Here is a 113,765-nt window from a genome sequence, read left to right on the forward strand (position 1 = left end):
GCCTACCAGGATCCCGAGAGCGGAATCCAGATCGGCAGGAACGCCACGGCGTTCCCCTCTGCGACGGGTCCGATCTCCTATACCGGGCAGGCCGCGCTGGCCAGCGACATCGCGAACCTCAAAGCGGGCCTGGAGACTGCGGACATTCCGACCGGGTTCATCACTGCCCTCTCGCCCGGGTCCGCAAGCAGGATCGGCAACGATTACTACGCCGGTGAGGAGGAATTCATCTACGCGTGGGCCGACGTGTTGCGGGAGGAATACCGTGCCATCGTCGACGCAGGACTGATCGTCCAGATCGACGACCCGTCCATCGCCGAGAACTGGGACCAGATCAATCCGGAACCCAGCATCGAGGACTACCAGCGATTCACGCAGATCCGGGTCGACGCCCTGAACTACGCCCTCGAAGGGCTGCCCGAGGACCAGATACGATTCCATGTCTGCTGGGGGTCCTGGCATGGTCCCCACACCACGGACATCGAGTTCCGCCACATCGTGGACCTCGTGCTGGGTATCAACGCCGGTTCGTATTCCTTCGAGGCCGCGAACGCCCGCCATGAACACGAATGGGCACTGTGGCAGGACATCAGCCTTCCCGCCGGGAAGGTACTGGTTCCCGGTGTCGTCTCACACGCGACCAACGTCGTCGAGCATCCGGAACTGGTGTCCCAGCGCATCGAGCGCTTCGCACGCCTGGTGGGCCGTGAGAACGTCGTCGCGGGCACGGACTGCGGGTTGGGCGGAAGAATCCATCCGCAAATCGCTGCCGCGAAGCTCGAGACCTTGGGCCGCGGCGCGAGGATCGCATCGGACAGGCTCTTCGCCCGCTCCGCCACGGTGGTCTGACCGGCAAGTTCCAGGACCGGCGGGTTCAGGGCTCGGTGATGAACCCGTTGTCGATCATGAACTCGAAGGCGACGTCTGCTGGTTCTTCGCCGTCGACGTCGACGCGCAGGTTCATACTCCTCAGGGCCTCGTCGGTCAGTGTGGGCGCGATCCGGGCGAAGACGTCCTCGAGCTCCGGGTACCGCTCCAGCGTCTCCTCGTAGAACACCGGGGCGGCATTGTAGGCCGGGAAGAAATTCAGGTCGTCCTCGAGGAGGGTCAGATCGAGCGCGTCGATCCGTCCGTCGGTGGCGAAGACCTCCCCGAAGTTGCAGGCACCGTTGTCGGTCGCGGTATACACGGCACCGGTGTCGTAGATGCCGATGTTCTCGTCCGGGACACCGGTAGCCACGCCGCGTTCAAGCCCGTAGTGCGCGAGCATCGGTGTCACTCCGTCGGCCCGCGAATTGAACTCCGCTTCGACGCAGAACGTGCGCTCCTCCGGAGGCAGCTCCGCGAGCCCGGACATGGTGGTGATACCACCGAGCTCCTCGATCGCCTCGGTGCGCACAGCCATGGCATAGGTGTTGTTCAGTGGTGCCGGCGCACCCCAGACGAGTCCGTTCGCGAGGTCGGCATCCCGGACTGCAGTCCATTGCTCCTCCTGGTCCGCGATGCCGGCTTCCTCACCAAGGAACGCCAACCAGGCCGTACCGGTGTACTCCCAGGTGAAATCCGCCTCACCGGTGAGTACGAGGTCGCGTACGGGCTGGGAACCGGGAGCATTGGTCAGATCCGTCACGTCGAAGCCTGCGGCCTGTGCGGCCAGCACCGAAATCTTGCCGAGAATCAGCTGCTCCGTGAAGTTCTTCGAGGTCACGGTCAGCGGTGCACCATCGACACCCTCGATCGGCTCGATGCTCCCCGCGCCTGCGTCAGGCACGTAGGACGTGGCGGGTTGGAGCCCGCAGCCGGTGAGGACCACACCACCGACCGCAACTCCGAGCGTCGCCGCGACATATCGGACCCGACCGCGCCTGGCGGCCGAGGACCATCGGGAGTACCTGGTCGTCGTCGTGCTCATGAGAGTCCTTTCGGGCGCGCGAGGTGTTCGACGACGCGTCCCACCCAGTCGATCAGCAGGGCCAGCAGCGCGACGATCACTGCACCGGCCACGAGCACGCGGGGCAGGTTGAGGTTGACGCCGGTGGTGATGAGGATGCCGAGGCCGCCTCCGTTGATGAAGGTGGCAAGCGCTGCGGTGCCGACCAGGAGGACGAGGGCCGTGCGGATTCCTGCGAGCATGATCGGGACGGCGAGCGGCAACTCGACCCGTAACAGGACGGACAACGCACTCATCCCCATCCCACGGCCGGCCTCGACCAGTCTGGAATCGACCTGATTGATGCCCACCATCGTGTTCCTGAGTACCGGTAGCAGCGCGTAGAGCACGAGCGCCGTCACTGCGGCCCGGAAGCCGAAACCGAGCCAGGCTGCGAGCAGCACCACGAGACCGATCGCCGGCGCGGCCTGCCCGATGTTCACCACGGCCAGCACCGGTCCGGTGAGTCTTCGGAACGGTCCGCGAGTGAGGATGATGCCGAGCGGGACGGCGATCACCAGCACGATCAGTGCTGACAGCAAGGTCAGAGCGAGATGTTCCCGGGTATAGACGACCAGGGAGGCAGGACTCAGTGTCGTTCGTTCCGTCGGGGTCAGATCCGCGGCGACCAGCCACACAGCGAGGAGGATACCCGCGAGGAGAATTCCACCCAGCTGAAGGAGCAATGGCCGCCAGGACAGCCCGGCCGCGTCAGCTGCAAGAGCCACGGTCTGCGCGCCCATCGCCGGACCCTGAGGCGCTCCAGCCGGGGGCGGCGCCCCGATTCCGGTACGGGACCCTGGTGGTGTCTGTTCACTCACCGTCGCGGCTCCCGTCTTCAGGAGGAAGGGGTTCCGGTCCAGCGGGTCGAGGAGCAGTGATGGCGTCCATGGAGTTGGTGTTGATGCCTACCGGCTTGCCGTGCGCGTGCGAGGTCCGCGCATGCTCGTGGGCCTTGCTGATTGCGTCCATGATGGTTTCGACGTCGATCACACCGCGGAAGCTGTCCCTGCCACCAGTGACGAGGGCTGCGCCCACGCTGGAGACCAGCATGATGTCCAGGGCGTCATTGAGAGATGCGCGCTCCCCGACGAGGGGAAGCCGAGCGTCCCGATCCGCACCGATGCGCTCCAGGCGACTGAGCTGACGCCGTGAGAGCCACTGGAGCGGCCGGTTCCTGCTATCGAGAATGACGGCGTGATCATGACCGCGCTCATCGAGGCGCGACAGCACATCGCTCGCGAGCGTCCCGGGTTCAGCGGTTACCGCTGACTGGAGGTCCACCTCGTTGACGCGGGTGAGGGTCAGCTGCTTCAGCCCGGCACCCGATCCGATGAAGTTCTCCACGAATTCATTGGCGGGCTCGGCCAGAATGCGCTCCGGGGTGTCGTACTGCACGAGTTGTGCGCCCTCCGTGAAGATCGCGATCCAGTCGCCGAGCTTCACGGCTTCGTCGAAATCGTGCGTCACGCACACGATGGTCTTCTGGAGTTCGTGTTGGATGCTGATCAGCTCATCCTGCAGGCGAACCCGTGTGATCGGATCCACAGCGCCGAAGGGCTCGTCCATGAGGAGCACCGGCGGATCAGCTGCGAGGGCACGGGCCACACCGACCCTCTGCTGCTGGCCCCCGGAGAGTTCCCTCGGGTACCGGTCCCGGTACTGCACCGGATCGAGGGAAACCAGTTCGAGGAGCTCATCGACACGTGCCGCTATCCGGTCCCTGCTCCAGCCCAGCATCTTCGGGACGATCGCGATGTTCGCCGCGACACTCATGTGGGGGAAGAGGCCGCCGGCCTGGATGACGTATCCGATTCGACGACGCAGCGAATCACCGTTGATCCCTGTGACATCGTCCCCATCAAGGACGATCCTGCCCTCGGTGGGTTCGATGAGGCGGTTGATCATCTTCAGTGTGGTGGTTTTCCCACACCCGGACGGCCCGACCAGCATGACGATCTTCCCTGCAGGAATTTCCATCGTCAGACCGTCGACGGCCGCTCTGCTCTGGCCCGGGTAGCGCTTGGTGACCTTGTCCAGCAGGATGCTCGCCCCGGTGATGGACCTGCCGCCGTCGGCTGAACTGCCGGAACCGGTATCGGGGAGCTGTGTAGAAGGTGCTTTGTCAGACACGGATACCTCGCGAGATAGTGAGTCGGCCCAGACCGACCAGGAGAAAATCAAGGATGAGGGCCAGGATGATGACGGCAACGATGCCGGTCACCACGGACTCGAGGGAGTTCGCTCCCCCAAGTCGGGACAGACCGGTGAAGATGAACCCGCCAAGACCCGGGCCCAGGACATAAGCGGTGATTGCTGCAATTCCCATCACCATCTGCGCGGACACACGGATACCCGCGAGGATCACCGGCCACGCCATAGGGAGCTCGATACGTCTCAGTACCTGGAAGCGGGTCATTCCAATGCCTCGTGCCGACTCGATCACGGAACGGTCGATACTCGTCAGTCCCACCACGGCGTTGCGCAGGATCGGTAGGACGGCGAAGAACACGACCACGATGACCGCGGGAACGACGCCGAACCCGAACGGTGCGATCAACAACCCCACCAGGGCGAAGGCAGGAATGGTCAGACCGATGGCGGATACGCTGTTCGCTGCCGACCGCAACGCCGGGCTCCGGTACACCAGCCCTGCGGTAACTACCGCCAGCACCGTCGCAATTATCAGACACTGCGCCACCAGCGAGAAGTGCTGCCAGCTCGCGAACAGGATCTGATCGAACCGGCTCCCCACGAACTCGAACACCTCGGTACCCCTTCGTCGTTCCTTGCTTGTCCTACCACCGTGCCTCTTGAGCACTCTAGAGGAGAGATGACGGAGTTGCTGGTTGCGAAGGTAGTTGCAGCACGTCGACGGCAGGAATTCCTCGCAGCCATTCCTGTGCGCTACCGACAGTTGTGAAGTGCCTGGTGGGGTAGGGAGGGTGATGCCGTTGTTTGTAGTAGGCCGTGATGAGCGGGTCTCCTGGTTCGGCTCCCACTATCGCCAGAGCTGCGATATCGAGCCCGGTCGCCAGCGTGTGCTGCGCTTCCTCCGTCAGCGATATCAGGTGATTGAGGCGGATGAGCATCGGCGGACGGACGGACGGGCTGAGGTGGTTCACCCGGCTGACCACGGCTGCTGCGACAGTGTTGTCGACATCCGTGTCAGCTTCGCATTCAAGCCACAGCACCTCTCCCCGCATCTCCGCAGTGAAAGGGTCCGCTGTGGCGGAAACGCCCCCTGCATCTCTTTCCTCTTTGAGCCAGGCGACGGCGTCGGCTTCCTTCGTGAAGTACCGGCTGGGAGTGACAGACCTGTAATTGAATGCAGTGAGTACCCTGCCTACGTCGTCCACCCCCACGACGGCGGTGCGGGTGGAACAGGTGTCATTCATGAGGAGCTGCTTGGCTTCGAGCGAGATCCGCTCCACCAGACCGATGTGCACCAACAAGGGCCGCTTACCTCGGGGAGATGCAGCAGTGACAGCAGCAATTGTCGAGCGGATGTCTTCAGCCTGCATGGTGACGCCGGGAGCCCACCGCAAGCGCAGGAAATCTCCGTCATCACTCAAGGTGAAGCGCTGCACAGAATGTGGTCCCGAACCCATCAACGTCTCCCCCAGTTCATGCCGGTCCCCGGCACTAGTGCCATGGTCGTCCCGCATGCCCCGACATTCAACCGGCGACGAAGGTAGAAATTCCAGGAATTCACGTGCTGGGGACAGGAGTCCATGGACGGAATGGAAGCTTGACGTCGTCGTCCTGCCCAGCGGAGGTTTCGACCGTTCGGTAACGTCCTACCGGGACCGGATCAGTTCGTCCTCGCTCACGCAGCACTCGTCCACCGGGCGAGTACGATGATGTTTGCTGGCGTGGTCAGCTGTGGTTCAACACAAGGGCCTAGGTTTCATCGTGTTCTTTTCCCGTCGATAGGCGTCCCCATGAGTACCAGGCTTACTCCGTCGGATTCGTTCCCCGAGGATCTGACGTTGCTCGACCTCCCGCAGGTCGAAGCCGTCAACAGCAAGATCCAGCGCGAGCTGACCTACGAGTATGTGCACGACGGTGCAGCCGATCCGGAAACAGAATTCCGCAACGAAGAGGTGACGGAGGAACTCGACCGACGCGACCTCATCGACACTTCGGAACCATCGAGCGCGCCCTCGCAATCCTCCGATCATGGTCAGGAAATGGTTCGCCCCATAGAAGCTGTCTAGGAGTTCTGCAGGAGCTCCGCCCAGTACTTCTCCACCTGTCGCTTGTCGACCCTCCCTCGAATTCTCCTGATTCCGGTCTCAATATCGGGTACCCGTGTTGTGACGACTCCCAGTGGAGTCAGTGAGGAATGATTGCCGTGCCTAACGAGAGGGAGCTTGCCGCGGATGCGGCCGAGAACGCTACCGTCGCCGTCCTGCAGGACATGGTGCTCGCCAGTGAGCACGTGCAGCAGTTCCTCGACGGTCTGGTGACCGTCGCATCAGCGGCGTTCACCAGTGCGTACGGCAAGGTGTTCTGCGGAGTGACCCTGCTGCGCCCCAGGTCGATGGCTTCGGTTGCCAGCAGCAGCGAGGAGGCCCGGCTGATGGACGAGGTGCAGTACGGGTTCGACGACGGGCCCTGCCTTCGGGCTGCCCGTGAGGGCCACACCGTGCATATTCCGGACTTCGCCACCGAGTCCAGGTTCCCGCGGTACCGCGAGGCTATTGCCGGCCACGGCATCCGCGCTGCCCTTGGAATCCCCATCCGCCTGGAATCCGGGGCGAGCGCAGGCCTGGACTTCTATTCCACGGAAGCGAATTCGTTCACGGACACGAGCATCTCCGTTGCAGAAGGCATCGCTCGGGATGCCTCGAAATCCCTGCGGCTAGCCGTGCGGATCGCGACCCTCAGTGACAGTTCCGAGCACCTGAGAACAGCCATGAAATCCCGGACGGCGATCGATCTCGCGGTCGGGGCCATCATGGGCCAGAACCGCTGCAGCCAGGCTGAAGCAGTTGCGATCCTGCGCACCGCCGGCCAGGGCCGCAACACCAGACTGCGGGACCTCGCCGACGAACTCCTGGCATCCCTCGGTCAGACAGGACCGGTCCGGACGCACTTCGACAGGTGATCCGAGGCCCGGCTACTGCGGTTCCGCAGCCGCCCCCTGAGTCGGCTTGTGGTCGGAGTTCGGGAGTATCCGCGGTCCGTTGATCTCGTCCTCGACCCTGCGGGCGAGATTCCGCAGTTTCCGCCCGTCCCGCATGGAATACTCGCGTGGTTGCTGGTCGATCACGCAGAGGGTGCCGATGGTCCACCCGCCCGGTCCGCGCAGCGGGTACCCGGCGTAGAAGCGGATGTGGGGCTCTCCCCGCACCAACGGATTGTTCCTGAACCGTTCATCCTCCAGCGCGTCCCGCACGATCAGCGGACCGGCATTGCGGATCGTGGCATTGCAGAACGAGATCTCCCGCGGCATGTTCTGTTGAACCGGCCCGATCACGGATTTGAGGAACTGACGGCGGTCATCGATCAGCGTGACGATCGCGGAGCTGACCTCGAAGTAGTCCTTCGCTTCCTGTGTGATCCGGTCGAATCGCTCCTCCTGACCCGTATCCAGCAGCTGGGTGCGGGTCACTGCGTCCAGGCGTTCCTGTTCCTGCTCCTCGGCACTCAGCAGGAACGCGCCCGCGACGCCGAGCGCACGGCGGGAACTAGCTGGAGATTGCGCCGCCCTGTCGTCCGAGCAGCGCGAGATCCGGCCTCTGGCACCGACCTGGTACAGGAGATCGTTGATGGCGTCGGCCAGCACATCGCACTGTTCCTCCTCGAGCACCAGGAGCCCGCCCAGGTACGCCTCGAGCTCGAAACGCGACACCGCGCCGCCCATGCCGTAATAATTGATCCAGACGTCCTCGAGGTTCAATGCCGTTGCTGACAGGACCTCTTTTATCTGCTGAATCTGTGCTTGCGCGTTCATATCCGGAACCTCCGTGCCGACAGCTCCGCCCAAGCCGTTGATCGTCGTCGTTGTTCCCATCCTAGTAGGCCGCACACGCTCATCAGTCGGCTTACTACTTCCACAGTAGTAAGCCGATGGGAATGCGCACCACTTCCATATCCACGAATCCTTCGCTGGGATCTGACGGTGCCCCTTGGTAGCGTCGAGTAGATGGGCAGCCCGCGTCGTCGCACATCATCCCTGAGGCGAGCCACACTGCTCATCGCCGTCGTGTTATTGAGCGGCGGCTGCACCTCGTCCGATCCGGACGACGAACCTGCCCCGAGTTCCGGCCCGATTCCGTCGACCGCGACCAGTGCGCACCCTCCGCAGCGGTGCGCCGATTGCCTGAGCGTCGTCGTCACCGGAGATCTCCTGGTGCACCCGCAGCTCTGGGACCAAGCCGCGGCCGATGCTGCCGTGACAGGCAGGGATCCCCTTGACTTCGAACCCCTCCTCGCCTCCCAACGGCCATATCTCGCGACCGCTGACCTCGGCATCTGCCATCTCGAAACGCCCGTCGCCGAGCCCGAAGGACCCTTCAGCGGCTACCCCCGGTTCAACGTCCCTCCGCAGATCCTGGCGGCAGCGGCCGAGGTCGGGTACGACACCTGTACCTCAGCAAGCAACCACAGCATCGATGCGGGAACGGCAGGGCTGCTGCGGACGCTTGCCGCATTCGATGCCGCGGGCCTGGAACACACCGGGTCCTACGCCACCGAGGATGACGCCGACGAAGTCCTGGTCATCAATCAGCCCGAGGCCCGTGTGGCCCTGATCGAGGGGACGTATGGATTGAACGGTCTCGTTCCCGACCAGCCGTGGCGGGTCGACATGATCGACGTACCCGCGATGATTGCAAAGGCCAGAGCCGCACGGGCCGAGGGAGCCGACATAGTCCTTGCCGCACTTCACGCCGGCGATGAATACGCCATCGCACCGAACTCGCTGCAGGTGGAGTCCGCACACGCATTGGCCGATAGCGGTGACTTCGACTTCATCTACGGACACCACGCCCACGCCGTGCAACCGATCGAGAAGTACAACGGCACATGGATCGTCTACGGATTGGGGAACGCGGTCACGGAACTCTCCCCCCTCTACGACGTCAACAATGAAGGGTTGATGGTCCGCGCCAGTTTCAGCCGCAATGACGAAGGTACGTGGTCGGTGTCCGAGTTGCTCTGGCTGCCCTCCCTCATCGTCGCCGCCCCCTACCGGTGGTGTGCTCTGTCCCCTGATCAGCCGGGCGGTGGCTGCTCGTCGCCGGAGCGTGACGCAGCAGCGGCCGAGCGGACCCGCAGCGTCGTGGAGTCGCTCGGGGCCAGGGAGGCCGGGGCCAGGCGATGGACCATTCCGAGCGCAGTTGCCGGCTACTGACCTCGCGACACTGCAGCCACAACGTCCATACCATTCGCGCGGATGGACCGGAGAGGACGAAGTACGACATTTATGCCGAGGTCGAAAAGAATGGAAAAACGGTGCAGTCCGATCAGCCCCCGCTGCTCCTCGCGGGAACATTCACCGGTGTAGGGCGTAGTCTGGGCACAGTTATCGAGTAGAAAGCGGAACAGGTTTCAAGACCGCCGCGTTTCGTGTTCTCCGAGCGTTGTCACGCCAGGGAAATCGATCTCCGCTCAAGGAGAGTCATGAATGACAATACTCAGGCTCCGTTGCAGCCCGGACACGTGATCCTCGACCCGATGCACGTGATGGCTGATGGCTACTCCGCTGAACTGCTGGGTAATACAGCCCTGTACCTGCAGGACCTGGTCCTTGAAAGCATCGATGTCGAGCACTTCCTCGACAACCTGGCGCGGGTGGCCGCAAAGCAGTTGTCCGGGCCGGGCCACGAGGTGTTCTGCGGCATAACCCTGCTGCGGCCGCGCCACGCTGAAACTCTCGCGAGCAGTAGCCGGACAGCCCTGGAACTCGATGAGATCCAGTACGCATTCGGTGACGGGCCCTGCCTCGCAGCCGCCCGCACCCAGGCGCTCGTCCATGTCCGTGACACGCGGACCGACGGGCGTTGGCCTGAATACTTCGCAGCCGTCACTGCACATGGAATGCTCTCCATCCTCGGCATTCCCATTCCGTTGGAAGGGGAAGCGGACTGTGGGCTGAACTTCTACTCCGACCGGACGGACGGATTCACGCCGGACGCCATCGAAGCCGCCAGGATCTTCGCTCGTGAGGCTTCCAGATCGCTGCGCCTGGCGGTCCGTATCGCTTACCTGTCCGACAAGGAAGCCCACCTCAGCGCAGCACTGGAGTCGAGGACCACCATCGACCTCGCCGCGGGCATCATCATGGGCCAGAACGTGTGCAGCCAGTCAGCAGCCGTGACGATCCTCAAAGCCGCTGCCAGTCACAGGAACATGAAACTGCGCGATCTCGCGCGGGAACTCCTCTCCACCGTCAGCGACGAACCGCCGGTCACGCACTTCGACTAGATCCTGAGCGGGTCCCTGACTTCCCTCTCGCCTCGGTCCCGGCCGGGCTGATGACGTGGCGTGCAGAGCTCGATTCACGATCGTCGTCGCTGGAGACACGTCTCGGCGGTCCTGTCCATGCCGGGCTGCACCTGTCAAGGCTGCAGGAGCTGTGCGGCGGGACGCATAGTGTGGGAGGCGTACGCTTGCCCGGCTTCCGTGCTGGGTGAAGGACAACGGGAAGCAAACAGAATGCTGAATGATTATCTGCAGCAGTGGAGCGCGATACAGACCGTGCGCGCCGCGGAGCTGAATTCCCGCGACGTCGTGCTGGAGTATGTCACCGCCGGCGGGGACTCGAGCGAACTCGACGTGCAGTGCTACCTCGCCGGCCTTGTCATGATCCCGGCATTGCAGCGGGACGGCGTCGCGCACGCGATCAACGAACTGCTGGACGCGACCGGTTCCCTGGTGGACGGTGCTCACTACAGCACCTACGATGTCGCCTCCGACCTCGGATACGCCGACTACCTTCGCACCCTCGTCCTTACTCCCGACGGGTATGACTTCGGCGCCCCATCCCTGGGCGACAGGAGCACCAGCGCTGCTTCGTCCGGGGTCGCCGGTGGCGGTCCCGTGGGCCATGCCGTGCGTGAGGAAGAGTATCGGACACTGCACGAGGCACAGGAGGACGCAGAGTTCCGCCGTTGCCGGGCGCTGTACGAGTCCGGTCTGCTCGACACGGGGTCAGAGGATCGGTTCGACCGCATCATCGCCCAGGCCCGGAACCACTTCGGGGTCAGTTCGGCCTCCATGGCGCTGATCACCGAGAGTTCCCAGATCATCAAATCGGTGGTCGGGCCGATCGGCCAGGACCTGCCTCGAAGCCAGGCACTCTGTGCGAAGACCATCGAGAGGGACCGCACCCTGGTCATCACCGATGCGAGCACGCATCCCGACTGGCGCAATCATCCCCTTGTCACGGGTGGGCCGGAAGTACGCTTCTACGCCGGTCACCCGCTGTCCACCGCCGATGGATGGCGGATCGGCACCCTGTGCCTCATCGATGACCAGCCACGGAGCTTCACCGAGGACGATGAACGGGAACTACGGATCCTCGCGCACAAGGCTCAAGCCGAATTCTGGGTCGGACCCCTGGGCTGATCGTCGCGATGCCGTGGTCGCCCGACGCCGGTACCCCGGACCGGACCGGCCGGGGTGCAACGCGCTTGTGCTGGGCAGGTGTATCAGTCGGTCGACGCAGTGTTTACGCATTAAGACGCAGTGTCTCCTCGTCGACTAACGCGATGACGATTCCTGGTGGCATTGTTCTCCAGCAGTGGCTGGGTTCAAGGACGAAGTGGAGAATTCCCGATGAAGTCGTTTGCCTGCGGTGATGTCGTACCTGGGTGCGATGCGCAATTCATGAGCACCACGGATGACGAGATACTCGCCGACGTCCGCACGCACGCCGCGACCGCCCACGGACTGAACGAACTCTCCGCCGATGTGGAACAGGCAGTCCGCAGCAGTATCACGGTCAGGTGATCGACGACGCTGCAGCAACGAACCACGCTGCATCTCCGGATACCGGAGCTTCATCGACCGGCTGGATCCGAGCCTTGGAAGCGGCCTGCGAAGGTCACGGCATCACGTCGGTCTACCAGCCGATAGTCGACACCGCCCGCCGCACCGTCGCTGGATATGAAGCGCTGATCCGGTTCCCCGCATTCGAGGAGAAGAATCCGGAGGTGTGGTTCCGTGCGGCGAGACGGCACGGAGTAGCAGCCGAGCTCGAAGCTGCAGCCCTGCGCAGCGCCCTCTCCCACCGTTCGACGGTGCCGACGAACTGTTTCCTCACCGTCAATGTCTCGCCGGACGTGCTGGCCACCGAATGCGTCCGCACGGTCTGGGCCGAGCAGGGGAATCTCGCCGGACTCATCGTCGAGCTGACCGAGCAGGCGCCGGTCGACTCCTACATCGCCCTGGAACCGGACCTCAACAGGCTCAAGGCAGCCGGTGCCCTGATTGCCGTCGATGACGCCGGTTCCGGCTACGCCGGGCTGCAGCACCTGCTGAGCATCCGACCCGCGATGATCAAGATCGACCGGAAACTCATCCAGGGCGTCGATGACGATGAAGCGAAGCGAGCCCTGATCGAAATGCTCGGCATGTTCGCCGGACGCATCGACGCATGGATCCTTGCGGAAGGCGTCGAACACATCGCAGAACTCGACGTGCTCTGCTCACTCAGGGTCCCCTTGGTGCAGGGGTACCTCCTCGGAAGACCCGCTCCACCCTGGGCCCGACTCGACGACGGCATCGCACACCGACTCGTCAGTGGACCAGCGCCCACCAGGAACGGGACCTTGCGGGACGTCGTGGAACCCGTGCCGTCGTTCACGGACCTCGCAGACGCAACGGAAGCCCTGGCGGCTGACGACCAGGTGAGGGAGATCGTTCTCCTCGGTGCAGACCATCGGCCGGTCGCCGTGCTCACCGAGGAGGACACCCGGCTCGGCATCGTCAGCCAGGGAATCCGGGCGAACCTCGACACGCCGGTCGCGGAGGCCCTGAGCAGATCGATCACCAGGGAGCGCCCCTACCGGTTCGATCCGCTGCTCGTCACCGACAACGCCGGACGCCTGGCCGGGATCGCCCGTCTCGAACGGATGATCAGCGCTGTCACCACCGGATCGCACGAGGTGGACGCGGGATAGCCGCACCCCGTCCCGGCCGGTTCCTGTCAGGCGACGACGGCGTCGGGCACTCCGCGTGAACGCTCGGGAACGCGGAACAGCGGAAGGGCGAGGTTGATCAGGGGACCGATGAGGAGCGCGAAAGCGACAGTGCCGAGACCCACCGAGCCTCCCAGTACCCAGCCGAGGAGGAGTACCGTGCCCTCGATGCCCGTGCGCACCAACCAGATCGGCAGGCCGGAGCGGGCGTGGATACCGGTCATGAGGCCGTCCCGGGGGCCCGGTCCCAGGCGCGCTCCGATGTAGAGGCCGCTCGCGACGGCCAGCAGCACGAGACCGCCGGTGAACAGCAGGATCCGGGCCCAGAGCTGGGACGGCTCGCCGAGGAGTGCGAGACCGATCTCCGCACTCGGCCCCACGAGGAGGACGTTGAGGATGGTGCCGACGCCCGGTCGCTGCCGCAGCGGTATCCACAGGAGCAGGACGACCAGGCCGATGATGTTCGTCATGAAACCGAACGGGATGCCGGTCTGCAGGGACCCGCCCTGACCGAGGACATCCCACGGCGACACCCCGAGGGTGGCGCGGATCATCATCGCGAGCGAGAGGCCGTACAGGAAGAGACCGATCAGGAGCTGCAGTCCGCGCCGGACACCGAGGAACGTCATGCTTCCAGTAGAACCGCTGATTGGACTGACATCAAGATGCCAATTGTGGGATGGTGGCTTCATGATGGTTCTCCCTGCCCGTCGGCTTGCAACCGAACTCGGCACCTGGCGCACAGCCGGGCCCGCCTACGTGGCCCTCGCCGACCGACTCCGGCTACTCACCCTCGACGGCCGGATACCGCTCGGCACCCGGCTCCCCGCCGAGCGGGAGCTCGCCGCACAGCTCGCCGTCAGCCGGACCATGGTCGCCGCTGCCTACGCGCGCCTGAGGGCGGCCGGCTATGTCCAGAGCACGCGCGGCTCGGGCAGCGTCGTCGCCATGCCGGGACGCGGCGCGCCCCCGCACGACGACGGCGGGACAGGCATCGTCCTCGATCTCAGCAAAGCGGCACTTCCGGCCGCACCCCAGGTCGGTGAGGCTGCGGCGAGGGCGGCCGGCGAACTCCCCGCCTACCTCAACGGGGACGGGTACGACCTGCTCGGCCTTCCACGATTGCGCCAGGCCCTCGCGGACCGGTACTCCACGCGCGGCCTGCCCACGAACCCTGGCCAGATCATCGTGACGCTCGGCGCGCAGCACGCCATCTCGCTTCTCGCGCGGACGCTCCTGACGCGCAGCGACACCGTGCTCGTCGAGGCACCGAGCTACCCGCACGCCTACGAGGCGCTCAGGTCCGCGGGGCGGCGGCTCGTACCCGTGGCGGTGGACGCGCGCCGGGGCTGGGACGACGACGGCCTGGAGCAGGCGTTCGTCCGCACCCGGCCCGCCGTCGCCTACGTCATGCCGGACTTCCACAACCCCACGGGCGCCGTGATGCCGCCCGGGCAGCGCGAACGGCTGATGGCGGCGGCAGCACGACAGGGCACGATCGTCATCGCGGACGAGACCATGGCCGAGCTGCGCATCGAGGGTGACGGCGAACTGCCGCTCGCCGCCTTCGGACCCGCCGTGCTCATCGGTTCCATGGGCAAAACGGTCTGGGGCGGATTGCGCATCGGCTGGATCAGGGCGGACGGGGACATGATCCAGCGGCTCGTGCAGTCCCGGTACGCCCAGGACCTCGGGACACCCATCCTCGAGCAGCTGATCGCCCTCGAGATGCTCGGGAACTACGACGAGCTGCTGCGCTTCCGGGCGCATCAGCTCTCGGAGGGTCGCCGCGGCCTGGAGGTGCTCCTCGCGGACAGACTGCCGGGGTGGGACGTCCCGCATGTCTCGGGAGGCCTCTGCACCTGGGTCAACCTCGGCGCTCCCGTCAGCTCGCAGTTGGCGTTGGCCGCCCGGGACCGCGGCCTGCTGCTCGGCGCCGGTCCGCGATTCGGGATCGACGGGGTGTTCGAGCGGTTCCTTCGCGTTCCCTTCAGCTATCCCCGCGAGGACACGCACCGCGCGGTGGAGATCCTCACCTCCGCCTGGGACTCCCTGGACGAGCGGGCCCCCGTTCCGGATCACTTCACGCCCGCACTGGTATAGGAACGGTCACGCCGTCATACGGTCAGGCGGCGCCCCTCGAGGTGAGCTGCGAGATACGGCGCGGTGATGCTCGTCGCCGCGTCAAGCGCCGCGATGTCCCGTGGGGTACCGGTAGCGACGATCGTCCCGCCCGCCGAGCCACCGCCCGGCCCGAGGTCGATCACCCAGTCGGCCGCTGCGACGACCGCCATGGTGTGCTCGACGACCACCACGGTGTTGCCGGCATCGACGAGCTTCCGCAGCTGCGCGAGAAGCAGCACGACGTCGGCGGGGTGAAGCCCCGTGGTCGGTTCATCGAGCAGGTAGAGCGTATGTCCGCGGCGGGCGCGCTGCAGTTCGGTGGCCAGCTTGATGCGCTGCGCCTCGCCTCCGGACAGCTCTGTGGCCGGCTGCCCGAGCCGTAGGTAACCCAGGCCGACCTCGCGGAGCGTCGCGAGGGACCGTCCCGCCGCCGGGATGCCGGAGAGGAAGACCGCGGCGTCGTCGACCGTCATCGCGAGCACGTCGGCGATACTGCGGCCGTCGAGTGGAACCGCCAGGGTCTCCTCGTTGTAGCGGGCACCGTTGCAGGTGGGACACGGCCCGTAGCTTCCGGGCAGGAAGAGGAGCTCGACGGACACGAACCCCTCGCCCTGGCAGGTCTCGCAGCGTCCGCCCTGCACGTTGAAGGAGAATCGCCCCGCGCCGAAGCCCCTGGACTTCGCCTCCGGCGTGGCGGCGAAGGCTTTCCGGACTGCATCGAACAACCCCGTGTAGGTGGCGAGGTTGGATCGCGGAGTCCGGCCGATCGGCTTCTGGTTCACGCTCACGAGGCGGTCGATGAACTCGAGCCCCTGGATGTCGGCCACCACGGAGGCGGCGGTTCCGGAGTCCTCCGGCGCGACATCGTCGCCCGCCTCCCCCTCCGTCGGCGTGTCATTGCGGACGTGCGCTCCGACAGCGTCGGCGAGGACCGCGCTGACGAGCGTCGACTTGCCCGAACCGGACACTCCGGTGACGGCCGTCAGCACGCCCACCGGGATGTCGGCATCGAGCCCCGCGAGGTTGTGGCGGTGGATGCCTGTCAGGCGCAACCAGGCCGACGGCGTACGCGGCTCGGCCTGCTCCGCGTCGGAGGGCCCGCTCCGGGTCAGGAAGGGCGCCGTCAGGGAACCGGGGACACCCGCGAGGCCCGCGGCGGGCCCACTGTAGATGATGGTGCCGCCACCCTCGCCGGCGAGCGGGCCGACGTCGACGATCCAGTCCGACCGCTGCACCACGTCCATGTTGTGCTCGACGACGAAGACGGTGTTCCCTGCGTCCTTCAGCGCCTCCAGCACCGCGAGGAGGGGCTCGACGTCGGCGGGATGCAGCCCGGCGGAGGGCTCGTCGAGGACGTAGACGACGCCGAAGAGCCCGGAACGAAGCTGCGTGGCGATCCGCAGGCGCTGCATCTCCCCGGGCGAGAGCGTGGGCGTGGCACGACTGAGGCTGAGGTACCCCAGCCCGAGCTCGACCAGGATGCCGAGCCGCTGGACGAGGTCCCTGCTGATCGTGACGGACACCTCCGTCCCCTCCCCGGAGGTGGCGGACCGATGCGCCGCCGCAGGATGCTCGAACGTCGCAGCCGGCTTCAGGTGTGCTGCGAGGTCCGCCAGCGGCAAAGCATTCGCTTCGGCGATGGAGAGACCCGCGAACGTCACTGCCAGCGCTTCCGGGCGCAGCCCGGCGCCACCGCACAGACCGCAGGGACCGGACTCCATGAAGGGCAGCACGCGGTCGCGCATCTGCTGGCTCTTGGAATCGTGGAGGGTGTGCAGGACGTAGCTCTTCGCGCTCCAGAAGCGTCCCTTGTAGGGCTTGGCCACGCGGTCCCGCTGCGGGATCACCTCGACGACGGGCTGCTCCTCGGTGAACAGCAGCCACCTCCGGGACTCCTCCGGCAGGTCCCGCCAGGGCACGTCGATGTCGTGGCCGAGCTCGCTGACGACGTCACGGAGGTTCTTGCCCTGCCAGGCGCCGGGCCAGGCCGCGATGGCGCCCTCGCGGATGCTCAGCGAAGGATCCGGGACGAGTGACTGCTCCGTGACGTCACGGGCGATGCCCAGTCCATGGCAGCGGGGGCAGGCTCCTGCGGCGGTGTTCGGCGAGAATGCATCCGATTCGAGCCTGCCCGCAGCGTCCGCCGGATACGTTCCGGCCCGCGAGTAGAGCATGCGGACGGAGTTCGAGAGCGTGGTCAGGGTGCCGACGGTGGAACGCACGCTCGGGGTGCCGCGGCGCTGCTGGAGGGCGACGGCGGGAGGCAGCCCCGTGATCGATTCGACGTGCGGCGTGTGCCCCTGCTGGATGAGCCTGCGTGCGTAGGGCGCGACGGATTCGAGGTACCGCCGCTGGGCCTCCGCATAGATGGTGCCGAAGGCCAGGGATGACTTGCCGGAGCCCGATACTCCGGTGAAGGCGACGACGGCGTCCCTCGGGCAGTCGACGTCGATGCCGCGCAGGTTGTTCTCACTGGCACCACGGACACGGACGAACCCGTCGTGGGTGCTCGTCGAAGGGGCAAGGACACTTTCGGGCGACTCGATCACCCACCCACCCTACGGTTTCCCGCACCACGCATCGCGGAGGCGCCGTCGTCGCCACGGCGGTCGCACGAGGACGACGGGGCCCGGTGCGACCGGCCGGCCCGCGGCGAGCTCGGACGAGCGCTGATAATAGGTCGCCTGCCGGGCGAGCGGAAGCCTCGGGAGGCAACGAACGCCCATGGCCGTCGCTGCCGGCTCTTCCTAGAGTTGAGGCATGGCTGACATCAATGACGAGTTCCCGACCCTGGACGACCTCAACCCCGACAACGACGCCCTGCCTCGACCCTCCCGTCAGACGCACGGGAAGTCGGACGACCACGTGGACGACGACGCCCTCGCGCTCGCCACGGAGCGCGAGAGGGTGGCGCTCGGGTTGAAGGACTACGTGCCGGACGACGTCCCGCCCGCCACGGATCCCCTGCCCGAGGAGTCCTCACCCGTGGCGGACCTGGCACAGCGCGGACTGCTGCGCGACGACGAATCCTGACGGTACCCGCCGGCGCTACAGGTCGGCGAGCATCCCGCCGGGGTTCTCCATCGCGTCCGCGACGAACCGGAGGAAGCCGCCCGCCGTACCGCCGTCGCACACCCGATGGTCGAACGCGAGCGTCAGCTCGGTGACCTTCCGCACCGCGAGCTGCCCGTCAACCACCCAGGGGCGGTCGATGATGCGGCCCAGGCCGAGGATCGCCGATTCCGGGTAGTTGATGATCGCCGCACTCCCGTCGACGCCGAATACACCGTAGTTGTTCAGGGTGAAGGTGCCGGAGGAGAGATCCGACGGCGTCGCCTTCCCCTCGCGCGCCAGGGCGGCCAGGCGTCGGATCTCCCTGTCGAGCTCACGCGCCGACATCGTGTCCGCGCGACGGACGCTGGGAACCACGAGCCCTCGCTCCGTCTGCGCGGCGATGCCCAGGTTCACGCCTTCGACGCGCACGAACTCCTGGGCGCCGTCGTCGCCCGTGGCGATCCTGCTGTTCAGTTCGGGGAAGCGGGCAAGGCCTGCGACCACGAAGCGGGCCACGAACGCGAGGATCCCGGGGACGGCATCCTGCGTGCTGCGCTTCATGCCCTCGCGCAGCTCGACGAGGGCCGTCACGTCGACGTCCACCCACACGGTCGCTTCCGGGATCTCGCGTCGACTGCGCGTCATGGCGTCGGCGATCGTCCGGCGGACTCCGCGCAGGGGTGTTCGCTCAAGGATAGTGAGGCCGGAGCGGGAGTCGGTCGCGGGCACCGGGTCGGCAGCTCGCGTGGCATTCTGCGCCACAGGCTCGTCGGTCACCGGCGACGATACGGACGACGACGATACGGACGCGCCGGCGCCGGCTGCGATGGCCTCTTCGACGTCGCGCCTCAGGATGAGCCCCTTATCCCCCGAACCACGCACGTCCTCAAGCCTTACGCCGTGGTCACGGGCGAGTCTCCGAACGAGCGGCGAGACGCACAGAGGAGCCCGACCACTCGCTGGAACAGCCGGGGGCGACACCGCAGCGGCGTCGGCCGTCAGCACGGGAGCGTGGACACTTCTCGCCGAAGCACCCTTCCGCGGACGCGTCCGCCCGCCGGTCAGGCCGCCGGGCGTGCCGTAGCCGATCAGCACGTTGCCGGAACCCTCGCTCGCCACGGGCGGCTGGTCGTTCGACCGGGTGGCCTGCGTCGGAACGCCGGCGTCCTCGCGGAGCATTGCAGCGGCCTGCCTGACAGCCGTCGGAGCAGACGATGGTGCGGCGGTCCCCTCGGGCCGGACGGACAGGAACGGCGCCCCGACGTCGAGCACCTCACCGGGTCGCCCGTGCAGGGTGGCGACGGTTCCCGCGAAGGGGGACGGTACCTCGACCACGGACTTGGCGGTCTCGACCTCGGCCACGGGCTGGTCGACGACGATGGTGTCGCCCTCGGCGACCAGCCAGGACACCAGCTCGGCCTCGGTCAGGCCCTCCCCCAGGTCGGGGAGCAGGAATACGAGCAGGTGCTCGGAGACGGTCGGTGCGCCCACGGTCAGTCCTCCCACTGCAGGTTGTCGACGGCGTCGAGGATGCGATCCACGCTCGGCAGGTAGAAGCGCTCCAGCTTGGGCGAGGGGTACGGGATGTCGAACCCGGTCACGCGGAGAACGGGCGCCGCGAGCGAGTGGAAGCAGCGCTCCTGCACCCGGGCCACGATCTCGGATGCCACCGATGCGAAGCCGGGAGCCTCCGCGACGACGACGGCGCGGCCCGTACGGCGGACGCTCTCGCACACCGTCTCGTCGTCGAACGGGACGATGGAGCGGAGATCGATGACCTCGATCGACCGCCCTTCCTCGGCAGCCGCCGCCGCTGCGGCGAGCGCCGTCGGAACGGACGGGCCGTAGCTGATCAGGGTCGCATCGGTCCCCGCCCGGGCAACCACGGCACGGCCGATGCGCCGGGGCGCCTGTCCGCCGTCGTACGTCCGCCGAAGTTCCGCGAGGTCGACCTCCTCCTTAGACCAGTACAGCTTCTTCGGTTCGAGGAAGACGACGGGATCCGGGGACGCGATGGCCTCGCGCAGCATGAAGTAGGCGTCACGAACCGTGGCGGGGGCCAGGACCGTGAGTCCGGGGGTGTGTGCGTAGTAGGCCTCGGACGAATCGCAGTGGTGCTCCACGCCGCCGATACCACCCGCGTAGGGGATACGGATCACGATGGGGAGGCGCACCTTGCCGCGGGTCCGGTTCGGCATCTTCGCGACGTGGCTGACCACCTGTTCGAAGGCCGGATAGGCGAAGGCGTCGAACTGCATCTCGACCACGGGCTTCATGCCGTTCATCGCCATGCCCACCGCCATTCCCATGATGCCGGCCTCGGCGAGCGGGGTGTCGAAGCAGCGCTCCTCACCGAAGCGTGCGGTCAGGCCGTCGGTGATGCGGAAGACACCGCCCAGCCTGCCCACGTCCTCGCCGAACATCAGGACTGCCGCGTCGCTCTCCATGGCGTCGGCGAGTGCTGCGTTGAGCGCCTTCGCGAATGTGGAGGTCGATCTCGGCACCGGTGACGCAACGGCGTCGGCCTGGTCCCCGATCCCGCGTGCGGGCGCCTCCGTGGTCTGCGTCATGGCCGGTCCCCCTTCGTCTGGTTCGTTGCGCCGTCGATCGGGGCACCGTGCTCGGCGTCGGTGCCGCGCGCCAGTTCCTCCCGCAGCTGCTCGGCCTGCTCGCGCAGCTGCGATGTCTTCTCGCTGAACACGTACTCGAAGAGCTCTCCCGGATTCACGTCGACCTCGGTGTTCAGTCCGTTGCGGATGGCGGCCGCGATCGCGTCCGCCTCGACGGCGAGCGCCCGCTCCCCGTCGTCGGTCAGCAGGTTCAGCCCCCGAAGGTAGGTTCGCATCCGCAGGATGGGATCCTTCGGCACCCAGCGCTCGACGTCGTCCGCCGAGCGGTAACGGGTGGCGTCGTCGGCATTGGTGTGGGCCTGCATGCGGTAGGTATGGGCCTCTATGAGGGAGGGGCCTCCGCCGTCGCGTGCACGGTCGACGGCCGATCCGAGGACCGAGAGGAGTGCTGCGAGGTCGTTGCCGTCCACGCGCTCCCCCGGCATCCCGTAGCCGATCGCCTTGTGCGCGAGGGACGGAGCCACGGTCTGGCTCTTCAGCGGCACGGAGATGGCGAACTCGTTGTTCTGGATGAGGAACACCACGGGCACGTGGAAGACGGCGGCGAAGTTCAGGGCCTCGTGGAAGTCGCCCTCGCTGGTCGCTCCGTCACCGCACATGGCCAGGACGACCGTCGGCTCCCCGCGGAGCTTAGCCGCGTGGGCGACTCCGACGGCGTGCAGCAGCTGCGTGGCGAGAGGCGTGGCCTGCGTCGCGACACGGTGCTCATACGGGTCGTAGCCGCCATGCCAGTCGCCGCGCAGCAGCGTCAGGACCTCGAGCGGATCGACGCCGCGCGTGATGACGGCGACCGTGTCGCGATAGGTGGGGAAGAGCCAGTCCTGGTCATCGAGCACGACGGCGGCAGCGACCTGGCATGCCTCCTGGCCGTGCGATGACGGGTACACGGCCATGCGCCCCTGGCGCACCAGTGCGTTCGCCTGATCGTTGATGCGGCGGCCGGCGACGAGGCGGCCGTAGACGCTGAGCAGCTTCTGCCCGTCCGGGAGGGGATAGCGGTCGTCGTGGGTGTGGTGGCCCTCCGGGTCGATCAGCTGCACGGGCTGCGCCGAGGGGAGCAGCGCGTGGTCCGCCGTCGGCTGTGCCGCATTCCCTGCCGCTGCGCCGATCATGCTTCCCCTGCCCTCGTTCGTTGCCGTACTCATTCCGCCTCCATCGCCGGCCGCTGCAGCGGCGCCTCTCCTTCGTGCCGGACAGGAACTCCGGCACTGGATGCTGTGTAGCTCCAGTATGGTCAGGAGCAGCTTTTGTATCGACGAAGTGCGAGAAGTCTGGATATTTCGTTCATCCGCGGAGTATTCTTTGGACGAATTGGAAGTGTGAGCTGCATTACGCGAAGGAGCGTGGACACGTGGTGGACGGGAAGCTCGACGACGTCGATCGGAAGATCCTCGCAGAACTGACGCAGGACGGCCGGCAGTCGGTCACCTCCGTTGCCGAGCGTGTGCACATCTCCCGCGCCCACGCGTACTCACGCATCGCCAAGCTCACCGAGGACGGCGTCCTCACGCGGTTCACTGCCATCATCGACCCCGCCAAGGCAGGCCTTCGATCCTCCGCCTACGTCACCCTCAAGGTGCGCCAGCACTCCTGGCGTGAATTGCGCGAGGCGTTGCGCGGCATCCCGGAGGTGCACCACATCGCGCTGGTCGGCGGTGACTTCGACGTCATCCTCCTCGTCCGCGCCGAGGACAACGTCGGGTTGCGGCGGGTGATCTTCGACCAACTGCAGTCGATGCCCGGCGTACTCGACACCCAGACCTTCCTCGTGTTCGAAGACCTCGACACCCGCTGAGTCCTGCCCCTGGCCGACGGTCGCACCCGGCGTCGGAACCGGGTACGGGCGGTCTTCAGGAAAAGCCGTTCGGCGAGTCGTATCTCGTCGGCGGGCCATCCGTCGAGTGTCACCCGGCCCGTGTCCTCGCGCTCCTCGCCCATCAACTTCTGTTGACAGAAGCTCTGACATCAACCTAGGTTGATGGCCATGGACCTCACCACGTCACCGTCTCCGGACAGGCCCGCAGATGCCTTCGCCGCCGTCGTGGCCATGCGACGGCTCGCAGCATCGCTCGAGCGCGCCGCAGTCGACGAGGCCCTCGCCCAGGGGTGGACCTGGGCCCAGATCGGCGCCGCACTCGACCTCTCCGCCCAGGCCGCGCATAAACGACTTGCGCCCGCTCGTCGCCGACTCTTCAACGACTGAACAGGATCATCATGGGCTTCAGAACGGCACTGTCCGACGTCTCATTCATGAACTCGCTCTTCACCGCCGCCGAACGTGTCGCCCACGACCTCGGCGACCCCGTGATGGGTGCGGAACATCTGGTCATCGCCGCATTGGATCGTGACGACCTCGACCGTGCCGCACTTGCGCCACTCCTGCTTGACGCCCCACGTTTCCGTGACGCCGTTGTCGCTGTCCACGCAGACGCACTGGGTTCCGTCGGCCTCGGCGGGGCAGGCCGGCCGATCGTCGGTACACCGCGGGGAGCACTCGGCAGCACAGCGACAGCGCGGGCGGTGTTCCAGGATGCGCGCAGGAGGGCCAGGGACAGGCGCGCACCACTGCGCGCGATCGATATCGTGGCGGCGGCAGCGCGACTCGAGCAGGGAACGACGGCTCGGGCGATTGCCCGCCTCGGGATCGAGCGCGCGGATGTCGAAGCCCTCGCGCTCTGAGGGTCCCTGCTGCCGGTCATCACGGTCGTGCGGGCGCTGTGACGGGTTGCTGGCGCGCCACGCGGTAGCGGAGGAAGACGACCTTCGAGGTGAAGGTGCGGGTTTCCAGAAGCTCGAGATCCACCTGCTGCTCCCCTCGAGCGAAGAAGGGGATGCCACCGCCGACGAGCACTGGGTAGACCCGGACCCGGTACTCATCGACCAGCCCCAACGAGGCCACCTCGGCGGCGAGGGTGGCCCCGCCGATAGCGATGTCACCCGTCCCCGGATCCGCCTTCAACCGCCCGATCTCCTCCGCCGGGCTGCCGGAGGCCAGGCGCGTGTTTCCCTGCACAGCTGACAGCGTGCGGGAGAACACCAGCTTCGGCAGCCTCTTCCAGATGTCGGCGAATTCGAGCTCCTGGTCGTCGACCGTCGGGTCCTGGTCGGCTGTCTCCCAATACACCATCGTCTCGTAGAGCTTCCGTCCGAGCAGGTGGACATCGACTCCCCGTACCTCATCAAGGGCGAACTGGAACACCTCCGCATCGGGAACCGACCAGCCGAAGCCGCCGTCCGGCCCGACGATGTAGCCGTCGAGGGAGACGCTCATCGAATAAACCACCTTGCCGGCCAACCGGTCCTCCTCGATAGAAGCGTCGGCGGTAGTCCCACAGGGGAGTACACGTTGCCCGCAGACTACTCGGGGAGGACCCACAGGACCAGATCAGCCGGCTTCGATCACTTCTTCCTTCTGCCTCCCGACGACTTCGCGCAGGCAGTGGCTCGTCACCGCCTCTGCGCCTGCACGGTCGGTGTCCGCGTCGTGACCGACGAATGAACCGCAGTTGAACGGATTGCGCAACGGCATTACGCTTCTATAGGCCCGAGAACGGGTTGGATGTCAAGGGTGTTCGGCGAACACGCGGGCATCCGGAACGCGAGGTATTGCCATGTCTGGCCAGATTCTCCACGTGACCCGCCGGGTCGGCGTCGCCGTGGGACGGATCGCGGTCTACGTCCTGATCTGGGCGGGGCTCGCGCTGCTCATCGCCGCCGTCGGCATCCGCTTCTACTGGGGCAAGATCTCAGTAGGTCAAATGCTCCTGAACCTCGTCTCCGTGGAGACCGACGGCGGGGGCGGAGTGATCGTCTGGATCGGCATCCTGGGGGTCGGCGTCGTTCCCCTGCTGATTACCGTCGGGATCGCCCTGTGGCAGCACTCCCGGCGCCGCAAGGGCCGCCGCGATCGCCGCGCCGTGCGTCCTCGTCGTTCGCCCTGGATCATGCGCACCGTATCCACCGCCCTGGTGGCCGCGGTGGTCGTCGGCGGCACCACGGCCTTCGCCACCACGGTGGGCATGAAGGATTACATCGATGCGGCGAACTCCGAGTACGACCTCGGCGACTACTACGTGGAGCCGACCGTCACCAGCGATCAGCACAAGCGCAACCTGGTGCTGATCTACCTCGAATCCGGCGAGGCCACCCTTGCCGACGATCAGCTCTTCGAGAAGAACGCATTCGCTCCCCTCGAGGAGGCCACGAAGGCCTCGGACGGCTGGCAGAGCGTAGCCGATTTGCAGCAGTACAAGGGCGGAGGCTGGACCATGGCCGGTCTCACCTCGACCCAGTGCGGCGTCCCGCTGAAGGGCGCAGGTTCCACCACGGGCAGTAGCGCCCTCAACAAGCCCGACGACGACGTCGACACCTACCTGGGAGGAACCACCTGCCTGGGTGATGTCCTGGACGAGCACGGATACAGGAACGTCTTCATGGGCGGTGCCAACGCCTCCTTCGCAGCGAAGGACACCTTCCTGGGCAGCCATGGGTACTCCGAGGTGAAGGGGCTCTCCGACTGGCGCGCCGCCGGCGAACCGGAGACGAACTTCCGCAGCGACTGGGGCTTGAGCGACGAGCGCCTCCTGGCTCGTGCCAAGGACAGGATCGACGAGCTGCACGCCGAGGCGGAAAAGACCGGTCAGCCGTTCAACCTCTCCATGCTGACGCTGGACACCCACGAGCCGGTGCACATCTTCGACTACTGCAACGTGGACACGCAGGACGAGGTCACCTCCGTGTTCTCCTGTTCCATGACCCTGGTAGCCGAGTTCGTGGAGTACATGGAGGCGAAGGGCTACCTCGACGACACCGCCGTGGTGATCATGGGCGACCATCTCAAGCACATGAGCGCGGGCGACGCCTTCCACGAGCAGCTGGACGACAACAACAACCGCACCATCTTCAATCGGATCTGGATTCCGGGCGGGGACAAGAACACCACGCTGCGCCCCCGCGTGGACCAGCTGAACATGTATCCCACCATCCTGGAAGCCGCCGGCCTGACCCTGAAGGACCATGAGGCGGGGTTGGGCGTGTCCGCTTTCGCCCAGCAGGTCCCGGATAGTTCAGCACAGGCGATGGAGCCCGAAACCTATGCGGAGCTGCTGAACTCGCTGTCCCCGGAGTTCTATGCGGAGGCCTGGGCCGGCGAGGACCCCGCCCGTTAGCGCTGTCCGCTCCCTGCCGACGCCCAAGCTCGGTACCCCGCACGGTCGCGGCCGCAGGAAGGTCCTCGCGGATCAGTACCCGAAGCGCGGCGCCCGCTTCTCACGGAAGGCTTCCAGGCCCTCGCGGTAGTCGTCGGAGGCCCCGAGCACGCCCTGCACGTCGTTCTCGCCACTGATGGCGTCCCACAGACCGAGGCGCTCGTCGCGGATCCGCCCGACAAGCTGCTTCGAGGCGACGAGGGATTGCAGCGGACCTCTTGCAGCGCGTGCGGCCTTCGCCCGGGTGAGAGCGAGCAGGTCCGCGGCGGGAACGGCGCGGCTGAACAGTCCGCTCGTCACGGCCTCCGCGCCCGTCATGAGATCGCCGGTATACATCAGGTCGAGGGCGCGATGCGGCCCCAATCGCTCCGTGAAGAGCCAATGCCCGCCCGAGTCGAGAACCAGACCGAGATTGGCGAACGGTGAGCCGATTTTCGCGTCCTCGGCGACATACACCACGTCCGTCGCAATGAGCAGACCGAGCCCGACGCCGAGGCAGGCGCCCTGCGCCGCGGCAAAGGTCGGGGCGGGAAAATCCGCCATCGTGCGGAGCAAGGGCGTCAGCGTGGAGTCGAGGAACGCGAAGGCGTCGTCGGCCCCTGGCTCGATGGCGCCGAGATTACGGCCGGCGCAGAAGGCGCGTCCCTCTCCGCGCAGGACCAGGGCGCGCACCGTTCCTTCGCGGACACCGGCAGCGGCTGCGCCGTACGCCGCAGCCAGATCATCCAGTGCCTGGGCGTCGACCGCGTTGAGCCTGTACGGAGCATCCAGCACGACGTCGGCGATGCCGTCCGCGATCGTCAAGCGGACCATACCTGTTTCGGATGTCGGCCCCGCCGGCGTGGTTCCTGCGTTCATGATGCTCCTAGGCGTCGTAGTCGACGGATACGGCGTCGCTGGTCGGATGGGCCTGGCACGTCAGGACGTAGCCCTTCGCGATCTCGTCGGGCTCGAGCGCATAGTTCTCGACCATCTCCACCGTCCCCTCGACCACCTTCGCACGGCAGGTGCCGCACACTCCGCCCGCGCAGGCGAAGGGGACATCGGGGCGCACCCTCAGTGCGGCGTTGAGGATGGATTCGCGCGCGTGGGTAGGGCTCTGCACTGATCCCTGCAGTCCGTCGAGGTTGAAGGAGATCGTGTAGTTGTCATCGGTTCCGATCGGTGCCACCGGCCGTCCCGTGCTTCCCTCGGGCCGGGCCGGCTCACCGGTGGTGAACAGCTCGAAACGGATCTTTTCCGTTGGCACCCCCCGCTCGGCGAGGGAGTCGCGGCACAGCTGCACCAGTTCGAAGGGCCCGCAGAGGAACCACTCGTCCACCCGCTCGACGTCCAGGACGGTACCGAGCAGTTTCTCCAGTTTCTCGGCGTCGATCCTGCCGGAGAGCAGCGGTGAGATGCGCTGTTCGCGGGAGAGGACATGGTGCAGCGCGAACCGCGAGGGGTAACGGTCCTTCAGGTCCGCCAGCTCCTCGAGGAACATGACGTCCATGGCGGCCCGGTTCGCGTAGACGAGGTCGAAGCGGACGTTCGGACCACTCGCGAGCATCGACCGGGCGATGGAGATCACCGGGGTGATGCCCGATCCCGCCGCGACTGCGACGAGCGAGACGGACTGCTGCCCCGGCGTCGTCCGCGGGGTGAACTGTCCGAGTGGGCTCATGACGTCGAGGACGTCCCCCGCCTTGAGCGACTCGTTCGCCCAGCTCGAGAAGACCCCGCCGAGGTCCCTCTTCACAGCGACGCGCAGCTCACCGGGCCGGGGATCGGCGCAGATGGAGTAGCTGCGGCGGATTTCCTTGGGCTCGCCGTCGACGTCGAGCGTGGCGCGCAGGGCGACGTACTGCCCGGGCAGGTAGTCGTACTTGTCCTGGAGCTCGGCCGGGACGTCGAGCGTGACCTCGACGGCGTCCTCCGTGAGCCGGCGGACGGCGCGGACGGAGAGGCTGTTGAAGGCGCTCCTCCGCTTGGTGGAGGGGGCGAGGACAACGGCCATCAATGCACCTTGAAGTAGTCGAAGGGTTCCCTGCAGTCGTTGCAGACGTACAGCGCCTTGCAGGATGTCGAACCGAAGCGGGTCATTTCGCGCGTGTTCAGCGAGGAGCACTGCGGGCACTTGACGCTGAGCCCGAGGCGAACGGGCCCGACTGCGGCCTTGCCCGTCGGAGGCGCGATGCCGTACTCCGCGAGCTTCGCCTTCCCGTCGTCGCTCATCCAGTCGGTGGTCCAGGCCGGTGCGAGCACCAGGCGTACTGCGACGTCGTCGTATCCTGCTCCCTTGAGAGCGGTGACGACGTCGTCACGGATGGCATCCATCGCCGGGCAGCCCGAGTAGGTGGGCGTGATGGTGACGAGGACCTGGCCTGTGTCGGAGACGTGGGCGTCGCGCAGGATACCGAGGTCCTCGATGGTGAGGACGGGGATCTCCGGATCGCATACGGTCGCTGCGAGGTCCCAGGCGGCCGCATCGGCAGGAGCGGCTGGCCGCAGGTCCGTCATGGTCACCATGACGCCCCCGGATATTCGCGCGCGAGGACCTGCAGCTCGGCGATGATGTAGCCGAGGTGCTCACTGTGGCGCCCCAGCCTCCCGCCGCCGACCGAACCGGGTACCTCGGGCGGCTCGAGTTCAGCTTCGACGAGGATCGCCCTGACCGCTGCGTCGAAGGGCTCGCGGAGGGTGCTCGGCCGCACCCCGGCATCGCCGAGTTCGTCGACGAGCGGGTAGTCGGTGAAGAGTTCCTCCACATACGGCCAGGTGAGCTTGAGCCCGGCGATCATCCGGCGGCGGGATTCGTCGGTGCCCTGGGCGAGGCGGAGGATCCACTGGATGCTGTGGTCCCGGTGGTAGTCGACCTCCTTGACGGCCTTGGCGGCGATCGCGGCCAAGGTCGGGTCGCTGGACCCCACCAGGCGGGAGTAGAGCTCCCACTGATACAGCGCGACGACGAACTGCCGGGCTATCGTGCGGGCGAAGTCCCCGTTGGGCTGCTCCACGAGGTGCACGGACCGGAACTCCGGTTCCCGCCGGAAATAGGCGAGGTCGTCCTCGGTCTTGTCCCAGGCGCGGCCCGCGTAGGTCAGGAAGGACCGCGCGTGCCCGATCTGGTCGAGCGCGATATTGGCGAGCGCCACGTCCTCCTCGAGTTCCGGTGCCCTGGATATCCACCAACCGAGCCGCTGCGCCAGGATCAGGGCGTCGTCACCGAGCCACAGGGCATACTGCGCGACGGCGTCCGAAGGCTTCGTGTCGAGGAGGGCGATGTCTTCGGGACGTAGCGCGTTGCCCGGGGTGATGCGGGTTGCGCTGGCGTTGGCCTCACTCACAGGTGCTTCACTCCCTCGCTCTTCGTGTAGTACGTCGCGTGGCGGTAGTCCTTGCCCTGGGGGGACTCGAAGAACTGGTCCTTGGCGTCGGGATCACTCGTGATGATCGACGTCGCCGGCACCACCCAGAGACTCACTCCCTCGTTGCGCCGTGTGTACAGGTCACGGGCATTGCGCAACGCCATCTGGGCGTCGGGTGCGTGCAGCGAACCGGCGTGGACGTGCGAGAGTCCGCGTGACGACCTCACGAAGACTTCCCACAGCGGCCAGGCCGCCCGCGGTTCCTGGGGGCCCGACGACGGTGCCTTCGCGCCGTCGTCGCCCGTGGTCGATCCGCCGGTCACCCTATGCCGCCTGCGCGTGCTTCAGGGCCTGCTTCTCGGCGTAGGCCGCTGCGGCCTCACGGACCCAGGCGCCCTCCTCGTGGGCCTCGCGGCGTCGCTCCATGCGCTGCGCGTTGCAGGGGCCGCGACCGGCGAGGACTTCCTTGAACTCGTTCCAGTCGAGGGGTCCGTGCTCCCAGCGGCCGGTCTCCTCGTTGAAGCGGACCTCCTTGTTCGGGAGCTCGAGCCCGAGGGCCCTCACCTGCTCGACCATCATTCCCACGAAGCGTGAGCGGAGCTCGTCGTTGGAGAACCGCTTGATGTTCCACAGCATCGACTGCTGGGAGTTGGGTGAGTCCTCGTCCGGGGGGCCGAACATCATGAGGGACGGCGCGTACCAGCGGTTGACGGCGTCCTGCGCCATGGCGCGCTGCTCGGGCGTGCCGTTGGCCAGTTCGAGCAGGATCTCGAAGCCCTGGCGCTGGTGGAAGGACTCCTCCTTGCAGATGCGGACCATCGCGCGCCCGTAGGGGCCGTAGGAGGCACGGCAGAGAGGAACCTGGTTGCAGATGGCAGCTCCGTCGACGAGCCAGCCGATGGCACCGATGTCGGCCCAGGTCAGGACGGGATAGTTGAAGATGCTCGAGTACCGGGCCTTGCCTGCGATGAGGTCCTCGGTCATCTTGTCCCGTGGCGTACCGAGGGTCTCCGCTGCGGAGTAGAGGTACAGACCGTGCCCCGCCTCGTCCTGCACCTTGGCCATCAGGACGGCCTTGCGCTTCAGGGACGGCGCACGGGTGATCCAGTTGGCCTCGGGCTGCATGCCGATGATCTCGGAGTGCGCGTGCTGGGAGATCTGGCGCGTCAGGGACTTGCGGTAGTCCGCCGGCATCCAGTCACGAGGTTCGATGCGGGAGTCCTGCGCGATGAGCTCGTTGAACTGCTGCTCTCCGGCGTCGTCGTGGTTCGCGCGGCTTCCCGCGTCAATCGCTGTAGTCGTCATCGTGCTACCTCGCTCGTCTGGACACCCGGCTTAATTACCGACCGTTCGTTCAGTATAGGGAGCGTGTGGAGTGGCAGTCAACGCTCGACGTGTTCCCGGGTCGTGCTCGGCGGCGCCGGCGGCAACCCGACCGAACGGTCGTGCGAAAATGACTTCATGACTGCCACCGGAGCCCTGCCGACCCCCACCGCCCGCCGAGGACGGCCGGGGTACGACCAGCAGTCGGTCCTCGCAGTCGCAGTCACCGCATTCAACCGGTACGGGTACGAAGCCACGTCCATGGGGATGCTGGCCGAGGAACTGGGCATCAGCAAGTCGGCCATCTACCACCATGTCCCCTCCAAGGGCGACCTCCTGCGACTCGCGCTGGACCACGCACTCGGGGGCCTCGAAGCCATCCTCGAGGACAGCCGGGCCGGTAGCGGCGCCGCCGACGCCCGCCTGGAGTTCGTCCTCCGCGGCACCATCGCCGTCCTCACCGAGCGGCTGCCCTTCGTCACCCTGCTGCTGCGGCTGCGCGGCAACACGGAGGTGGAACGTGAGGCCCTGCAACGACGGCGGACCTTCGACCGCCAGATCGCGGCGCTCGTCGACGCCGCCCGCCACGAAGGCTCCATCCGTGATGACATCGATCCCAGGACCACCACGCGGCTCATCTTCGGGACCATCAACTCGATCGTCGAGTGGTACCGGCCGGGGGGCCCGCTCACCGCGGACAAACTGGCTGATGACGTCATCCTGATGGTGTTCGACGGCCTGCACCTCCGCTAGCCTTTCCTGCGTCAGCCTCCGCCGCCTTCTTGGCCGCTTCTGCCCACTGAGTCCGTTGCCCGAGTGGGCATCCGTGATGATGCCCACTGACAATGCCGACTCACTGGGCACGACAGCGGGCAACTTGTCCACATATGTCGACCATCCGACGTGCGGAGCAGGTCAACCGCAAGTGTTACTGCATGGACCCGATCAGTACCCTGAGGGCATTCGGCGGTGTGGCGCGTAGCAACGCTCTGATCCGCGCGGGCGTCAGCCCTGATCAGCTCAAGCAAGCGCTGGACCAGCAGGAGGTGAGTCGTCCGATGCGTGGCGTTTATCGCCTGACCGAGTACGACAGCGACCTGTACGCGGCGACATGCGCACATGCTGAAATTGCGTGCATCAGCGCGGCGCGACGTCTTGGTCTGTGGGTCTTCCGCAACCCTTCGCTGATCCACGCGAGCGTCAATCACGGTCGAGGCCTGGACGCCAGGTTCCGTGTACACCGCTCGGAAGAACCCCTTACGCCGCTGCTGATCTGCCTTCAATCCGCACGCTGCCTCCCCGAACTCGACGCACTGTGCATCGTAGAGTCCGCAGTCGTCCTCAAGCATGTTGCTCTCGACCCGTTGCGGAGAGCGGTGGAAGGACAAAGGGACGCCCGCCTCCGGACGATGGTCGGTCTCGTCGATCCGCATTCGCAATCCATCATCGAGACCATCGCCAGGTATCACTTACGAACGGCTGGCTTCAGCACACAGTCGCAGGTCCACGTGCCGGGCGTAGGCCGTCTTGACCTGTCGTCGACGGCATACTCGGTATCGAAGCGGACGGGCGGAAGTACCACAGTGACCGGCGCGAGTTCGAGGAGGACCGCCGACGCTGGAACCTGCTCACGATGCGCGGCATCCCCGTCCTCCGCGTAACCCATGCTCTGCTCACCAGGGAACCGGAGCAATTCCTGGCGCTCGTCCGGGCAGCAGTAGCTTCGCATCAACCCACCAAGGGGCAGACGTAACTTCCAATCGGCTCCCGCTACTTCTGCACGAGGGTCAGGACGTCGTAGGTCGCGACGATCTCGTCATCCTGGTTGTGCAGGACGGCGTCCCATGCCACCTCGCCGTACTCGTCCGTCTCCCGCGGCGTGATGCGCTTGGCCGTCAGCGTGACGCGGATGGAATCACCTGCCGCGACCGGCGTGATGAAGCGGAGATTCTCGAGTCCGTAGTTTGCGAGCACCGGCCCCGGCTCGGGATCCACGAAAAGACCGGCGCCCCACGAGAGCAGCAGGTAGCCGTGCGCCACGATGCCCGGGAAGAACGGGTTGGCTGCGGCAGCGTCCTCGTTGGTGTGCGCGTAGAACGTGTCGCCGGTCGTCTCGGCGAACGCGCTGATGTCCTCCAGCGTCACCTGGCGCAACTCGGACCGTACGCTGTCGCCGATGAGCAGCGCCGAGAGGTCCTTACGGAAGGGGTGGATGTCGCCGAACCGGCGGTCCGCACCCGTGTGCCACTCCCCCGTGATGCTCGTGAGCATGTTCGGGGAGCCCTGCACGGCTGTGCGCTGCATGTGGTGCAGGACCGAGCGCATGCCGCCCAGTTCCTCGCCACCGCCGGCACGCCCGGGTCCTCCGTGCACGAGGTGCGGGACGGGCGATCCGTGTCCGGTCGACGACCTCGCGTCCTCCCGGTTGAGGATGAGCACGCGCCCGTGGTGCGCGGCGATGCCGAGGACCAGTTCCTGCGCCACTACCGGGTCATTGGTGCAGACCGTGGCCACCAGGGAACCGGAGCCGAGGGCTGCGAGGCGGATGGCGTGCTGGATGTCGTCGTACCCGATGACGGAGGCCACCGGCCCGAAGGCCTCGACCGAGTGCAGGGCGCCGGCCTCGACGTCCTTCCAGGTCAGCAGCACGGGCTCCATGAACGCCCCGTCCGGCGCCTTGCCGGAGGTGTTGTCGGCGAGGACGACGTCGGGCGCATCAAGTGATCCGAAGGCGAGGGAGGCGCCACCGGCGAGGAGTTCGCGCACCGCCCCCTGGACTCCTTCGAGCTGCGCGAGCGAAGCGAGAGCGCCCATCGTCACACTCTCGGCGCGGGGGTCCCCGAGCGTGACGCGCTCGCGGATCCGGTCACCGGCGGCGCGGACGACGTCGTCGACCAGCGCGCTCGGCACGATGGAGCGGCGGATGCTCGTGCACTTCTGGCCCGCCTTCACCGTGATCTCCGTGACCAGGGACTTCACGAAGGCGTCGAATTCGGGGGTGCCGGGGACCGCATCGGGACCGAGGATCGCGGCATTCAGCGAATCCGTCTCGCACGTGAAGCGCACGCCGCCCCGGGAGATGGACGGGTGCGACTTCAGGTGGTTCGCTGTCGACGCCGAGCCCGTGAAGGACAGGAGGTCCCGGTAGTCCAGATGGTCGAGGATGTCGCGGGCCGGGCCGGAGATGAGTTGCAGCGACCCGGCGGGCAGGATAGCGGAGCCGATGATCAGCTTCACCACGGCGGCCGTCAGGAAACCGGTGGGTGTTGCCGGCTTGACGATCGTGGGGACGCCTGCGAGGAACGCGGGCGCAAGCTTCTCGAGCATTCCCCATACGGGGAAGTTGAAGGCGTTGATCTGCACGGCGACGCCGGGGATGCGCGTATGGATGTGGGTGCCGAGGAAGGAGCCGTCCTTGGAGAGCACCTCGGGCGGACCGTCGACGATCACGTGCGAGTTCGGCAGCTCGCGCCGCCCCTTCGAGCCGAAGGTGAAGAGAACGCCGATGCCGCCGTCGATGTCCACCATCGAGTCGATCTTCGTGGCGCCGGTCTTCGCCGACAGTTCGTAGAGCGGTTCGCGGTGCGCCGTGAGGTACTGCGCGAGCTCCTTGAGCTTCAGGGCGCGTTCGTGGAAGGTGAAGCGGCCCAGCTCCGCCTGCCCCGTGACCCGTGCGAAGCCGATGGCGGAGGCGGTGTCGATGCCCGCCGTGCTGACGATGGCGAGTTCCTCGCCGGTGCTGGCGTCGCGGACCACCGTGCCGTCACCGTCCGCTGCTGTCCGGTCGGGGGTCCACCAGGCCTCCTCGATGAAGCTGGGGACGACGTCGATCTGTACTCGTTCCGGGGCGGTTGTCATGTCCGCTCGCCTTTCACTGGTTCTGCCGGGGATGCGTGTGGAGCGCTGGAGGGGACGGGCGACGGCGGTGCGTCCTCCCAGTCGAAGAAGCCGCGGCCGCTCTTGCGTCCGAGATGGCCCTGCGCCACCTTCTCGCGCAGGATGGCGGGCGGCGCGAAACGCGGACCGAGCGTCGATGCGAGGTACTCGGCGATCCCGAGCCGCACGTCGAGCCCCACCAGGTCCGTGGTGCGCAGCGGCCCGACGGGGTGCCTGTAACCGAGGACCATCGCGGCGTCGATGTCCTCCGCCGTCGCCACTCCTTCCTCGAGCATCCGCATGGCCTCGAGCGCGATGGCCACGCCGAGCCGGGAACTTGCGAAGCCGGGGGTGTCCCGCACGACGACGGGCGTCTTGCCGAGCACCGCCACCCATGTGCGCGTGGCTGCTTCGAGGTCGGGGGACGTCTGCGCTCCGAGGACCACCTCGATCAGGGTGGATGCCGGGACCGGGTTGAAGAAGTGGAGTCCGCAGAACCGCTCGGGCCGCTGGAGGGCGTCGGCGAGCGCGTCGACGGAGAGGGACGAGGTGTTCGTCGCCAGCCAGGCGTCGGCAGCCAGCACGTCCTCCACCGCCCGCAGCGCCTGCCTCTTCAGGGCGAGGTCCTCCGGCACCGCCTCGATGACGAGCGCGCAGGGGGCGAAGGCTGCGTAATCGGTCGACACGGAGACGCGCGCGGCCAGGGCGGCGATGTCCTCCGCCGTCGTGCCTCGCTCCACGCTGCGGGCCAGGGCCTGCGTCACGCGGACCATCCCGGCATCCGCGGCGGTTTCATCACGTTCGACGACGACGACGTCGGATCCGGCGAGGCAGAAGGCGTGGGCGATGCCGGCTCCCATGCGGCCGCCGCCGAGCACGCCGACCCGGGTAGGAACGCTGCTCATGACTCCTTCTTCCTGTCCAGGAACCGCTGCATGCGGTCGAACTTCGCCTCGGACTCGAACAGGATGGCCTGGGCCAGCTGGTCGATCATGGGGTGCGCCTCCCGGGGTGCGTGGAACACGCTCTTGGTGATGCGGACGGCCAGCGGGTCCTGCCTCCCGATGCGGTCGGCGAGGGCGTGTGCCGCCTGGAGGAGGTCCTCCGGTGCGTGGATCGCGGTGATCAGCTTCGCCTCGAGGGCTTCCTCCGCGTTCAGGATGCGTCCGGCGAGGAGGATCTCCTTCGCGAGCGGCTCTCCCACCAGTTCCTTCAACCGCCAGGTGGCTCCGGCCGCGGGCATGATGCCGAGGCCCGTCTCGGGGTTGCCGATCGTCAGGCGCGGCGTGCCGATGCGGAAGTCCGCCGCGAAGGCGAGCTCCGCGCCGCCGCCGAGGGCGTACCCGTCGAGCGCCGCGATGACGGGCATGGGAAGGGCCGCTATGCGCGCGAAGAGCGTCGAGTTGATGCCCGCGAGGGCGTCGTCGCGCCGGCGCTGACGCAACTCGGCGATGTCGGCTCCCGAGGCGAAGACGCCGCCGGATCCGATGAGGATCAGCGTCTGCGGTTTCTCCTCGAGATCGCCGCACACGAGATGCAGCTCCTCGACCATCCGGCGGTCGATCGCATTGCGCACCTCCGGCCTGTGCAGTTCGACGACGACTCGGTCCTCACCACCCGTGATGTTCAGGGCGCCGGGCATCAGACGGCCTCGACCAGCATGGCCGTACCCTGGCCCACGCCGACGCACATCGTTGCGAGTCCGATCCGACGGGATGATCCGGAGAGCTCCCGCTCGAGCCGACCCAGCAGGGTGACGGCGATGCGGGATCCGGAGGAGCCGAGCGGGTGTCCGAAGGCGATCGCGCCACCGTCGCGGTTCACGATCTCCTCGTCGAGTCCCAGCCGCCGGATGCACGCGAGGGACTGCGTGGCGAAGGCCTCATTGAGCTCGACCGCTCCGAGGTCGGCGATGGAGAGGCCCGTCCGCCCGAGGACCTTCTGTGTGGCGGGAACCGGGCCGCTGCCCATGATCTCGGGAGGCACTCCAGCGGAGGCACCGTCGAGGATCCGGGCCCGCGGGGTCAGGCCGTAACGCCTGATCGCCGCCTCCGACGCCACGATCACCGCGGAGGCGCCGTCGTTGAGCGAGCTCGAGTTGCCCGCGGTGACGATCCCGTCCGTCCGGACGACGGAACGGAGCTTCCCGAGCACATCGAGGGTGGTGTCGGCACGCGGTCCCTCGTCCGTGTCCACGGAGAAGGACGTCCGCCCCTTGTTCACCTGGACGGGCACGATCTCGTCGTCGAACCGTCCCGCCTCCATGGCTGCCACCGCGCGCTGGTGCGAGCGGAGCGCGAAGGCATCGGCGTCGTCGCGCGTGATGCCGTCGAGGGCTGCGAGTTCCTCCGCCGTCTCGGGCATCGAGTAGGTGGTCTTGTCGCGGGCGGCGAGCAGGGGGTTGGTGAAGCGCCAGCCGATGGAGGTGTCGAATACCGCACCCGGCTTCGCGAAGGCCTTGTCCGGCTTCTCCATGACCCAGGGCGCACGGCTCATGGATTCGACACCACCGGCGATGACGATGTCCGCGGCTCCCGCCTTGACCATGTGGGACGCCATGATGATGGCGGAGAGTCCGGACGCGCAGAGGCGGTTGACCGTGATGCCGGGGACGGTATCGGGGAAGCCGGCGAGCAGGGCAGCGAGCCGCGCGACGTTCCGGTTCTCCTCACCTGCACCGTTCGCATTGCCCAGGATCACCTCGTCGACGGTGGCCGGGTCCACGCCTGCACGCTGCACGACGGCGGAGAGCACGAGGGCCGCCAGATCGTCGGGGCGGACGCTGGAGAGCGCTCCACCGTAGCGGCCGACAGGGGTGCGGACGCCTCCCACCAGGAAAGCCTCGGACATCGTCGTCTCCCTTGTCGTCGTGGACCTGCGTCGTCGTGGACCTGGCGGCGAATTACTGAACGTTCGTTCTGTAAAGGCCTTCTCCACAATTGCACGCCCGTCCGGCACGGTCAACCGGAGGCCGCCGCGAGGACACAGTCGGGGTGGGCCGGTCGGTCGGGCCCGGACCCGCAGTGGCAAGATGGAAGCCATGACCGTTGACGCTCCCGCACTCGTTACCCCCGTTCCGCCCCCGGCCAGGAAGGTGCCCTTCGAGCGCACCCACCACGGCGACACCTTCGTTGACCACTACGAGTGGATGCGTGACAAGGAGAGCCCCGAGCTGATCGAGTACCTCCAGCGCGAGAACGCGTACACGGAGAGCGTCACGCAGCACCAGGAACCGCTGCGCGACGCGATCTTCACGGAGATCAAGGACCGCACGCAGGAAACCGACCTGTCCGTGCCCGCCCGCAAGAGGGGCTGGTGGTACTACTCCCGCACCGAAGAGGGAAAGCAATACGGCATCCAATGCCGTGTGGCAGCACATGACACGGGCGACCTCGGCCGTGACTGGACGCCGCCCGACGTCGTTCCCGGGCAGCCCGTCACCGGCGAACAGATTCTGCTCGACGGCAACGACCTCGCCGAGGGCAAGCCCTTCTTCTCCCTGGGCGGCATGTCCGTCACCGAGGACGGAACGCTGCTGGCGTACTGCGAGGACAACGCCGGTGACGAGCGCTTCACACTGCGCATCAAGGACCTCCGGACAGATGAGCTCCTGCCGGACGAGGTCCCCAACATCTTCTACGGCCTGTCCTTCTCCCCCGACGGCTCGCGTGTGTACTACACCGTGGTGGACGACTCGTGGCGTCCCTACCAGGTGCGCGCACATACGCTCGGCACCCCCGTCGCCGACGACGTCGTCGTGTACCAGGAGGACGACGTCGCCATGTGGACGGGTTTCGAGGTGTCGGCGGACCGCACCCAGCTGCTCATCAGCATCGGCTGCTCCGAGTACAGCGAGTACCGCGTCCTCGACCTCGCGCGCCCGGCGGACGGCCTCACCACGCTGATCTCCCGCGACGAGCGCATCCTGTACGACGCCGAACCCGTCACCATCGACGACGCACGGTACTACCTGCTCACCCATGACCGGAACGCGAAGAATTCCATGGTCAGCCTCGTGGCAGCGGACCAGTTCACCAGGCCGTTGGCCGAGCAGGACTGGACCACGGTCATCCCGCACGACGACGCCGTCCGCGTGAACGGCGTCACGGTCACGCAGACGCACCTGGTGCTCTCGGTGCGCAAGGACACGATCGAGCGCGTACAGGTCCTGCCCCTGGCCGGTCTCGGGACGCCCGAGCAGGGCCTTCCGGCCGAGCCCGACTTCGACGAGGAACTCTTCACGAGCAACCTCGCGAATGCCGAGTTCGACTCCCCGATCATCCGGTTGGTCTACGCCTCCTACCTCACGCCCCCGCGCGTGTACGACTACGTGCTGGAGGACGGGACGCTGGAGTTGCGCAAGGAGACAGAGGTGCGTGGCGGCTACGATCCCGCCCAGTACGTCGCCGAGCGCCAGTGGGCCCCCGCAGCCGACGGGACGCTGATCCCGCTCTCGGTGGTCCGCCGCGCCGAGCTCGCGCAGGACGGGACCAACCCCGCCGTCATCTACGCCTACGGCAGCTACGAAACCAGCATGGATCCCTCGTTCTCCATCGCCCGGCTCTCCCTCCTGGACCGCGGCATAATCTACGTCACCGCCCATATCCGCGGCGGTGGTGAGATGGGTCGCAGCTGGTACGAGCAGGGCAAGAAGCTCACCAAGAAGAACACCTTCACGGACTTCGTCGACGCGACGACCCACCTCAGCACGTCGGGCTGGGCAGACCCGAACCGGGTCGCCGCGATCGGCGGCTCGGCGGGCGGGCTGCTCATGGGCGCCGTCGCGAACCTGGCGCCGGAGAAGTACCAGGCGATCGTGGCGCAGGTACCGTTCGTCGACGCGCTGACGACCATCCTGGACCCGGAGCTGCCGCTCTCGGCGCTCGAGTGGGAGGAGTGGGGCAACCCCATCACGGACCAGGAGGTGTACCGGTACATGAAGGAGTACACGCCCTACGAGAACGTCCGTCCTGTGGCCTACCCGCGCATCGCGGCCGTCACCAGCTTCAACGACACCCGGGTGCTCTACGTCGAGCCTGCCAAGTGGGTGGCGCAGCTACGCGAGACGACCACGGGGTCGGAGCCGATCGTGCTCAAGACCGAGATGGACGGCGGCCACGGCGGGGCCAGCGGACGCTACTCGCGTTGGCGCGACGTCGCCTGGGACTACGCGTTCGCCGCTGATGCCGTCGGCGCCACCGAGGTACTCTCGCGTTCCACCAGCCTGGTCGAGTAGATGACGGGCTCCGGGTGCGAGCCCGGAGCCTCGATCTCCTCCAGGAGCATCGAGCCCGCCTTCACCGCCATCTCGACCATGGGTTGCGTGATGGTGGTGAGCGGGGTGGACGCTGTCTCTGCGACGGCGTGATTGTCATAGCCCATGAGCGCTATGTCTCCGGGCACTGTCTTGCCCGCTGCCTGGATGGCCTCCATGACGCCGAGTGCCATGAGGTCCGAGGCCGCGAAGATCCCGTCGATGTCGGGATGCTCGGCAAGCAGCAGACGCGCCGCAGCAGCAGCGCCGTCGGTCGTGAAGTCGGCGTGGACCACGGGACCCTCGGGGAGGCCGGCCTCGGCGAGACCGGCCTTCCACCCACGGAGGCGGTCCACGGCCGCAGTCATGTCCGCGGGCCCTGCGACCGTCGCGAGGCGTCGCCGACCGATGCCTGAGAGGTGCTGCGCGGCAAGTTTCCCGCCCCCCACGTTGTCGGTGTCCACATAGGTCACGTCGAAGGTCATGTCCCAGGGGCGCCCGATGAAGATGGTCGGGAGACCGGTCTCGGCGAGGGACCTCGCCCAGGAATCGGCCTCGTGGTGCGAGACCACGATCGCCCCGTCCACGTGCCCGCCGCGGAGGTAGCGCAGGGTGCGGGCCGAATCGTCGTCGGTCCTCGACATCAGCAGCACCAACTGCACGTCGGTCTCCCGGAGAGCCTCCGTGATGCCGGTGATGACGACGGCGAAGAAGGGATCCATCATGACACGGACGTCAGGCTCGGGAATGACGAGGGCGATCGAGGACGTCCGGCGCGTCACCAGGCTGCGGGCCGCCCTGTTCGGGATGTACCCGAGCGCGACGACCGCCCGGTCCACCGCAGCCTGGGCCGCGGGACTGACACGGTCCCCTCCGTTGATGGCGCGCGAAGCGGTGGAACGCGACACCCCGGCCGCAAGGGCCAGATCCTCGAGCGTAGGGCTCGGGCGACCTGCCGCATGGCGCAGCGACCGGGGCGGGGACGTGTTCATCACCTCGACAATACGACACCCGCCTTACCGGCGTCCTGCGACGGGACGCCGGCCGTCACGGTGTTCGTGGCCGCCAGGCGCGAATACCAGAGGGCACTTGCCTTCGGCACGCGCTCCTGCGTCTCGTAGTCGACGCGCACCAGGCCGAAGCGCTGGTGGTAGCCCCACGCCCATTCGAAGTTGTCCATCAGGGACCACGCGAGGTACCCACGCAGGTCCACGCCGTCGTCGATCGCATCCTTCATCGCGCGGACGTGGACGTCGAAGAAGCCGAGCCGGTCCTGATCGTCCACGAAACCGGACTCGTCCGCTGAGTCGTTGTAGGCGGCACCGTTCTCCGTGACGTAGAGGGGAATCCCGGCGGGCCCGGTGTACTCGTTCTGGAGTCGGTTGAGCAGACGGCGGAGTCCCTCGGGCTGCACCTCCCAGTCCATCGCCGTGACAGGCAGGCCTCGGGGAACCGAGCGGACACCGTGCGCGGCGACGTAGGGCGAGGAGACCGGCCGCTCGAGCGGGGCGTGGCCTTCCTGCGGTGCGGCCTCGTCCGACGGCGTCCTGGTCACTGCTTCACCGTGGTAGTAGTTGACGCCCAGCACGTCGATCGGCGCGCCGATGATGTCGAGGTCACCCTCACGGATATGGTCCCTCATCCCCAGGTGCTCGACGTCCCGGAGGACATCCTCCGGGTAGGCGCCGCGGAGGACGGGATCGAGGAAGATGCGGTTGAACTGTCCGTCGATCCGACGAGCGGCGTCCCTGTCGGCCTCGCTGTCCGGGTCCAGCGGATCGGGCACCGTGAGGTTGAGGGTGATGCCGAGCGTGGCCTCCGCGTCGCGGCGGCGCAGCTCCTGCGTTGCGAGACCGTGCCCGAGGAGGAGGTGGTGCGCGGCAGCGAGCGCCGCCGTCGGCTCCTGCCGCCCCGGCGCATGCACTCCAGCGGCGTAGCCGAGGAACGCGGCGCACCAAGGCTCGTTGAGCGTGGTCCAGATGCGGACCCGGTCACCGAGGGCCTCGTGCATCACCGCGGCGTACTCGGCGAAGCGGTAGGCGGTGTCGCGGTTGGTCCAGCCACCCTCGTCCTCGAGGGCCTGCGGAAGGTCCCAGTGGTACAGGGTCAGCCAGGGCTTGATGCCGGCCTCGAGGAGCTGGTCCACGAGGGTCGAGTAGAAGCGGATGCCCTCGATGTTCGGCGTCACGCCGTCGGGCATGCAGCGGGACCACGAGGTCGAGAAGCGGTACGCCTGCAGGTTGAGGCTCTTCATCATCGCCACGTCCTCGCCGGACCGGTGGTAATGGTCGCACGCCACGTCGCCGTTGTGTCCGTCGGCCACCGCTCCCGAAATCCGCGAGAACGTATCCCAGATCGATGGTCCCCTGCCGCCCTCCTGGGCGGCTCCCTCGATCTGGTAGGCGGCTGTCGCCGCACCCCAGAGGAAGCCCTCGGGGAAGGTGATGTCGGTGCTGCTCATCCTTTGACTGCTCCTTGCATGATTCCTGATACGAGTTGGCGTCCCGCGACTGCGAAGAGGATCAGCAGCGGGATGGTGGACAGCACGGCTCCGGCGAGCACGATCGAGTAGTCGACGAAGTGCGCCGCCTGAAGGAGCTGAAGCGCCACCGGGAGGGTTGGGTTCGAGGGATCCAGCACGATGAACGGCCAGAAGAAGTTGGTCCATGTTGCCACGAAAGTGAACAGAGCGAGCATAGCCGCGGCCGGTCGGGCAGCCGGCAGGCCTACGTACCAGAAGGCCTGGATCATCGAGGCGCCGTCGATGCGGACCGCCTCGATGAGCTCGTCCGGCAGGGCGTCCCGCAGATACTGCGTCATCCAGAACACCCCGAAGGCGGTGACCACGCCCGGGATGATGACCGCCCAGAGCGAACCGGTCCAGCCGAGCTTCGCCATGACGATGAAGAGGGGCACCACTCCCAGTTGGGTGGGAACCGCCATCGTTGCAATCACGAAGACGAGCAGGCCCTTGCTGCCGCGGAAGCGGAGCTTGGCGAAGGCGAATCCGGCGAGGGTCGAGAAGAGCACCACGGACGCCGCCGTGACGGTGGAGACGATGATGCTGTTACCGAGGGCTTTCCAGAACGGGATGCTGTCCAGCACGGTGGACGCGTTGGCGAGGAAGTTGCCGCCCGGGATCAGCGGGACACCCTTGCTGATGACCGAACTGTCGTGGCTGCCGACCAGGAAGGACCACCAGAGCGGGAACACCGAGCCGAGGAGAACCGCTCCGAGGAATCCGTAGGTCAGGAAGCCTGGCCGACGCTGGGTGCCGCCGGGGGCGCCACGGCGCCTGGTGCCGAGACCCCGTTGGGCTGCACGGGCAGCGCCCTTGCCGGCGGTCTGCTCGATCATGGGGATGGAGCTCATCGTCGGCCTCCCTGCGTTGCGATGCGGCGGGTAATGAGGAAGTTTGCCATCGCGATGAGCACGATGATCAGGAACAGGAGCCAAGCTACCGCCGAGGCCCTGCCGAAGTTGCGCTGGCCCCAGCCGAGTTCCCAGATGTACATCGTGAGGGTCTGCCATTGCCGGTCCGCACCGCCGAGGCCGGCCTGGTCGAACACCCGGGCCTCGTCGAAGATCTGCAGGCCGCCGATGGTGGCGGTGATGACCACGAAGATGATGGTGGGGCGCAGCATCGGCACGGTGACCGAGAAGAACTGCCGGAGGCGTCCTGCGCCGTCGATCGTCGCGGCCTCGTAGACGTCCCTCGGGATCGCCTGCATCGCGGCAAGGAAGATCAGCGCGTTGTAGCCGGTCCAGCGGAAGTTGACCATTGTTGCGATGGCCGCGTGACTCGCGAGCGAGTCCGAGTGCCAGCGGACCGGGTCCAGCCCTATCCCCGTCAACATCTCGTTGAACAGGCCTGCCTGGTCAGCGAAGAGATTGTTGAAGATCAGCCCAACGGCCACGGGGGCCACCACGAAGGGAACGAGGACGCCCATCCGCCAGAACGTCCTGGCCCGGAGGTTGGCATCGAGTACCGCCGCTATCGCGATGGCAAGGACGACCTGCGGGACGGACGAGAGGAGGAAGATGCTGAACGTATTGCCTACGGCGTTCCAGAAGAACGGCTGTGCGAGCACGAACTCGTAGTTCTCCAGCCCCGTGAATGCTCCCTTGCCTCCGATGAGGTTCCAGGAGTGCAACGAGACCCACGCCGTGTAGGCCAGGGGAAACAGCCCCGTGACGGCGAAGAGGAGGAAGAACGGCGAGATGTAGAGATACGGGGACAGCTTGACGTCCCACTTCGGTACCTTGTGGGAGAAGGCCAGCCGCTTCACGCTCTTGTCGCGCGAAGTCTGCTGCTTCGTGGTGGGTGGTGGGGGTTGGACCCGGTCCGTGACGGCCATCGGCTACAGAGCGCCTACAGCGGTGACGAACTTCTCCCAGGAGGAAGCGGGGTCATCGGTCTTGTCGACATCGACACGGGTCAGTGCCTGCTGCATCGCATCGTTGATGGCAAAGTACTTGGGGCCCTTGAACGGCGTGACCTCGACGGCGGTAGCACGGTTGGCGAGGATCTCGCCGGTCGGTGCATCGTTGAAGAAGGCGTTGGTCTGGCTTGTGAGCTCTTCGCTCTCGAGCGCTTCGACCTGGCTCGGGAAGGTCCCCTTGGACTCGAAGGCCTTGATCTGCTGCTCAGGGGCGGTCAGCCACTCTGCAAGCTTCTTGGCCTCGGCCTGGTTCGCACCCTGGGTAGGAACGGTCAGGTAGGACCCGCCCCAGTTACCGCCGCCGCCGGGGAAGACATCAGCGATGTCCCAACCCTCGACGCCTTCGGCGTTGCCCTCGATGACACCGAGCATCCAGCCCGGGCACAGCTTGGTGGCGAAGGCGTCCGACTGGAAGCTTGCCACCCAATCGTCTTCCCACTGCGTGAGGTGCGCGGAAAGACCGTCGGTCACGGATGCCTGCAGGATCTGCTCGTAGATGTCCTTGACGTCGGCATTCTCGGTGGCGATGACGTTGCCGTCATTGTCCTCGTAGGCATTCTGGACCTGGTTGATCATGCCCTGGTAGGTAGCTCCGGCGGAGTCGAACCAGGCGACGCCGTCGCTCGCCGCGACGAACTCCTTGCCTGCGTCGAAGTAGTCCTGCCAGGACCCGTCGAGCATCGCGGCGACGGACTCGCGGTCGCTGGGCAGTCCGGCCTTCTCGAAGAGGTCGGCGCGGTAGCAGACGCCCTGGGGTCCGGCGTCGGTGCCGTAGCCGATGAGTTGGCCGTCCTCGGTCGTGGCGGCGGCGGTCTTCCAGTCCAGCCACCGGCCCTCGACGGCGGGGTCGCTCAGGTCAGCGAACTGGTCGGGGAATTCCAGCAGTTCCGGGAGCCAGTCGACCTCGATGGCCTCGATATCGGACAGACCGGATCCGGCTGCGAGGCGGGTCGTGAGGTTGTCGCGGGCCTCGTTGGAGGTAGCGGCCTTCTTGTGCTCGATGGTGACGTTCGGGTTGAGCTCCTCGTACTCCGTGAAGAGCTCCTCGTAGCCGAACTCGTTAAAGGTTCCGACGGAGACGGTGACGTCATCGGTGCCGGTTTCGCCTTCGACGCCGGCATTCTCGGTACCGGACCCCGACCCGCAGGCCGTCATGGTCAGGGCCAGAAGGGCGGCGGCGGCGGATAGTGCTGTGAATCGTGCTTTGACGCGCACGGTTGACTCCTTTGTCAGCTCGATCCCGCTGCCGGTTGCAGCGGGATCTGGGTGGGACTTCCTGGCGGCACTCTGTCCGGGCGGTACGTCGGCGGAAAGCGCTGGTTGGTGCGGGTTCGTTCCAGGACGGGGGTAGCGGCGGTGCGTTGCGGGAGCACCTGCGAAGCACCGCCGGTGCGGGTAGCGGTGGCAGTGGGAGGAACCGCCCACTGGCGGATCAATTCCGGTGGGAGCGCTCTCACGCTGTTCATTCATCCTGACTGTGACGCACACCACTGTCAAGTGGGAGCGCTTCCATAGGACCTCGGGATGCAGTCGGGACAGGTATCACCGCAGGTCAGGAGGCGCCCAGCCACAACCCTGTGACCCGATCGTTACGCACCGGCTCGTCACGCTGCCTGGCAACGCGACGTTAGAGTGGCGATTTAGCCGATCACCGAACCAGGAGCTGTACCCGATGACGCCGGAGCCTGTTGTCCCATGGAAGATCGAGTTGGGTGAGCTCGACCTGAAGATGGGCGTGGTGATCCTGGAGCAGTCTGTCGAGCGGGTCGTGGCGACCATGCCCGTCGAAGGCAACCGCCAGTCCTTCGGCCTCCTGCACGGCGGAGCGTCCCTCGCGGTCGGGGAGGCGGTCGGCTCGTGGGCCGCGGTCATCCACGCCTCGACGCTCGGTAAGACGGCGGTGGGCGTGGACGTCTCAGCCACCCACCACAAGGGTGCGCGGGAGGGCAGCATCACGGTCACGGCGACTCCGATCCACCTCGGCCGCACCCTGACGACCCATGAGGTGCTGATCACCAACGAGACCGGCCAACGCCTGTGCACGCTCCGCATCACCAATCTGCTGCTGGAGGAGCGGATTCCCGGGAGTACCGTTAGCGCATGACTGCAACGGCGCATGCCACCCGGATTCGCACCATCACACTCGTCGCCCTTTCCGGTGCGGTCGCAGCGCTCATCGGCGGCCCGGCCGGTCCTGCTGCTGCTGCGCCGAAAGCACCGCTGTCCTACGTGGCCCTCGGCGACTCCTATGCGTCGGGATTCGGTGCTGGTTCGTACGTCAATGGCTGTGGACAGACTCCACTGGGGCTGCCCGCCTTGCTCGACAAGAAGAAGCGGCTCGACCTGGTCGCCGACGCGACCTGCGCCGGTGCGAAGGTCGTCGACGTAGAGGGTGACGACGCCGATCTGTTCGACCAGGTGGCCTCTGCCGGTACCGAGTTGAAGACCGCCGACCTCGTCACGATCTCGGCCGGCGGGAACGACGTCGGCTTCGGCGAGGTGGCGGGAGTCTGCGCAGTCGGATCCCCCGCGGACTGCGCCAATCTCATTGCGTTCAAGAACGCGACGGCATTTCCCGTCCTGGGCAAGTCCCTCGACGCCCTGTACGAATCGATCGAGTCAGCTGCACCCGATGCAGAAGTGGTTGTGACGGGTTATCCGCACCTGTTCTCGCCCGAGTTCGGCGTCCCGGTCATCCCGATCGAGTCACAGACGGCCTTCAATGCGGGTACCGATGCGCTCAATGCGCTCATCAGGAGCCAGGCCGAGGCCCACGGCTTCACGTTCGTCGATGTGGTACCGAGGTTCGAGGGTCGCGGCCTCGGTTCCCCGTCCCCTTGGATCACCTTCCGGGACGGCGCCGTCGACAATCTGCACCCCACGGCGAAGGGGTACAAGTCCGCGTACTTACCCGCAGTCCGAAGCGCTGTCACTCTGGCCCAGCTGCAGCGGTGAGTTCCCTGCGGGACCCTATCCGTCGCCGGTCGGACTGGGCCTCCCGCAGTGCTGGATCCCTGCCGTCACGACCTACGACTGCCAATCCCACCCGGGGTCGGTCAACCTCCTCCTGAGGTGATCGAGCTCGGCCCGAGTGAGACCGGCGTCGAAGAGATACTGCGCGGAGTCGAGCGAAGAGAGCAGCCCTGCGAGGTGTCCCTGCGCGTGCTCGAGCCACAGCGTGAGCTCCTCGTCCGAGCGCGGCGCCTCGTGCGGCTTCTCCTGTCCGCGGTACCGGGTGTTGATGGCGGTGACGGCCGTCGCGTAGTCTCCGGCGATAGCTTCGGGGGTGATTCCTATGGCGTCGAGCAGGAGCGCCGTCACCATGCCGGTGCGGTCCCTGCCCGCAGCGCAGTGAATGACCACTCCCCCGCGGGGCGCGACGATGAAGGCCCTGGCGATCGCAGCGAATCGCTCCGGCCAGCGCCCCAGATTGTCGCGGTAGTGCTCCGGCGTGTTCAGGTAGGGACCCGCCAGAGCCATGAACTCGGCATCCGACTGGTCCTCCGTGGGCAGGTTCACCAGCGTGAACCGGTCGAGAACCTCACGTCCCACGTCTGGGTCCGAGGGGCGGCGTCCCCGTTCGAAGGGATTCCGCAGGTCGATGACCGTCCGAACACCGTGCTCCCAGGCCGACTCCCAGCCCGCCTCCGTCAGCCACTCGTGGCGACCCATCCGGTACAGCCGTCCCGGCTGGACCAGGCCTCCTGTCCCGCCGAGGTCCCGAGCATTGACGGCTCCGTCCCAGAGCGGGGTCTCGAGTTCGGCTCGGAGCGGCGGCCTGCTGCTGGTCACGGGTGCGGCAGTAGATCGCGGGGTGGGCACAGGTCCGGCGTCCATGCCCGAAGCCTAACAAGCACTCCTGCGCCGGCAACGCCCGGCCACTCCTACCGGTGGATCCCGGCCACTCCTGCCGGACGGCCCGGCATGGTGGGGCCGGAGTCGAAAGACGGCGACGACGGCGTACCGCGCCCGCATCCCGCCCTTCCTAAAGCTCCGGCGTTGGCCCTACCCTGTGGCCATGGCTTTCTCCATCCAGATCTCGATCGACTGCACGGACCCGCACGCCCAGGCCGATTGGTGGGCCGCGACCCTCGACTGGGCCGTCGAGCCCACGGACGGGGCGTTCCTCGACAGGATGATCGCCGAGGGCCATGCCCGCGAATCCGACGTGATCGAACGCAACGGGAAGCGCGTCTGGAAAGACGGGGCCGCCATCTGTCGGTCCGGCGACGTGGGCCGCTCGGGCCGCGAGCGCATTCTCTTCCAACCCGTACCCGAGCCGAAGACTACGAAGAACCGCGTGCACCTCGATGTCAACCTCGGCGGCGAGGATCGCGATGGGCACCGGGCACGGCTCGAGGCACGCGGTGCCCGCTACATCGAACAGCACTCGCAGGGCCCGCACTCCTGGTACGTGATGCTCGACCCCGAGGGCAACGAGTTCTGCATCTCCTGACCGGTGTGCAAGGGAAGCCCTCCTGCCGCGCGGCTAGACTCGTCGGGTGACTTCAGAGCTCCCGGCCAAGGTATCCGACATCTTCGACCCCACCTGCTGGCGGGTGGTGACGGGCTTCGAGGACCTCACGGACATGACATACCACCGCCAGGTGGAGCGCGACGACGACGGCGCCGTCGTGCGGGACCTTCCGGCCGTGCGCATCGCCTTCGACCGCCCCGAGGTGCGCAACGCCTTCCGCCCCGGCACCGTCGACGAGCTGTACCGGACCCTCGATCACGCCCGCATGACGCCCGACGTCGCCACCGTCCTGCTGACCGGCAACGGTCCCAGCCCGCGCGACGGCGGCCACTCGTTCTGCTCGGGCGGCGACCAGCGGATCCGCGGGCGCGACGGCTACCGCTACGCAGAGGGCGAGACGAGGGAGACCATCGACCCCGCCCGAGCAGGCCGCCTCCACATCCTCGAGGTGCAGAGACTGATCCGTACGATGCCGAAGGTGGTCATCGCCGTCGTCAACGGTTGGGCGGCCGGCGGCGGCCACAGCCTGCACGTCGTCGCCGATCTCACCATCGCCTCCGCCCAGCACGGGAAGTTCAAGCAGACCGACGCCACCGTGGGCAGCTTCGACGCCGGCTACGGATCTGCGCTCCTCGCGCGGCAGATCGGCCAGAAGAAGGCTCGGGAGATCTTCTTCCTCGCGCGGGAGTACTCCGCACAGGACATGGTGGACATGGGTGCCGTCAACGAAGCGGTCGACCACGACGAGCTCGAGACGGTGGCGCTCCTCTACGCCGCCGACATCGCCCGGCAGAGCCCGCAGGCCATCCGCATGCTCAAGTTCGCCTTCAACCTCGCCGACGACGGTCTCGCGGGCCAGCAGGTCTTCGCGGGCGAGGCCACGCGCCTCGCCTACATGACCGACGAGGCGGTGGAGGGCAAGGAGGCGTTCCTGGAGAAACGCGCTCCGGACTGGTCCTCGTTCCCCTACTACTTCTAGGAGCAACGTGGAACTTCTTCCCATCCACACGCCCGAGGGCTTCGATCCCCTCGACCTGCTGAAACCCCTCGCCGCCGCGCTCGCGGGCGAGGGTCCCGCCGTCGCACCCCATGCCCTGCCGGACCAGGTCTTCGAGGGAACGCTGCCGAACGACGAGATCGCCGCCGTGATCAGCACATCGGGCTCCACAGGCACCCCGAAGCAGACGATGCTCAGCGTCGACGCCCTCGCCGCATCCGCCAGCGGCACCGCCTTCGCCCTCAGGGCGGAGGGCCAATGGCTCCTCACACTTCCCGTCCACTACGTCGCCGGGTTCCAGGTACTCGTCCGCTCCCTTTTCGCCGGCACGCAGCCCTGGGTCATGGACAGGTCGGACGGCTTCACGACGAAGGCCTTCACCGACGCCGCGGCGGAGCTGACCGACCGCGTCCGGTTTACCTCGCTCGTCCCCACACAGCTGCACAGGCTGCTGGCAGACCCCTCACCCGAGACGCTCCGGCTGCTGCGCCGCTTCGACCGCATCCTCCTCGGCGGGGCACCCGCCGGCGCCGCCCTGCGTGCGTTGGCACGCAGCCACGACCTGAAGGTCGTCGAGACCTACGGCATGAGCGAGACCTGCGGAGGGTGTGTCTACGACGGCACCCCGCTCGACGGCGTCGAGCTCCGCTCGGTGGACGGGCGCCTGCGCATCGGCGGAGCCGTCCTCGCCGATGGGTACCTCGGAGCCCCTGCCCTGACCGAGGAGCGGTTCGCCTTCAACTCGGGGCAGCGGTGGTTCGTCACCGACGACGCCGGTGACGTGGCGCTCGACGGTTCGGTCACGGTGCATGGAAGGCTCGACGACGTCATCATCACGGGTGCCCTCAAGGTGTCCGCGACGAGGGTCGCCGACGTCATCGAGGCGCTTCCCGGCGTCGGACAAGCCATGGTCCTCGGTGTCCGCAGCGAGGAATGGGGAACCGCCGTTGCCGCCGCCATCGTGGGCGATGTCGATGCCGACGTCATCCGGCAGGCCGTCCATGTCGAACTGGGAGCACACGCGGTCCCGAAGGTGATCGTCACTCTCGACGCCTTCCCGCTGCTTCCAGGCGGGAAACCCGACCGCCGCACCATCCACTCATTGCTCGAACACGCCTAGCACGTCCAGCACCACCCGACGCTCGAACCGACCAGAAGGATCAATCCGTGGCGACTGCCGCTCAGTGGCTTGAAGGAGCCCGCCCCCGCACCCTCCCGATGGCGTTCGCTCCGGTGATCATCGGCAGTGCGGCCGCCTTCGGACTGGGTTCGTTCAAGCCCCTCAACGCACTCCTCGCCGCGATCGTCTCGGTGCTGCTGCAGGTCGGTGTGAACTACGCGAACGACTACTCCGACGGAATCCGCGGGACCGACGACGAGCGCGTCGGCCCCCTGCGCCTCACCGGCTCCGGCGCAGCAAAGCCACATCAGGTGAAGGCCGCGGCGTTCGCTGCCCTCGGACTCGCGATGCTCGCGGGTCTGGCGCTGATCATCCTGTCGCAGACCTGGTTCCTGCTGCTCGTCGGCATCGGCTGCATCGCCGCAGCCTGGGGCTACACGGGCGGCAAGAATCCCTATGGCTACCTGGGACTGGGCGATGTCTTCGTCTTCGTGTTCTTCGGACTCGTCGCCACCCTCGGTACCACCTTCACGCAGGCGAACCAGCTCAGCGCCGCCGCGTGGATCGGTGCGGTGTGCACCGGCCTGATCGCCACGGCGCTCCTGATGGCCAACAACGTCCGCGACATCCCGACGGACAGTGTGGTGGGCAAGAAGACGCTCGCGGTCCGGCTCGGGGACACGGCCGCGCGCATCACCTACGTCATGATGCTCGCCGCAGCCATCCTGCTGCCGTTGTTCCTCAGCTACGACTACCCGTGGGTCCTGCTGGTCCTGCTGCTCATCCCGGCCTGCCTCATGCCGAGCTGGCTCATGCTGAAGGGGAAGAAGCGGAAGAGCCTGATCCCCGTGCTCAAGCAGACCGGGCTGATCAACCTCGCGTTCAGCGTCCTGTTCGCGGCGGGCATCGGGATCACGACGGTGCTCGCCTAGCTCATACGCGGTGCTCGACCGCTGTTCCCTGCAGCCTCGCTGCCCGTCCTACGACACTGCCCGTCCTACGACCCGCAACGACGTCCGGGCACCGTCCCTGCAGGGCGCCGTCAGCGCGGTTTGCGGTCCGAGTTGACCGGGGTGTTGGGGTCCAGCGCGTCCTCTGCGGCGGCGTCGTCGAGTTCGACGGCGGTGCGGACGGGCGGCGCTCCAGGTGTGAAGCGGCGCTGGAGGTTTGCTGCGGCGGCATCCCGGAGATTACGTGCGAAGAGGTAGGTCACGCACCAGGCAAGGATCGCGGCCACCGCGGCGGACATAAAGATTCCAAGGCCCAGCAGCATGCACGCCACATAGAAGACGACGATCAGCAGGAGGCGCAGGGCGCTGAATTTGAGGAAGGCCACACTCCAAGTTTACTCGCCTACAATTGGCGCATGCCCCGCCTCCTGCTCTTCGCCGCGATCCTCGGAGTCGCCGTCGTCATCTATGCACTGATCGATTGCGTCATGAGTCGAAAACACGAAGTGCGGAGCATCTCGAAGACTGCCTGGTTCGTCACCATCCTGATTCTGCCGCTCATCGGTGCTGGTATGTGGTTCCTCCTCGGCCGCCCACGGCACGAAGGCCCCTCCGGGCCGCGCCGTCCTGCCCCGCGCAAGCCGACCGCTCCGGACGACGACCCTGCCTTCCTCCAGAACCTCGAGGCCCAGCGCAGGCAGCAGGCGCGTGAGCAGGAAAGGCGCCGCCGTGAGCGGGAGCAGAAGGATCTCGACGCCAAGGCCCGCGACGCAGGCAAGGACCGTCCCGTGAAGGACGACAAGCGCGACGGCGAAGGTAACGACGACGCCGGATCCGGTCCGGCGGGGGCCCACCACCCGTAGGACGCACGCCCTCGGGTCCATGCACGCAGCCGTTCCGACAACCCTTCCTGGCGATTCCGTGTCGGGGTCTCCCACTGTTCGTCGCTCCGAAGTGGGCATGTTCGAACATTCCCACTTCCGGCTGCCGGAGGGTGGGAGGAGCGTAGCCGCCCGATGACGCAGGGGTCCGACCGAGGAGCGGCAGGACTGCTGCACCCGGGAGCACCCGGCACCCCGGAAGGCACGCAGCGCACGAAGAAGCCCCGCGGCTGTGTGCCGCGGGGCTTCCGACGTCGAGGGCGACTGTCAGGGCTGCCGGTGCTGCCCCTAGACTCCCGAGTAGCTGTGCAGGCCCGAGAAGTAGATGTTGACGATCGTGAAGTTGAAGACGATGCAGAGGTACCCGACGATCGAGAGCCACGCGGCGCGCGTACCTGTCCAGCCGCGCGTCGCACGAGCGTGCAGGTAGCCGGCGTAGACGGTCCAGATCACGAAGGTCCAGACCTCCTTGGTATCCCAGCCCCAGTAGCGGCCCCACGCCTGCTCGGCCCAGATGGCACCGGCCATCAGGGTGAAGGTCCATCCCACGAAGGCGATGGCGTTCAGGCGGTAGGAGAGGTTCTCGAGGCTCAGGGCGGACGGCACGAGGCGCAGGAACTTCGCCGTGTCGGTCTTGCCCGCGAGCAGTTTCGCCTCGCGGGAGGTCTGGAGCAGCTGGAGCACCGACATGGCGAACGTGATGGTGAACAGCGCCGAGGAGGCGACGGCGATCGACACGTGCACGATCAGCCAGTAGCTCTGCAGGGCCGGAATCAGCCGGGCGACGGGCGTGGGGAAGCCCACGGTGGCTGCGCAGAGCATGATGACGACGAGACCCACCACGAACGAACCGACGAAGCGCAGGTCCTTGCGGGTGAGCGTGATGAGGAAGATGGCAGCCACGAGGAACGCTCCCGTGGTGCAGAACTCGTACATGTTGCCCCAGGGCACACGGTGGGCAGCGACGCCGCGGGTGACGACGGCGGCGCCGTGGATGACGGCCGCGAGGATCGTCAGGGACACGGCGACGCGGGCGGTCCCGCGTCGCGGACCGGAGCCGTAGTCCATCGAATCGTCGGCCGTGGCGGGCGACGACGTAGCGCCCGACGTCGTCGAACCCGCCGCCCGTGCCCCGATACCCGCAAGGGCGCGTTCGGGAGCGGCGTTCTCGCCGGCGAGTCGGGACTCGAGGGCGGTGATGGTCGAACTCGATTTCACGAGGTCCAGCACGAAGAAGATGAGGGCCACCACGTACGCGATGGAGGCCAGCAGCATGAAGAGCTCGCTGATCTCCCCGAGGCCGGCGTTGACTGGTTGTGGCATCAGTTGTCCTTTGGGTTGTGGTGCGACTGCCCTGTGCCTGCTGCCGATGGGACGGCACCCTGCACCCTATTTTCCTGCTCGGCGCCGTCCGGCACCAACCAGCTGTCCGCCAGTAGTTTCTCGACGGCCTTGCCCTCCGCGGGGAGGCGATGGTCCTCGCCGCGGGCTAGCAAGCCGTACTCCACCATGATCCGGCCGTCCGGGTGTTCCCCGGTCCTGACCCAGAGCCTGCGCCTGCCGATGAACAGTGAGGCGGTGAGCCCGAGAAGGGCCAGCGTCGAGAACACCAACGCCCCGACCTCGCCCGGATCGTGGTGGATGTCGAGGGCTGCGTATCGCTTGAGGCCATCGAAGGTGACCGAGCCCTTGCCCTCCGGCAGGTCGTAGGTCTGGCCGACGCCGAGCACGATCCCGCCGTCCTCGTTGTTCCGGCTGTTGAGCTCGGTCAGGTTCTCGGTGTCGAGCACGTAGACGTTCTCAGGCGTCCCGTCGTCGAGGCCGAGGTCGCCGTAGTAGGAGTTCAGGTTCAGCTGGGGATTGAAGGGGTCGGGGTCCCGCGAGAAGGAGACACCCTTCTCGTCGACGAAGGCGGTCGGGAGGAAGAAGCCCACGAAGCCGAGCTGGTCCGGCTTCGCGTCGGGAGCCTTGATCACGATCAGCGAGGTGTACAGGCCGTCCGATGGAACCGACACGACCGGCCCCTGCGACGCGATGTTGCCCTCGCCGTCGCGCACCGTGACGACGGGCGCATAGCCGTTGCCGACGAGGTAGACGTTGGTTCCGCCGATCGTCAGAGGCGCGTTGACCTTGAGGACCTGCGACTCCTCTCCCTCACCCGGGCCGTCCTGCGTGGTCACGTTGGCCGTGAAGTCCAGCGGCTGTCCGTAGTGGCTCGTCTGCTCACGATCGAAGCGGACATCGAACGCGTCGAGCCGGATCGAGTAGGGCTGGAGCTGGTCATCGGAGAAGTTGGAGCCCGGATTGAAGCTGTCGTAGCCGATCAGGGTATTGACGAAGCTGTCCCCCTCGACGATGACCTTCTGGCCGTTGTAGCCGAAGAGCCCGCCGACGGCGACCGAGACGAGCACGCCGATGAGCGAGGTGTGGAAGATGAGGTTGCCGAGTTCCTTCGCGAGGCCCCTCTCTGCTCCAACGGAGGGACGGTCCGTTCCGGCATCGCGGACATCCACGCGGTAACCGCGTTTCTTAAGGAGGGCGGCAACCTGGTCTGCCGCGGCCGACGGCGTCAGGCCGGCAGCGCGCGCCTGGTGTGCGGGCACCTCGAGCGTGCCGTAGACGGGAAGGCGCGAGAGCCGCCTGGGCGTGCGGGGCGGTGTCGACCGGACGGCCCTGAAGTGGGCGAGGGCACGGGGCACCACGCAGCCGATGAGCGATATGAAGAGCAGGAGGTAGATCGAGGAGAACCAGACCGACGAGTACACGTCGAAGAGCTGGAACCAGTCGAGCACGGGACCGGTGTCCGGATTGTTCTGGATGTACTGCGTGACGATGGCGGGGTTCGCGGGCCGCTGGGGGAACAACGATCCGGGGACCGCCGCGACGGCGAGCAGGAGGAGCAGGAACAGCGCGGAGCGCATGCTCGTCAGCTGCGTCCAGGCCCACCGCAGGGTTCCGAGGAACCCGAGTGAGGGCAGGACGACGTCGGTACCGCTGCTGCCGGCGCCGGCCCTGCCCTTCGTATCCTGCGAGACGTCCTGCTTCACTGTTCCCTTTCCATCAGCTGTCGTTTCCTCGTGCGTGAACTCATGCGTGAAGTCCTGCGTGAAGTCCTGCGTGAACCGGTCATGCCCCTCAGATCGGCAACACCACGTTGCCGATCAGAACATCCTGCAGCTGCGTGATCCAGAAGTTCCAGAGACCCGTCACCATGAGCACGCCGACGAGGACCAGCATGCCTCCCCCGGCCCGCTGCAGCAGGAGCCGGTGTTTCCGGAAGAATGCGAGAGCTCCCATCCCCCGCCGGACGCCGAGCGCGATCAGCAGGAACGGGAGGCCGAGCCCCAGGCAGTAGACGAAGGTCAGTAGGGCCCCCTTCAGCGCGGTCGCGTCATTTCCGGAGATGGCCAGGAGCTGGACGGCACCGAGGGTCGGGCCGATGCACGGCGCCCAGCCGAGTCCGAAGGTGAGTCCGAGCAGCGGAGCTCCCAACAGCCCGGCGGGCACCTTCGTATGGAGACGGCTCTCGCGCTGGAACCAGGAGAATCCGCCCATGAAGACAATGCCCAGGAGGATCACGACGACGCCGAATACCTGGATCAGCCATCCCTGCGAGACACGGAGGAAGGCCCCGAGCTGGCCGAAGAGCGTGCCGTACGCCATGAACACCACCGAGAAACCGAGCACGAACAGCCCGATCCCGGCGACCATCCGGCCCTTCCTCTGTTTTTCGAGGTCCACGCCTGTCAGCCCCGTGACGTACCCGAGGTAACCGGGGACCAGCGGCAGGACGCAGGGTGAGGCGAACGAGACGAGGCCCGCCAGCAGCGCGACGGGCAGGGCGAGGAGCATGGACCCGTTGAGCACGGCGTCGGCAAAGGCGTTCCCCGCGACGGAGGGAACGGAGGCGGCCGATAGACCCATCATCGGCAGGGTCATCGGCAGGATGCGCGCCGAGCGCTACTCGGCAAGGGCATCGGAGATCAGGGCCTTCAGCGTGCTGCGATCAGCGAGGCCGAGGATTCGGGCGGACACCCGGCCCTCCTTGTCGAGCACGATGGTGGTGGGAACGGCCTGCGGCGGGACGTACTGCGTCATGTCGAGCAGGACATCGCCGTCCTTGTCGTCGAAACTCTCGTAAGGGATGCCGAAGCTCCGCTCGAAGGCCTCCGCGGTAGCCTGCTCGTCACGGATGTTCACGCCGTAGAACGCGGCACCCTGCGGTACGTACTCGTCGTGGAGCGCGACCAGGTCCGGCGCCTCCTCCCTGCATGGCGCGCACGAGGCGTACCAGAAGTTGAGCACGGTGACCTGTCCGATCCACTCCGAGCTGGACACCGACGTGCCGTCGAACAGGGCTCCGGTCAGCTCGACGGGTTCGCCGCGATCCGTTGCCGTGTATTCGGTGACGGAGCCATCACCGGCAATGTAGTTCTTGCCGTCGCCGGCGTCGGCCTGCTGGGCCAGGGGATCATCGGCGGCGCAGGACGTCACCACGAGGGACACCGGCACGCTGAGTGCCAGCGCCATGCCCAGCTTGAGCAGGACTCGGCGCTTCGTGGAGCGAACGGTTGGTGTCACGACTTCCCTCATGAATTTCTACGACGTGTAGTAATTCTATTACGCCCCGGGGACATTCGCCGCACCGGGCAGCAGGTCCGCGCACGGCTCCGCGTAGCGCACGCGCCGGATGGTGTCTCCGTCGAAGTCGATCGACGTGACGGAGGTGAGCGTGCACTCACGCTGGCGTGGGTCGTGCCATAGGCGACGGCGCTCCGCAGCAAGCCTCGTCACCCAGATCGGGAGCTGGTGACTCACGAGGATGGCTTCGGCGGGAGCGTCGGACGTGCTGCTCCCGGCCAGCTCGAGGGCACGACGCCGCGCTGCGTGCACGCCCTCCATGACGCGCTCCGCCTGCTGGCTGTAAGGCTCCCCCCATGAGGGCCGAAAGGGATTGACGAGCAGTGGCCAATACCGCGGCTGGCGGAGTCGGCTCTTGATCTTCGACATGCCCTCGAAGCGGTTCTCCGCCTCGATGATGCGCTCGTCCGTGGTGATCTGGAGGCCCAGCGCGTCCGCGACGGGCTGCGCGGTCTCCTGCGCCCGTGCCAAGGGGGAGGCAACGAGCAGCACGAGGTTGGCCCCCTCATTCCGCCGCTGCTCGAAATGCCCGGCCATCTGCGCGGCCATCTCCCGGCCCAGGTCCGAGAGGTGGAACTCGGGGAGCCTCCCGTAGAGGACCCCCTCCGGGTTGTGGACCTCACCGTGGCGCACCAGGTGGACGGTTGATCTCTGCATTCCTCCAGTTTCCCGCATGCTCCGTGCCACGGCCAATCGGCGGGGCAGGGCGTGAGGGACCCCCTTGTCGGAGGATTGGTTGAATGTTTGACCTAGTTGTGGAATAAAACATGCATACGCATGCTTTTCTAATGTGTAAGCAATCGCCTCCCACCCACTTCAGGAGTTCATCATGACTGTCCCCTCAGGCCTCACCTCCGGCACCTGGTCCTTCGATCCCACACACAGCGAGGTCGGCTTCAGCGTCCGCCACGCAGGCATCAGCAAGGTTCGCGGCTCCTTCAAGGACGTCGATGCAGCACTCACGGTCGGCTCCTCCCTCGAGGACTCCGCCATCGTCGTGACGATCAAGACGGCTTCCTTCACCTCGGGTGACGAGAACCGCGACGGCCACGTCAAGGGCGCCGACTTCTTCGACGTCGAGCAGTTCCCCGAGATGACCTTCGTCTCCACCTCGCATGCGGGCTCGGGCGAGAGCTACACCATCACCGGCGACCTCACCATCCGCGGCATCACCAAGTCCGTCGTCCTCGACACCGACTTCAACGGTGTGGCTGTCGATCCCTTCGGCATCACCCGCGCCGGCGTCTCGGCATCCACCAGCATCTCCCGCAAGGACTTCGGCCTCACCTGGAACGCGGCCCTCGAAGCCGGCGGCGTCCTCGTCGGCGACAAGGTGACCATCAGCATCGAGGCACAGTTCGTGGCGCCCGCCGTCGTAACGGTCTGATCCGGAGCGCACACCGCTCCCGTCCGAACGCCTTCCGGCCGACGTCGTCCCCTTGACGACGTCGGCCGTCGGCGTTAAGCGGTGTCATGGCACGGAAGCGGGGAACTAGGCTGGCGGTGAAGGCAACCGCGCCGGGTACGTCCATGGGGGCACCGATGCGGTGATGAAGGTCCGGAACAACCTGACGAATGCACGACGGAGGACGCCGTAATGAGCACGCCACAGGACACCCCAGGCAACAGGAACAACGACGGACAAGCATGGAACCCGCCCGGCGGGAACGGCTCCGGACACAGTCCCGATGGGCAGCAGGGCAAGGGGCAGCAGGCACAGCCGACCCCCTACGGCCGGCAGGACGTCGGCAGCCCGTACGGCTACCAGGCGGCACAGCCCTCGGGTTACGCCTACCCGAGCTCGGGCGGCGACGCTGGCCGGACCGAGAAGGGGCCGGCACCCAAGGAAGTCATGAGGGCCTACTACCTGATCCTGGCTGCCGGTGCCGCCTACCTGGTGTCCTCGATCATCTCCTCCCTCACCGCCGAGATCCCGGACATGGCGGGGGCATCACTCGGCGTCGGGGTGGGGCTGGTGTTCGCGGTGCTCTTCGCGGCGGTCTACGTCGTCCTGGCCGTCTTCATCAGGAAGGGGCAGAACTGGGCCCGCATCACTGCAACCGTGCTGGCGGCACTGAACGTGCTGCTGGTTCTCGGCGGGCTGCTGCTCCTGCCCATCGCCAACCGGGCCGTCGAAGCCAGCGGGCAGACGATTCCCCCGATATCGGGCTTCAGCACGGCGCTCGACATCCTGGTCATGCTCCTCGGTGTGGCCGGCGTCGTCATGACGTACCTGAAGCCCGCGCGCCCCTACTTCGCTCCGCAGCGCCTCGGGTACTGAAGACCAGCACGCACCTACTGGGCGCGGGAGATCGGACCAAGGTCCGGTTCCTGCGCCCTTTGGGCGTGATAGGCCAGGATCTCCAGTTCGGTCGACATGTCCACTTTCCGCAACTGCACGTGTGACGGCACCTGGAGCACCACGGGTGCAAAACTGAGGATGCTCGAGATCCCGGCGGCGACGAGGCGGTCGCACAGTTCCTGCGCGACCGCTCCGGGGACCGCAAGAACCGCCATGTTGGTGCGTGTGCGGTCGAGCACCGCCTCGAGGTCGGCCACGGCACTCACCCGGAGGTAGCCCACCTCCGACCCGACGACGAGTTGATCGGCATCGAACAGTGCAACGATCTCGAAGCCCCGCGAGACGAATCCGGAGTAGCCGGCGAGCGCACGGCCGAGGTTGCCCACGCCGACGATCGCCACGCGCCAGTCGAGCGTCAAACCGAGGGCGAGGGAAATCTGCCGGTTGAGGTACTGCACCTCGTAGCCGACACCGCGCGTCCCGTAGGACCCGAGGTAGGAGAGGTCCTTACGGAGCATCGGTGAATTCACCCCGGCGGCATCCGCCAATTCTTCCGAGGAGACCCGCTGGATGCCCTCGCCCAGGAGCGAGTTGAGGGCACGGAGGTAGATGGTGAGGCGTGCCACCGAGGCGGGCGGTATGTGGCGCACCGGATCGCCCACGGGCTCAAGGCCTGGCGTGTCCGGCGTTGTCACTGTTATCGGCTCCGTTGCTAGCGCCAAAGCACCCGATCGGCGGAAGGATCCCTCCACGTCGGGCGGACGTAGGTCCACTTTATGCTGAGGACGCAGGGCCACCAAGCTTGTGCACACCCTGGATGCAGGCCGCGCCCGTGGGGCGGCCGGTGCCCGGGATGAGCCCGGGCATGGCCGGTCACCCCTGGGACAGGAGCCGCCGCAGCCTCGACTCGTCGATGGACCAGAAGTCGCGCTGCACTCCGTCGATGAACAGCACGGGCAACTCCTCCGCGAACCGCGCCCCCAGGGCAGGCGCGTCACTCACCGACAGCTCCCGCCATTCCAGCCCGAGCTCGTCCGTCACGCGTGCCACCACGAGTCTCGCGTCCTCGCAGAGATGACATGCGGGGCGGGTCAGCAGGACGACGCCGGGACCGGGTAGCTGGGCGGGTGTTTCCATCGTTCCACCGTACTGCCGCGCCGCGGGCCCGGCCGCGGGGCGACGAACTAGACTCTGATCATGCCGGACGCCGCAGGGGGCACTCAGCCCACGCCAGAGCCTCCGGCGACCACTTCGGGCGAGGCAGCCTTCTTCGACGTCGACAACACGTTGATGCGTGGCGCGAGCCTGTTCCATGTGGGGCGCAAGATGTACCAGCGCAAGGCCTTCACCCTGCGCTTCGCAGCCGGCCTCGTGTGGAAGCAGCTGCGTTTCATCATGCGTGGCGAGACGATGACGGATGTGAACTCCGTGCGCGACGCTGCCCTGGCGTTCGCGATCGGCATCGCCCACGAGGACATCCTCGCCCTCGGCGAGGAGGTGTACGACGAGATGATCGCGTCGAAGATCTGGCCCGGGGCCCGTGCCCTCGCCGAGCACCACCTGTCCTCGGACCGCCAGGTATGGCTCGTGACGGGTACCCCCGTCGAGGTGGCGGCCGTCATCTCGAGCCGGCTCGGGCTCACAGGCGCACTCGGCACGGTCGGCGAGGTCGCCGAGGGTCTCTACACGGGTAAACTGGTCGGCGATTTCCTGCATGGACCCGCGAAGGCCGCCGCAGTCCTGGCACTGGCGCAGCGGGAGAACCTCGACCTCGCGCGGTGCTGGGGCTACAGCGACTCCTTCAACGACATCCCGCTGCTGAGCGTCGTCGGACATCCGGTGGCCATCAATCCGGACAGCAAGCTCCGCCGCCATGCCCGCGCGAACAACTGGCCGGTCTACGACTTCCGGAGCGGACGCCGCGCTGCGACGCTCGGACTGCGGGCGGCCACGGTCGCAGGATCCATCTATGGGCTCTGGCGCGGGTTCTCGCGGTTCAGGGGCCGCTGACCCGGTCCGCACCTGGGCGATGCTGTCGCCGGTGCTGCGAGGCCAGGGAACGACGACGGCCCGGCACCCGTGCCGTGATGGCAGGGTCCCGGGCCGGTCGGCACACTCCGGCATAGAGCCGGAAGCGTTGCTACTTCTTGTTGCGGCGCTGGTGACGGGTCTTTCGCAGCAGCTTGCGGTGCTTCTTCTTTGCCATACGCTTGCGGCGCTTCTTGATTACTGAACCCATAGAGTCCTCACAAACTGTTGTGGTGCCAGCACGTACTCCGGCGGTGAGCCAGGAGGCGGCACTGGGGCTGACGAAAGGCGCATACCTGGTGGCAATCGCCCGAATGATGCAATAAGTCGAGCGGGCCTAGGCCCGCCCAAAACGCTCCTTAACAGGGTACATCCGTTTGACGGACGGTCAGGACGACCCCTGGCGGCTCAGGCGCTCTCGGACTGCCCGTCCACTTGCGCCCGCTGGAGGAACTCTTCGACGGCCGACTCCGGTACGCGGTAGGAACGACCGAACTGCACGGCGGGCAGGTCCCCGGCGTGCACGAGCCTGTAGACGGTCATCTTCGAGACACGCATGAGGTCAGCGACCTCCGCGACCGTCAAGAACTGCACATCCGAGAAGTTATTCCCGTCTGCCATCACACCACTATTCCTTTGCTTGGATGTCCGTAACTCACCTGAGACCGGCATCGAGAAAAGACACCCTGGGCGACTGATCGGCGTGTCGCCTTGTAGCAAAAGGATTATCCGCCTAAGGGTTCACTCTAGTGGCTGATGTGACCAAAGTGAAAGAGCAGCTCGAGGCCCTCCACCTCTTCCTGCACCTCGCCTCGCATGCGCCGCCCGTTCTGGCCGGATACCCGAGGACTAGGACGAATGGTCGCGTCGACGCCGGAGCTGGGAGAGCAGGTCGGCGGCACGCTCCGCTGCACGACCCATGGTCCGACCGATCTGCGGCCGGGAGCCATCAGCTCCCGATAGGACCTCCGGACCTGCCAGCACAGCGGCGGCCAGCACCCCGGCCTCCGCACCGGTCTGGCCCGTTCCGGCTTCAGGTTCGACGACGGGTGCCTGGCTACTTGCCCCCTGCTCGGCCGGTCCGTCCGATCCAGCCGCGGGTACCGGCGGCTCGAAGTCTGCGAGCCAGTCCCGTACGAGGCCGAGCGGGGCCGTCTCCAATGAGTAGTAACGCTTCTGACCCTGGGCCCGCATGGTGACCAGGCCCGCTTCCCGCAGGACCTTGAGGTGCTTCGACACCGTCGGCTGACTCACCTCCAGCTCGACGACGAGCTCACCCACTGCTTTGTCGCCGTCGCGCAGGTTCTTGAGGATCTGCCTGCGCGTACCTTCGGCGATGACAGCGAAAACATCATCGATACCCATTCGCCTACCCTAGCGATATATACGCGGCGGGGCATCCTGCCCGGCAGTGCTCAGTCGAACCATGGGTCGAGCCCGTGGAGAGGGAAGACCGCCTTGCGGGTCGCCATCACCGTCCGGTCGAGCTCGTCACTGGGGTCGTAGCCGATCTCCCATGAGCGCCACCACAGCTCGGCGCCGTCGCCCATGAGCCGCGGGGCATCGATGCCGTGCCGCTCCAGGACGTAGTCCCGCCACGCGGCGGGGACCGGCGTCGTCGGACCCATCGCCGCGCCCGCCGCGACCGCGACGAGCAGGGTCCACGATCTCGGCACCACGCTTGCGAGCGCATAACCGCCCCCACCGGTCGCGATCCATCGACCGCCGCACAACCTGTCCGCGAGATCGCGTACCGACAGCATCAGCGAGTGCTGCGCGTCCACACTGACCCGCAGGTTCGTCAGCGGGTCCTCACGGTGTGAATCGCAACCGTGCTGGCTGACGATGACGTCGGGTGCGAAGGCCCCGGCCAGCTGCGGCACCACGGCGTGGAAGGCCCTCAGGACGGCGGCGTCCCCGGCCGTCGTGGGGAGGGCGACGTTCACCGCATACCCCTCGGCGCCGGCACCGCCGGTCTCATTGGCGAACCCGGTACCCGGGAACAGGCTCATGCCCGTCTCGTGCAGGGAGATCGTCATGACGTGGGAGTCGTTCCAGAAGATGCTCTCGGTGCCGTCCCCGTGATGGGCGTCGACGTCGACGTAGAGGACGCGCTGCGCACCGCGGTCGAGCAGTCGCTGGATGCAGGCGGCGGCGTCGTTGTAGATACAGAAACCACTGGCCAGCGAACGCGCCGCGTGATGCATGCCACCACCGAAATTGACCGCCCGGAGGACGTCCCCCCTCATCACGGCTTCCGCCGCTCCCAGCGATCCGCCGGCGAGTCGCGCGCTCGCCTCGTGCATGCCGGCGAAGGCGGGATTGTCCTCCGTGCCGAGGCCGCGGGCCGGATCCGAGGTGTCGGGATTGCTACTCACCCGGCGGACCGCGCTGATGTAGTCAGGGCTGTGTACTGAGGCGAGCTCGTCGTCGGAGGCGACGAAGGGGGCCGTCACGCTGACGCCGGCGAGGTCGAGCAGCCCGCACTCACGCATCAACCGTGCCGTCAGGTGCAGCCGCTCCGGGTTCATGGGGTGCTGGCCACCGAAGTCGTAGGCCAGCATGGAATCGTCCCAGACGACCTGGAGTGGCACCGCCGGCCCGGAATGCGTAGACATCACTGCAAGGCTACGCGATGCGTGATATTCCCACGACGATTCCTGGTGAGATGCTTTACTACTGCAGGGGACAATCAGGGTAGCCGCTTCGGCGGGAGGACCAGCACACGGGGCAGAGCGGACGTCAATGTTAAGTCAACAGCCACAGTGGCTGACGGACGATCGACGCGGATACGTCAGGCTGCTGGCGTCGGTCCGTGACTTCGTCGATTCCTTCGCGAACAGCTCGCCCGCGCGACTCGCCCTCTTCATCTTCACGGGCGTCATCCTGGTGTTCACGGCGCTGCTGAGCCTGCCGGTGTCCGCCAGCAACGGCGAAGTCACCGCCCTTCACGACGCCTTCTTCACCGCTGTGTCCGCGGTGTGTGTCACGGGCCTCACCGTCGTCTCCACCGCCACGCACTGGTCCTTCTTCGGGCAGCTCGTGATCCTTCTCGGCATCTTCATCGGCGGACTGGGCACCCTGACACTCGCTTCGCTCCTCGCCCTGATCGTGAGCAAGCGGCTCGGCGTGCGCGGGAAGCTCCTCGCCCAGGAGGCGCTCAACAACGCGAGCCGCCTCGGGGAGATCGGTACGCTCCTGCGGATCGTCATCACCACCTCCGTGCTCATCGAGATCGTGCTCGCCGTCGTGCTCATCCCGCGGTTCATGATTCTCGGGGAACCCTGGTGGCAGGCCATCTGGCACGGCATCTTCTATTCCATCTCGGCGTTCAACAACGCAGGCTTCACCCCGCACAGCAACGGACTGGTGCCCTACGAGACCGACCTCTGGATCCTCACGCCCCTCATGGTCGGAGTGTTCCTCGGCAGCCTCGGGTTCCCCGTGATCATGGTTTTCGTACAGGTGCGCCACCGCTTCAGGAAGTGGACGCTCCACGCGAAGCTCACGGTGTCGGTCTCGCTGATCCTGCTGGTCGCCGGCACGTTTGCCTGGGGCTTCCTCGAATGGGAGAACGATCGCACGATCTCGAACCTGACCATCGCGGACAAGACCATCCATGCCCTTTTCGCCTCCGTCATGACGCGGTCAGGGGGGTTCAACCTCGTCGACCAGAACGAGATGAATTCGACGACGATGCTGCTCACGGACGCGCTGATGTTCGCCGGAGGCGGGTCGGCATCGACCGCGGGCGGCATCAAGGTCACGACGATCGCCGTCATGTTCCTCGCCATCGTGGCCGAGGCCCGCGGTGATTCCGATGTCCGCGCCTGGGGCCGCACCATTCCTGCCGGCGCGATGCGGGTGGCCATCTCCGTCATCTTCATGGGCGCCACCCTCGTGCTGGTCGGCAGCGGCCTCATCCTCGCCCTGTCGGACGAACCGCTCGACAAAGTGGTCTTCGAGGTCATCTCCGCGTTCGCGACCGTCGGTCTCAGCACCAACCTGAGCGCCGAGTTGCCGCCCGCCGGCAAGTACGTCCTGTCCGCCCTGATGTTCGCCGGGCGCATGGGCACCATCACGCTCGCCTCGGCCCTTGCGCTGAGGCAACGCAGCACGCTGTACCGCTACCCCGAGGAAAGGCCGATCATTGGCTGAGAGACCCGCCCATAACGCCCCCGTGCTCGTGATCGGCCTCGGCCGCTTCGGAGCGGCCACCGCCGAACAGCTCGTCCGCCAGGGCCGGGAGGTCCTGGCTATCGAACGGGACCCACAGCTCGTGCAGAAGTTCGCCAGCATCCTCACCCATGTGGTGGAGGCCGATGCGACGAACATAGACTCCCTCCGCCAGTTGGGCGCGCAGGAGTTCTCGGCAGCCGTCGTCGGTGTCGGCACCTCGATCGAGTCGAGCGTGCTCATCACGGCGAACCTCGTGGACCTCGGCATCGACCACCTGTGGGTCAAGGCCATCACGCCCTCCCACGGCAAGATCCTGAAGCGCATCGGCGCCAACCACGTCATCTATCCCGAATCGGACGCCGGTCAGCGTGCCGCCCACCTCGTGGGCGGCCGCATGCTCGACTTCATCGAGTTCGACGACGGCTTCGCGATCGTCAAGATGTACCCGCCGAAGGAGACACAGGGTTTCACGCTCGCGGAATCGTCCGTGCGCTCGAAGTACGGCGTCACCGTGGTCGGCGTGAAGTCACCGGGCGAGGACTTCACCTATGCGCGGCCCGAGACCAAGGTGTCCGGACGCGACATGCTGATCGTCTCCGGGCACGTGGACCTGCTCGAACGCTTCGCCGGCCGGCCCTAGGGTGCGGGTCCTCTCCGCCGGACCCCGATCCGCCGGCGTGGCACCGCTGCCCCGCCGGTTCCGGGTAGCGACGGCGGCGGGGGCCGCGCTCGTGCTCGCCGTCGTCGTTCTGGCAGCCCGGATCCACGGGCTCGACCTCACGGTGTACCGGGAGGGGTCGCTGGCGCTCCTGGGCCACGCCGGGGACAAAGAGCTCTACGACGACGCGCTCATCCAGACGGATACCCGTGGTCTGCCCTTCACCTATCCGCCCTTCGCGGCGATCCTCTTCGTACCCCTGGCGCTTGTTCCCGAAGCGCTTGCGCTGGTGATCGTCACCGCACTGTCGTGCGTCTGTCTCGTCGGTGTGGCCGTCGTGGTCGCACGCTATCTCCGCGCCTCCGGGATGGTCCGCGGCGACAGGCCGTGGACCATGCCCGCCGCCGTCCTGGTGACGATGCTGCTGACCGGCATCAGCGGCCCCTGGCGTGAGGGTCTCGGCTTCGGCCAGGTCAACGCGCTCCTGATGGTCCTGATCCTCGCCGATCTGCTGCGCTCCACGCGGTTGCCCTCCGGCGTCCTGATCGGCGTCGCCGCGGGCATCAAGCTCACGCCTCTCGCGTTCGGCCTCGTCTTCCTGGCGCGGCGCGATTGGCGCTCGCTCGCGTGGATGACGGGCTCGTTCGCCGCGACGGTGGCCGTCGGCTGGGCCCTGGCACCCCGGGAATCGGCATTCTTCTGGCTCGGCGCACTGTTCGACGCCTCACGGGTGGGGTCGACGGCGGACCTCTACAACGTCTCGCTGAACTCGATCGTCGCGCAGTCCGGACTCGCCGAGGGTGTGCAACGGCCGGTGTGGGTCCTGGCATCGCTCGTGGTCATCGCGCTCGGCTACCGCGCCGTCCGCAGGGCCGACGATGCCGGCGACCAGGTCCGAGCCATCACGGCCAACGCGGTCGTCATGCTCGCGATCTCGCCCATCTCGTGGTTCCACCACTGGGTCTGGATCGCCCTGCTGTTTCCCGTCGGCTACGTCTATGCGCGGGAACGAACGGGGGCACGGCGCACGACCAGTTGGGTGCTGCTCGCGGCGCTCGCTCCTGTCATGATGTTCTCCTCCATCACCGTCACGCTGACCCTCACCGGCACCGTGTCCGGAGAGGGTCCCCTTCCGCTTCGGCTCTTCACCGGTCTCGGAGTGGTACTGCCGGTGGCCCTGCTGGCGCTCTGGGCGCTGCGGCCGGTCAGGACGAGGCAGGGCCTGCCAGATCGCGGGTGATCTCGGCAGCCCGTGCCGTCGCGGCGTGAGCGCCGTCGGCAACGACCCGCGCAAGCCCCAGTCTCTCGAAGGTCTCGATGGCGCTCTGCGTCGTCCCGTGGGGGCTCGTGACGGCGCGGCGGAGCGCCGTTGCGTCAGCGCCCTCCTCGGCGAGCATGAAGCCCGCTCCGGCGACGGTCTCACGGGCTATCAGTGCCGAGAGGTCCGCATCCAGGCCGAGTTCGACCCCCGCAGCCGCCATCGCCTCCGCGAGGTAGAACGCGTAGGCGGGGCCGGATCCGCTGATGGCGGAGAGCGCGTCCACCTGTTCCTCCGGGATCTCGACGACGGTGCCGGCGGACTCCAGGAGGTTCCGCGCCCCCGCCATCAGCTCTGTGCTCACGGCGGACCCGGCGGAGATGGACAGGACTCCCCTGCCGAGCCGGGACGGGGTGTTGGGCATGGAACGGATGACGGCCTGGCCCTTGGGCAGGGCTCCCTCGATCATTGCGGTGGTCACTGCCGCCGCGACGCTCACGACGACGGCGGACGGCGCCAGTGCCGGTGCGATCTCCCGGGCCAGCGGGACGATACCGATGGGCTTCACGCCCAGGATGACGACGTCGGCCCCGCGGATCGCCCTCGTGTTGGCGCCCTCGTCATCACCGGTCGCGAGGACCGTCACACCGTGCCGAGCGCGGAGTTCGCCCGCCCGCTCCGGCCGGCGGACCGTCGCGGTCACGTTCGAGGGGTCCGTCCCTGCCGCCAGCAGCCCGGCCAGGATGGACTCGTTCATGGATCCGCAACCGAGGAAGGCGATGCGCTGGGAGTTGTCCGTCGTCATGATTCCATCCTGCCACGAGGGGCTCACAGCCCACTCCCAGCGTCCTTGCCGTTGGAGCACAAGGAGGGTCCCTAGTGTTGGGACCACCTCATAAGGGTGCGAGTGATGGGGACCGGAATTCCTGATCCGGTCCGGCGTCGGCGGCAACAGATGATTCCCCCAGCATCTGGACAGTCCGCCGGCGCCATTCCTCGTTCAAGGACCGTTCGCCCTCACCTGGTCGGCCGGACCAGCCGTCAATGCTGCAGGTGCAACCGGGCGAACCGGAGCGTCTCCGCGAGCCACTCCTCGCGTTCGCCGGCAGCACGCGCACGCCGCGTACTCACCTCGACGGCCACGACCCCGTCCCATTCCGAAACGGCGAGATGCTCCAGTGCCTCGGCGCATCGCTGCTGCCCCTGGCCCGGCAGCAGGTGCTCGTCCTTGCCGTTCGGGGTCCCGTCCGTCAGGTGTACGTGCGCGAGTCGGCTCCCCAGGCCCCGGATCTCCTCGTAGGAGTCCATTCCTGCGATCGCCGCGTGGGAGAAGTCCCAGGTGATCCGCTCGTACGGCTCCGGCACCGGATTCCAGTGCGGCAGGTAGGCCTTCGCCTCACGACCCCGGACCTTCCACGGGTACATGTTCTCGACAGCGATCTCGACCCCGTACTCCGATGCCACCCGCCGGATCCCTTCGGGGAATTCCTCCGCGTAACCGGTCTGCCAGCGGAAGGGCGGGTGGGCCACAACGGTCTTCGCGCCCACTTCCGCGGCCATCGCGGCCGACATCTCGATCTTCGTCCAGGCCTTGCCCCACACCTGCTGGGTCAGGAGCAGCGTGGGCGCGTGGATCGCGAGGATGGGCATCTCGTAGCGATCGCTGAGGACGGTCAGCTGGTCCGGGTCCTGGCTCACCGAATTGTTCGTGACCATGACCTCCACGCCGTCGTAGCCGAGGTCCTGGGCCAGGGCGAAGGCATCGTGGACCGCGAGCGGGTAGACCGAGGCACTGGAGAGGGCAACGGGGATCGACCGCGGCTTGCCGGTCGGGTCCTCCACGTCAGGCTCCACGGGGAAGGGACTCGCGTCGCGTGGAGTCCAGCTGGGAGTGTCCTACCCCGGCTCCCGGAAGCGGCTCGTCGGCCTCGAACATCTTGGCGTCGAAGCGCCTCAGCAGCAGTCCCTCCCGGAGCGCCCACGGGCAGATATCCATGGCTGGGACATCGAAAAGCTCCAGGGCGCACTCGGCGACGAGCGCACCGGCGAGGACCTGGGGCGCCCGCAGATCGGACACGCCGTCGAGGTTGGTGCGGTCCTTGGCGCTCATCGCTGCCAGCCGCTTCGTCCACAGGGTGAGGTCCTCGAGGCGCAGTTCGCGGCGGACGAAGGGACCGGCAGCCGACGGCGCGGCCCCTGCGATGCGCGCCAGCGACCGGAAGGTCTTCGACGTACCCGCCACCAGGTGGGGTGTCCCGAGATGCGCGAACTGTGGGACGGCGTCGCGCAGGGTTGCCTTGATATAGCGGCGCAGCTCCTTCACACTCTTGGCCGAGGGCGGATCCCCCTGCAGCCAGTCGCGGGTCAGCCGGCTCGCACCGAGCGGGACGGACAGCGCCACCTCCGGAAGCTCGTCCGTTCCCATCGCCATCTCGAAGGAGCCCCCGCCGATGTCGAGGTTCAGGATGGATTCCGCACCCCAGCCGTACCAGCGGCGGACGGCCTGGAAGGTCACCGCTGCTTCCTGGTCACCGGAGAGTTCCTGCAGGTCGACGCCGGTTTCCCTCCGCACGCGCTCCAGGACATCACGGCCGTTGCCGGCCTCACGGATCGCGGAGGTGCAGAACGCGAGGAAATCCTCGGCGTCGTGCCCGGCGGCGAAGGCGCGCGCCTCACGGACGAAGCCGACGAGCTCGTCCTGGCCCGCCCGCGTGATGCTGCCGTGCTTGTCGAGGTAGGCGACGAGCTGCAGGGGCTTCTTATGGGACGCGAACGGCACCGGCCGACCGCCCGGACGGGCATCCACAAGGAGAAGATGGACCGTGTTCGACCCTATATCCAGCACACCTAGCCGCATTGTTCCCGCGCTTCCAACTCTACCCAGGCCATTGTCAGTTCCTCACGCCGTGCCGCGGCTACTTGCCGGCCGCGACCTTGCGCTTGGCAGGCGCCCGCCGGGTCGTCTTCTTCGGCGCAGGCCCCTTGGCGCGCTTCTCGGCGAGCATGTCGATAGCCTGCTCACGCGTGAGTTCCTCGATCGCCATGGATCCGGGCACGGTGATGTTGGTGACGCCGTCGGTGACGTAGGGGCCGAACCGGCCGTCCTTCACCACGATGGGCTTCTCGCTCACGGGATCGTCACCGAACTCGGCCAGGGGCGGGGTCACCGTGCGGCCGCCGCGCTGCTTGGGCTGCTTGTAAATCTCCAGCGCCTGCTCGAGGGTGATGGAGAAGATCTCCTCCTCGGAGCCGATGGACCGGGAGTCGCTGCCCTTCTTCAGGTACGGGCCGAAGCGGCCATTCTGGACCGTGATCTCCTTGCCGTCCTCATCCGTCCCCAGGACGCGCGGCAGGTTCATGAGCTTGAGGGCGTCCTCGAGCGTCACGGTGTCCACCGACATGGACGCGAACAGCGAGCCCGTGCGCGGCTTCACCTTTGCAGCCTTCTTCGGGGGCTTGGGCTTGCCGTTCTTGAAGAACTCGACCGGCTGGTTCGCGAGTTCCTCAGCGGTCACCTCGGGGATCAGCTCGATCACGTAGGGGCCGTAGCGACCGTCGCGGGCGACGATGGAGCGGCCCGTCTCGGGGTCGGTTCCGAGGACACGCTCCTGTGTCGTCGGCGCCTCCATGAGTTCGATGGCCTTCTCGGCCGTCAGTTCATCGGGGGCGAGGTCCTCCGGGACATTGGCGCGCTGAGGCTCCGTGCCCTCGGGTGCATCGGCGGGCAGTGGCTTCTCCAGGTACGGGCCGAACTTGCCGACGCGCAGGGTGATGCCCTCGGCGATCTCCACGGAGTTGATGCGCCGCGCATCGATCTCCCCGAGGTCGTTGACGATCGTATGGAGACCTGTCTCCTTGCGGTCGCCGTAGTAGAAGCGGTTGAGCCACTCGACGCGACCCGCCTCCCCGCGGGAGATGCGGTCGAGGTCCTCCTCGAGCTCCGCTGTGAAGTCGTAGTCGACGTAATCGTTGAAGTGCTCCTCCAGCAGGCGCACCACCGAGAACGCGATCCAGCTCGGCACCAGGGCCTGACCGCGCGTACGGACGTAGCCGCGATCCATGATGGTCGACATCGTCGCGGCGTAGGTCGACGGGCGGCCGATACCGCGTTCGTCGAGCACCTTCACGAGCGATGCCTCCGTGTAGCGCGGTGGCGGGGATGTCTCGTGGCCGATGGCCTCGATGGCCTTCGCCCCCAGGGAGTCGCCCTTGACGACGTTCGGCAGGCGCGTGCCCTGCGCGTCGTCGTCCGTGCCGTCCTCGGTGCGGTCGGCGTCGCGACCCTCCTCGTAGGCGGCCATGAAACCGCGGAAGGTGATGACCGTGCCGGACGCGGCGAACTCGGCATCCCGGCCGTCGGCGCTCTTCGCACCCAGACGCAGCGACGCCGTCGAACCCTTGGCGTCGGCCATCTGGGAGGCGACCGTGCGCTTCCAGATCAGCTCGTAGAGGCGGAACTCGTCGCCACGCAGGGACTGCGCCACCTGCGCGGGCGTGCGGAAGGAGTCACCGGCGGGACGGATGGCCTCGTGCGCTTCCTGGGCGTTCTTGGCCTTGCCCTTGTAGACGCGGCGCGACTCGGGGACGTACTCGGGGCCGTACAGCTCCGACGCCTGGCGACGGGCTGCATTGATGGCCTGGTCCGACAGCGACGACGAATCGGTACGCATGTAGGTGATGTAGCCGTTCTCGTACAGCCGCTGCGCCACCTGCATGGTGACCTTCGAGCTGAAGCGCAGCTTGCGGGCCGCCTCCTGCTGCAGGGTCGACGTCGTGAACGGGGCCGCCGGCCGACGCGTGTAGGGCTTGGTCTCGAGCGACCGGACCGTGAACTCGGCCGTCTCCAGGCCGGTCGCCAGCGAGCGGGCGGCGTCCTCGTCGAGCCGGACCACGGTGGAGGCCTTCAGCTCGCCGCGGTCGGAGAAATCCTTGCCGGAGGCGATGCGGCTGCCGTCCACGGCCACGAGCTTCGCCGGGAAGGTGCTGCCTTTCGACGAGTCCTCCGGCGTGAACGTTCCGGTCAGGTCCCAGTACGACGCCGCGCGGAACGCCATGCGCTCCCGTTCCCGCTCGACGACGAGGCGCGTCGCGACGGACTGCACGCGGCCGGCGGACAGTCCGCGGGCCACCTTGCGCCAGAGGACGGGCGAGATCTCGTAGCCGTAGAGGCGGTCGAGGATGCGGCGGGTCTCCTGTGCGTCGACCATGGGGATGTCGACGTCGCGCAGTTCGCCGAGGGCACGCGTGACTGCTTCCTTGGTGATCTCGCCAAACGTCAGGCGGTACACGGGAACCTTCGGCTTGAGGACCTGCAGCAGGTGCCACGCGATCGCCTCGCCCTCGCGGTCGGCGTCAGTTGCGAGATAGAGCTCGTCGGCGTCCTTCAGGGCGGCCTTCAGCTCCGCGACCGTCTTCCGCTTGTCCGGCGAGACGACGTAGTACGGCTCGAAATCCTTGTCGAGATCCACGGCGAACTTGCCCACCGAGGATTTCTTCAACTCGGCGGGGAGATCGGACGGCTGGGGGAGATCACGGATGTGCCCCATGGACGCCGCGACCTGGAAACCCTCACCGAGATACCCCGAGATGCTCTTGATCTTGCTGGGGGACTCAACGATGACGAGCTTCTTGCCGTGCTTCTTGTCCGTGGCCTTGGTCGGCACTTCTCTCCTATATATACGGGTGCGATACCGCGGCAGGAACGTGGGTATCGGGCTGGAACCCCCTGCTGGGCCTCACCACACAGTATGCGTCATGCGTACCTGCACAAGGGTAACCGCTGGTCTCAGGGGGCTGGAATCAGGAAACCCTCGCGGATGAGCTGTTCGACATCGACCAGCAGTTCCGAGGTGAAGGCCGCGTCGGGCCGTTCCAGCAGCATGGCGAGGGCCCCCGCGATCTGGCCCGCGGTGAGGTCACCGTCGCACGCCGACGCGAATCCGGCGAGCTCCGTGCTCAGCAGGGTCGTGCGCCGGAGGCCGGCTCCCTGCCTCAGGAGGATCACTCCGGGGTGCTCCGCCCCGGGCCGCTGGTGGCGTTCCTCGGTGACGTCGTCCGCGACGAGGAGGAACTCGTCGGCGATGCCTATCCCGGACGCCGCCTGCTCCGTGTGCGCGGCGAGCCAGTCGTTGCGCCGGACAGCGGCAGCCAGGTGCGGGCCCACAGGTTGCTCGATCTCATGGGTGATCTCCTCGAGCGTCACCCGCACGAGGTTCCTCGCGTCGAGCGGCCGCCTCAACCAGACCCAGCCGAAGCCGATGCCCTCGACGCTGCGCAGGGCGAAGTCCGCAAGGTAGTCACCGAAGCTGTCGAGGTACGCCCCGCGGTCGCGATGCTCGGCTGCGTCCCGCAACCAGGTCTCCGCGTACTGGACCGGGGACAACTGCTCGCGCTGGATGATCCAGGCGTCCACGCCGGCAGGGACGAACGACCGGATCCGCCGGTCCCACGGCGTCCCCTCGGTGATCTCCCAGTTGCCGAGCAGCTGTGCCACCCCGCCCGGCGTCAGCACCCCGGGGAGCTCCCGGACCAGGGTCTCGACGATCGCGTCCCCGGCCAGGCCGCCGTCGCGGTAGGTGTAGGCCTCGTTCTGCGAATCCGTGCGCGGGGTGATCACGAAGGGCGGATTGGACACCACGAGGTCGAAGCGCTCCCCCGCGACCGGCTCGAGCAGGCTGCCCCGCCGTAGGCTCACCCGTTCCGTGAGGCGTCGCGGGTCGAGGTCGAGCGCGGGGGCGTTGAGGAGGAGGTTGAAGCGGGCGAAGGCGAGCGCTCGGTCCGAGATGTCCGTCGCGGTGACGTGGCGGGCGTGGGACAGGAGGTGGAAGGCCTGGATACCGCAGCCGGTGCCGAGGTCCAGGGCCCGGTCCACCGGGGACCTCATGACGGTCTGCGCCAGCGTCAGGGATGCGCCGCCGATCCCGAGGACGTGGTCGTGGCGCAAGGGACCGGGTCGCTGCTCCGAGCCGAGGTCGCTGGCCACCCAGAGGTTGCCGCCGACGTCCGAGCCATAGGGCCGCAGCTCGACGGCCGCCCGCCACCGTTGTGCTGCGTCGTCGGTAGGGGTCGCTGCCTGCGGGGACGGCGCGGCCCCCTCGGTCTCCTGGATTGTCCCGGCATTGCTGGCCGGGGCGTGGGTCTCGCACTCGATGAGCCGGAGCCGTTCGAGGCCCGCCACCCCGATCCTCGGGAAGGCTGCCGCGAGATCCTTTCCGGCCACGGTCTCCCCGAGGAGCCACAGCAGCACGGGAACGGCACTGTGTCCGCCGGCACCGGCACCGGCACTCGCACCGGCACCGACACGGGCTCCCTCGAGGATGCGCCGACTCTCCAGGAGTGCGGGCGCCAGCTGCCCCCTGCCGAGGGCCGCGTAGGCCTGGGCGCCCAGGAGTGCTCCGACACCGTCGACGGTGTAGTCGAGGGCTTCCAGATCCGCGGCAAGGGATGTGAGCGCTGCAATGTCAGCGCTCGACGGCGCCGACGCGACGTCGTCGTCGAACTCGCGCCATTCCGTCATGCCCACAGTGTCCAAACCGTCCACAGTGTCATCCGACCCTGCTGCGCGATGCCCGTGCCCTCCGTCGAGTCCCCCGCCGTGCGGTCGGTATCCTGCCCCGTCATCAGGCAGCACCGGCTGCCGTCGCCTCGGCCTCGTCGGCTTCGCACCCCTGCGGACAGCGCAGGGTGACAGGATCGGCCGCGCAGCCGACGCAGTACAGGGTGAGGTTCCGGCACTCGGTATTCGAACAGTTCTCGAAGGTGCTCGTGGGGGTCTGACACCGCACGCACGTACCGAGGGTGACGGCGTCGTCGCTGAACTCGAGGTGCATGCGCTTGTCGAAGACGTAGAGCGAGCCCTCCCACAGTCCGCCGTCACGGTACTTCTCGCCGTAGCGGACGATGCCGCCGTCGAGCTGGTACACCTCCTGGAAGCCGCGGTTGATCATGAGGCTGGAGAGCACTTCGCACCGGATCCCCCCGGTGCAGTAGGTGACCACGGGCTTGTCCTTGAGGTTGTCGTACCTCCCGGAGTCGAGTTCACGAACGAAGTCCTGCGTCGTCCGCACGTCGGGAACCACCGCTCCCCTGAAACGGCCGATCTGCGCCTCGAGAGCATTGCGACCGTCGAAGAAGACGACTTCCTCCCCCGCTGCGCGTTTGGTATCGACCAGCGCGTGCAGTTCCTCGGGCGCCAGGTGGGTGCCACCGCCCACTACGCCGTTCTCGTCGACTTCCAGCTCACCGGGAGCGCCGAACGAGACGATCTCGTCGCGGACCTTCACACTCAGGCGCGGGAAGTCGCCGGCGCCGCCGTCGGACCATTTGACCTCCAGCCCCCTGAAGGCGGGATACTCGCGCGTCGTCCTGACGTACTGCTTCACGGCAGCGATCTCGCCGCCTACCGTGCCGTTGATGCCGTCCTTCGAGATGAGAATTCTTCCCCGCAGCCCCCATTTCTCACAGAGTGCGCGTTGCCACAGCCTGATCGCTTCCGGATCGGGCAGGGGCGTGAAGCAGTAATACAGGGCAATACGGTTCATCGACACGGTTTAAAGCCTACTTGGCGTCTCATAACGGTCACGTCGCCGCCGTCTCTGTGATTACCCGTGCGCGAGAACTATCGTTCAGCACATGGGCGCAGACGCAGAACTCTTCCAGACCTGGATCACCGGATGGTCCGCGTGCCGCGGGTACGAGCCGCACGACGACGGACGCAGCACCTCCGTACTCCTGACGGACCAGCAACACCAGACGGAGCACTTCCTGTTCGAGCCCACGACCGAGCGGTTCCTCGAACTCGCCGCCGAGACGAAGCAGGACCCCCGGCGGGTGCTGACCGTCGTCACCACTCGGATGCAGGACCTGATCGACGCCGCCGATCCGCTCCACATGCGCGTGACCGATCGCCAGCAATCCCTGATGAGCGCGGACATGCACAGGCAGGATGTCGAGGACCCGCGGGTTCCCAGTGACGAATTCGCTCTCGAGCGGGAGAGCGCCGGCGCATGCCGACGCGTCACGGTCCGCGCAGGCGACGCCGTAGCGGCTAGCGGTTCCGTCTCCGTGGTCGGCGAATTCGCGGTGTATGACCGCATCGTCACGGAGGAGGGCTTCCGACGTCGGGGACTCGCAACGTACGTCATGCGCGCTCTGACCGCCGGAGTGCTGCAGGATGACGTCACGACAGGACTCCTCATGGCGTCGGCCGACGGTCGGGCACTGTATGAGTTCCTCGGCTGGCGACACCTCATCGACGTGTTCGTCATCAGAGGATAAGCGCCGTTTCGGCCGCTGCCGCACCTGGTCCGATGGGAGAATTGCCGCGTGAGTGCGCAGAACTCCCTGATACCGCTCCTCGGCGGGGGACCCGATCCTGAGCAGCTCCTCCACGTCCGCGAGATCCCGGCCCGTGAGGCCGAGTACGCGCCCTGGCCGGAGTGGGCGCACCCTGACGTCGTCGAGGCCTTCGCTACGCGCGGGGTGCGCGAGCCGTGGCGGCACCAGGTGGAGGGGGCGACGTCCGCTCACGATGGAGCGCACACCATCATCGCGACAGGCACCGCGTCCGGTAAATCCCTGTGCTACCAGTTGCCGGTGCTCGACGAGATCCACCGCAGCGAGCTGCGTGACCGCGCCACCCTCGCGCCGAACGGCTCCGTGGCCCTCTACCTCGCGCCGACCAAAGCGCTCGCCGCGGACCAGTTGTCCGCGATCAACGCGCTGAAGCTGCCTACTGTCCGGGCGGAGACGTACGACGGCGACACGGAGTCGGGCGCCCGCCGCTGGATCCGGGACCACGCCAACCTCGTCCTCGCAAACCCCGACATGCTGCACTACGGAATCCTGCCGAACCACACCTGGTGGGCACGCTTCTTCCGGCGGCTCAAGTACGTCATCATCGACGAGGCGCACAGTTACCGGGGCGTCTTCGGGTCCCACGTGGCGAATCTACTGCGGCGGCTGCGGCGGATCTGCGCAAGCTACGGGGCGCACCCGGTGTTCATCGGCGCGTCAGCGACGGCAGCAGAGCCGGCTGCGTCCTTCGGCCGGCTGATCGGCGCTCCTGTCCGTGCAGTAGACCGCGACAGCTCGCCCCATGGCTCGACCACTGTTGCTTTCTGGGAACCGCAGCTCACCGGCATGAAGGGTGAGAACGGCGCAGCCACCCGGCGCACGGTGATCGCCGAGACGTCCGACCTGCTTGCGAACCTCGTTTCGTCGCACGTGAGGACCATCGCGTTCATCAAGTCCAGACGTGGCGCCGAGAGCATCGCGCAGACCTCTCGGCGGATGCTCGAGGATGTGCATCCAAGCCTGCCCCACCGGATAGCCGCCTACCGATCGGGGTACCTGCCCGAGGAGAGACGGGCCCTCGAAACGGCCCTGCGCAGCGGAGAACTGCTGGGTGTCGCGAGTACCTCCGCGCTGGAGCTCGGGATCGACATCTCGGGCCTGGACGCGGTCCTGATAGCCGGCTGGCCAGGCACGCGTGCTTCCCTCATGCAGCAGATCGGCCGGGCGGGGAGGTCGGGACAGGATGCGATCGCTGCCTTCGTCGCCAGCGACGACCCGCTGGATACCTATCTGGTGCACCATCCGGAGGCGGTGTTCGATCTCGCCGTCGAGGCCACGGTGTTCGATCCGTCGAACCCCTACGTACTCGGCCCGCACCTCTGCGCTGCCGCGGCCGAACGACCCCTCACCGATGAGGACCTCGATCTTTTCGGAGCCACGTCCGAGGATCTCCTCGGCACCCTGTGCGAGCAGGGCTTCCTGCGCCGTCGACCCGCAGGATGGTTCTGGACGCACCCGCAGAGTGCCGCTGCGATGGTCAATCTCCGCGCGGACGGCGGCGGGCCGATCAACATCGTCGAAGCCGAGTCCGGCGCGCTGCTCGGAACGATGGACTCGCCCCAGAGCCACTACCAGGCGCACCCTGGTGCTGTCTACGTCCACCAGGGCCGGACGTACGTGGTGCAGGAGCTCAACGAGCAGGACCACTGCGCCGTGGTGGCCCGCGCTCACCCGGACTACTACACCCAGGCGCGGGACGTCACGCAGATCGAAGTCATCGGCAGGGACGTCAGCCAGCTGTGGGGCGGCGTGCTCGCCAATTTCGGTGATGTGAAGGTCACCACCCAGGTGGTCTCCTTCCAGCGCAAGGCCTTCTCATCGAACGAGATCCTGGGTGAGGAGCCCCTTGAACTCGAGGCGAGGGACCTCTTCACAAAAAGCGTATGGTTCGAGATCAGCCCGCAGCTGCTCGAGGCCGAAGGTATCTCCGCGGAGGAGCTCCCGGGTGCACTCCACGCTGCCGAGCACGCCGCTATCGGGCTGCTGCCGCTGGTGGCGTCGAGTGACCGTTGGGACATCGGAGGCGTCTCGACAGCCCTGCACGCGGATACGGGCCAACCCACCATCTTCGTGTACGACGGGCACCCGGGCGGAGCCGGCTTCGCCGAGCGGGGATTCGACGCGGCTCGCATCTGGCTGTCGGCGACACGGGATGCGATCGCCGCCTGTGAGTGCGAGTCCGGGTGCCCCTCCTGCGTCCAGTCCCCGAAGTGCGGCAACCGGAACAATCCCCTCAGCAAGGGCGGCGCCGTCGCGGTACTGTCCCTCATCCTGCAGCAGGCGGGACCCGCTGCTGACCCCGGGGCCAGCGATCCCGTGGCACCGCCCCGCCCCCAGCCGTCCGGAGGTGCCGACGAATCCCCTTCCTCCTCCCCTACCCGCCTGGCCGGCTGACGGCCTGACCCGCAGACCGCCTGACCCTGTCGCGCGGAGCATCGCTGCGCCGTCCGCTCAGCTACGCGATCCCGTTGATCGAGCGGGCGCGGAGACGTCTGGGGACTATCGCCTCCGTCGCCGAGGCACTGCTTCGCTCATGCATCACTCGCTATGGTGGCGGACCGGCCCTCGCGGCCCCGACCGCATCGGGCAGCACTCCCCCCATACCGACGGAGACACGGATGAAGGCCGTGCCGGCCCCCGACTCTCCGATCACGCACTCCTCGATCGTTGCCCGGTGCCGATCCGCTACTGATGCAGCTGCGTCGCAAGGGTCTCCAGGAGCGAGCCCCCTGGCGGTGTCCGCAGCCGCCAGAGCAGACAGGTCAGCAGCGGTCGCCGCCATGGACGCGGCCGACGCGGCCTGCGTCAGCAGGACTGCCGATGCGATTAGCAGCAGAGTCAGCAGCGCGAGTCCGGCCATCAGGAACGTCCCGGCGCCTGTCTCGGGATCAAGGCGATCCCGCCTGCTGGCTGAATGCTCCCTCCTACCCACCGTGTTCCTCCTTCCCGCTTGCCGAAGCGACGAGTTCGATGTTCATCAGTTCGACGACGGGCCCCTCTACGCGGGCCCGTACCTCCACGGTTGTCCAGCCCGAGTCGGAGACCACCTGTGCGGAGGCCTCGCTGCCGGCGAGCCGCCGCACCGTCTGCTCGACGGAGGCGCTGCCTTCACCCCGCATGACCTCGCGGGCGCCGGCTCGCGCCGCCTCCTCGATGCGTAACTGCACTATCCCGACATGGGCCATACCGAGCAGAAGGCCGAGCAGAACGACCAGGGCAGGGAGCACGACGGCGACTTCCGCAGTGACCGAGCCTCGCTCGGCTCGCTTCACTCGCCGGTCGGCCCACCGCGCCGCGAGCCGAGGCGCGGCTGCACCTCCGGCGCGGCTGCGGGTGCTGACGCGCCCCTGTCTGCCGCCGCATGCACGACCGACTCGTCCGGTCGGAGGCCGCGCTGCTGCAGGCACTGCGTCGTTGTGTCCCGACCCGCCCTGGCCCTTCCGCATCAGCCGAAGTTCAACGCGGACGTGATCAGGGACATGAGGAGGCCCTTGATCTCACCACTGGACAGGACCGCGACGAGCAATGCCGCGAATCCCACCGCCGCGAGCGTGGCGATCGCGTACTCCGCCGTCGCCATACCCGCCTCGCGGTCGGCAGCGCCATCCCGACAGTGCCGGATGACCCGCTCATTCGATCGACGACGCCGGGCGCGCACGCGACGTGCAATCCGGTCGGGACGGGCGCCACGATGGTCGCTCATAGGAGCGGCGGGCTCTTCGCCTTTGGTGCGTCCTCCTCCGTGTCCAAGCGTCAGGATCCGTGCCGAAACGACTGACAGAACGGGCGCGGGAAACCCGACGGTATCCCGGCCTTCGATCCGGACCCGGTGCAACCCCCCGTGCGGGTTGCTTTCTTTCCAGGCCTCCGGCCGGCCGGAAACGGCACAGGTGAAGCCGGCATTCCTAAGCCCCGCGCCACCGACCTCCGCTGCGTCCGGATGTGCAACTCCGGCTCCTGCCCGATGCGAGAACGGGTCGGTTGCAGGGCGGATGACGGTCAGGTCCTGCGCCACCTCCTCCTGGCTCCTGCCCTTCGCCGGACTCGGGTGCAATTGCTTCACCATGACATCTCCTTTTCATCGACGTGGAAGCTCATCCACGGTGTGCAAGCGACGATCGCTGCAGGACCAACTCTGCTGATACCACCCACGGTGCCGGCCGGCCGAGCGACTTAAGTGGATAACCGGACGGGCGGTGGAGCCTGCCCAGCGGCGGTCCTGACCGCAGTGGCCCTTCACTGACATGAGGGCCACTGCCCGACGCGCCTAGAGTGCCGGTAGGAGACCCAGCACGACGGGTATGACGCCGAGGCAGATGAACGCCGGGAGCGAGCACAGACCGAGTGGAAGGACGAGTTGCACTCCGAGCGCAGCAACCTTCCTGTCGATCTCGCGCTTGCGGTGTCGCCGGATCTGGGCAGCGTGAGCGTTCAGGAGCGCCGCCGATGGTGCACCGGTGGACGTAGCGAAATGGAGACCCTGACGGACATCCGCGATGATTCGAGCATTGGATCGGGCAGATTCCCGCTGGTGCCGTTCCGGTGCTCCGACCCGTCGTGCATCGTGCGTCGATCCGGCTTCCCATGCCGCTTCCCAGGAGGCACCGAGGAGTCGCGCGGCCCGAACCCTCGTCAGGGACGAGCCGACATCGGAACCGCACGCCTCCGCGACAACAGACAGGGCGCTCTCGACTGACGCGCCGGCCGTCAGCATCGCTGCCATCAGGTCGAGCAGGAGCGGAGCATCGTTGATGCCCCCTCCCACCGTCCGGCTTTCGGTCGTCGTGCTCGTGCTCCCGTGGCGTCCGGACGGAAGCGTGAGCAGGGAGGCTCCGCTGGCGAGCAGGAGGAACGCTGCCAAGCCCGCCATCACGGCACCGCACCGGCGCGCCGAACCAATCTTCGGGACCACAACCGCGAGGTGATCATCAGGAGAACGCCCGTTGCCAGGGTCAGTCTCCCGAGGGGGGATCCGAAAAGGACTTCTGGCGGATCGACGCCGAGGGCAAAGCCGAGAATCAACCCCACGGCGGGCAGCCATGCGAGTAGGACGACGGTGGCACGAGGGCCTGCCAGGACCGTCTCTTGGGCCGATAGTCCATCGAGGTCGGCATCGAGTTGCGCTGCATACTGTTCCAGGATCCCGGCGAGGGGAGCGCCGCTTCGCTCGGCGACGATCAGGCAGCCGGCAAGGTCCACCCACAGGTGATCCATGTGCGTGTTGGCGCCCCGTCCGTGAGCCCTCCCTGAGGATGGACCGGTTGCCATCCGGAGAGCATGGGGAATGCTGAGCCCGAGTTCGGCGGCCCGACGCGCGGTCGAGATCACCGGCAGTGCAGCGACTGCGAAGTCACTGTTCCCATCGGCGTAGATCCGCTCCATGTCTGCCCACAACACGAACGGAGGGCGGCCTGCACGAAGCAGACCTGCCAGTTGATGAACGAAGAGCGGAAGTTCGTATACGCCCAAGGCGCCGCGTGGCGTGCGCCGGGTCCACCTCCGCGAGCGGGTCGCTGTCGAGAGTCGGCCGCCTTGCGGCCCGGTGCGGGCAGGGCTTCTCAGCACCGGCGCGAACCCGATGGAACCCGCTGGGGTGGTGCGGGGCAGCGCGAGCACTGCGCTGGCGCACACCAGCAGAAAGGCGACGGTCAGGCCGGTCATGGCGTGTGACGGTAATGGGGCTCCTCTGCGCCTCGGTCAGAGTCGGACTCGACCCACCCGACGCGGCGTGCGAAGTCCTCCCAACCCGCCGAGCGACGGCATCCCGTGTCCGTGTGGACGAGCACCGGAATAACGACCAACCCTTGTGTCTGCACCACCCGCAGCAGACCGAGGCTTTGAACGTGCCGGCCTTGAGAGCCACGGGCTACGTGCACCACCACGTCGAGGGCACTTGCGGCTTGGAGGGCAAGTGCTTCGGACGTCAGGCCCGCGAGCGCAGCGAGTGCGCTCAACCGCGCGGGTACAGCTTCGGCCGAATTGGCATGGATCGTTGCTCCACCGCCGTCGTGCCCCGTGTTCATAGCCGCCAGCAGTTCACGAACCTCCGCCCCCCTGCACTCGCCGACGACGAGCCGGTCCGGCCTCATTCTCAGCGCCTGCCTCACGAGCTCGGTGAGGTCCAGCACTCCAGCACCTTCGAGATTGCCGTGGCGTGCCTGCAATCCCACCGTATGTGGGTGCTCCGGATTGAGCTCGGCCGCGTCCTCGACCAGCACCACGCGCTCGTGCGGAGCGGCGAGCCCGAGCAGGGTGGAGAGCAGGGTGGTCTTGCCCGTCCCCGTCGCGCCACTGATGAGGAAGTTCAGACGGCACCGCATCATCAGTGTCAACGCCTGAGCCATCATCGGTCCCACCGTCCCGCCTGCGGTGAGTTCCTGGAGCGAGAACACGCGCGGGCGCCGGATCCTGATGCACAGGAGGGTGCCCGTTGTGGAGATGGGAGGAAGGACCGCGTGGACGCGGAGTCCCTCGATCTGCACGTCGACTGCCGGACAGCCGTCGTCGAGCCGCCTGCCTCCCGCAGCGACGAGCCTGACGGCCAGGGCGCGCACCTCGTCGTCGGTCGCGAAAGCGCGACCGATTCGTCGAAGTCCATTGGCGCCGTCGACCCAGACGTCGTCCGGCCCGTTGACCAGGATGTCGGTGACGGCATCATCCGCCAGGAGATACTCGAGTGGCCCGAGGCCCTTGAGCTCGGCTCGGACGTGATCGAGGGCTGACAGCACACCCGCCGACCCCAGCAGCCTCCCACTCGATCCGATCGCATCCGCGAATGCCGCACCGGTCGTCACGACATCACCGGCGAGGACGGCTCGCCGCACCGCCTCCACCATCGAGGCGCCGTGGCGTTCATGTGTCATTGCGTCCGACGTTGCCTGACCACCGACGGGATGGGTAGAAGCATCGTGGCTCGCGGCACGGAGTTGCCGACGTGTCTGCCCCACCGGCAGGTCGCCGTCCCTCATTCGAACCGCTCGAGACCGCGGCTGATCGAGTCCACAGTTTTCCGTGCCTTTCGCGGAAGTCGGACATCGAGCATGCGTCCGCTTGCTTCGGCGGAGGAGACACCGCGTACAGAGGGTAGGTACGGCAGCGGTCCTGGCTGTTCCATCAACTCTGCAACATGCCAGGCATCGAGTCCGTCGAAGACCGGGCCACGAAGTACGACGGTCAGAGGAAGGGACGAATGGGTTCGGGAGATGCCACGTGCCGCAGCGACGCCCCTCGGACGGGACGGAACGAGCAACACCAGCTCGTCACACATGGACGCCAGGACTGCGCCCGCAGCACTGCTGACGGCGCAGTCCACGAGGGTCAGATCGAAGGCTCCGCGCGCTGCGTCGAGGACAACCCCGGCCGTATCCAGTCCGTCGCTCGGCCCGATGTCAGCTACCCCTGAAGTATGGGACAGTACGGACAAGTTGTGGTCGGAGGGCAGCGCAGACGCCAGTTGTTCGGAATTGAGCGTCCCGCGGATGTCACCGAGATCCTGCCAGCGCACACCCGGACGCTCCTCCAGCCCGAGGGCGAGATCCAGACCACCGCCGGTTGCATGCCCGTCCACGAGCAGGGTGGTTCGCCCTCGACGCGCAAGGCTGCGAGCGCACCAGAACGCGAATGTACTGACGCCGCACCCGCCGACGGCGCCGAGGAAACCGACCAGCGATCCCGCGGCAGCCGGGTTCACCCGACGGCCGAGGTGCTCGGCCAACCAACCCCCTCCCTGAGGCAGGATGACGACCCGGGACGACGCGAGGTTTGCCGCCCGCGCCCAGGCCCTCGTCTCGTCATCCGCCGTTCCCACCACGATGACGTCGCGGTGGTGTGGCAGCCCTCCCAGAGCTTGATCTGCACCGACCAGCAGCACGGTAGGGTCCAGCGGCAGGGCATCCGCGAGTCCCCCCACGAGCACCGGCGTGACCCCTGCTGCCGCACACGCGCGGGCAACCTGGTCCTGCACGAGCTGCGAACCGCCCGCAAGAACCACCGGCCGACGTCGGGCGTCGAAGCTCCATGTCTGCTGCGTCATGTGGCTAGCCTCCCCGAGGGCCGGTGATCTCCCGGGTCGAACGACCGGTATGTGGATAACAGCACCGGACGAATCTGCGAATTGCAGGAATGACACTGCGACGGCCGACAATATGACCATGTACATCGCCGTGGCGCCTTCGTCGTCGAGCCACGGCAGCAGTGGCACTCACGGCAGCAGTGGCACTGTCGAGCTGCAACGCCTCGATGCAGGCGGGACGCGGGTCGGCGAAACGAGAACCGTCGAACGCAGGCTGCTGCGATCCGTCGTCGCAGAGGAAGAAGCCCGCGCTCCGCGCTGGGTGTGGAGCAGCACGAGGCTCTGGTACCCCTCTTTCTTGGCGACGGGCATCACTGTCGACCGCTGCTGGGACCTCACCCTCACGCGCTCCATCCTCTCCAACTCGCCCTTCTGCCACTCCTCGCCGTACATCGACGCCCTGCGGGCAACCACGCACCCTGCTGACGGGGCCGAGCCGCCCAGAGCCCTCCTGCCACCCCCGCCTGCCCCCAACCAGCATTCCCTCTTCGATGAACCGCGGGAGGAAAAGGGCCCCTTCCTCGAGGACGTCATCAGGGAGTTCGGCAATCAACTCGCTGCGAGTTCTCGATCCTCCGACCCCAGGCGCCTCAACCTGCTCATCGCCGCCGAATCCGCCGGTAGCCTGATCGCGTCCGAGATGGAGCACTGGGGACTCCCCTGGCGCAGGGACGTTCACGAGAACCTCCTTGAGCAGACCCTCGGTCCGCGCCCCCCGGAGGGTTCCCGGCCGGCGGAACTGGAAGGGCTCGCGGGCGAGCTGCGACGAATTCTGGGCCACCCGGCGCTGAATCCGGACTCGCCGCAGGACGTGCTGCGCGCCCTGCATCGCGCCGGTATAGAGGTGAAGACGACGCGCTCCTGGGAGCTGGAGCGGCAGCAGCATGCCGTCATCGAACCCCTGCTCGCCTACAAGAAGCTGTCGCGACTCCTGACGGCGAACGGGTGGAACTGGCTCGATGCCTGGGTGCGCGACGGCCGGTTCCGGCCCGAGTACGTCGTTGGCGGCGTCGTGTCGGGGAGATGGGCCTCTCGCGGTGGCGGAGCCCTGCAGATCCCGCGACAGGTGCGCGACGCCGTACGGCCTGACGACGGCCACCTCTTCATCGTGGCGGATGCCGCCCAGCTCGAGCCACGGGTCCTGGCCGCGCTGGGACGCGATTCGGCGCTGGCAACGGCGGCCCGCGGCAAAGATCTCTACCAGGGCATCGCCGATCAGGGTTTCGGTGGCGATCGCTCGAAGGCCAAGCTCGCGATGCTCGGTGCCATGTACGGAGCTACCAGCGGCGAATCCGGCAGGCTGATGCCCGAACTGACGCGCGCGTATCCGCGTGCGATCGGTGTCGTCGAAGCAGCAGCGAGGGCCGGTGAGGCGGGCGACGGAGTCTCGAGCTATCTCGGTCGGGGATGCCCCCCGGCATCCGATGAGTGGCGCGCTCGGCAGCTGACGACGACGGCGGAGGAACAGCGCCGCGCGGACGGCGCAGCGCGTGCCCGTGGGCGATTCACGCGGAACTTCGTGGTGCAGGCGTCCGCCGCTGAATGGGCGTTGTGCTGGCTGGCAGAGATACGACGCCGGCTCGCGGCGAGCAGCATCCCGGACCCGAGAAGCCGCATCGCGCTCTTCCTCCACGACGAGGTGGTCCTCCACGTGCCCATCGCCCACGCGGAAGAAGCGCGGGCGATCCTCGAGGAATCGGCCCGGTCTGCGACACGTCTGATCTTCGGTGACATACCGATCGAGTTCTCTATCGCAACGGTCACCGTGCGTTCCTACGCGGACGCCAAATAGCTTCTTCGACCAGGCGCTCACGAGCACTTATGCACATAGTGCAGTTGAGCCGGTCGCCGGCTCGTTCGGCCCGTACGGTGGCAGGACGAATGGCGAGAGGTGGGCAGGGTGAGCGTGTTGAAGGTCGATACCGACCGGTATGCGGAAGCTGCGGGACTGGAGGATGCGGCCGGTCGAGGTATTGCAGATGCTGTCGCAGCGGCGAGCTCGACACTCGAACGGACGGCCGGAATGGCGGGCTGGGATGCCATGGGGTCGGGGTGGGCGGCTTCGTACGACCCGGCCGCCCGGGAGGTGCTCGATGCCTGTCGCGAACTAGCGCTCGCGTCCTCGGACACGTCCCGTGCACTCTCCGTGGCAGCGGGTAATTACGTCGAGGCCGAGCACGTCGCGTCGATGGGCCTGTCCGCCCTGATCATCCCGTTCGTGCCGGCGGCCTTGCCCGAGACCTACGGATCAGCCCTCCCGTCAGCCGCTGACGGCAGTCCCGGTTGGCCGCCACCCTGCTGGGACATCGTCGCCGGCATAGCGGGAGTCGTCTGGCCGGCTGGTGATCCGGATGTGCTGAGGAGAGCCGGCACCACCTGGACGAGACTCGCGAGCGACCTCGAGGCAGGCATCACCGGCCCTTCCACTTCTGCACGCGACACTGTCCAGGGCCTGCTGTCACGGGACCTCACGGTGTTCCGCGAGCGGAGCACCGCTACCCGGGACTACGGCTACCAGATCGCGCAGGCGTCGAGGGAGATCGCCGGCGGGTGCGTATCCCTCGCCGATGCGATCGGAACGGCCCATGAGGAGTTGATCGATGAGACGCGGTCTTTCGCGGCCGAGTGTGCGCTCCTGGCCGGGGTCGGAATCGCGTTGGGTTTCGTCACCCTGGGAGGATCTGCTGCGATTACGTCCCTCGTCGGGGCTGCCCGGGCTGCCCAAATGGTGGCCAGGGTGCACGAGGTGCTCTCGCGACTCGTCGTCGTCGCTCGCAGCGTAGCCGTCATTGCCACACGCCTGCCGGGAGCGGGCAGGCTGACTGCAGGTCTCCACTCCTTGTCGAAGGCCTCCGCTGCCTTGTCGTCAAGGACCCAGCCGGCACGGCAGGCGCTCTCCTCGGTGTCGGGGCACAACGCATTCTCCGACCAGCGGTCCCGCTTGGCGCCCGCGATCCGGATTGTCCGCCCCCTCGGCGCGGTGGGCATCAAGGTACTCGACTCCACCGCGGTCTCCGTCGCGCTCTCGAACCCTGCCCGGCTGGCGTTGGACCTGCTTCCGCTTGCGGCCCGGGGCACCGCGCTGCGTTCCGTAGTGATGAAGGGAAGCGCTTCGGATCAGATCTTCGCAATGCTCAGGAACAAGGGCCTCGGCACCTCGCCCCTCATTCCCGCAGTGGAGGCGGCGATCAGGACCAAGGACCGCGTCGGGACGGCGACCGAGATGGCCGCGCTTCCCACCACGATCCGGGCGCGCTATGCACCCCGGAGGATCACGAGCCAGTCGCTCGCGGACTCCGGCCCGGGACGGCTCACAGCGGCGCGGGGATCTCCTGCGAACGATCCCACGGTTGCACCCACCCGAGTCCCTCGAACATCGCATCCAGCAACATCGCAGTGAAGCCCCAGACCACCGCGTCGGGCGTAAGGAACGCAGCGGTCCGACTGACGGAGCCGTTGCGCCGGAGGACCGCTGTCCTCCGGTTTGCAGGATGAAGGAGCGTACTGACGGGACACCGGAACACCGATTCGGACTCAGCCGTGTCCACGGCATGAATAGCCGACTGCTCCGCCCACCACCCGAGGACCGGGGTGACCAGGAAATTGCTGATGGGAAGACCTACTTCCGGCAGCTTCCCCAGGAGTTCGACGCCGGAGGGGTCCAGCCCCGTCTCCTCTCTCGCTTCGCGAAGGGCTGCGGCCCCCTCGTCAGCGTCACCCAGGTCGATGGTTCCGCCGGGAAAAGCGACCTGTCCCGGATGGCTGGACAACGAGCTCGCTCGCATCACGAACAGGAGATCCAGGTCGTTGCGACCGAGGCTCCGCGGGCTGGGTCTGCGGGAGCCGTCGCCCTGGCCCCCGAAGAGGATGAGGACGGCCGCGCGTCGGCTCTTCGCCGCGTCCAGGGTGGCGAGCTGCCAGCCGCTCGGCTTCAAAAGGGTCGCATCCGGTCGGTCCATCGAACTCACCCAGGCGGCCAGCTCCTCGTAGGCGGTCATGTCAGCAACCGTGGCATCGGGCACACCGACGCCGACGAATCGGTGGACAGTCCTTTTCGGGGACTACTCCTGGATGGAGGTGGTCGCTCAGGCACCCAGTCCGTGTCCTGCCTCGCGCAGTTCGGCCCGGGTCCGTCCGCCACGCATCAACTCCAGCAGCTCTTCCCGCCCGGGCGCCAGCTCGTACTTGAGCAGCTTCGCCGCCTTCATCGGGTCCGTCTCACCGTCACCGTAGGAGGGGCACAACGCCGCGATCGGGCAGACGCCGCACGCGGGCTTCTTCGCGTGGCAGATCCGCCGCCCGTGGAAGATGACACGGTGGGACAGCATCGTCCAGTCCCTGCGCTCGAAGAGGACTGCGACGTCCATTTCGACCTTTACCGGATCCTCGGAGGTGGTCCAGCGGAACCGCCGCGACAGTCGTCCGAAGTGCGTGTCCACGGTGATACCGGGAACGCCGAACGCATTCCCGAGGACGACATTGGCCGTCTTGCGCCCTACTCCGGGCAGGGTGACCAGGTCCTCCAGTCTGGCTGGGACCTCTCCGTCGAACTCGTCGACCAGGCGCCGGGACAGCGAGAGGAGGCTGTTGGCTTTGGCCCGGTAGAAGCCGGTGGGCCGGATGATCTCCTGCAGGTCCGTTTCATCCGCTTCCGACAGGGCCTGTGCGTCGGGGTAGCGTTCGAAGAGGGTCGGCGTGGTGAGGTTGACCCGCACGTCGGTCGTCTGGGCGGAGAGCACTGTCGCCACCAGCAGCTCGAAGGCGTTCTTGAAGTCCAGTTCGGCAACCGCGTAGGGGTAGGTCTCGCTGAGGATCCTGTTGATCTTACGGGCCCGACGCTTGAGCGCGAGAGGCGCCTCCTCCTCGACCTTCGCTTTCCTGCCTGCCACGATGGGCTTCCTTTCGGCGGTGCTGTTCAGGCCACTGGGGCAGCGGCGAGGGCGGAGCGTCAGTCGCGGGGAGCGCGCTCGATGTTGCGCAGGTCCCGCAGGACGCCTACTGCGCCCGTGCGCTTGTCCTGTACCAGGAATTCACGACCACGGTCTTCGATGCCTACTTCCCAATCCCCGGGTTGCAGGGTGAAGACCTCCCGCCCCGTCTGCTCGTCGAAGGCCGGTCGCGGGGAACCGACCGCGAACCAGAAGGCCTCGACGACGGGCTCCTCGTCGGCCGACCGGGTTGCGGTGATAGGTTCCTGGCGACTCCGGTCCTCCGAGGAGCTGTCAGCCTCCGCATAGGTCCTCGTGGGCTCGTCACGCACCACGTCGTGAACGCGCGTCTCGTCGACGCGCTTCACCACGGAGTCCGAGCGATCGGCCGTATCCGCGGATGCTGCTGCATCATGATCGGATTTCTGGGAGCTAGCCCGCTCGAGACCGGACTGACCTGATGCAGCGGCTCCTGCTCCGACCGCGCCCGCTCCGCCGGCACCGTAGAGACCTGCTCCGTTCTGCCGAACTGCCGCAGCAGCAGGATTGACGCCGTCCTCCGGGGATCGTCGCGCGCGGTCACTGGACCGGACCGGAGCGGACGTGGCAGCGGTCGTGGTTTCGTCCTTCGCGCGGGGCTTCGCCTCGGGAGCGGCCCTCGCAGGTTTCGGCGGCCGCGGGCGCGCGGCCGTTATGGGGCGCGCGGCTGTGTGGGCGGGAATTTCGGGTCGGTCCGCGAAGTCGTTCCTGATGACGGGCAGGAACGACCCGACGACGGTCGCGGCCAGCATGCCCAAGCTACCGATCAGCGCGAGAAGCGGCCCGTAGTGGAAGGCGGTGACGGTTTGCAGGAAGAAGTAGGTAGCGGCCAGCACGGCGGCGACCGACGCGAACTGATCGACGGAGAGGGAGCCGACACGGAGGCCGGCGGAGCCCAGCCGGCGTCCGGCGATAAGGGCCGCTGCGACCACGGGCAGCAGGATACCGATCCCGATGAAGAAGAGCGGTTCGCTGTTCCAGAAGGTGGAGTAGCGCACCACACCGTCAATGAACGGTAGGAGCGTTCCGATGAAGGCGAGCGCTACTCCTCCCCCGAAGATGACCTCGCGCAGGGTGAACGGACCGAGGAGAGCTTCGCTGGGCCCGAGGGGAGCCGACGTTGTGCCGGTAGAGGCCGCACTGCCCGCGGGCGATGCACCACCCTTCCGCGAAACTTCGGCGGCGGAAACATCACCTGCAGTCGGCGATGACGCGGTCGACGATGACGCGGTAGACGATGACGCGGTAGACGATGACCGGGACGGCGCCGTCGTATCGACTCCTGAGGAGCCCGAGGTAGAGGGCCCGCTGCCGTGTCTGGGCCTTGGGTGTGATTCTGCCGATGTGGTGCCGGTGGCTCGCTGCCCCTCGGATGCTTCGGTCATGGTCTACTCCCGTTCATAGCGCTGGTCACCCGCGGCCCCACGGACCGCCGGCGCTGAATACCTCCTTCCACCCTAGCCACCGGCCCGCGGCATCTCCACCAACACGGAAGGGAGACAGGCCGCCGCTCACCGCACAATCAGCGCATCTCGGCTAGGTCCTGTGATGTCCGGCACACGCCTGCTCGGAGAACTCGATAGTCTTCCCCCTGGAGCACGTTGTGGCGTGGGAAATCCTTGCGGCACCCGCGCCCCGCCTTGCACAGAGAAACGTCACCGGACACGTCACAAAGGGGTAGAACATGAGCGCCGAACGCCAGGGCGACGCCTTCGAGAACCTGCTGCACGAGGAACGCCGCTTCCCGCCCAGCGAGGAGTTTGCCGCGAATGCCGTCGCACAGCCGTCCCTCTATGACGAGGCACGCGAGCAGGGTACCGAATTCTGGGCACGGCAGGCACGCGAGCTCCTCACTTGGGAGAAGGACTTCACCCAGACGCTCGACTGGTCGGACGCGCCCTTCGCGAAGTGGTTCGTCGGCGGCACGGTGAACGCTGCATACAACGCGCTCGACCGCCATGTCGAGGCCGGTCTCGGCGACCGCGTCGCGATCCACTTCGAGGGTGAGCCCGGGGACACGCGCACCATCACCTACGCGGAGCTCACCCGGGAGGTCAAGCAGGCGGCCAACGCCTTCGAGTCCCTCGGCGTCCGGAAGGGCGACCGCGTGGCCGTCTACCTTCCGATGATCCCCGAAGCCGTTGTCACCATGCTGGCCTGCGCGAGGATCGGTGCGGTCCACTCCGTGGTCTTCGGTGGCTTCTCGGCCGATGCGCTCCGCAGCCGCATCGACGACGCCGAGGCCAAACTCGTGGTGACCTCCGACGGCACCTACCGTCGCGGCAAGCCGAGCGCCCTCAAACCGGCCGTCGACGGCGCCCTCGAGAAGGAGGGCCACACGGTCACGAGCGTCGTGGTCGTCCGCCGCAACAACGAGCCGGTCGAATGGACCGAGGGACGCGACGTCTGGTGGCACGACGCCGTCGCCCACGCCTCCGAGGAGCACACCGCCGTGGCGCACGATGCGGAGCACCCGCTCTTCATCCTGTACACCTCGGGGACCACGGGAAAGCCGAAGGGCATCCTGCACACGACCGGCGGCTACCTGACGCAGACGGCGTTCACCCACAAGAACACCTTCGACCTGCGGCCCGAGACCGACGTCTTCTGGTGCACGGCGGACATCGGCTGGGTCACCGGTCACAGCTATGTCGCCTACGCCCCCCTCGTCAACGGCGCCACGCAGCTCATGTATGAGGGAACGCCGGACACCCCGCACCAGGGTCGGTGGTGGGAGCTGATCGAGAAGTACAAGGTCTCCATCCTCTACACGGCGCCGACGGCGATCCGCACGTTCATGAAGTGGGGCCGCGACATCCCCAAGAAGTACGACCTCTCGTCCATCCGCGTCCTCGGGTCCGTCGGGGAGCCCATCAATCCCGAGGCCTGGATGTGGTACCGGGAGGTCATCGGCGGCGGCAAGGCCCCTGTGGTGGATACATGGTGGCAGACGGAGACCGGCGCGCACATGATCGCGCCGATGCCGGGCGTGACTGCGGCGAAGCCGGGCTCCGCGCAGGTGGCCGTACCCGGAATCGCCGTCGACGTCGTCGACGAGATGGGCGAGTCGGTGCCGAACGGCTCCGGTGGCTACCTGGTCATCCGGGAACCGTGGCCCGCCATGCTGCGCGGCATCTGGGGCGACCCCCAGCGGTTCAAGGACACCTACTGGTCCCGCTTCGACGCCATGTACTTCGCGGGCGACGGCGCCAAGAAGGACGATGACGGAGACATCTGGCTCCTGGGCAGGGTCGACGACGTCATGAACATCTCGGGCCACCGACTGTCCACGACGGAGATCGAGTCGGCGCTGGTGAGCCACCCGTCCGTGGCGGAGGCCGCCGTCGTCGGCGCGAGCGACGAGACGACGGGCCAGGCCGTGGTCGCATTCGTCATCCTGCGCGGTTCGGCGAAGGATGACGACGACATCGTCACCACGCTGCGCAATCACGTGGGTAAGGAGATCGGCCCGATCGCGAAGCCGCGGAACATCCTGGTGGTTCCCGAACTGCCCAAGACGCGCAGCGGGAAGATCATGCGCCGGCTGCTCAAGGATGTCGCCGAGGGTCGCGAGGTCGGGGATGCCACGACGCTGTCCGACCCGACGATCATGCAGCAGATCGCCGCTTCCCTGCGGAAGTAGCGGCTGCAGGACGGAGCGGGAAAGGCCCCCGCACCTACGGGGGCCTTTCGCGGATCGTGCAGGTACGTCAGCCGATCGTGGCGTCGACCGTGACCTCGATGTTGCCGCGGGTGGCGTTGGAGTACGGGCATACCTGGTGCGCCTGCTCCACGAGCAGGTCTGCCGTCTCCTGGTCCACTCCGCCGATCTCGGCGTGGAGGGCGACGGCGAGCGTGAAGGCCCCGCCGTCGGTGGGGTTGATGCTGACCTCGGCCGTGACGGCGGTGTCACTGATCCTGGCCTTGCTTCGGGCCGCGACGAGCTTCAGGGCGCTGTGGAAGCAGGCGGCGTAGCCGACGGCGAAGAGTTGCTCGGGATTGGTTGCCCCACCGGCGCCACCCATCTCCTTGGGAACTGCCAGATCGACGACGAGCATCCCGTCATCGGTGTGAGCCTTGCCGTTACGTCCGTCGCCGGTCGCCGTGGCGACTGCCGTGTAGAGAGCACTCATGGTGTCGATCCTTTCGTCCCGGGTACCCTGCTGGCTCCCGCTCCTCCTGTAGACTAACTAGTCAGTCTACCTGCACCAAATCGTCCACCGAGCGCTACCGATCCCCTAGGGAGCATGATGAACGCCCAGCCGCCCGTCCGCGAGCGCATCCTGGCGTCGGCGACCGCGCTGTTCGAGGCCACCAGCATCCGCTCGATCAGCGCCGACAGGATCATTGCCGACGCCGGCACCACGAAGATGACGTTCTACCGCCACTTCCCGACCAAGGATCACCTCGTGGTCGCCTATCTCGACGGTCGGCTCGAACTGCTGAAGGGCGCCGTCGACCGCGAGACCACTGCCGGCCAGGACGCTTGCGCCGTCCTGCTGCAGCTCGCCTCCGCTCATGGCAGCGAAGCCTGCCGACCGGGCTTCCGCGGATGCACCTTCATCAATGCTGCTGCCGAGTACCCCGCCGACGGTAACGTGGTCCGCGCCGCCGTCGAGCGATACCGGACGTGGCTTCACGGCCTCGTCGCGGAGCTGGTCCGCGATTTGGGTGCGGAGCAGCCGAACGTCGTCGCCGACCAACTGATCATGCTGCGCGACGGCGCGATGGTGCACGGCTTCATGGGCGATCCCGCCTCCGTGACCGACGCGCTCGTCACCGCCGGACGGGCCATCATCACCGCTCACCTCCGCACACCCCTTCCCGCCTGACCTCACTGCAGCGGAACGACCTGCAGCGGAACCGCCTGCAGTGGAACAGGGTCTGGCGTGTACGCCTGTGTGATCTTGATCCTGAAAGATGGCCCGCGTCCGCCACCGGGAGGATGATTTCAGCGTGTCCACAACCCTGCAGCAGCCCCCCGTATCGAATCCGCGCATGGCCCGCCGCGTCGCCGGAGCCTCCTTCGTCGGAACCGCCCTCGAGTCCTACGATTTCTACGTTTTCGGCACAGCTGCCGCACTCGTCTTCAACACCGTCTTCTTCACGGAACAGGATGCGCTGGCCGGCACGCTCTCGGCGTTCCTGGTCTTCGCCATGGGGTTCGTCGCCCGTCCACTCGGCGCCATCATCTTCGGCCACCTCGGTGACCGCATCGGCCGCAAGCGCACACTGATCTGGACCATCACGCTGATGGGCCTCGCGACCGGCACCGTGGGGCTCCTCCCGGACTACACCTCCATCGGCATCTGGGCACCGATCATCCTCACGGCGCTGCGGTTCCTGCAGGGACTATCCCTCGGCGGCGAATGGGGCGGCTCCATCCTCATCGCCACCGAGCACGCAGAACCCCGCAAGCGGGCACTCTACGCGTCGATCCCCCAGCTCGGTTCCCCCGTCGGCACCATGCTGATCTCCGCCATCTTCCTCGTCCTCGCCGTCGTCGCGCCCGAGGTCATGACCACCTGGGGCTGGCGTATCCCGTTCCTGCTCGCGTTCCCCTTCCTCGCCGTCGCAATCTACCTCCGTCTCGCCATCGACGAGACACCGGTCTTCGAGCAGGCGAGCCGGAACCACGAGCTCCCCCGCGTGCCGTTCCTCGAGGTCCTGAAGTCGCAGCCCGCCGCGATCGTCGTCGCCATCGCCTCGGCGGTCCTGGGCATCGGCTCCTACTTCCTGATGGTGACCTACACGCAGGCCTACGGAACCACCACCCTCGGCCTCTCCCAGGAAACCGTGCTGAACGCGGCGCTCGTGGGATCCGTCCTGCAGCTCGGCACCATTCCCGCGTTCGGCTACCTGGCGATGCGCATCGGCTCGGCGAAGGTCGTTGCTGGCGGGGCCGTCGGCACGGCGCTCATCGCCTTTCCCCTGTACTGGATCATCAGTGTCGCCACGGAGCCGGTGTACATCGCCGCGATCATCCTCGGCGGCATGCTCCCGACCGCGAGCTGGGCCGCACTCGGCGGACTCATGGCGGATATCTTCAAACCCGCGACGGCATTCACCGCCCTGTCCTTCGCCTACAGCATCGCAGCGATCGTGGCGGGCTTCGCCCCCTCGATCACGCAGCAGTTCGGTATCGCGACCGGGGGCGCCTGGTGGCATCCCGGCGTCGTCCTCGCGGCCATGAGCCTGATCACCGTCGCCGGAGCGTTCGGCGCCGTCCGGCTGCGGTCGCGGTTCGCGCATCCCGGAACGGCCGGCGCGGGTGCGGCATAGTTAGGGCATGACGCCGGCACGCACCCCCAGCATCCTCGTGATCAATGGACCGAATCTGAACCTGCTCGGTACGCGGGAACCGGACGTGTACGGTACGGCGACGCTCGACGACGTCGTCCGGCTCGCGTCCGACGCGGCGCGCAGGGGCGGGTGCGCCGCCACGGCGATGCAGTCCAATCACGAGGGCGAGATCATCGACGCGATCCACGCCGCCCGGGAGACGTCGGACGCGATCGTCATCAACGCCGGGGCATTCACCCACACCTCCATCGCCATCCGCGATGCCCTCGCCGGCGTCGCCCTCCCCGTCGTCGAGGTGCATATCAGCAACGTGCACCGGCGCGAGGACTTCCGGCGCCACTCGTACATCTCGGGCGTGGCCGACGCCGTGATCGTGGGTGCGGGGATCGATGGCTACCGGCTCGCCGTGGACCACCTCGCCAGGGGCCTGACCGGCTCCTGAGCCGGCCCGGCGGCCCGGCGGCCCGCGCGGCATCGTTCCCGAAAAGTTAGGCCGACCGCCGCCGGTTGAGTGGGGATGGCACCTCCCATAGGGCACGATGGAGCTATGACGGACATCACTCCTGCCGGAAGCTCGGCCGATCTGCCCGAAAACCCCGACGCCCCCCTGCTCGAGGTACGGAACCTGGCGGTGAGCTTCCGGACGACCCACGGCGAGGTCCAGGCGGTCGAAGATGCAAGTTTTACCCTCAAGCGCGGCAGCACCCTGGCGATCGTCGGTGAGTCCGGTTCGGGGAAGTCGACGACGGCGATGGCGTGCATCGGCCTGCTGCCCGGCAACGGCCGGGTCACCTCGGGAAGCATCACGTTCGAGGGACGGGACCTCGTCGGTCTGTCCGAAGCGAAGATGCGAGCCATCCGCGGCAGGGCGATCGGCCTCGTCCCGCAGGATCCGATGTCCAACCTGAATCCGGTGACGAAGATCGGCACGCAGGTCGCCGAGACCCTCCTCGTACACGGCATGGCGACCAAGAAGAACGTCAAGCGGCGCGTCATCGAGGTACTCACCGCGGCAGGCCTGCCCGACGCCGGCGAGCGCGCAAAGCAGTACCCCCACGAGTTCTCCGGCGGCATGCGCCAGCGGGCACTGATCGCGATCGGCCTCGCCTGCCAGCCGCGCCTCCTCATCGCCGATGAGCCGACGTCGGCCCTGGACGTGACCGTGCAGCGCACTATCCTCGACCAGATCGAGACCATGACCGAGCAGATCGGTACGTCTGTACTGCTCATCACGCACGACCTCGGCCTCGCCGCCGAGCGCGCCTCGCAGCTCGTGGTGATGCACCGTGGGCGCGTCGTGGAGACCGGCCCGGCCGAGCAGCTGCTCAATGATCCGCAGCACCCCTACACGCAGTCGCTCGTCCGGGCGGCTCCCAGCGTCGCCGCGGTCCGACTGCGTCCCGGCGCCTTCAACGCGGACGCTGCGACGCGCCTCAAGCTCGCCGAGGCGGTATTCGCCGAGCACGAAGCTGGGCACGAAGGGCACGACGGCGCAAGGCACCCCGATCCCGCAATCGCGGATACGGCTGCCCCGCCCACTCCCGTTGCGCCCACCGGTGCCCACGCAGCGACGTCCTCGACGGACCGACCGGCCCAGCCCCGGTCCACCGCCGGAACCTCTGCCGGGACCGCCGGGACCACCGCAGCCACCCCGCCGGCGAACATCGTCGAGATCCGCGACCTCACCAAGATCTACAAGCGACGCGGCAGCAAGGATGACTTCTATGCAGCGAAGAACGTCACGCTCGACGTGCCCCGCGGGCAGACCGTCGCGATCGTCGGGGAGTCCGGTTCGGGCAAGACGACGACGGCGAGGATGCTGCTCAAGCTGATCGAGCCGACATCGGGCACCATGACCTTCGACGGCATGGATGTCGCCACCCTCGACAAGGCGCAGCTCAACGATTTCCGGCAGCGCGTGCAGCCGATCTTCCAGGATCCCTACTCGTCGCTGAACCCGATGTTCACGATCGAGCGCATCGTCGAGGAACCGCTCAACGCCTACAAGCGGGGCTCGAAGAAGGATCGGGCGGCGCGCGTCCGTGAGCTCATGGACCAGGTCTCGCTTCCGCAGAACGCGCTGAGGCGCTACCCGGCGGAGCTCTCCGGCGGTCAGCGGCAGCGCGTCGCGATCGCCCGGGCCCTTGCCCTGCAGCCCGAGCTGATCGTGTGCGACGAGCCGGTCTCGGCGCTCGACGTCCTGGTACAGGCGCAGATCCTCAAACTCCTCGGCGACCTGCAGTCCGAGCTGGGCCTGAGCTACCTGTTCATCTCGCACGACCTCGCGGTGGTGCGGCTCATCTCGGACTACGTCTGCGTCATGAAGGACGGCGAGCTCGTGGAGGCGGCAAGTTCCGAAGAGGTGTTCCAGAACCCCCGCCATCCGTACACGCGGAAGCTCCTCGCCTCCATTCCCGGGAACGAACTCAATATCCCCGAGGACCTCGCCTCCTAGTCGCCATCACCAGCTGATGCGGCCGGAGGATCTCACTCCGTGCCTCGTGTTCCGTCCGCATCAGGCCGGCGTGCTCGTTCACGAGGCACATGAGAGCGGCCACCACCTTCTGAGGTGATGGCCGCCGGCTACGCGGACGAACGAGGGCTACTTTCTGCGGGTCTTCGGATCGAGGGCCTCGCGCAGCGATTCGCCCAGCAACGTGAAGCCGAGTGCCGTGATGACGATGCACGCGCCCGGGAGGAAGGCGAGCTGCGGTGCGACCGCGAGTTCAGCCTGCGCGTAGGTCAGCATGCGTCCCCACTCGGCGGTCTGCGGAAGCCCGCCGCCGAGGCCGAGGAAGGCCAGCGCGGCGGCGTCGATCACGGCGGTGGCGAGGCTGAGGGTGGCCTGCACGATCACGGGACCCATGCTGTTCGGCAGCAGGTGGCTCATCGTGATGGTGCGGCGGCTGAGCCCGAGGGTCTGCGCCGCGAGGATGTAGTCGGCACCACGCTGCGAGAGCATCGACGAGCGCAGGAGCCTCGCGAAGATCGGGATCTGGGAGACGCCGATGGCAATCATGATCGCGTAGGTGCTCTGGCCCAGCATCGCGGCGATGCTGACGGCGAGGAGGAGGCTGGGGACGGACAGCAGGATGTCCACGAACCGCATGATCAGGCTGTCCACCCAGCCGCCGAGGCCACCGGCCAGGACGCCCAGCAGCATACCGCCCGCGAGACCGAGCGCCGTCGAGATGACACCGATGAGCAGCGATGCCCGGGCGCCCCAGATGAGCTTGCTGAGGACGTCCCCACCGAAGCGGTCGAGGCCCAGCGGGAAGCCCTCGATCTCGCCCGGTCCGGGGATGGTGGTGGGAGTGATGGAGGTACGGCCGGGGAGGTCGTTCCCGCCGTAGGGTGCCAGGAGCGGGGCGAGGATCGCGACGAGCAGGAAGAGCCCGATGATGACGGCGCCCACGATCGCCTGCGGGTTGGTGCGCAGGCGGAGGAAAGCATCCTTCCAGAGTCCGGTTCCCCGTCCGGTGTCGATTGCGGGATCGTTCGGAGCCGCTGAACCGCCGACGGCGGGAGGCAGGATGGTACTCATTGCACACGCACCCTCGGGTCGATGACGGAGTAGGACAGGTCGACGATCAGGTTGATCAGCGCGTACAGGACCGCGATGAAGATGATGAAGCCCTGGAGCACGGGGTAGTCCAGCCCGAAGATCGCGTCACGCAGGAACCTGCCGATGCCGTTGAAGGCGAAGACCGTCTCGGTGAGCACCGCTCCCGAAATGAGCAGGCCGAGCTGGAGGCCGATGGTCGTGACCACCGGCAGCATCGCGTTCCTCAGGATGAAACTCCCGCGGATGGTCCGCTCCATCAGGCCCTTGGCGCGCGCGGTCCGCACGTAGTCGGCGTTCTGCACCTCGAGCACCGAGGCTCGCGTGATGCGGACGATGATCGCCAGCGGAATGGTGCCCAGGGCCAGCCCCGGGAGGATGAGGTGGAGGAAGGCGTCCCAGGCGGCGTCGTACTCGCCCGTCAGCAGGCCGTCCAGCACGTAGAACTGCGTGTAGTGCGTGGCGTCGATGCGTGGGCTCTGCCGACCGTCGGGAGGCAGGAGGGACCACTGGATGGCGAACAGGTACTTGAGGATGAAGGCCAGGAAGAAGACCGGCACGGTGATGCCGACCAGGCTGAGCACCACCGAGCTGTGGTCGAGGAACCTGCCGTAGTGCCTCGCTGCGAGGTATCCGAGCGGCACACCCACGCCGATCGAGAAGATCAGCGCGATCACGGTGAGTTCGAGCGTGGCGGGGAACCGCGTGGCGAACTCCTCGAGTACCGGGCGACCGGTGTTGATGGATACCCCGAAGTCACCCTGCAGCAGCTTGCCGATGTAGGTCAGGTACTGAACGATCAGGGGGCGGTCGAAGCCGTACAGCTCGTTGACCCGGGCGATAGCCTCGGGGGTCGCCTTCTCTCCCAGCAGCGCGGTCGCCGGACCACCGGGCAGGCTCCGTACCCAGAGGAACAGCAGGATGGACAGTCCGAACAGGGTGGGGACGAGCAGGGCTATCCGCTTGCCGATGACGCGTAACACTCAGGGATCCTTCCGGGTCGACCGGCGGGAGCCGGACACGGGTCGAACAGCACGGGCCGGCCACCGGGATCAGTGGCCGGCCCGTGCAGCGTGGTGCTGCTACTCGCTCAGCTCGATCGCGGTGAAGACCTCGTCGTTGACGGGGCTCGCCGGGTAGGAGGTGACACGGGGCGCGAACGCCAGCGATGGAGCGGGGTGGGCGAGCGGGATGGCCGGGTTGAACTCGGCGATCTGCTCGTTGATGTCCTTGTACAGCTCCGTCTGCTGGTCGCGGTCACTGACGCCGCGTGCCTCGTCGAGGGCCGCGAACAGCTCAGGGTTGTCGAAGCCGAACTCCAGCTTCTCCTGACCGAAGAAGACGCCGATGAAGTTGTCGGTGTCGTTGTAGTCGCCGGTCCACCCGAGAAGGTGCAGGCCGTGGTCCGGGGTGCCCTGGACCTGGTTGAGGTAGTCGGGCGACCAGGCCGCGGGAGCCGGGTTGACCGTGATACCCACTTCGCCGAGCTGCGCCTGCAGGTTGGTGAAGACCTGCTCGGGAGTCGGCATGTACGGGCGTGAGACGTTCGTCGGGTAGTTAAACGTGACCTCGAAGCCATCCGGGTAGCCGGCCTCGGCCAGCAGTTCCTTCGCACGGGTCGGGTCGTAGTCGTACGTCGTGACGTCCTCGTTGTAGCCGTCGACGACGTCGGGGATGAACTGCGTGGCGACCTTCGTGCCCTCGGGCAGGGTCTGCGCCACGAGCGCATCCTTGTCGATTGCGTGGGCGATGGCCTCGCGGACCTTCGGGTCCTTGAGCTCGGGGATGGCCTGGTTCATACCGAGGTAGAGGATGGTGAACGGGTCACGCGGGGTGATGTTGTAGCCGGCGTCCTTCAGGGACTGCGTGTCGGCGGGTGCAACGAGGTCGTAGCCGTCGATGTCACCGGCCTCGAGTGCCTGGCGGCGTGCCTGCGGGTCGTCGATGATGCGGAAGATCGTGTTGGTGATCTGGCCCTTGTCGCCCCAGTAGTCGTCGTAGATCGAGACCTCGAGCTGCTGCCCGACGTCCCACGAGTCGAACTTGAACGGACCGGTGCCCACGGGGTGGCCGAGGGCGTACTCGCTCAGCGAGGGGGCTTCGGCGGTGCCGCCGATGTCGTCGGCCGAGTACTGCTCGAGCGCCGTCGGGCTCTGCATGGCGAAGGCCGGCAGGGACAGCGCTGCGATGAATCCGGCGAACGGCTTGGCGAGGTTGACGGTGACTTCGTTGTCACTGTTGGCCTCGCAGGACTCGTAGACGGCGTTCTCGGGGCTGTCGGCGAAGCCACGGAACAGCGAGCCGTAGTAGTACGACGTCGTCTCGGCCTGCTGAATGCCGGTCCAGTTGTACCAGCGGTCGAAGTTGAAGCAGACGGCCTCCGCGTCGAACGGGGTGCCGTCGTGGAAGGTCACGCCTTCCTTGAGCTGGAAGACCGTGGACAGTCCGTCCTCGGCGGTCTCCCACGACTCGGCGAGCAGTGGTGCCGGATCAGCGGTGCCTGCTTCGACGCCCACGAGGCCCTCGAAGATCTGGCGGCTGACGCGGAAGGACTCACCGTCGCTGGCGAAGGCAGGATCGAGCGACTTCGGATCGGAGGACGCAGCGAAGACGAAGGTGGAGTCGACCGCGGTATCGCCCTCGGCCGCGGTGTCCTCCTCGCGCTGGCTCTGAACGCAGCCCGTGAGGAGGAGAGCTGCGATGGACATTCCTGCTGTGAGCGCAGCGCGTTTTCTTGTGAAACCCGCGCCGCGCACGGATGTGCCTCGGTTGGACATGTGTTGCTCCCTGGTGAACGAGTGATTCCTACCGGATCTACCGGTATCCATGGGGACCACAGCGCGAACGCGCTGATCCGTGTGACGAGCCTAACTTCCAGGACGACCGTGATCGGTATTTCCCGGGCTTCCATGGTCACGATTTGGCATCACGCACAGTCCGGTGCGCGGTTGTCACGAGCGCGAAATACCCCCGACATCGGAGGACAGAGCACGGACACGGTGCACGCACGCACCGGTCCTCCCCAGCAGTCCATCGAGTGGCTATGGACCTACCCGCGCGCGCACTGCCCGGCAGAGACGGCGTCGTCCAGGCCCGGCGCGCTCTCCGCGATGGGACGCAGCTCAGCCAGCGACAGCGCATAGCCGACAGGGGCGTTCGCAGTCGACTTGGCGAACACGACGCCGGCGACGCGACCCTGCAGATCCAGCAGCGGCCCGCCCGAGTTCCCCTGCTGCACATCGGCGGCGAGGCTGTAGACCTCGAGCGGCTGTGGATCCGCGCCGTAGATGTTCTTGACCAGGACGGGCGAGAGGCTCTGGACGCTTGCCGGCTGGATCCGGTACGGACCACCGGCGGGGTATCCCGCGAAGGCCGCCGTCGCGCCGGTGTCGAGCTCCTCGCCGAGAGGTAGCGGGGCGGCCTGCAATCCGTCGACCGCGATCACCGCGATGTCGCGGTCGGTGTCGAGCTGCACCACCCTCCCGGGCAGGGCTCCTCCGCCGGGGACCTCGACCACGGGCTCATCGACACCGGCGACGACGTGCGCGTTGGTGACCACACGCCCAGGGGCGACGACGAAGCCGGAACCGGTCTGGTTCTGCCCGCACTGGAAGGCCGTCCCCGTGATGCGGACCACCGAGGCAGCAGCGGCGGCCAGTTCGGGGGTGTCGACCGAAGCATCGGGCACTTCGGCGGGCGCCACCGGTCCGACGGTCGCCAGGATCGTGGGGATGCCGTCGTCGACGGCGATCGTGCGCAGCTCGGCCATCCAGGTACGGACCGGTCCGGGCGTCACGGTATCGATGCCGCGGATCACCTGGGAGGCCGCGAGCTGCTGGGACAGGAACGGGACGCCGAGGGTCCCGACGCTGAATGCGAGCATCGAAAGGACCAGGGCGGCGACGACCACGTTCACCACACCGCCGAGGATCCGGTCGATGATCCGGAGCGGCGGGAAGTCCGACCAGCGGCGGATGGACGCGCCGAGAGCCGAACCGACGGCCTGTCCGAGAATGATCAGCACAACGACCGTGGCGATGACCGCGATGAGTCGCCACGGGTTGTCGGGGACCCAGCCGCTGACGAGCGGAATCGCGAAGAAGGCCGCGACCGCGCCCGCCACGAAGCCGGCGATACCGCCAAGGGTGACCAGGAAGCCGTTGCGGATACCGGTCACGAGGTAACCGAGCAGCACCACCAGCAGGACGAGATCGAGGAGCGTGAACTCCGCGAAGCTGATTTCGGGCACGTAGGTTCTCCCCTTGCTATGGACAGCGGGAGAAACGCGAACCTCCCTACACTGCGAGCGATTCTAGCTGTGCAGGATGTGAGGAGCGTGGGAGGACCGATCCCTCGACCCCCGGGGACCCGAATGCGCCGGACGCAGCGTGTATCAGTCGTCACATCCGCTCCGGTACGGCAAGATGGACAGGGGAAGACAGCGGAGACCGCCGCGGATCGACGCACGACAGACGCATCAGGAGAATTCATGGACATCGAGGTACTGCGCCGGGCGCCCCTCTTCGCATCACTGGGAGACGATGTCTTCGCCGCACTCACGGACGAGCTGATCGAAGTGGACCTCCCCCGCGGTTCGTCGGTCTTCCGCGAGGGCGACCAGGGCGACCAGCTGTACTTCATCGTCTCCGGCAAGATCAAGCTGGGTCGCACGGCGCAGGACGGTCGCGAGAACCTCCTGGCCATCCTCGGCCCCGGCGAACTGTTCGGCGAGATGGCACTCTTCGATCCGAGCCCCCGGACGGCGACGGCGACGGCGGTGTCCGAGACGCGCCTGGCCGGCCTGAAGAACGAGAACCTCCGCACCCTCCTCGAGACCCGGCCCGAGGTCTCGGCCCAGCTCCTCCAGGCCCTCGCCCGCCGCCTGCGCCGCACCAACGAGTCCCTCGCCGATCTCGTCTTCTCCGACGTCCCGGGGCGTGTCGCCAAGGCGCTGCTCGACCTCGCCGATCGGTTCGGCCGCCCTGCCACCGACGGCATCCTCGTCGCCCACGAACTCACGCAGGAGGAACTGGCGCAGCTCGTCGGCGCATCACGGGAGACGGTCAACAAGGCCCTCGCGGAGTTCGTCCAGCGCGGCTGGCTGCGCCTCGAGGCGCGCGCCGTCGTCATCCTCGACATCCAGCGGCTGCGCCAGCGCAGCCGCTGATCCGAGCCGTCGCATGAAGAAGGCACCTGCCGAACGGCAGGTGCCTTCTTCCTGCTGCGATCAGGCGGGCGTCAGCGGCCCCGCTGGACCGAGCCGCCCTCGGTGAGCTTGGGGCACTCGACCTGCAGCATCAGGTCGCCGTCGTGCTCCGACAGCTCGGGGTGGTAGAGCTTCACCGGGCGCTTGTGCGAGAGGTACGCGATGCAGCCCCGGGAGGACCCGATCTTCTCGAGGATGATCTCGACCGCTGGTACCGCGAGTTCACTGAGGGTGCGACCCACCGTGTTCGGCTGGCCCACCTCGTCCCCCAGCTTCGTGGTGTCGCGGTCCGCGACCTCCTTGGCGGCCCAGCGCCACTGTCCCCAGACGCCCTTGCTTCCGAGGATGCTCGGTTCCTGGTTCACGGGCTGGGCTGCGGCGAAGTAATGGGTGTCGAAGCGACGGTGCGCGAAGTCCGGGGTCAGCCAGTGCGAGAGGGGCTTGATGAGGTCGGTCCGCACGCCGAGTCCGCGGCGGGAGAGGATATCGGTGAACCGGCACTCGCCCTCGTTGATGGCTTCGCGGGCCTTCATCCATTCCTTGGCCTGCGTTCCCTCCACGAGGGACGACGCATCCGGTCCTGCGAGCAGGACACCGGTCTCCTCGAACAGCTCACGGATGGCGCAGAGTACATGCCGACGGGCAACGCGGTGGTCGTCGACGCCGAGGGTCTTCGCCCACACCGACGGCGTAGGACCGAACCAGCTGATGTCGTCGTCGTCGGACTCCTCGATGCTTCCGCCCGGGAAACCGAGAACCCCCAGCGGGGACTGCCCGCGCCGGTAGGAGAGGTAGGTCTCCGTGCCGATCGCAGTGTCGCGGAGGAGGACCACCGACGACGCCGCCCTGGGCTTGAGGGGAGTGCGGTCCCCGTGCTCTATCCAGCTCTGAGCCGCGGTGCGCTGGTCCGGATGTACGGGGAACAGCCTGGTGCTGAGACGGTCCACGGCCTAGGTGAACTCCGCGATGACCTCGACCTCGACGGGCGAGTCGAGGGGGAGGACGGCCACGCCGACGGCGGAACGGGCGTGGACGCCGGCATCTCCGAGGACGGCGCCGAGCAGTTCGGAGGCTCCGTTGACGACCCCGGGCTGACCGGTGAAGGAGGGGTCGGAGGCAACGAACCCCACGACCTTGACAATGCGGGTGATGCGGTCGAGGTCGCCGATCTGGCTCTTGATCGCAGCGAGGGCGTTCACCGCACAAGTGGCAGCCAGGGCCGTGGCCGTCTCGGCGTCGACGCCGCCGTCCGCAGCGCCGACCTTGCCCGAAGCTGGGAGTTTGCCGTCAATCAGAGGCAGCTGCCCGGAGGTGTACACGAGGTTGCCGCTGATCACTGCCGGCACGTAGGCGGCCAGCGGAGGAACGACACCGGGTAGGGTCACTCCTCGCTCGGCCAGGCGTGCCTCGACGGCGGAAACTGCGGGAAGTTGAGCCGACAAGGCTAGTTCTTCTCCCTCTTCAGGTAGGCGACGAGTCCCTTGCCGTCCGGTCCGGGAACCACCTGCACGAGCTCCCATCCATCATCGCCCCACTGGTCCAGAATCTGCTTCGTGGCATGGATGATGAGCGGAATCGTGGAGTACTCCCATTTCGTCATGAGGAAAGCCTAGCGCGTGCTTGTAAACTGGAATAATGGCTGCGCGCAAATCCCCCCTGTTCGACACGGCTACCACCCTCGGCAAGATCATTGCGTTCCTCGGAATCAGTGGACTCGCCGGCGTGCTCGCCGCAGGTCTCCTCGTCCCCGTGGCTGCTGCCGCCGGCACGGGAGCCTCCGCCTCCATCCAGTTCTTCGAGGAACTGCCTGCCGAGCTGGAGCGCGATGCGCTAGCCCAGCCCACCAAGATCGTGGCAGCGGACGGATCGCTGATCGCGACGCTGTTCGAGGAGAACCGGCAGCCCATCACGCTCGACCAGGTGTCGCCCTACATGAAGGACGCCCTGATCGCCATCGAGGACTACCGGTTTTACGATCACGGCGGCGTGGATGTCGAGGGCATCATGGGCGCCCTCGCCAGCAACCTCACCAGCGGCACCGAGCGGGGAGCCTCGACCTTGACGCAGCAGTTCGTCACGAACGTCCTGATCGACTCCGCGCTGCAGAACAACGAGACCGCAGTGTTCAGCGGCGACAAGACGGTGGGCGACAAGCTCCGCGAGATGAAGCTCGCCATCGCGGTGGAAAAGGAACTGAGCAAGGACGAGATCCTCGAGGGCTACCTCAACATCGTCCAGTTCAGCGGCACGAGCTACGGGGTCCAGGCGGCCTCGAAATACTTCTTCAACGTCGACGCGGCGAACCTCAACATCCAGCAGAGCGCGTTGCTCGCCGGCGTGGTGAACGGCCCTACGCTCTACAGCCCCGAGTTGAATCCCGAAGCATCGCTGCAGCGCCGCAACCTCGTCATCGGAGCCATGCTGACCCGGGGCAAGATCACGCAGGAGGAGCACGACGCCGCCGTCGCCACCGAACTGGACCTGGCTATCACGCCGACGCTGAACGGCTGCGTGGGCGCGGCACAGGCACCGTACTTCTGCGACTACGTCACCCACCTCATCATGAACGACCCCGCGTACGGCGAGACGACGGAGGACCGCGAGAAGGTGCTGTACCGCTCCGGCCTCACGATCAAGACGACCCTCGACCCCCGCGTCCAGGGTGCCGCGCAGACAGCCGTCAACGAGACTGCCAACCCGGACACGACGGACGGCGCGGTAGGCCACACGATGATCAGCCTGGATCCCAAGACCGGCAGCATCCTGTCGATGGCGCAGAACACGCGATACAACCCCGAGGTGGCCCAGGGCAACACGGTCCTCAACTTCAACGTCGACCAGTTCGACGGCGGCGACCCGACGAAGAGCCTGGGCGGCGGCGGCGGATTCCAGCCCGGCTCCACCTACAAGCCGTTTACCGTCGCCGCATGGGTGGAGAGTGGCAAGGCGCTCAACCAGGTGGTCGACGGCACCAAGAAGACCTATCGGCAGGGTGACGAGTGGAGGGCTAGTTGCGCGCAGGGCGGTGAGTTCCAGATCCAGGAAGAGGATGGGTACGCCCCGCAGAACTACGGCGACATCAACTACCGGTACACCTCCGTCCTCGACGGCCTCGCGCAGTCGCTGAATACCATCACGATGTCGAGCGCGAAGCAGCTGGACCTGTGCCGGATCCGGGACATGGCCTACGACCTCGGCGTCCATCAGGCCAAGAGTGCCGAAGGCGAGGAAGTGGCGTTCGGCTTCCAGCCGTCCGCACTGATCGGTGGTGGCGGCGAGGCCGCTCCGATGTCGATGGCGACGGCCTACTCGGGGTTCGCCAATGACGGTGTCGTATGCCGGCCCCGCGCGCTGACCGAGGTGACCGCGATCGACGGGACCAGCTACCCGGTCCCCGCCGTCGCCTGCGAACGGAAGATCTCCCAGGATGTTGCACGAGGCGTCAACTACGCCACGCAGCGCGTCATGACCGACGGCTCGGGACAGCTCCTGGAATACGGAGGGATCCCCATGGCCGGCAAGACCGGCACCAACGACGAACGCTCGCAGACCTGGTTCATGGGCTACAACTCCGACATGGTCACGGCCAGCTGGGTGGGCAACTGGCAGGCGGAAGGACCGGGCAGTTCGCTGGGCGGCCTCCAGATCGGCGGTCAGGTGTACCCCGAGATCGACGGCTCCCTGATCGCCGGACCGTCGTGGGCGGAGTTCATGCAGCAGATCCCGGGCCTGTACGTCGGTGCACCCTTCGCTGCGCCCCCTGCGAGCGTCATCAACGGCGCACAGCGCGGCACCACGACGCCGACCAACCCCGGCAGGCAGACGTCTCCCGCCGCTCCGGGTACCGGCACCAACACCGGTGGTACTGGCACTAGCGGCACCACCGGTGGTACCACTGGAGGAGCGGCCGGCGACGGCGGCAACAACGGCAACGGAGGAAACGGCTAGCGTGACATCGACTCAGACATCCCGGAGCGGGGCACCGCTCGGCTGGGCGGCAGGACTCACCCTGACCACCGCGGCCGCAACCCTCGCCTACGCCGCGGCTGTCGAGCGCACCCTGTACCAGGTGCGGGAGGAGACGTTGCCCATCCTTCCTCCGGGCGCCGCTCCCCTGCGCATCCTGCACCTCTCGGACATCCACATGGTCCCCGGCCAGAAGTCGAAGGCGGACTGGCTCCACAGTCTGGCCAGCCTGAATCCCGACCTGGTGGTCAACACGGGCGATAACCTCAGCCACAAGAAGGCCGTGGGGCCACTACTCGAGGCGCTGGAACCACTCCTCAAGGTTCCGGGGGTCTTCGTCCCGGGCTCCAACGACTACTACGCCCCGGTGTTAAAGAATCCCCTGAGGTACTTCGCGGGGCCATCGATCGCTCCGAAGGAATCCGCGGCGCAGGACCTGCCGTGGGCCGATATGTTCAGCGCCTTCGGTGCCGCCGGTTGGGTCGACCTGACCAACAGGTCACAGTCCATCGGCTTCCGGAACATGCGGATTGACTTCACGGGAGTGGACGACCCGCACCTGGATCGGGACCGCTACGCGTCCTACCCTCCCGGCAGCAGCACCTCGGCGGAGGCGCCGCACATCCGGGTCGCCGTCGCGCACGCTCCCTACCAGCGCGTCCTCGACTACTTCACCGCCGGCGGTGCGGACCTCATGCTCGCGGGGCATACGCACGGTGGCCAGGTCTGCATCCCGGGCTACGGCGCACTCCTCAGCAACTGCGACCTGCCGACTTGGCGGGCACGGGGCCTGACCCAGTGGGACCATGAGGGCCGAAGCGTTCCCCTGAACGTCTCGGCGGGCATCGGTACTTCGCGCTTCGCTCCGGTCCGGTTCGCCTGCCGACCCGAAGCAGTGCTCCTGACGCTTACTCCCCGGAGTTCCCGCTAGCCAGTAGTTTCTGCTTCTTCGGGTTTCCCGGTCGTGGTCGGCGATACAGCCCTCCTGTCCTAGCATGGTTGCCAAGGGACACCAACAACCATCGTTCACCGAAGAGACGGCATGACGAACCAGAACACACTGTGGCAATCGCTCGGCCGGCTCTACCCGCATGTCAAACCGATCATCCCCCGCCTGATCCTGGGGCTGCTCTGCGCGCTCGGCGCGAGCATGATGGCACTGGCCATCCCCCAGGTGCTGCGTGTGCTCATCAATGACGCGCTGGCCGAGGGTGGTTCGGCGCGCACGGTGTGGGTGGCTTCCGGCGTCGTGCTGGTCCTCGGTGTCCTCGAGGCGGTCTTCGTGGCGCTGCGGCGTCAGTTCGTCATCGCACCGGCGACGACGGTGGAGATGAACATGCGCACGTCCTTCTACCGCCACCTGCAGAACCTGACGGTCGAGTTCCACGATCGCTGGGGCAGCGGGCAGCTCCTCTCCCGTGCAATGAGCGACATCAACCTCATGCGCCGATGGATGGCCTTCGGCCTGATCATGCTCGTGGTGACGTCGCTGACCGTGGTGATGGGCGTGGTGATCATGTTCTTCACCAGCTGGGCCCTTGCCCTGATCTTCGTCGCGGCCGCCGTACCCCTCATGGTGTACGGGTACCGCTTCCGCACCTCCTACAGCCGCGTTTCCCGCAAGAGCCAGGACCAGACCGGAGACCTCGCGACGACGGTCGAGGAGTCGGTACACGGCATCCGCGTCCTCAAGGCATTCGGGCGCAGCCGCGAAGCCCTGGAGGACTTCGAGGCGCAGGCCGAGGAGTTGCGCCAGACGGAGATCTTCAAGGCGAGATCGCTCGCCCACTTCTCCATGATCGTGACCCTGCTGCCGGAGCTGGCCCTGGGGGCCTCGCTCGTCGTCGGTGTGAGCCTGGCTGCGAGCGGCGACGTGACCATCGGTGCACTCGTGGCCTTCTTCGCCACGGCTGCAGCCGTCGCCGGGCCGGTCGAGTTCATCGGTCCCCTGCTCGCCATGACCTTCACGGCGAAGACGGCCATCGACCGGCACTACGAGGTGATGGATTCCGAGAACACCATCACCGATGCCGCGGCGCCCGTCCATCTCGGAGCGGCCAGGGGCGACGTCGTGTTCGAAGCCGTCCACTTCCGCTACCCCGACGCACAGGACCACGCCGGGGACGTGCTGAACGGCATCGACCTGCGGCTGCGTGCCGGCGAGACGATGGCCCTGGTCGGAGTCACCGGCTGCGGCAAGAGCACGCTGCTCCAGCTGGTCCCCCGGCTGTACGACGTGACGGGCGGTGGCATCACCATCGACGGCGTGGACGTGCGCAGCTTCACCCTGGAGGACTTGCGGACCCTCGTCGCCGTGGCCTTCGAGGACACGACGCTCTTCTCCACCTCCGTGCGTGACAACGTGCTCATGGGTTCGGACGCCACGGGAGCCGAGGCGGATCGCATCCTGGCGGAAGCGCTCGAGGTGGCGCAGGCACAGTTCGCCTACGATCTGCCCGAGGGACTCGAGACGCTCATCGGGGAGGAGGGGCTCAGCCTTTCGGGCGGTCAGCGCCAGCGGATCGCCCTGGCACGGGCCATCGCGGCACAACCGACGGTCCTCGTTCTCGACGATCCCCTGTCCGCCCTCGACGTCGCCACCGAGGAACGCGTCGAGGAAGGGCTACGCGCCGTGCTCGGCTCGACGACCACACTGATCGTGGCTCACCGCCCGTCCACCGTGGCGCTGGCGGATCGCGTCGCCCTGCTGCAGGACGGGCGCATCGCCGACGTCGGCACGCACTCCGAACTCCTCGCCCGCAACGACCACTACCGGTACGTCATCGCCAGCCTCGACGACGAGGAGATCGCCCAGCTCGGGCGCGCGGTCCGACCCGAGCTCGACGACGAGGAGGCACTGGCATGAGCCGGACCACGACGCCCACCGGCAGGACGCCGAAGGACAGGAAGAGGAAGAGAGTCCCGGACAGGAACACCGGCACGGAGCCCCAGGGAGGACCGTCCGTCGGCGTCCTCAACGAGGACGCGATCCTCCTCGACCGCGCCCAGAGCAAGTCCGTCCGCTCGAGGTCCTTCCAGCTCCTCGGCTCCCTCATCCGCCCGAACCGCAGGCAGTTCGTCTGGACCGTCCTGCTGGTGGTCATCTCGCAGGCGGCGCGCGTCGCCGGTCCCGCCATTATCGCGTTCGGCATCGACCGCGCCCTGCCTGCCCTGATAGCTGGGGACTCCCTCATGCTGTGGGTCGCCGGTGGCACCTACCTCCTGGCGGCCGTGCTCGCCTCGGTCCTGACCGCAGGCTATGTCCGGGCGACGGCACAGCTGAGCCAGGCCATGCTCCTGGACCTCCGTGTGCGCGTCTTCCGGCACACGCAGCGGCTGAGCCTGGAGTTCCACGAGAAGTACACCTCGGGCCGCATCATCTCCCGGCAGACATCGGACCTGGAGGCGCTCCGGGAGCTCCTCGATTCGGGTGTCAGCTCGCTCGCCTCGGGCGCCATCTTCATGATCTTCACGGCGGTCACCATCTTCGCCCTCGACTGGCGGACGGGCTTCCTGATCCTGGCCGCCGCGGTGCCGATGTTCTTCCTGACACGCTGGTACCAGCGGCACTCGCAGATCGCCTTCCGCGAGTCGAGGGTGGTGTCGGCGAAGCTGATCGTGCACTTCATCGAGACCATGACCGGTATCCGTGCCGTGAAGGCGTTCCGCCGCGAGTCCGTGAACGCCCGTCGCTACGACGAGCTGGCAGAGGACTACCGGACGGTCACCGTCCGTTCCATCAACCTGAACGGGATCTTCCAGCCCGGGCTGGTCCTGATCGGCAACGTGACGGTCGCCGTGGTGCTCATGGTCGGCGGGTTCAGGGTGCTGGGCGGCACCCTCGAGGTAGGGGCCCTTCTCGCGCTGCTCCTCTACGGCAAGCGCTTCTTCCAGCCCGTGGACCAGATGGCGATGTTCTACAACTCCTTCCAGTCGGCTGCGGCCGCACTCGAGAAGGTCTCCGGCCTGCTCGAGGAGGTTCCCACCGTCCGCCCGCCCAAGAACCCGGTGTCGCTGCCGGACCCTCGCGGTGCCGTCGAGTTCCACGACGTCGAGTTCCGCTACGGCAAGGGGCCCGTGGTGCTGCCCACCATGAACCTCGCCATCCGGGCGGGCCAGACCGTCGCCCTGGTGGGCCAGACGGGCGCGGGCAAGTCGACGCTCGCGAAGCTCATCGCTCGCTTCTACGACGTCTCGGAGGGCAGGCTCACGCTCGACGGCGTGGACCTCCGCGACCTCGCGTCGACGGACCTCCGCCGCGCCGTCGTCATGGAGACGCAGGAGGCGTTCCTGTTCAGCGGGTCGGTGGCGGACAACATCGCGCTCGGAAAGCCCGAGGCCAGCCGGGAGGAGATCATCGCAGCGGCGCGTGCCGTCGGCGCCGAGGAGTTCATCCTCGAGCTCCCGGAGGGCTTCGACACCGACGTGAACAAACGCGGCGGTCGTGTCTCTGCGGGCCAGCGGCAGCTCATCAGCTTCGCGCGGGCGTTCCTCGCGGATCCGGC

Annotated in this window: 108 protein-coding genes and 1 pseudogene (2 of these 109 cut by a window edge); 44 read left to right on the forward strand and 65 right to left on the reverse strand. The window is 67.2% G+C overall.

Features of this window, described 5'->3' with window-relative positions:
• A pseudogene (locus D6T63_RS01405) lies at positions 1-849 on the forward strand (cobalamin-independent methionine synthase II family protein) (it extends 390 nt beyond the left edge of the window).
• A gap of 25 nt (positions 850-874) precedes the next feature.
• Here D6T63_RS01405 and D6T63_RS01410 read toward each other — a convergent pair.
• The 5 genes from D6T63_RS01410 to D6T63_RS01430 all read right to left on the reverse strand — a co-directional run bounded on the left by D6T63_RS01410 (position 875) and on the right by D6T63_RS01430 (position 5,505).
• The gene (locus D6T63_RS01410) at positions 875-1,912 is read right to left on the reverse strand and encodes a glycine betaine ABC transporter substrate-binding protein (protein ID WP_120147234.1); all 1,038 of its coding nucleotides are present in this window, start codon (positions 1,910-1,912) and stop codon (positions 875-877) included.
• Positions 1,909-2,673 carry an ABC transporter permease gene (locus D6T63_RS01415; protein WP_120147235.1) on the reverse strand — a complete coding sequence of 255 codons (765 nt, stop codon included), beginning with the start codon at positions 2,671-2,673 and terminating at the stop codon, positions 1,909-1,911. Before D6T63_RS01415 ends, D6T63_RS01410 begins: the two co-directional genes overlap by 4 nt.
• Positions 2,674-2,743: 70 nt before the next feature.
• On the reverse strand, positions 2,744-3,991 hold the full coding sequence (locus tag D6T63_RS01420; RefSeq protein WP_120147564.1) for an ATP-binding cassette domain-containing protein: 1,248 nt from the start codon (positions 3,989-3,991) through the stop codon (positions 2,744-2,746).
• Between the two features lie 64 nt (positions 3,992-4,055).
• The gene (locus D6T63_RS01425; RefSeq protein WP_120147236.1) at positions 4,056-4,697 is read right to left on the reverse strand and encodes an ABC transporter permease; all 642 of its coding nucleotides are present in this window, start codon (positions 4,695-4,697) and stop codon (positions 4,056-4,058) included.
• A gap of 55 nt (positions 4,698-4,752) precedes the next feature.
• The gene (locus D6T63_RS01430) at positions 4,753-5,505 is read right to left on the reverse strand and encodes a DUF7793 family protein (protein WP_147394278.1); all 753 of its coding nucleotides are present in this window, start codon (positions 5,503-5,505) and stop codon (positions 4,753-4,755) included.
• 369 nt (positions 5,506-5,874) lie between these two features.
• Here D6T63_RS01430 and D6T63_RS01435 point away from each other — a divergent pair, with 369 nt between their 5' ends.
• Entirely contained in the window at positions 5,875-6,150 is a 276-nt protein-coding gene (locus tag D6T63_RS01435; RefSeq protein WP_182976832.1) for a hypothetical protein, read from the forward strand.
• Positions 6,151-6,287: 137 nt separating this feature from the next.
• Positions 6,288-7,043: a GAF and ANTAR domain-containing protein gene (locus D6T63_RS01440; RefSeq protein ID WP_235830476.1), complete on the forward strand. Its 756-nt coding sequence runs from the start codon at positions 6,288-6,290 to the stop codon at positions 7,041-7,043.
• A gap of 12 nt (positions 7,044-7,055) precedes the next feature.
• Here the strand turns inward: D6T63_RS01440 and D6T63_RS01445 are convergent, their stop codons facing one another.
• A complete protein-coding gene (locus D6T63_RS01445) occupies positions 7,056-7,892 on the reverse strand; it encodes a GAF domain-containing protein (RefSeq protein ID WP_120147565.1) in 837 nt (278 codons plus the stop codon).
• 192 nt (positions 7,893-8,084) lie between these two features.
• Here D6T63_RS01445 and D6T63_RS01450 point away from each other — a divergent pair, with 192 nt between their 5' ends.
• The 5 genes from D6T63_RS01450 to D6T63_RS01470 all read left to right on the forward strand — a co-directional run bounded on the left by D6T63_RS01450 (position 8,085) and on the right by D6T63_RS01470 (position 13,065).
• Entirely contained in the window at positions 8,085-9,293 is a 1,209-nt protein-coding gene (locus tag D6T63_RS01450) for a CapA family protein (protein ID WP_120147239.1), read from the forward strand.
• 269 nt (positions 9,294-9,562) lie between these two features.
• Entirely contained in the window at positions 9,563-10,366 is an 804-nt protein-coding gene (locus tag D6T63_RS01455) for a GAF and ANTAR domain-containing protein (RefSeq protein WP_235830477.1), read from the forward strand.
• Positions 10,367-10,597: 231 nt separating this feature from the next.
• Entirely contained in the window at positions 10,598-11,509 is a 912-nt protein-coding gene (locus D6T63_RS01460) for a GAF domain-containing protein (protein ID WP_182976833.1), read from the forward strand.
• A 210-nt stretch (positions 11,510-11,719) separates the two neighbouring features.
• Positions 11,720-11,893 (forward strand): DUF1059 domain-containing protein, encoded by a 174-nt coding sequence (locus tag D6T63_RS01465; protein ID WP_120147241.1) that lies wholly within the window; start codon positions 11,720-11,722, stop codon positions 11,891-11,893.
• The gene (locus D6T63_RS01470; RefSeq protein ID WP_235830480.1) at positions 11,890-13,065 is read left to right on the forward strand and encodes an EAL domain-containing protein; all 1,176 of its coding nucleotides are present in this window, start codon (positions 11,890-11,892) and stop codon (positions 13,063-13,065) included. The genes D6T63_RS01465 and D6T63_RS01470 overlap by 4 nt, the downstream gene beginning before the upstream one ends.
• 26 nt (positions 13,066-13,091) lie before the next feature.
• Here D6T63_RS01470 and yczE read toward each other — a convergent pair whose 3' ends face one another.
• Entirely contained in the window at positions 13,092-13,712 is a 621-nt protein-coding gene (yczE, locus tag D6T63_RS01475) for a membrane protein YczE (RefSeq protein WP_120147242.1), read from the reverse strand.
• A 61-nt stretch (positions 13,713-13,773) separates the two neighbouring features.
• Between yczE and yczR the strand changes: the two genes are divergently transcribed.
• Positions 13,774-15,186, forward strand: a complete 1,413-nt coding sequence (gene yczR, locus D6T63_RS01480) for a MocR-like transcription factor YczR (protein WP_120147243.1) — start codon at positions 13,774-13,776, stop codon at positions 15,184-15,186.
• A 14-nt stretch (positions 15,187-15,200) separates the two neighbouring features.
• Here yczR and D6T63_RS01485 read toward each other — a convergent pair whose 3' ends face one another.
• Entirely contained in the window at positions 15,201-17,756 is a 2,556-nt protein-coding gene (locus D6T63_RS01485) for an excinuclease ABC subunit UvrA (protein WP_235830481.1), read from the reverse strand.
• 211 nt (positions 17,757-17,967) lie between these two features.
• On the opposite strand from D6T63_RS01485, the gene D6T63_RS01490 reads away from it, so the two are divergent.
• The gene (locus tag D6T63_RS01490) at positions 17,968-18,240 is read left to right on the forward strand and encodes a hypothetical protein (RefSeq protein ID WP_120147244.1); all 273 of its coding nucleotides are present in this window, start codon (positions 17,968-17,970) and stop codon (positions 18,238-18,240) included.
• A 15-nt stretch (positions 18,241-18,255) separates the two neighbouring features.
• Here D6T63_RS01490 and D6T63_RS01495 read toward each other — a convergent pair whose 3' ends face one another.
• The 3 genes from D6T63_RS01495 to pdhA are packed head-to-tail and all read right to left on the reverse strand — an operon-like array spanning position 18,256 to position 22,003.
• Positions 18,256-19,752, reverse strand: a complete 1,497-nt coding sequence (locus tag D6T63_RS01495) for a dihydrolipoamide acetyltransferase family protein (protein ID WP_120147245.1) — start codon at positions 19,750-19,752, stop codon at positions 18,256-18,258.
• 2 nt (positions 19,753-19,754) lie between these two features.
• A complete protein-coding gene (locus D6T63_RS01500; protein WP_120147246.1) occupies positions 19,755-20,831 on the reverse strand; it encodes an alpha-ketoacid dehydrogenase subunit beta in 1,077 nt (358 codons plus the stop codon).
• Entirely contained in the window at positions 20,828-22,003 is a 1,176-nt protein-coding gene (gene pdhA, locus D6T63_RS01505; RefSeq protein ID WP_235830523.1) for a pyruvate dehydrogenase (acetyl-transferring) E1 component subunit alpha, read from the reverse strand. The genes D6T63_RS01500 and pdhA overlap by 4 nt, the downstream gene beginning before the upstream one ends.
• Before the next feature lie 239 nt (positions 22,004-22,242).
• Between pdhA and D6T63_RS01510 the strand changes: the two genes are divergently transcribed.
• From D6T63_RS01510 to D6T63_RS01520, 3 genes are all read left to right on the forward strand, one after another.
• On the forward strand, positions 22,243-22,686 hold the full coding sequence (locus tag D6T63_RS01510; protein WP_120147248.1) for an Lrp/AsnC family transcriptional regulator: 444 nt from the start codon (positions 22,243-22,245) through the stop codon (positions 22,684-22,686).
• A gap of 189 nt (positions 22,687-22,875) precedes the next feature.
• A complete protein-coding gene (locus tag D6T63_RS01515) occupies positions 22,876-23,094 on the forward strand; it encodes a helix-turn-helix domain-containing protein (protein WP_120147249.1) in 219 nt (72 codons plus the stop codon).
• An 11-nt stretch (positions 23,095-23,105) separates the two neighbouring features.
• Positions 23,106-23,570, forward strand: a complete 465-nt coding sequence (locus D6T63_RS01520) for a Clp protease N-terminal domain-containing protein (protein ID WP_120147250.1) — start codon at positions 23,106-23,108, stop codon at positions 23,568-23,570.
• A gap of 19 nt (positions 23,571-23,589) precedes the next feature.
• Here the strand turns inward: D6T63_RS01520 and D6T63_RS01525 are convergent, their stop codons facing one another.
• Positions 23,590-24,174 (reverse strand): dihydrofolate reductase family protein, encoded by a 585-nt coding sequence (locus D6T63_RS01525; RefSeq protein ID WP_268878000.1) that lies wholly within the window; start codon positions 24,172-24,174, stop codon positions 23,590-23,592.
• A gap of 102 nt (positions 24,175-24,276) precedes the next feature.
• A complete protein-coding gene (locus D6T63_RS19105; RefSeq protein WP_182976835.1) occupies positions 24,277-24,420 on the reverse strand; it encodes a hypothetical protein in 144 nt (47 codons plus the stop codon).
• Positions 24,421-24,502: 82 nt separating this feature from the next.
• Between D6T63_RS19105 and D6T63_RS01530 the strand changes: the two genes are divergently transcribed.
• Positions 24,503-26,059 carry an LTA synthase family protein gene (locus D6T63_RS01530; RefSeq protein WP_120147252.1) on the forward strand — a complete coding sequence of 519 codons (1,557 nt, stop codon included), beginning with the start codon at positions 24,503-24,505 and terminating at the stop codon, positions 26,057-26,059.
• A 72-nt stretch (positions 26,060-26,131) separates the two neighbouring features.
• Here D6T63_RS01530 and D6T63_RS01535 read toward each other — a convergent pair whose 3' ends face one another.
• From D6T63_RS01535 to paaA, 6 genes are read right to left on the reverse strand one after another with little or no spacing between them, the layout of a single operon-like run.
• The gene (locus D6T63_RS01535; protein ID WP_120147253.1) at positions 26,132-26,911 is read right to left on the reverse strand and encodes an enoyl-CoA hydratase/isomerase family protein; all 780 of its coding nucleotides are present in this window, start codon (positions 26,909-26,911) and stop codon (positions 26,132-26,134) included.
• 52 nt (positions 26,912-26,963) lie between these two features.
• On the reverse strand, positions 26,964-28,094 hold the full coding sequence (gene paaE / locus D6T63_RS01540) for a 1,2-phenylacetyl-CoA epoxidase subunit PaaE (protein WP_120147254.1): 1,131 nt from the start codon (positions 28,092-28,094) through the stop codon (positions 26,964-26,966).
• On the reverse strand, positions 28,094-28,606 hold the full coding sequence (gene paaD / locus D6T63_RS01545; protein WP_120147255.1) for a 1,2-phenylacetyl-CoA epoxidase subunit PaaD: 513 nt from the start codon (positions 28,604-28,606) through the stop codon (positions 28,094-28,096). Before paaD ends, paaE begins: the two co-directional genes overlap by 1 nt.
• Complete coding sequence (gene paaC, locus D6T63_RS01550; RefSeq protein WP_120147256.1) at positions 28,600-29,424, reverse strand: 1,2-phenylacetyl-CoA epoxidase subunit PaaC; 825 nt, start codon at positions 29,422-29,424, stop codon at positions 28,600-28,602. Before paaC ends, paaD begins: the two co-directional genes overlap by 7 nt.
• Positions 29,421-29,768, reverse strand: coding sequence for a 1,2-phenylacetyl-CoA epoxidase subunit PaaB (gene paaB / locus D6T63_RS01555; RefSeq protein WP_120147257.1), 348 nt, complete (start codon positions 29,766-29,768; stop codon positions 29,421-29,423). Before paaB ends, paaC begins: the two co-directional genes overlap by 4 nt.
• A gap of 1 nt (position 29,769) precedes the next feature.
• Positions 29,770-30,750, reverse strand: a complete 981-nt coding sequence (gene paaA / locus D6T63_RS01560; RefSeq protein ID WP_120147258.1) for a 1,2-phenylacetyl-CoA epoxidase subunit PaaA — start codon at positions 30,748-30,750, stop codon at positions 29,770-29,772.
• A gap of 156 nt (positions 30,751-30,906) precedes the next feature.
• Here paaA and D6T63_RS01565 point away from each other — a divergent pair, with 156 nt between their 5' ends.
• Together D6T63_RS01565 and D6T63_RS01570 are read left to right on the forward strand one after the other, a co-directional pair.
• Positions 30,907-31,521, forward strand: a complete 615-nt coding sequence (locus tag D6T63_RS01565; RefSeq protein ID WP_182976836.1) for a TetR/AcrR family transcriptional regulator — start codon at positions 30,907-30,909, stop codon at positions 31,519-31,521.
• A 182-nt stretch (positions 31,522-31,703) separates the two neighbouring features.
• The gene (locus D6T63_RS01570) at positions 31,704-32,429 is read left to right on the forward strand and encodes a hypothetical protein (RefSeq protein WP_147394280.1); all 726 of its coding nucleotides are present in this window, start codon (positions 31,704-31,706) and stop codon (positions 32,427-32,429) included.
• Positions 32,430-32,538: 109 nt separating this feature from the next.
• Here D6T63_RS01570 and paaZ read toward each other — a convergent pair whose 3' ends face one another.
• The 4 genes from paaZ to D6T63_RS01590 are packed head-to-tail and all read right to left on the reverse strand — an operon-like array spanning position 32,539 to position 37,494.
• Positions 32,539-34,626 (reverse strand): phenylacetic acid degradation bifunctional protein PaaZ, encoded by a 2,088-nt coding sequence (gene paaZ, locus D6T63_RS01575; protein WP_120147260.1) that lies wholly within the window; start codon positions 34,624-34,626, stop codon positions 32,539-32,541.
• Positions 34,623-35,549 (reverse strand): 3-hydroxyacyl-CoA dehydrogenase family protein, encoded by a 927-nt coding sequence (locus D6T63_RS01580; protein ID WP_120147261.1) that lies wholly within the window; start codon positions 35,547-35,549, stop codon positions 34,623-34,625. Before D6T63_RS01580 ends, paaZ begins: the two co-directional genes overlap by 4 nt.
• Positions 35,546-36,286 (reverse strand): enoyl-CoA hydratase/isomerase family protein, encoded by a 741-nt coding sequence (locus D6T63_RS01585; protein ID WP_120147262.1) that lies wholly within the window; start codon positions 36,284-36,286, stop codon positions 35,546-35,548. The genes D6T63_RS01580 and D6T63_RS01585 overlap by 4 nt, the downstream gene beginning before the upstream one ends.
• Positions 36,286-37,494, reverse strand: a complete 1,209-nt coding sequence (locus tag D6T63_RS01590; RefSeq protein ID WP_120147263.1) for a thiolase family protein — start codon at positions 37,492-37,494, stop codon at positions 36,286-36,288. Before D6T63_RS01590 ends, D6T63_RS01585 begins: the two co-directional genes overlap by 1 nt.
• Positions 37,495-37,684: 190 nt before the next feature.
• Between D6T63_RS01590 and D6T63_RS01595 the strand changes: the two genes are divergently transcribed.
• Positions 37,685-39,880 (forward strand): S9 family peptidase, encoded by a 2,196-nt coding sequence (locus D6T63_RS01595; RefSeq protein WP_235830482.1) that lies wholly within the window; start codon positions 37,685-37,687, stop codon positions 39,878-39,880.
• Here the strand turns inward: D6T63_RS01595 and D6T63_RS01600 are convergent.
• Genes D6T63_RS01600 through D6T63_RS01620 form a run of 5 tightly spaced genes read right to left on the reverse strand, consistent with a single transcriptional unit; the run spans position 39,811 to position 45,495 of the window.
• Positions 39,811-40,890: a LacI family DNA-binding transcriptional regulator gene (locus D6T63_RS01600; RefSeq protein WP_120147265.1), complete on the reverse strand. Its 1,080-nt coding sequence runs from the start codon at positions 40,888-40,890 to the stop codon at positions 39,811-39,813. The two genes, D6T63_RS01595 and D6T63_RS01600, sit on opposite strands and share 70 nt — an antisense overlap.
• A complete protein-coding gene (locus D6T63_RS01605) occupies positions 40,890-42,359 on the reverse strand; it encodes a GH1 family beta-glucosidase (protein ID WP_120147266.1) in 1,470 nt (489 codons plus the stop codon). The genes D6T63_RS01600 and D6T63_RS01605 overlap by 1 nt, the downstream gene beginning before the upstream one ends.
• Positions 42,356-43,270: a carbohydrate ABC transporter permease gene (locus tag D6T63_RS01610; protein ID WP_120147267.1), complete on the reverse strand. Its 915-nt coding sequence runs from the start codon at positions 43,268-43,270 to the stop codon at positions 42,356-42,358. The genes D6T63_RS01605 and D6T63_RS01610 overlap by 4 nt, the downstream gene beginning before the upstream one ends.
• Positions 43,267-44,256, reverse strand: coding sequence for a carbohydrate ABC transporter permease (locus D6T63_RS01615; RefSeq protein WP_120147268.1), 990 nt, complete (start codon positions 44,254-44,256; stop codon positions 43,267-43,269). The genes D6T63_RS01610 and D6T63_RS01615 overlap by 4 nt, the downstream gene beginning before the upstream one ends.
• A 3-nt stretch (positions 44,257-44,259) precedes the next feature.
• Positions 44,260-45,495: an ABC transporter substrate-binding protein gene (locus D6T63_RS01620; protein ID WP_407923694.1), complete on the reverse strand. Its 1,236-nt coding sequence runs from the start codon at positions 45,493-45,495 to the stop codon at positions 44,260-44,262.
• A gap of 517 nt (positions 45,496-46,012) precedes the next feature.
• Between D6T63_RS01620 and D6T63_RS01625 the strand changes: the two genes are divergently transcribed.
• Positions 46,013-46,444, forward strand: coding sequence for a PaaI family thioesterase (locus D6T63_RS01625; RefSeq protein ID WP_120147270.1), 432 nt, complete (start codon positions 46,013-46,015; stop codon positions 46,442-46,444).
• Entirely contained in the window at positions 46,441-47,295 is an 855-nt protein-coding gene (locus D6T63_RS01630; protein ID WP_120147271.1) for an SGNH/GDSL hydrolase family protein, read from the forward strand. Before D6T63_RS01625 ends, D6T63_RS01630 begins: the two co-directional genes overlap by 4 nt.
• 72 nt (positions 47,296-47,367) lie before the next feature.
• On the opposite strand, the gene D6T63_RS01635 is transcribed toward D6T63_RS01630, so the two are convergent.
• Positions 47,368-48,177 (reverse strand): tyrosine-protein phosphatase, encoded by an 810-nt coding sequence (locus D6T63_RS01635; RefSeq protein WP_120147272.1) that lies wholly within the window; start codon positions 48,175-48,177, stop codon positions 47,368-47,370.
• 181 nt (positions 48,178-48,358) lie between these two features.
• On the opposite strand from D6T63_RS01635, the gene D6T63_RS01640 reads away from it, so the two are divergent.
• The 4 genes from D6T63_RS01640 to D6T63_RS01655 are packed head-to-tail and all read left to right on the forward strand — an operon-like array spanning position 48,359 to position 51,866.
• A complete protein-coding gene (locus D6T63_RS01640) occupies positions 48,359-48,796 on the forward strand; it encodes a VOC family protein (RefSeq protein ID WP_120147273.1) in 438 nt (145 codons plus the stop codon).
• A gap of 46 nt (positions 48,797-48,842) precedes the next feature.
• Positions 48,843-49,796 carry a 1,4-dihydroxy-2-naphthoyl-CoA synthase gene (locus tag D6T63_RS01645; protein WP_120147274.1) on the forward strand — a complete coding sequence of 318 codons (954 nt, stop codon included), beginning with the start codon at positions 48,843-48,845 and terminating at the stop codon, positions 49,794-49,796.
• A 7-nt stretch (positions 49,797-49,803) separates the two neighbouring features.
• Complete coding sequence (locus tag D6T63_RS01650) at positions 49,804-50,934, forward strand: AMP-binding protein (protein WP_120147275.1); 1,131 nt, start codon at positions 49,804-49,806, stop codon at positions 50,932-50,934.
• Positions 50,935-50,981: 47 nt separating this feature from the next.
• A complete protein-coding gene (locus tag D6T63_RS01655; RefSeq protein WP_120147276.1) occupies positions 50,982-51,866 on the forward strand; it encodes a 1,4-dihydroxy-2-naphthoate polyprenyltransferase in 885 nt (294 codons plus the stop codon).
• 110 nt (positions 51,867-51,976) lie between these two features.
• Here the strand turns inward: D6T63_RS01655 and D6T63_RS01660 are convergent, their stop codons facing one another.
• Positions 51,977-52,270, reverse strand: a complete 294-nt coding sequence (locus D6T63_RS01660) for a DUF4229 domain-containing protein (protein ID WP_120147277.1) — start codon at positions 52,268-52,270, stop codon at positions 51,977-51,979.
• A 30-nt stretch (positions 52,271-52,300) separates the two neighbouring features.
• Between D6T63_RS01660 and D6T63_RS01665 the strand changes: the two genes are divergently transcribed.
• Complete coding sequence (locus D6T63_RS01665; RefSeq protein ID WP_120147278.1) at positions 52,301-52,747, forward strand: PLD nuclease N-terminal domain-containing protein; 447 nt, start codon at positions 52,301-52,303, stop codon at positions 52,745-52,747.
• A gap of 306 nt (positions 52,748-53,053) precedes the next feature.
• Here the strand turns inward: D6T63_RS01665 and ccsB are convergent, their stop codons facing one another.
• The 5 genes from ccsB to D6T63_RS01690 form a co-directional block, all read right to left on the reverse strand.
• A complete protein-coding gene (ccsB, locus tag D6T63_RS01670; RefSeq protein WP_120147279.1) occupies positions 53,054-54,088 on the reverse strand; it encodes a c-type cytochrome biogenesis protein CcsB in 1,035 nt (344 codons plus the stop codon).
• Positions 54,088-55,812: a cytochrome c biogenesis protein ResB gene (gene resB / locus D6T63_RS01675; protein WP_407923688.1), complete on the reverse strand. Its 1,725-nt coding sequence runs from the start codon at positions 55,810-55,812 to the stop codon at positions 54,088-54,090. The genes ccsB and resB overlap by 1 nt, the downstream gene beginning before the upstream one ends.
• Before the next feature lie 88 nt (positions 55,813-55,900).
• Positions 55,901-56,704, reverse strand: coding sequence for a cytochrome c biogenesis CcdA family protein (locus tag D6T63_RS01680; protein ID WP_235830483.1), 804 nt, complete (start codon positions 56,702-56,704; stop codon positions 55,901-55,903).
• Positions 56,705-56,725: 21 nt separating this feature from the next.
• Positions 56,726-57,358: a TlpA family protein disulfide reductase gene (locus tag D6T63_RS01685; RefSeq protein ID WP_120147280.1), complete on the reverse strand. Its 633-nt coding sequence runs from the start codon at positions 57,356-57,358 to the stop codon at positions 56,726-56,728.
• A gap of 27 nt (positions 57,359-57,385) precedes the next feature.
• On the reverse strand, positions 57,386-58,063 hold the full coding sequence (locus tag D6T63_RS01690) for a histidine phosphatase family protein (RefSeq protein WP_120147281.1): 678 nt from the start codon (positions 58,061-58,063) through the stop codon (positions 57,386-57,388).
• A 172-nt stretch (positions 58,064-58,235) separates the two neighbouring features.
• Here D6T63_RS01690 and D6T63_RS01695 point away from each other — a divergent pair, with 172 nt between their 5' ends.
• Both D6T63_RS01695 and D6T63_RS01700 read left to right on the forward strand, forming a co-directional pair.
• Positions 58,236-58,793, forward strand: a complete 558-nt coding sequence (locus D6T63_RS01695) for a YceI family protein (RefSeq protein ID WP_120147282.1) — start codon at positions 58,236-58,238, stop codon at positions 58,791-58,793.
• Between the two features lie 210 nt (positions 58,794-59,003).
• Positions 59,004-59,687, forward strand: coding sequence for a DUF4282 domain-containing protein (locus D6T63_RS01700; protein WP_120147283.1), 684 nt, complete (start codon positions 59,004-59,006; stop codon positions 59,685-59,687).
• A gap of 14 nt (positions 59,688-59,701) precedes the next feature.
• Here the strand turns inward: D6T63_RS01700 and D6T63_RS01705 are convergent, their stop codons facing one another.
• Positions 59,702-60,403 (reverse strand): redox-sensing transcriptional repressor Rex, encoded by a 702-nt coding sequence (locus D6T63_RS01705; protein WP_235830484.1) that lies wholly within the window; start codon positions 60,401-60,403, stop codon positions 59,702-59,704.
• A gap of 178 nt (positions 60,404-60,581) precedes the next feature.
• Complete coding sequence (locus D6T63_RS01710) at positions 60,582-60,845, reverse strand: glutaredoxin family protein (protein WP_120147284.1); 264 nt, start codon at positions 60,843-60,845, stop codon at positions 60,582-60,584.
• A 60-nt stretch (positions 60,846-60,905) separates the two neighbouring features.
• Between D6T63_RS01710 and D6T63_RS01715 the strand changes: the two genes are divergently transcribed.
• On the forward strand, positions 60,906-61,718 hold the full coding sequence (locus tag D6T63_RS01715) for an HAD family hydrolase (RefSeq protein ID WP_120147285.1): 813 nt from the start codon (positions 60,906-60,908) through the stop codon (positions 61,716-61,718).
• A gap of 130 nt (positions 61,719-61,848) precedes the next feature.
• Here the strand turns inward: D6T63_RS01715 and D6T63_RS01720 are convergent, their stop codons facing one another.
• The 4 genes from D6T63_RS01720 to D6T63_RS01735 form a co-directional block, all read right to left on the reverse strand.
• Positions 61,849-61,947 (reverse strand): 30S ribosomal protein bS22, encoded by a 99-nt coding sequence (locus D6T63_RS01720; RefSeq protein ID WP_003792170.1) that lies wholly within the window; start codon positions 61,945-61,947, stop codon positions 61,849-61,851.
• A gap of 197 nt (positions 61,948-62,144) precedes the next feature.
• Positions 62,145-62,357, reverse strand: a complete 213-nt coding sequence (locus D6T63_RS01725; RefSeq protein WP_120147286.1) for a helix-turn-helix domain-containing protein — start codon at positions 62,355-62,357, stop codon at positions 62,145-62,147.
• A 228-nt stretch (positions 62,358-62,585) separates the two neighbouring features.
• A complete protein-coding gene (locus D6T63_RS01730; protein WP_120147287.1) occupies positions 62,586-63,101 on the reverse strand; it encodes an ArsR/SmtB family transcription factor in 516 nt (171 codons plus the stop codon).
• 50 nt (positions 63,102-63,151) lie between these two features.
• The gene (locus tag D6T63_RS01735) at positions 63,152-64,354 is read right to left on the reverse strand and encodes an acetoin utilization protein AcuC (protein ID WP_235830485.1); all 1,203 of its coding nucleotides are present in this window, start codon (positions 64,352-64,354) and stop codon (positions 63,152-63,154) included.
• A 127-nt stretch (positions 64,355-64,481) separates the two neighbouring features.
• Here D6T63_RS01735 and D6T63_RS01740 point away from each other — a divergent pair, with 127 nt between their 5' ends.
• Genes D6T63_RS01740 through D6T63_RS01750 form a run of 3 tightly spaced genes read left to right on the forward strand, consistent with a single transcriptional unit; the run spans position 64,482 to position 67,813 of the window.
• Entirely contained in the window at positions 64,482-65,894 is a 1,413-nt protein-coding gene (locus tag D6T63_RS01740) for a TrkH family potassium uptake protein (RefSeq protein ID WP_120147288.1), read from the forward strand.
• Positions 65,895-65,916: 22 nt separating this feature from the next.
• Positions 65,917-66,555 carry a potassium channel family protein gene (locus D6T63_RS01745; protein ID WP_120147289.1) on the forward strand — a complete coding sequence of 213 codons (639 nt, stop codon included), beginning with the start codon at positions 65,917-65,919 and terminating at the stop codon, positions 66,553-66,555.
• A 37-nt stretch (positions 66,556-66,592) separates the two neighbouring features.
• Entirely contained in the window at positions 66,593-67,813 is a 1,221-nt protein-coding gene (locus tag D6T63_RS01750) for a glycosyltransferase 87 family protein (RefSeq protein ID WP_182976837.1), read from the forward strand.
• Here D6T63_RS01750 and proC read toward each other — a convergent pair.
• From proC to trhO, 6 genes are all read right to left on the reverse strand, one after another.
• Positions 67,779-68,636 (reverse strand): pyrroline-5-carboxylate reductase, encoded by an 858-nt coding sequence (gene proC / locus D6T63_RS01755; protein WP_120147291.1) that lies wholly within the window; start codon positions 68,634-68,636, stop codon positions 67,779-67,781. The genes D6T63_RS01750 and proC overlap by 35 nt on opposite strands.
• A gap of 236 nt (positions 68,637-68,872) precedes the next feature.
• Positions 68,873-69,673: a sugar phosphate isomerase/epimerase family protein gene (locus tag D6T63_RS01760; RefSeq protein ID WP_235830486.1), complete on the reverse strand. Its 801-nt coding sequence runs from the start codon at positions 69,671-69,673 to the stop codon at positions 68,873-68,875.
• Between the two features lies 1 nt (position 69,674).
• Positions 69,675-70,688 carry a Ppx/GppA phosphatase family protein gene (locus D6T63_RS01765; protein WP_120147293.1) on the reverse strand — a complete coding sequence of 338 codons (1,014 nt, stop codon included), beginning with the start codon at positions 70,686-70,688 and terminating at the stop codon, positions 69,675-69,677.
• A 58-nt stretch (positions 70,689-70,746) separates the two neighbouring features.
• Positions 70,747-73,494 carry a type I DNA topoisomerase gene (gene topA / locus D6T63_RS01770; RefSeq protein WP_120147294.1) on the reverse strand — a complete coding sequence of 916 codons (2,748 nt, stop codon included), beginning with the start codon at positions 73,492-73,494 and terminating at the stop codon, positions 70,747-70,749.
• A 122-nt stretch (positions 73,495-73,616) separates the two neighbouring features.
• Positions 73,617-75,347, reverse strand: coding sequence for a DUF7059 domain-containing protein (locus D6T63_RS01775; RefSeq protein WP_120147295.1), 1,731 nt, complete (start codon positions 75,345-75,347; stop codon positions 73,617-73,619).
• Between the two features lie 103 nt (positions 75,348-75,450).
• Positions 75,451-76,377, reverse strand: a complete 927-nt coding sequence (trhO, locus tag D6T63_RS01780; RefSeq protein ID WP_120147296.1) for an oxygen-dependent tRNA uridine(34) hydroxylase TrhO — start codon at positions 76,375-76,377, stop codon at positions 75,451-75,453.
• A gap of 85 nt (positions 76,378-76,462) precedes the next feature.
• Between trhO and D6T63_RS01785 the strand changes: the two genes are divergently transcribed.
• Together D6T63_RS01785 and D6T63_RS01790 are read left to right on the forward strand one after the other, a co-directional pair.
• Positions 76,463-77,107 carry a GNAT family N-acetyltransferase gene (locus D6T63_RS01785; RefSeq protein ID WP_120147297.1) on the forward strand — a complete coding sequence of 215 codons (645 nt, stop codon included), beginning with the start codon at positions 76,463-76,465 and terminating at the stop codon, positions 77,105-77,107.
• Positions 77,108-77,155: 48 nt separating this feature from the next.
• Entirely contained in the window at positions 77,156-79,579 is a 2,424-nt protein-coding gene (locus D6T63_RS01790) for a DEAD/DEAH box helicase (protein WP_120147298.1), read from the forward strand.
• A gap of 151 nt (positions 79,580-79,730) precedes the next feature.
• Here the strand turns inward: D6T63_RS01790 and D6T63_RS01795 are convergent, their stop codons facing one another.
• From D6T63_RS01795 to ssd, 7 genes are all read right to left on the reverse strand, one after another.
• Positions 79,731-80,117 (reverse strand): Rv3654c family TadE-like protein, encoded by a 387-nt coding sequence (locus D6T63_RS01795; RefSeq protein WP_235830487.1) that lies wholly within the window; start codon positions 80,115-80,117, stop codon positions 79,731-79,733.
• Positions 80,110-80,457, reverse strand: a complete 348-nt coding sequence (locus D6T63_RS19655) for a TadE family type IV pilus minor pilin (RefSeq protein WP_268877996.1) — start codon at positions 80,455-80,457, stop codon at positions 80,110-80,112. The genes D6T63_RS01795 and D6T63_RS19655 overlap by 8 nt, the downstream gene beginning before the upstream one ends.
• 173 nt (positions 80,458-80,630) lie before the next feature.
• Positions 80,631-81,251 carry a DUF4244 domain-containing protein gene (locus D6T63_RS19660; RefSeq protein ID WP_235830489.1) on the reverse strand — a complete coding sequence of 207 codons (621 nt, stop codon included), beginning with the start codon at positions 81,249-81,251 and terminating at the stop codon, positions 80,631-80,633.
• A 201-nt stretch (positions 81,252-81,452) separates the two neighbouring features.
• Positions 81,453-82,055, reverse strand: a complete 603-nt coding sequence (locus D6T63_RS01810; protein ID WP_182976838.1) for a type II secretion system F family protein — start codon at positions 82,053-82,055, stop codon at positions 81,453-81,455.
• Entirely contained in the window at positions 82,055-82,846 is a 792-nt protein-coding gene (locus D6T63_RS19110; protein WP_182976839.1) for a type II secretion system F family protein, read from the reverse strand. The genes D6T63_RS01810 and D6T63_RS19110 overlap by 1 nt, the downstream gene beginning before the upstream one ends.
• Complete coding sequence (locus tag D6T63_RS01815) at positions 82,843-84,048, reverse strand: TadA family conjugal transfer-associated ATPase (protein WP_235830490.1); 1,206 nt, start codon at positions 84,046-84,048, stop codon at positions 82,843-82,845. Before D6T63_RS01815 ends, D6T63_RS19110 begins: the two co-directional genes overlap by 4 nt.
• Positions 84,049-84,149: 101 nt before the next feature.
• Entirely contained in the window at positions 84,150-85,217 is a 1,068-nt protein-coding gene (gene ssd / locus D6T63_RS01820) for a septum site-determining protein Ssd (protein ID WP_182976840.1), read from the reverse strand.
• A gap of 118 nt (positions 85,218-85,335) precedes the next feature.
• Here ssd and D6T63_RS01825 point away from each other — a divergent pair, with 118 nt between their 5' ends.
• Both D6T63_RS01825 and D6T63_RS01830 read left to right on the forward strand, forming a co-directional pair.
• The gene (locus D6T63_RS01825) at positions 85,336-87,048 is read left to right on the forward strand and encodes a bifunctional 3'-5' exonuclease/DNA polymerase (RefSeq protein ID WP_120147576.1); all 1,713 of its coding nucleotides are present in this window, start codon (positions 85,336-85,338) and stop codon (positions 87,046-87,048) included.
• Between the two features lie 108 nt (positions 87,049-87,156).
• The gene (locus D6T63_RS01830; RefSeq protein WP_147394281.1) at positions 87,157-88,656 is read left to right on the forward strand and encodes a WXG100-like domain-containing protein; all 1,500 of its coding nucleotides are present in this window, start codon (positions 87,157-87,159) and stop codon (positions 88,654-88,656) included.
• Here the strand turns inward: D6T63_RS01830 and D6T63_RS01835 are convergent.
• From D6T63_RS01835 to D6T63_RS01845, 3 genes are all read right to left on the reverse strand, one after another.
• Positions 88,568-89,254: an NUDIX hydrolase gene (locus tag D6T63_RS01835; RefSeq protein WP_120147577.1), complete on the reverse strand. Its 687-nt coding sequence runs from the start codon at positions 89,252-89,254 to the stop codon at positions 88,568-88,570. The genes D6T63_RS01830 and D6T63_RS01835 overlap by 89 nt on opposite strands.
• Before the next feature lie 87 nt (positions 89,255-89,341).
• Positions 89,342-90,145, reverse strand: a complete 804-nt coding sequence (gene nth / locus D6T63_RS01840; RefSeq protein ID WP_120147304.1) for an endonuclease III — start codon at positions 90,143-90,145, stop codon at positions 89,342-89,344.
• A gap of 59 nt (positions 90,146-90,204) precedes the next feature.
• Complete coding sequence (locus D6T63_RS01845; RefSeq protein WP_147394282.1) at positions 90,205-91,608, reverse strand: DUF4118 domain-containing protein; 1,404 nt, start codon at positions 91,606-91,608, stop codon at positions 90,205-90,207.
• 299 nt (positions 91,609-91,907) lie between these two features.
• Between D6T63_RS01845 and acs the strand changes: the two genes are divergently transcribed.
• Positions 91,908-93,866: an acetate--CoA ligase gene (acs, locus tag D6T63_RS01850; protein WP_120147306.1), complete on the forward strand. Its 1,959-nt coding sequence runs from the start codon at positions 91,908-91,910 to the stop codon at positions 93,864-93,866.
• Positions 93,867-93,933: 67 nt separating this feature from the next.
• Here the strand turns inward: acs and D6T63_RS01855 are convergent, their stop codons facing one another.
• Positions 93,934-94,356: an organic hydroperoxide resistance protein gene (locus tag D6T63_RS01855; protein WP_120147307.1), complete on the reverse strand. Its 423-nt coding sequence runs from the start codon at positions 94,354-94,356 to the stop codon at positions 93,934-93,936.
• A gap of 114 nt (positions 94,357-94,470) precedes the next feature.
• On the opposite strand from D6T63_RS01855, the gene D6T63_RS01860 reads away from it, so the two are divergent.
• The 4 genes from D6T63_RS01860 (at position 94,471) to D6T63_RS01875 (ending at position 98,981) form a co-directional block, all read left to right on the forward strand.
• On the forward strand, positions 94,471-95,055 hold the full coding sequence (locus tag D6T63_RS01860; RefSeq protein ID WP_220725863.1) for a TetR/AcrR family transcriptional regulator: 585 nt from the start codon (positions 94,471-94,473) through the stop codon (positions 95,053-95,055).
• Positions 95,056-95,179: 124 nt separating this feature from the next.
• Positions 95,180-96,505: an MFS transporter gene (locus D6T63_RS01865; RefSeq protein WP_235830491.1), complete on the forward strand. Its 1,326-nt coding sequence runs from the start codon at positions 95,180-95,182 to the stop codon at positions 96,503-96,505.
• A 7-nt stretch (positions 96,506-96,512) separates the two neighbouring features.
• Positions 96,513-96,968: a type II 3-dehydroquinate dehydratase gene (gene aroQ / locus D6T63_RS01870; RefSeq protein ID WP_120147310.1), complete on the forward strand. Its 456-nt coding sequence runs from the start codon at positions 96,513-96,515 to the stop codon at positions 96,966-96,968.
• A 105-nt stretch (positions 96,969-97,073) separates the two neighbouring features.
• Positions 97,074-98,981, forward strand: coding sequence for a dipeptide ABC transporter ATP-binding protein (locus D6T63_RS01875; RefSeq protein WP_120147311.1), 1,908 nt, complete (start codon positions 97,074-97,076; stop codon positions 98,979-98,981).
• A gap of 147 nt (positions 98,982-99,128) precedes the next feature.
• Here the strand turns inward: D6T63_RS01875 and D6T63_RS01880 are convergent, their stop codons facing one another.
• The 4 genes from D6T63_RS01880 to D6T63_RS01895 form a co-directional block, all read right to left on the reverse strand.
• A complete protein-coding gene (locus tag D6T63_RS01880; protein WP_120147312.1) occupies positions 99,129-100,070 on the reverse strand; it encodes an ABC transporter permease in 942 nt (313 codons plus the stop codon).
• Positions 100,067-101,071, reverse strand: a complete 1,005-nt coding sequence (locus D6T63_RS01885; protein ID WP_120147313.1) for an ABC transporter permease — start codon at positions 101,069-101,071, stop codon at positions 100,067-100,069. The genes D6T63_RS01880 and D6T63_RS01885 overlap by 4 nt, the downstream gene beginning before the upstream one ends.
• 99 nt (positions 101,072-101,170) lie before the next feature.
• Positions 101,171-102,865 carry an ABC transporter substrate-binding protein gene (locus D6T63_RS01890; RefSeq protein WP_120147314.1) on the reverse strand — a complete coding sequence of 565 codons (1,695 nt, stop codon included), beginning with the start codon at positions 102,863-102,865 and terminating at the stop codon, positions 101,171-101,173.
• Positions 102,866-103,137: 272 nt separating this feature from the next.
• Positions 103,138-104,337: a MarP family serine protease gene (locus D6T63_RS01895; RefSeq protein ID WP_235830492.1), complete on the reverse strand. Its 1,200-nt coding sequence runs from the start codon at positions 104,335-104,337 to the stop codon at positions 103,138-103,140.
• Positions 104,338-104,577: 240 nt separating this feature from the next.
• Here D6T63_RS01895 and D6T63_RS01900 point away from each other — a divergent pair, with 240 nt between their 5' ends.
• Positions 104,578-105,255 carry a Crp/Fnr family transcriptional regulator gene (locus D6T63_RS01900; protein ID WP_087028341.1) on the forward strand — a complete coding sequence of 226 codons (678 nt, stop codon included), beginning with the start codon at positions 104,578-104,580 and terminating at the stop codon, positions 105,253-105,255.
• A 71-nt stretch (positions 105,256-105,326) separates the two neighbouring features.
• Here D6T63_RS01900 and D6T63_RS01905 read toward each other — a convergent pair whose 3' ends face one another.
• From D6T63_RS01905 to D6T63_RS01915, 3 genes are read right to left on the reverse strand one after another with little or no spacing between them, the layout of a single operon-like run.
• Positions 105,327-106,241 (reverse strand): NUDIX hydrolase, encoded by a 915-nt coding sequence (locus D6T63_RS01905; RefSeq protein ID WP_120147315.1) that lies wholly within the window; start codon positions 106,239-106,241, stop codon positions 105,327-105,329.
• Between the two features lie 3 nt (positions 106,242-106,244).
• Positions 106,245-106,736, reverse strand: coding sequence for a RidA family protein (locus tag D6T63_RS01910; RefSeq protein ID WP_235830493.1), 492 nt, complete (start codon positions 106,734-106,736; stop codon positions 106,245-106,247).
• 2 nt (positions 106,737-106,738) lie between these two features.
• The gene (locus D6T63_RS01915) at positions 106,739-106,894 is read right to left on the reverse strand and encodes a DUF4177 domain-containing protein (RefSeq protein WP_120147317.1); all 156 of its coding nucleotides are present in this window, start codon (positions 106,892-106,894) and stop codon (positions 106,739-106,741) included.
• A gap of 35 nt (positions 106,895-106,929) precedes the next feature.
• Between D6T63_RS01915 and D6T63_RS01920 the strand changes: the two genes are divergently transcribed.
• From D6T63_RS01920 to D6T63_RS01935, 4 genes are all read left to right on the forward strand, one after another.
• Complete coding sequence (locus D6T63_RS01920) at positions 106,930-109,242, forward strand: transglycosylase domain-containing protein (RefSeq protein WP_120147318.1); 2,313 nt, start codon at positions 106,930-106,932, stop codon at positions 109,240-109,242.
• A gap of 1 nt (position 109,243) precedes the next feature.
• A complete protein-coding gene (locus D6T63_RS01925) occupies positions 109,244-110,191 on the forward strand; it encodes a metallophosphoesterase (protein WP_120147319.1) in 948 nt (315 codons plus the stop codon).
• A 111-nt stretch (positions 110,192-110,302) separates the two neighbouring features.
• Positions 110,303-112,126, forward strand: a complete 1,824-nt coding sequence (locus tag D6T63_RS01930) for an ABC transporter ATP-binding protein (protein WP_120147320.1) — start codon at positions 110,303-110,305, stop codon at positions 112,124-112,126.
• Positions 112,123-113,765, forward strand: the 5' portion of a protein-coding gene (locus D6T63_RS01935) for an ABC transporter ATP-binding protein (RefSeq protein WP_120147321.1). Its footprint extends 256 nt past the window's final position; the window shows 1,643 of its 1,899 coding nt (coding positions 1-1,643); the start codon lies at positions 112,123-112,125; its stop codon lies beyond the right edge, outside the window. The genes D6T63_RS01930 and D6T63_RS01935 overlap by 4 nt, the downstream gene beginning before the upstream one ends.

It is taken from the genome of Arthrobacter cheniae (genome assembly GCF_003602275.1).
GTDB classification, from domain to species: Bacteria; Actinomycetota; Actinomycetes; order Actinomycetales; family Micrococcaceae; genus Arthrobacter_D; species Arthrobacter_D cheniae.

Excerpts from the sequence above, each read along its gene's own strand:
- D6T63_RS01410 (WP_120147234.1), bottom strand. The coding sequence starts at position 1,912 with ATGAGCACGACGACGACCAGGTACTCCCGATGGTCCTCGGCCGCCAGG.
- D6T63_RS01415 (WP_120147235.1), bottom strand. The coding sequence starts at position 2,673 with ATGGGCGCGCAGACCGTGGCTCTTGCAGCTGACGCGGCCGGGCTGTCC.
- D6T63_RS01435 (WP_182976832.1), top strand. The coding sequence starts at position 5,875 with ATGAGTACCAGGCTTACTCCGTCGGATTCGTTCCCCGAGGATCTGACG.
- D6T63_RS01445 (WP_120147565.1), bottom strand. The coding sequence starts at position 7,892 with ATGAACGCGCAAGCACAGATTCAGCAGATAAAAGAGGTCCTGTCAGCA.
- D6T63_RS01450 (WP_120147239.1), top strand. The coding sequence starts at position 8,085 with ATGGGCAGCCCGCGTCGTCGCACATCATCCCTGAGGCGAGCCACACTG.
- D6T63_RS01455 (WP_235830477.1), top strand. The coding sequence starts at position 9,563 with ATGAATGACAATACTCAGGCTCCGTTGCAGCCCGGACACGTGATCCTC.
- D6T63_RS01460 (WP_182976833.1), top strand. The coding sequence starts at position 10,598 with ATGCTGAATGATTATCTGCAGCAGTGGAGCGCGATACAGACCGTGCGC.
- D6T63_RS01465 (WP_120147241.1), top strand. The coding sequence starts at position 11,720 with ATGAAGTCGTTTGCCTGCGGTGATGTCGTACCTGGGTGCGATGCGCAA.
- yczE (WP_120147242.1), bottom strand. The coding sequence starts at position 13,712 with ATGACGTTCCTCGGTGTCCGGCGCGGACTGCAGCTCCTGATCGGTCTC.
- yczR (WP_120147243.1), top strand. The coding sequence starts at position 13,774 with ATGATGGTTCTCCCTGCCCGTCGGCTTGCAACCGAACTCGGCACCTGG.
- D6T63_RS01490 (WP_120147244.1), top strand. The coding sequence starts at position 17,968 with ATGGCTGACATCAATGACGAGTTCCCGACCCTGGACGACCTCAACCCC.
- D6T63_RS01500 (WP_120147246.1), bottom strand. The coding sequence starts at position 20,831 with ATGACGCAGACCACGGAGGCGCCCGCACGCGGGATCGGGGACCAGGCC.
- pdhA (WP_235830523.1), bottom strand. The coding sequence starts at position 22,003 with ATGATCGGCGCAGCGGCAGGGAATGCGGCACAGCCGACGGCGGACCAC.
- D6T63_RS01515 (WP_120147249.1), top strand. The coding sequence starts at position 22,876 with ATGGACCTCACCACGTCACCGTCTCCGGACAGGCCCGCAGATGCCTTC.
- D6T63_RS01520 (WP_120147250.1), top strand. The coding sequence starts at position 23,106 with ATGGGCTTCAGAACGGCACTGTCCGACGTCTCATTCATGAACTCGCTC.
- D6T63_RS19105 (WP_182976835.1), bottom strand. The coding sequence starts at position 24,420 with ATGCCGTTGCGCAATCCGTTCAACTGCGGTTCATTCGTCGGTCACGAC.
- D6T63_RS01530 (WP_120147252.1), top strand. The coding sequence starts at position 24,503 with ATGTCTGGCCAGATTCTCCACGTGACCCGCCGGGTCGGCGTCGCCGTG.
- D6T63_RS01535 (WP_120147253.1), bottom strand. The coding sequence starts at position 26,911 with ATGGTCCGCTTGACGATCGCGGACGGCATCGCCGACGTCGTGCTGGAT.
- paaE (WP_120147254.1), bottom strand. The coding sequence starts at position 28,094 with ATGGCCGTTGTCCTCGCCCCCTCCACCAAGCGGAGGAGCGCCTTCAAC.
- paaD (WP_120147255.1), bottom strand. The coding sequence starts at position 28,606 with ATGGTGACCATGACGGACCTGCGGCCAGCCGCTCCTGCCGATGCGGCC.
- paaA (WP_120147258.1), bottom strand. The coding sequence starts at position 30,750 with ATGACGACTACAGCGATTGACGCGGGAAGCCGCGCGAACCACGACGAC.
- D6T63_RS01565 (WP_182976836.1), top strand. The coding sequence starts at position 30,907 with ATGACTGCCACCGGAGCCCTGCCGACCCCCACCGCCCGCCGAGGACGG.
- D6T63_RS01570 (WP_147394280.1), top strand. The coding sequence starts at position 31,704 with ATGGACCCGATCAGTACCCTGAGGGCATTCGGCGGTGTGGCGCGTAGC.
- paaZ (WP_120147260.1), bottom strand. The coding sequence starts at position 34,626 with ATGACAACCGCCCCGGAACGAGTACAGATCGACGTCGTCCCCAGCTTC.
- D6T63_RS01580 (WP_120147261.1), bottom strand. The coding sequence starts at position 35,549 with ATGAGCAGCGTTCCTACCCGGGTCGGCGTGCTCGGCGGCGGCCGCATG.
- D6T63_RS01585 (WP_120147262.1), bottom strand. The coding sequence starts at position 36,286 with ATGCCCGGCGCCCTGAACATCACGGGTGGTGAGGACCGAGTCGTCGTC.
- D6T63_RS01590 (WP_120147263.1), bottom strand. The coding sequence starts at position 37,494 with ATGTCCGAGGCTTTCCTGGTGGGAGGCGTCCGCACCCCTGTCGGCCGC.
- D6T63_RS01595 (WP_235830482.1), top strand. The coding sequence starts at position 37,685 with ATGACCGTTGACGCTCCCGCACTCGTTACCCCCGTTCCGCCCCCGGCC.
- D6T63_RS01600 (WP_120147265.1), bottom strand. The coding sequence starts at position 40,890 with ATGAACACGTCCCCGCCCCGGTCGCTGCGCCATGCGGCAGGTCGCCCG.
- D6T63_RS01605 (WP_120147266.1), bottom strand. The coding sequence starts at position 42,359 with ATGAGCAGCACCGACATCACCTTCCCCGAGGGCTTCCTCTGGGGTGCG.
- D6T63_RS01610 (WP_120147267.1), bottom strand. The coding sequence starts at position 43,270 with ATGAGCTCCATCCCCATGATCGAGCAGACCGCCGGCAAGGGCGCTGCC.
- D6T63_RS01615 (WP_120147268.1), bottom strand. The coding sequence starts at position 44,256 with ATGGCCGTCACGGACCGGGTCCAACCCCCACCACCCACCACGAAGCAG.
- D6T63_RS01620 (WP_407923694.1), bottom strand. The coding sequence starts at position 45,495 with ATGACGGCCTGCGGGTCGGGGTCCGGTACCGAGAATGCCGGCGTCGAA.
- D6T63_RS01625 (WP_120147270.1), top strand. The coding sequence starts at position 46,013 with ATGACGCCGGAGCCTGTTGTCCCATGGAAGATCGAGTTGGGTGAGCTC.
- D6T63_RS01630 (WP_120147271.1), top strand. The coding sequence starts at position 46,441 with ATGACTGCAACGGCGCATGCCACCCGGATTCGCACCATCACACTCGTC.
- D6T63_RS01635 (WP_120147272.1), bottom strand. The coding sequence starts at position 48,177 with ATGGACGCCGGACCTGTGCCCACCCCGCGATCTACTGCCGCACCCGTG.
- D6T63_RS01640 (WP_120147273.1), top strand. The coding sequence starts at position 48,359 with ATGGCTTTCTCCATCCAGATCTCGATCGACTGCACGGACCCGCACGCC.
- D6T63_RS01665 (WP_120147278.1), top strand. The coding sequence starts at position 52,301 with ATGCCCCGCCTCCTGCTCTTCGCCGCGATCCTCGGAGTCGCCGTCGTC.
- ccsB (WP_120147279.1), bottom strand. The coding sequence starts at position 54,088 with ATGCCACAACCAGTCAACGCCGGCCTCGGGGAGATCAGCGAGCTCTTC.
- D6T63_RS01680 (WP_235830483.1), bottom strand. The coding sequence starts at position 56,704 with ATGACCCTGCCGATGATGGGTCTATCGGCCGCCTCCGTTCCCTCCGTC.
- D6T63_RS01685 (WP_120147280.1), bottom strand. The coding sequence starts at position 57,358 with ATGAGGGAAGTCGTGACACCAACCGTTCGCTCCACGAAGCGCCGAGTC.
- D6T63_RS01690 (WP_120147281.1), bottom strand. The coding sequence starts at position 58,063 with ATGCAGAGATCAACCGTCCACCTGGTGCGCCACGGTGAGGTCCACAAC.
- D6T63_RS01695 (WP_120147282.1), top strand. The coding sequence starts at position 58,236 with ATGACTGTCCCCTCAGGCCTCACCTCCGGCACCTGGTCCTTCGATCCC.
- D6T63_RS01700 (WP_120147283.1), top strand. The coding sequence starts at position 59,004 with ATGAGCACGCCACAGGACACCCCAGGCAACAGGAACAACGACGGACAA.
- D6T63_RS01710 (WP_120147284.1), bottom strand. The coding sequence starts at position 60,845 with ATGGAAACACCCGCCCAGCTACCCGGTCCCGGCGTCGTCCTGCTGACC.
- D6T63_RS01715 (WP_120147285.1), top strand. The coding sequence starts at position 60,906 with ATGCCGGACGCCGCAGGGGGCACTCAGCCCACGCCAGAGCCTCCGGCG.
- D6T63_RS01720 (WP_003792170.1), bottom strand. The coding sequence starts at position 61,947 with ATGGGTTCAGTAATCAAGAAGCGCCGCAAGCGTATGGCAAAGAAGAAG.
- D6T63_RS01725 (WP_120147286.1), bottom strand. The coding sequence starts at position 62,357 with ATGGCAGACGGGAATAACTTCTCGGATGTGCAGTTCTTGACGGTCGCG.
- D6T63_RS01730 (WP_120147287.1), bottom strand. The coding sequence starts at position 63,101 with ATGGGTATCGATGATGTTTTCGCTGTCATCGCCGAAGGTACGCGCAGG.
- D6T63_RS01735 (WP_235830485.1), bottom strand. The coding sequence starts at position 64,354 with ATGTCTACGCATTCCGGGCCGGCGGTGCCACTCCAGGTCGTCTGGGAC.
- D6T63_RS01740 (WP_120147288.1), top strand. The coding sequence starts at position 64,482 with ATGTTAAGTCAACAGCCACAGTGGCTGACGGACGATCGACGCGGATAC.
- proC (WP_120147291.1), bottom strand. The coding sequence starts at position 68,636 with ATGACGACGGACAACTCCCAGCGCATCGCCTTCCTCGGTTGCGGATCC.
- D6T63_RS01765 (WP_120147293.1), bottom strand. The coding sequence starts at position 70,688 with ATGCGGCTAGGTGTGCTGGATATAGGGTCGAACACGGTCCATCTTCTC.
- D6T63_RS01775 (WP_120147295.1), bottom strand. The coding sequence starts at position 75,347 with ATGACGGAATGGCGCGAGTTCGACGACGACGTCGCGTCGGCGCCGTCG.
- D6T63_RS01785 (WP_120147297.1), top strand. The coding sequence starts at position 76,463 with ATGGGCGCAGACGCAGAACTCTTCCAGACCTGGATCACCGGATGGTCC.
- D6T63_RS19660 (WP_235830489.1), bottom strand. The coding sequence starts at position 81,251 with ATGGTGAAGCAATTGCACCCGAGTCCGGCGAAGGGCAGGAGCCAGGAG.
- D6T63_RS01810 (WP_182976838.1), bottom strand. The coding sequence starts at position 82,055 with ATGGCGGGCTTGGCAGCGTTCCTCCTGCTCGCCAGCGGAGCCTCCCTG.
- D6T63_RS19110 (WP_182976839.1), bottom strand. The coding sequence starts at position 82,846 with ATGACCGGCCTGACCGTCGCCTTTCTGCTGGTGTGCGCCAGCGCAGTG.
- D6T63_RS01815 (WP_235830490.1), bottom strand. The coding sequence starts at position 84,048 with ATGACACATGAACGCCACGGCGCCTCGATGGTGGAGGCGGTGCGGCGA.
- ssd (WP_182976840.1), bottom strand. The coding sequence starts at position 85,217 with ATGACGCAGCAGACATGGAGCTTCGACGCCCGACGTCGGCCGGTGGTT.
- D6T63_RS01825 (WP_120147576.1), top strand. The coding sequence starts at position 85,336 with ATGTACATCGCCGTGGCGCCTTCGTCGTCGAGCCACGGCAGCAGTGGC.
- D6T63_RS01835 (WP_120147577.1), bottom strand. The coding sequence starts at position 89,254 with ATGACCGCCTACGAGGAGCTGGCCGCCTGGGTGAGTTCGATGGACCGA.
- D6T63_RS01845 (WP_147394282.1), bottom strand. The coding sequence starts at position 91,608 with ATGACCGAAGCATCCGAGGGGCAGCGAGCCACCGGCACCACATCGGCA.
- acs (WP_120147306.1), top strand. The coding sequence starts at position 91,908 with ATGAGCGCCGAACGCCAGGGCGACGCCTTCGAGAACCTGCTGCACGAG.
- D6T63_RS01855 (WP_120147307.1), bottom strand. The coding sequence starts at position 94,356 with ATGAGTGCTCTCTACACGGCAGTCGCCACGGCGACCGGCGACGGACGT.
- D6T63_RS01860 (WP_220725863.1), top strand. The coding sequence starts at position 94,471 with ATGATGAACGCCCAGCCGCCCGTCCGCGAGCGCATCCTGGCGTCGGCG.
- aroQ (WP_120147310.1), top strand. The coding sequence starts at position 96,513 with ATGACGCCGGCACGCACCCCCAGCATCCTCGTGATCAATGGACCGAAT.
- D6T63_RS01875 (WP_120147311.1), top strand. The coding sequence starts at position 97,074 with ATGACGGACATCACTCCTGCCGGAAGCTCGGCCGATCTGCCCGAAAAC.
- D6T63_RS01880 (WP_120147312.1), bottom strand. The coding sequence starts at position 100,070 with ATGAGTACCATCCTGCCTCCCGCCGTCGGCGGTTCAGCGGCTCCGAAC.
- D6T63_RS01890 (WP_120147314.1), bottom strand. The coding sequence starts at position 102,865 with ATGTCCAACCGAGGCACATCCGTGCGCGGCGCGGGTTTCACAAGAAAA.
- D6T63_RS01900 (WP_087028341.1), top strand. The coding sequence starts at position 104,578 with ATGGACATCGAGGTACTGCGCCGGGCGCCCCTCTTCGCATCACTGGGA.
- D6T63_RS01915 (WP_120147317.1), bottom strand. The coding sequence starts at position 106,894 with ATGACGAAATGGGAGTACTCCACGATTCCGCTCATCATCCATGCCACG.
- D6T63_RS01920 (WP_120147318.1), top strand. The coding sequence starts at position 106,930 with ATGGCTGCGCGCAAATCCCCCCTGTTCGACACGGCTACCACCCTCGGC.
- D6T63_RS01930 (WP_120147320.1), top strand. The coding sequence starts at position 110,303 with ATGACGAACCAGAACACACTGTGGCAATCGCTCGGCCGGCTCTACCCG.